This is a genomic window from Micromonospora sp. CNZ309 (assembly GCF_002846525.1).
The window spans coordinates 1,216,932-1,332,274 of sequence record NZ_PJNG01000001.1 but is presented as its reverse complement, the minus strand read 5'-3'; the positions used below and the strand labels follow the sequence as shown (position 1 = coordinate 1,332,274).

Genomic DNA, 115,343 nt, shown 5'->3' with positions numbered 1-115,343 from the left:
GGCGGAGCGCGGGCACGCCATCGAGGCCCGGCTCAACGCCGAGGACCCCGACCGCGACTTCGCGCCCTCCCCCGGCCGCATCGCGCGCCTCGACCTGCCCGCCGGCCCGGGCATCCGCGTGGACACCGGCGTCAGCGAGGGCGACACCATCCCCGCCGACTTCGACTCGATGATCGCCAAGATCATCGCGTACGGCCGCGACCGCGACGAGGCGCTCGGGCGGCTGCGCCGCGCCATGGCGCAGACCACGGTCATCATCGAGGGCGGCGCGACGAACAAGAGCTTCGTGCTCGACCTGCTCGACCAGCCGGAGGTGATCGACGCCAGCGCGGACACCGGCTGGATCGACCGCGTCCGGGGCGAGGGCAGGCTCGTCACGCACCGGCACTCCGCCGTCGCGCTGGCGGCCGCCGCCATCGAGGCGTACGAGGAGGAGGAACGCGTCGAGCGCCAGCGGCTGCTGTCGACGGCGTTCGGCGGGCGCCCGCAGGTGCAGCACGAGAGCGGCCGACCGCTGGACCTCAAGCTTCGCGGCGCCGGCTACCGCGTACGCGTCGCGCGGGTCGGCGCGCACCGCTTCCGCGTCGGCATCGAGGCCGGTGGCGCCGTGCGCACCGCCGACGTCGAACTGGACCGCTTCGACCGACACTCCGGGCAGATCGTCGTCAACGGCGCCCGTTACCGCCTGCTCATCGGCACCCACGGGCCGATCCACCTGGTCGAGGTGGACGGCGTGGCGCACCGGGTCAGCCGCGACGAGGGTGGCGTGCTGCGCTCGCCGATGCCGGCGCTGGTCGTCGCGACGCCGCTGCTGGTCGGCGCCGAGGTCGAGGCGGGCGCGCCCGTGCTGGTGCTGGAGAGCATGAAGATGGAGACGGTGCTGCGCGCGCCGTTCCGGGCGCGACTGCGCGAATGCGTCGTGTCGGTGGGCACCCAGGTCGAGGCGGGCGCGCCGCTGCTGCGGCTGGAGCCGCTCGGCGACGACGCCGAGGCCGCGGAGACCTCGACCGAGTCCGTCGAGCTGGACCTGCCCGTCGCCGACGGGGCGGTCCCGGCACGGGAGCGCGCCACGCGCGGGCAGGAGGACCTGCGCAGCCTGCTGCTGGGCTTCGACGTCGACCCGCACGACGAGCGCCGGCTGCTCGACGACTACCTCGCCGCGCGCCAGGGCGCCACCGAGGCGGGTCACCGGCCGCTGGCCGAGGAGCTCGACCTCATCGAGGTGTTCGCCGACCTCACCGAGCTGAGCCGCAACCGGCCGACGGGCGAGGACGGCGGCGGCCACGTGCCCAGCGCCCGCGAGTACTTCCACACCTACCTGCAGTACCTCGACGTCGAGCGGGCCGGCCTGCCGGAGACCTTCCAGGCCAAGCTCGCCAAGGCCCTCGGGCACTACGGCGTCACCGAACTGGAGCGCTCCCCCGAGCTGGAAGCCGCCGTCTTCCGGATCTTCCTCGCCCTGCAGCGCGCGTCCGCCGACGCCACGGTCGTCGCGACGCTGCTGCGCGCCTGGCTGCGGGAGCCGCCGCCGGACGAGTCGCTGCGTGAGCCCGCCGGCCTCGCGCTGGAGCGGCTGGTGGCCGCGACGCAGGTGCGCTTCCCGGTGGTCTCCGACCTCGCGCGCGGCGTCGTGTTCGCCTGGTTCGCCCAACCGCTGCTGCGCCGCAACCGCGCCCGCGTCTACGCCGACGTCCGCCGGCACCTGCGCCACCTGGACGCGCACCCCGACGCGCCGGACCGGGCGGAGCGCATCGCCGAGATGGTGCGCTCCACCGAGCCGCTGGTGCGGCTGCTCGGCCAGCGGCTCGTGCGCGACCACCTGGACAACGCGGTCATGCTGGAGGTGCTGACCCGGCGCTACTACGGCAACAAGGGCCTCACCGGCGTACGCACCAGCAAGGTCGAGGGCTGCACGTTCGTGGTGGCCGAGCGGGCCGACTCGTGCGTGGTCTCCTCGGCCGTGCGCTTCGAGGCGCTGGGCAGCGCGCTGCGCGGCCTCACGGAGCTGGCGAGCGGCCACGACGCCATCGACGTCGACATCTACCTGGCGTGGGAGGGGCAGCCGGAGGACTTCGACGCGATGGCTGCGGCGCTGCACGAGGTCGTCAACGCGCACCCGCTGCCGAACCAGGTCCGCCGGCTCACCACCACCGTCGCGGGCCGCAGCGGCGCCGTGATGCACCACCACTTCACGTTCCGCCCGTCGACCATGGGGATGAGCGAGGAGCGGCTGATCCGCGGCCTGCACCCGTACATCGCGCAGCGCATGCAGATGGAGCGGCTGAGCAGGTTCGACCTCACCCGCCTGCCGTCGTCGGACGAGGAGGTCTACCTCTACCAGTGCGTCGCGCGGGAGAACCCGTCGGACGACCGCCTCGTCGCGTTCGCGCAGGTGCGCGACCTGGCCGAGCTGCGCGAGCACGACGGCCGCCTGGTGGCGCTGCCGACGGCCGAGGACGTGCTCGCCACCTGTCTCGACTCGATCCGCCGCGCGCAGTCGCGGCGCCCGTCGCGCAAGCGCTTCAGCACCAACCGGATCGTCGTCTACGTCTGGCCGCCGAGCGACCTCACCCGCGCCGAGCTGAAGATGATCGCCCAGCGCGTGCTGCCGACGACCGCGGGCGCCGGGCTGGAGGAGATCCTGTTCATCGCGCGGCAGCGCGACGCCAGGACCGGCGAGCTGACGAAGATCGCCGTACGCATCGCGTTCGACGCCACCGGCGGCACGAAGCTGACCGTCGGCGAGCCGTCGGAGGAGCCGGTCGAGCCGCTCGACGACTACCGGCAGAAGGTGCTGCGCGCGAGCAGCCGCAACGCGGTGTACCCGTACGAACTGACCGACCTGCTCGGCACCTTCGTCGAGCACGACCTCGACGAGAACCACGCGCTGGTGCCGGTCGACCGGCCGAAGGGGCGCAACAGCGCGGCGATCGTCGCCGGTGTGGTGAGCACCCCGACCCGCCGGCACCCGCAGGGCGTCACCCGGGTCGTGCTGCTCGGCGACCCGACGAAGGCGCTCGGCGCCCTGTCGGAGCCGGAGTGCCGCCGCGTGATCGCCGCGCTGGACCTGGCCGAGCGGATGCAGGTGCCGCTGGAGTGGTACGCGCTGTCCGCGGGCGCCCGCATCTCCATGGAGTCGGGCACCGAGAACATGGACTGGGTGGCCGCGGCGCTCAAGCGGATCGTCGAGTTCACCCAGGACGGCGGCGAGATCAACATCGTGGTCGCGGGCATCACCGTCGGCGCGCAGCCGTACTGGAACGCCGAGGCGACGATGCTCATGCACACCAAGGGCATCCTGGTGATGACGCCGGACTCGGCGATGGTGCTCACCGGCAAGCAGTCGCTCGACTTCTCCGGCGGGGTGTCGGCCGAGGACAACTTCGGCATCGGCGGCTACGACCGGGTGATGGGCCCGAACGGGCAGGCGCAGTACTGGGCGCCGAACCTGGCCGCCGCGCGCGACGTGCTGATGGCCCACTACCAGCACACGTACGTCGTGCCCGGCGAGCAGCGGCCACGGCGGGCACGCACGAGCGACCCCGTCGACCGCGACATCTCCGACTTCCCGCACATCGTGGCGGGCAGCGACTTCACCACCGTCGGCGAGATCTTCTCCGCCGGGGCCAACCCGGACCGCAAGAAGCCCTTCGACATCCGGACCGTGATGCGGGCGCTGTCCGACCAGGACCGCCCGGTGCTGGAACGGTGGGCGGGCATGGCCGACGCGGAGACCGTGGCGGTGCAGGACGTACACCTCGGTGGCATGCCGGTGTGCCTCATCGGCATCGAGTCGCGGGCGGTGCCGCGGCGCGGCTTCCCGCCCACCGACGGCCCGGACACCTACACCGCGGGCACCCTGTTCCCGCGTTCGTCGAAGAAGGCCGCGCGGGCGATCAACGCGGCCAGCGGCAACCGGCCGCTGGTGGTGCTGGCGAACCTGTCCGGCTTCGACGGCTCGCCGGAGTCGATGCGCAACCTGCAACTGGAGTACGGCGCGGAGATCGGCCGGGCCATCGTCAACTTCCGCGGGCCCATCGTGTTCTGCGTGATCTCCCGCTACCACGGGGGCGCGTTCGTGGTCTTCTCCAAGGCGCTGAACCCGAACATGACCGTGCTCGCCCTGGAAGGCTCGTTCGCCTCGGTGCTCGGCGGCGCCCCCGCCGCAGCGGTGGTGTTCTCCGGCGACGTCAACGCCCGTACCGCCGCCGACCCGCGCGTGCGGGAGCTGGAGGCCCGCGTCGCGGCCGCCTCCGGCACCGACCGTGCGGCGCTGACGGCGGAGCTCGACGAGCTGCGCTCGACGGTACGCGTGGAGAAGCTGGGCGAGGTGGCCGCCGAGTTCGACCGGGTGCACAACATCCAGCGCGCGGTCGAGGTCGGCTCCGTCGACGCCGTCATCCGCGCGGCGGAGCTGCGCCCGCGCGTCATCGAGGCCATCGAGGCCCGCCTGCGCTGACGCGGCGACGCGCCACGGCGATGCCTTCGCCGTGGCGCGTCACGCCCCGCTCGTACACCGGGCTCCCTGGCGGGCGACGCCTTGCGTCACCGTTCCTGCGGCGGGGGGTGGTCGAGCAACACGACCAGGTCGTCACGTCCCACCTCGATCAGGGCCGCCCGCAGTGACCACAGCCGGTCGCGTACCTCGAGCCATTCCCAGAGTGCCTGTGCCCTTCGCCCCGGCTCGAACCTGGCGCGGTCGTACACCGGCACGTCGAGCACGTCGACCAATTCGTCCCAGCTCTGGCCCAGACGGCGGGCGAACTGAACCTTGATCCGGCCCGGGTATCTGACCGGCCGGGCGGGACCGGCGGTGTCCGGGACAGCGACCTGGGCTGGCGGGGTCGGTGGGGTCACCGTCTCCACCGGCGGCGGTTCGGTGGCCGGCGGCAGCGAGGGAGGGACCGCCGCTGGGGACGCGGCGTCGCTCGGCCCGGACCGGGTCGGTGGGGTGGTTGGAGTTTGTGATCGTGCCTCCGAGGGGTCCGTGTAGGCACGGGTGGCGAGGGCGGCGACCTCGAAGAACCACCAACGGTCGGCGATCGGGAGGTCCTCGTCGGCGACGGTGCGCAGCGCGGAGCCGATCAGCAGGAGCAGGTGCTGGCGGGCCCAGGCTCCGGACATGTCGCGACGCTGGCCCCAGGAGGCCGCTGCCGTGTGGATGCGCCGCATGACGGCCAGGTAGCCGGCCACCGGCGGCGACGCCGGGTGGCGCTCCGGTGCGACGACGAGTTCGGCCAGGGCGGACCGCAGCGGCGTCCCTGGCGCCAGAGCGGGAAGCCAGGCGGCCGCCACGGAGAGCGCGAGCTTGACCGGGTCCCGCGACACGGGAGTTGTCGGACAGAACCGCCCCAGATCGATGAGGCGGAAGTCGTCCGCGAGCACCCGTTCGCCGGTAGGCACGAGGATGTTACCCAGGTGCAGGTCGCCGTGCCCGTTGCCGACGAAGACGTCGATCTTCTCCCGACCGGCGTCGAGCCTGTCGGTGAGCAGCCCGAGAGGGTTGGGCAACGGGCCGGCGCGGCCGGGTAGCCACACCTCGCTGGACGGGTCGGTGAGGGAGAGCCCGTGCCGCCCGGCGAAGCCGGCAAGGCGGTCACGATGCCCTTCGAGGAAGTCGTTCAGGTGGTCGGCGGCCGTGCGTTGCACCGGATCGGGGTCGTGCCCGGTCCCCCAGTCCGCGCTGATGCGATCCACGATCATGCCGCAGATATCGCCAAAGTCCGGCTCGTCGATCAAAGTGGCAAGTGAGCGCAGTTCCCCCACGGATCCTTGGGCCACCTGCTGCTGGTGCAGCCACCAGTACGTGCCGGGCAGGGCACCGGCTTTGACCGTGTCCACCAGGTGCTGCCGCCAGAAGTTCTCGGGCGTGAACTGTCGGGCGCGCTCGACCCCGGCGGTCTCCGCAGCCGCGAGTTGCGGCGGCACGAGTTTGACAATCGCCTCACGGAGCATGCCTCGGTCGGGGTGCAGGCGGACGACGGCGACGTAGGAGCCGCTGCGCCCGTCGGTGAGCCACCGTCGGTGGGTCACCCGTGACGCCTGAGCCTCCGCCCATCGCACCAGACCCGCGAGGACCTCGTCGGGCAGGATCGCCCGCCAGGCGTCCGGATTGGTCAGACGATCATCGGAGGCTTGGCTCAAGGTCCTATCCTTCTGCCGGGGCGTCCACTGTGGCACTGACCGTCGAGCGTACGCGCAATCTCCACGTGAAAGGACCGCAGATGAGGGCGGAGACAGGCAGGAGGCGCAAGAGGCCGACGGCAGACGCCACGCACGGCGAGATGCCCCACGACGAGGTGTTGGACCTGCTGAAGTGGCACATCGAACGCTACGACAGGTTACGGGTGTCGACGGCCAGCCGCGCCTCGGTGGTGCTGAGCGCCGGGGCGATCCTGTCCGCCGGCAACGCCCTGCTGTTGACTCAACTGCTCAGCGACACGACGGACTGGATGACGGCATGGTGGTTGCTGGCGTTCACCGTCATGGCCCTGCTCGACGCGGCGCTGGTGGTGGCATCGCTGGTCAAGGCAGCGAACGTGCTGGTCACCCCACGGCGCAGCCGCGCGATGCTGCCCGGCGGCGCTGACCTGCCCCGCAGTCTCGTCTTCAACGGAACGGACACGGTCGCCCACGTCAAGAGCTTCGACGACTTCCGGACAGCGGTCGAGAGCCAGAGCCGGCCGGAGGTGCGCCGGGCCGCCGAGGTGGAGCTCTGGGTGGGTATCCAGCAGCACCGCCATCGGTACGGCCGCCTGCGGGAATCCGTACGCCTGCTCCGTCTGGCCGCGATCGTGTTCGTCGCCGTACTGGCGGTCGTCATGCTCGTCAACGCCGCCCACGGGTTGTGACGTCGCAGACGGGATTGCCGCGCCCGTCGCGCTGTGGTGGGATTCTGCATCCACCCGTGATCCGTACCAGTGACAGTGGACGGTTTCGACGATGCTCCAGGACGATCTGACCCGACAGACCACTGCCCGGCGGGCGGCAGCCTGACCATGAGTGGTCAGGGCCGACCCGCCGGGGGAAGTTCCTTCCCCGGTTGGGCGAAGGTGAAGTTCTGCCAACGGATGCAGCCGGACAACTGGCGCGATCTGGCCGATCTCTTCGACGTCAGCCCTGCCGACCGGGCGCGGTTCACCCGGGGCGACGAGGCGCGGTCGCTGTGGGAACTGGTCGAGGCGCGCGGCCAGCTGGACCGGCTGCCCGATCTCCTGGACGAGCTGGGGCGTGCTGAACTCTCCCTCCTGCTCCGACAGTCGCGCGAAGCGGCTGAGCAGCCGACGCTCGCTCTGCCTCCCGTACCCCAGCAGGATCTGAACACCCTCTTCTTCGACCTGGAGGAGATCCGGCAACTCCTGATGGAGGACGCCGAGCAGTTGCGTCAGCGCCGACGTTCGACGCGGGACGCGCAGGCCAGCCTGGCCCCGTTCGTCCTGACCCACCGGGATTCCACCGTGGCCGACAGGATCTGCGAGTGGTTGCCGCACTGCTACTACGGCATCGCGTGCAAGCCGAAGATCACGCTCGGTCCCTTGGTCACGTCGGTTGACGCCCAGGTCGCCCGGATGGCGCGCTTCCGCGCCGAGTTGGAGCACTCGGACGTCGCCTGCCACGTCTATGGCGTCGACGCCCCGACGAAGACGATCACCACGTTCTTCGAACGGCTGGCGTCCGCACTCGATGGAGCCAGGAGGTGCCTGGTGGTCATCGTGACCGCCGCGCCCGGTGTCCGGCTTCCCGACACGTTGCCGCGACTGCCGGAACCGGGCTTCCGCCGCAGCCACGTGACCCTCTGGGCGCAACGCATCGTCGCCGAGCGCGGGTGGCAGCCCGGCCTCGCCACCGCCTGGGCCGGGCTCGTCAGCGAATACGCCGTCGACGTGGGCGAGATGCTGCACATCGGCCGGGCCTACGAGGCGCTGGAACAGTCGATCAATGACCTGCTCACCGACGAGGCGGGCTTCCGACGTGACCTGGAGAAGAGGATGAGCCTTGGATAGCCGCCACCGGATCGACGCCACCACCCGCTACGACCGCCGGGCCGAACTGCCACCCGAGCAGCTGATCGAGGTGGCGGAGGTCGACCAGTCCCAGCTCGCGGACCCGCCGAAGCGAAAGGTCACCTGTGAGCCGTACCTGGCCTCGCAGGAGTTGGAGGACGCGACGAACCTGGCCATCGCCCTGGGACGTCCGCTGCTGTTGCAGGGTGACCCGGGCGCGGGAAAGACCCGGTTGGCCCACGCGGTCGCCTACGCGCTCCGGCTTCCCCTCGAACAGGCCTACATCAAGTCCACCAGCCGCGGTCAGGATCTGCTCTACACCTACGACGCGGTCCGGCGGCTCTTCGACGTGCAGACCGCGACGCCGCGGCAGGCCACGCGGACCACCCGGGCGCAGCACCGGGGCAGCGATCCGGCTCGGTACGTCCGGTTGGGGCCGCTCGGCCGGGCCATCGCCCGGGCCGGCCATGCCCGGCGGTCCGTCGTACTCATCGACGAGATCGACAAAGCTGACATCGACTTCCCGAACGACCTGCTGCGCGAACTGGACCGGCTGGCCTTCGAGGTCGCCGAGGCCGGCGACATGCGGTACGCGGTGCCGGACGTCCCGGAGCTGCGGCCGATCATCATTGTCACCAACAACGAGGAGAAGGCGCTGCCGGACGCGTTCCTCCGTCGGTGCATCTTCCACTACGTCCGCTTCCCCACCGACCGCGCGGAGCTCGAGTCGATCCTGTCCCTGCACGACGTGAGAGACACGGCGCTGCGCGACGCTGCGGTCGACGTGCTGTTCCGGCTCAGGGAGCTGGACCTGCTGAAGAAGCCGGGGCTCAGCGAACTGCTCGACTGGGTGCACTACCTGGAGTCGGCCGACGTGGACCCCGACGCCGTCCACCGCGTGCCGCACAGCGGAGCACTGATCAAGCAGCAGGCGGACCAGCTGCGCGTCGATCGTTGGCTCGCCGGCGACTGAGGAGAACAGATGCAGCCACGCTTCGTGCCGGACCTCGTCGCACTGCTACGGCGCCGTGGCATCCCACTCGGGGTGGACGACGTCGCAGCGCTGCGAACCTCGCTCGCCGCCGGCTTCGGCTGGGAGTCGCGAGCCGGCCTGTGCGAGCTCTGCGTGTCGCTGTGGGCGAAGTCCCCATCGGAGGTTGAGGTCGTCCGCGCGGCGTTTGCCGCCGTCGCCGTACCGGACTGGAACGTCACGCAGGCACTTCGACCGGGCAGCCGGGACGCGCCGGACGCGCCGGACGCGCCGTCATCGGTGCCGCCGGGCGCCGGCCCGGTGACACGCGCCGGAAACGGGGCACCCGCCACCCTGCCGCAACCACGCTCATCCGTCGGCGTGGCACCGCCTCCGCACAGCGGTCTGGACGATCCGACGCTGATCCTGGTGCCGCAGTATCCGGTGACGCCACGCGCGGTCGCGCAGGTGTGGCGACGCATGCGGCAACCCGCACGTCGTGGCCCGGCAGTGGAACTGGACGTCGAGGAGACGGTGCGGCGACAGGCGCGCACCGGGGTCGTCACCCCACCCGTGCTCGTTCCGGCGCGACGCAACGTCGCCCGGCTGTTGTTGCTGGTCGACATCGGTGGATCGATGCTCCCGTACGAGGACTTCGTTGCGCATGTCGAGCTGTCGATCCGGCGCGCCGCCCGGTTGGACGTCCTGGCGGTCCGTTACTTCCACGACGTGCCGGGGCACGCCGACCGGGCCGTGCTGGCCGGTGCCGACGCCCGGCACGCCAACCTCGATCGGATCCTCGCCGACATTTCCCCACTCGCCGGCGGTCGCGTCTACCGGGAGCCCGAACTGACCCGAGGGGAGACCTTGTCGGCGGTGGTGGAGAGCGTCGGCAGGTCGGCGGCCGTGTGCGTCGTCAGCGACGCCGGAGCGGCCAGGGGCCGGCTGGACATCATCAGGCTGCTCGACACCGTTGCGATGCTGAAGGCACTGCGCGGCCCCGGACGGACGACCGCGTGGTTGAACCCGGTCGACCCGCGAAGGTGGGCACGGACGACTGCGGCGCTCGTCGCTCGGCACGTCCCCATGCACCCGCTGACCGTGTCGGGCATGTATGCCGCCGTGGACGTCCTACGCGGCCGGTTCACCCCGGTGGCGAGGCCGCTGTGACCGCGGTCCCGCTGCAACGAATCGCTGGCGACCTCCGCGCCGTGCAGCGCGTGCTACCACCGGGCGCCATCGAGCTCGCCTGTCACGCCAGTCTGCCGGTGGCGGTCGACCCACCTCTGCTGCACCTGATCAGGACGAACTTCCTGCCGGACCTGCCGTACGACCTGGAGGCCCGGCTACTGCTGTCGCCGCTCTTCCAGGAGCTCGGCGACGGCCTGTACGAGATCAAGCCAGACCTGCGCGACGTGCTCCTCGCCGCGTTGGTCGCCCGGCACGGCATGGAGCGGCTGCGCCGGGTGGCCATCCTGCTGGAGCGGTACACGGACCTGCGGACCTCGTGGCCGGACAGGCCTGAGCTGGCACACGCCCAACGGCTGACCGCCCTGCACGTGCTGCAACCCAGGGAGGCGGAGCGCTGGCTGGCCCAGCACGAGCCGGGATCGAGCGGCGACGAACTGGCCCCGACCTGGTTCGTGGCGATGCGCCGGCAGATCCGATCTGTGCCCGGCCGGGACCAGGGTTTGTTGTCCCGGCTGCTCCGCGCGGCGACGGAGCAGCTGCGGCGGCCCGATCGTCCCCGGCAGGTCGCCGACGTGCTGGCCGTCGTCGCGCTGCTCGGGCTCCCCGGCCTGCTGGCGGCAGCCGTGATGTACGCCCTGGAAGCCCTGCGCGCGGCGAGCGCCGACACCGATCCGGCCGTCCGCCGCGCTGCCCGCGACGCGCTACCCGAGGTCGAGGTCGAGGTACGGCACGACGACTCGGACAACCTGGGCAGCCACCGGGCACCCATGGACCGGCCCCTCGCCGATGGACTGGCGGACCCGACCGAATCACGGGTGATCCTGATCGGCAATGGCGATCTGCGGGGCAGACAATCGTTGCCGGGAATCGCCACGGCGCTCCAGGGCCTCGCGGAGGCCCTGACGGAGCCGGAAATCTGGGGCATCGACCGACGAAACTGCCAGGTGCTGCTCGACGCAGGCCGCAGGGAGGTCGAGGCGGCGCTGCGCCGGGCGGCTGCCGAGGTGGGGCCGGACGGGCTGCTTCTGGTCCACTACGCGGGACACGGGCTCAGCGACCTGGCGGAGGAAGGCCTCGTGCTCGGTACGGCCGACACCGACCTGCTGCTCCCACGCCATACCGGACTGCCCTACTCGGTCGTCGAGCGGTGCCTGCGCGGCAGCGCGGCCCGACAGACACTGGTCATCCTCGATTGCTGCCATACCGGGCAGATCAGCGGTTCCGCCTGGTTCAAGACGGATCAGCCGGTCGACTGCCTCATCGCTCTTCAGCAGCCCGCCCTGCCCTCCCCCGCTGCCGGAGAGTTCCCGCTGACCAGGGAGCTGACCCGACTTCTGTGGTCGGGAATTCCCGGAGCTGGCACCCTGCTCGACGCCCAAACGATCTACCAGCAGCTCCAGCCCTCACTTCCTGCGGGCGTCCGTCTCCTGCTGACCGACACGAACGACAGCCGCCTGACGCCACTGACGCGTAACCGGGTCAGGCCCACCTCACCGCTCGTCGGACGGATATTCTCCGTGGCCCCGGAGGCCACAGATTCAAGCCCGTACGGGGCGGTGGTGCTGGTGCTACGGCACCACCCACTCGAAGGAACCCTGGGAGTTCGGCTCGACGACCCCTCCCGCCAGAAATTAGACCTGCCACCGGAATGGTCCGGCCTGTCCGCGCCGCCGGCGGTGGTGTTCCAGGGGGGTACGCCGGCAGAGCGGCCCGGGTTCATCGCCGTGGCACGGCTTCGAGATGACGAAGGCCTTCCGGCAGGCATCGCCCTTCTGCGCGACCGGGCCGGCGTGCTGACCCGACACGCCGACCCGGCTCGGATCCGTCCGTACCTGGCCGGCATACGGCTCTTCACGGGCTACCTCGGCTGGGCGCCGGACCAGTTCGAAGAACTGCTGGCAGAAGGCGCGGCATGGCAGGCGAACCAGGCCGTCGCCCACCGCCTCCTGATGACCGACCGACCGGAGGATCTCCCACGGCTGCTGGCCCCGGGAAGCACATTGCTCAGGTCCATCGACGCCCCTCGACCCGGCCTGGAGGCGCTGCTCAACGATCTGGTCGCGGGCATTGGCCGCGGCGACAGGGTGAGCCTCGTGCTGGGCCAGAATTCTGGCCGCCCCACGAGCGCCGCCGAAGTCGGCCGCCTCGTCCGGTCCGGACCCGAGACGCGCACCGGTTCCGGCTTAGGGTCCCTGGGACCTCTGCTCGCCTATCGTGGGCGGCAGTTCGCGCATCAGGTCTTCACCACCCATTCGGCGCCCGCCATCGCCCGTGCCGTGCGTGACGAGGGCAGTGAGGCGGCTCTCCTGCGGCCTTTCGCCGACAGTTCCCTCCCGGCGCGCTCCGACGACGCTGTCCAGGTGTACGAGATCGAGGACCACCCGGGGCTGGGACGTGAGGACGGCGACGACGTCCGCCCCCGGACGGATCGCACGGCCGAACGGTTGGCAGAACTGATCACCGGCAATCACGTCTGTGTGGTGGGGCATGACGGTGCGCCGGGCGTGATCGTCGCAGCCCTGCGGCGGCTCAGGAAGAAGGGCCTCGCGCGCATCACCTGGGTGACCGCCTCGGACAGGCTTTCCGCCATGAGGGTGAGCCGCGAGGCGGACCTGGACCGGGCGTTCGGCGGGAAGGTCGCCTTCTACCACGGGGTGGACGGCGACCGCCTGTTCCCGCTTCTGCGTGGACGGCTCGGTGCCTTCCCGCCCGACACCCCCCGGCTGGGCGTGGGGGTCCGTTTCCCGCGCGCCGAGCACGAACTCCTCCTCGACCCCCGCTGAGGACGCACCGACAGCCGATCACCATCTCGAAGCCGCGTATGGAGGTTGCCGTCATGGACCACGTTGCTCTCCTTCCGTTGCACCGGGCGTGGCTCGCACCCGACGCCGCCGCCCGCGCGGCGGCTCTCGTCGGCGTCGCGGTGCCTGGGCCCATCGCGCTTCGCAGCCGCTACCGGCACCTGCGCGATCCACAGGCACCGGCAGGTCCGCTGCAGGAAGGCCTGTCCCTGGCCGAATGGCGGACGGTGCTGGAACTCGAGACCGAGGGCGACCGGGCCCTGCTGGAGGGCGATCTGGACGCGGCCCGGGACGCGTTCACCCGTCTCGCCGAGCACGAGACGACCGCCGACCACCGCGTCGTACGGGTGCACGCGCTCATCGGCGAGGGCGACGTCGCCCGGGCGTTCGACAGGGTGGATGAGGCGATCACCGCCTACGAGACGGCGTTGACGATCGCCACCAGCGACCACTACCGGTTCGGGCAGCTGAGGGCGCTGGTGCCGCTCGGCTACCTGTCCCTCGCCTACTCGTCCGGGGTGACGGCGGGCGCGCAGTTCCGCCGCGCGGAGGCCCTCGCCGTGGAGTTGGCCGATCCGCTGTACCAGGGCAACGTGGGGCTTGGCCTCGCCGAGTGCCTCGAACGTTCCGGCAACCTCGACGAGGCGGTCGAAATCGCGATGGCCGCCTACCGGGCCTTCGACGAGGTCGGATCGACGATCGGCAGGGCGAACGCAGCACACCGCACCGGCGCTCTACTGCACCGGGCGCGACGGCGATCGGAGGCCGTCCCGTGGTTGCGGAAGGCGCACGCCTGGTTCGTCGAGGTCGGTGATCCGGTCGGTCTGACGAACGTGCTGAGCGGTATCGGGGACCTGCACCTGGATGTCCAGGAGTTCGACACCGCCGAGCAGTGGTACGAGGAGGGCCTGCGCCAAGCGGAGCGGGCCGGGCTGCCGCGGGCACGAGCTCACGCGCTGCAGGACGTCGCCCGGGTTGCCCGGGGACGCCACCGGTGGGCGGACGCGGTCGTCAAGTTCGACCGCGCGCTGGCCGCGTACCGCGACATCGACGACATCGGTGGGATCTGGCACGCGCTCGACAAGAAGGCCGAGGCACAGGCGGAACTGCGACGACTCGACGCAGCGGCGCGCACCCGCTTGGAGGCGGTCCACTCGATCGAGGCGTTTCGCGCCGGGCACCGTGACGAACGGTCACAGCGCGAGTACCGGGAACGGTTCCGCCTCGCGTACTCCCGCGCGCTGGCCGCCGTAACCGCAGCCGGAGATGCGACGGCCTTCGCGGTGATCGCGGACTGTCTCGCCGGACGTCGCCTGGCCGGCCTGATCGAGGCGGGTACGCGAACGACTTCCGGTCCGGAGCTCGAGCTGCTGCAGAACCTGCTGGCGCACGCGGACCAGCGGCTGGCACGACACCGGCCCGAGCAGGCGTCCGGCCCCACCGGTAGTCGGGAGGAACGTATCCGGCTGCTCGGCGCGGTCGGAATCCGCCACGGGTTGACCGAGAAGGCGGAGGCATCGCTGGACGACCAGCTGGCTGCGGTGTACCTGCCTCCCGAACGCGACGGCGCGCCCCTGCTGACGGCGGTGTCACCGCGCGCCCACCTGGTGCAGCTCCTCGTCGACCCGGTCGAGGCACACCGGGTCCACTGGCTGTGGCGGGCACCCGGTGCCGAACCGCGAGTCGGTTGCCTGGACCTCGACGACGCGGCCCGGGACGTTCTCACCACGTTGTGCGGTGACCGGGCCGCCCGGGTTCAACTGCACGTCGCCGATCTCGCGCCGATCGTCTCGGTCCTACCGCCCGGGCTCGTCGACGCGCTACTGACGGACGCCGATCCGGAGCTGCTCATCGTGCCGGTCGGCGAGCTGTGGATGATTCCGTGGAGCGCGTTACCGCTGCCGAATGGCGTGGTGCTCGGAGAGCTCGTCCGCTACGCGGTCTGCCCCTCGTTGACGGTGCAGCGGCTACTGGTGGCTCGGGCCGCGTCCGCACCCGCACCCGCCGACGGGGACGCGGTCGACGTGTGGCGCAGCCCGCTGGTGTCCGGCGACCACCTCACCCGTCTCGATGCGTCGCGCCTCACGCCGAGGTGGCTGGCCTCGGCGTCCGCCGCGCGGCAGCGGCTGCGCGACGGCGGACGGATGATGGTGGTCGTCGGTCACGGGCGTCGCGCCCCGGGAATGGGGCACTACCTGGAACTCGACGACGCCCGGTGGTTGGTCCCCGCAGATCTCCTCGGGGCGTCCACGCCCCGGCGGCTGGCCCTTCTGGTCTGCGAGGCCGGTTCGATCGACGAGGGCCGGCCGAGTGATCCGATCTGTCTGGCCACTCTCGCCCTGGCGGCCCGCTCCGACGAGGTCCTGGCGACTGTCGGGGAGCTCGGCGACTCCCATCCAGCGGCGCGGTACGCCGAGAGTGTCCTCGCCAACATGGCCGAGTTCCCCCTCCCCGAGGCGCTACGGCGTGCGACCCGGTGGCTCCTGTCGCATCCGGAGGTACGCACCGAGCCGATCTTCCACTGGGCACCTCTGATCCCTGTCGGCACGGTCTAACCGCGCTCGTTGTCGTCCAACAGGTCAGCCAACTCCGGACGCCCGAGGGCCCGCAACGCCGGGGCGAGCTCTCCCAGCCGGAACCGCGCCTCCATCCAATCCCAGGTCTCGAACGCCCCACGGCCTTGCTGAAAGCCGGCCCGCTCGTGCGGTGGCACCTCCAGATAGTCGGCCAGGTCCTCCCAGTCGGTGCAGAGCGCCCGACAGACCTCGACCTTCACCCACCCAGGGTAGGAAACCCGGTTCCCTTGCGGAGGGTCGCGCCGCAGGTCGAGGCCCCGCACCGTGCTGCTGGCCAGCAGGCCACGCACCGGGCCAGGAATGCGCCCCGCGCCGGACGGCAGGAACGGGTTTCCGACGACGGGCGCCGTCCTCGGCACCCGCGCCCCTCCTGCGGTGTCACACAGCAGGAGGGCGGCACGACCGGCCAGTCGGTAGCACCACCAGCGGACGACCGGACCGAGACTTTCGTGCGCGCTGAAGGTCAATCCGTGCGTGACGAGCGACAGCAGGTACTGCCGGCGCCACGCCTCGGGGTCCGGCTCACGGCGGAGAACGCCGGCGGCGGTGCCGTACACCGCGCGGACGATCGCGGACTCCGCAGCGATACCGTCCTGCGGTGGCACGCGATCCGGATCGGTCACCAGGTCGAGGAGCAACCGGCCATGGTCGTCCCCCGACCTGGCGATCACCGGCGTCAGCACGGACAGCAGCAGCCTGACGAGGTCCCGGTCGATCGGCTGCCGGGCCTGGTAGCCCGTCAGGTCCACCAGTAGGAACGGGTCCGGCTCGGCACCGCCTGTAGCCGTGCTCAGGAGCACGTCCTGGGCGTGCAGTCCCCCGAGGCCGCGGCCCTCGACGATGTCGAGTGTGAGACCGGAGAGCGGGGAGTCGTCCCGGGTCAGCAGCCTCGGATCGGGCATCGACAGCCCGTCCGCGCACACCCACGGCGAGGCGGGACGCTGTCGTCGATCGACCAGCGTACGGCCGTCGGCCGCACCATCGGGCACCGCCATGCGCAGGAGGTCCAACGCCGTCACCGGACGGCTGGTCCGGTCGGCGTTCCAGTCGGCCAGCACCGCACGAATGACTGTGGCGCAGGCAACAGCGGTCGCCGTCGGGGACAGCAGCGCCATCGGTCGCAGGTCGACAGCAGCGGAGCCCGGCGACTGGAGCAGCAGCGTACGCCCGCCCGCCGTGCGCAGCGGCGATCGGACCTGGCGGGCGAGGTGGGGCCGGAAGGCTTCCGGACACTCCTCGTAGGCGGTGACGTGCGCGTGGAGGTCGACCTTCTCGCCGGATGCCAACCGCTTGACGACGACGGGCTGGGCGCCCGTCCGAGGATGGACGGCGAGTACGGCGCTTACCAACGCGCCGGTGGGTGCCTCGGCCCGCCATGCCGGCACAGGTACCCGGATCGTCAGCCCTGCGCCGTCGGCCCACTCGGTCAACGCGATCGCACTGTCGCCACCGAGCAGCTCGATCAGTTCCGGAGCTGTCACCTGGGGCCTCCTCGCCGGAGAGGTAACTGTCACGCTCGACTATCGTGACAGCGTGTCCGACGGTGAGGTGGACGGGGCGGCCGGAAGCGATGGCGTCGTTCTGTCCGTGGATCTCTATACCGAGGAGCGGGTGCTGGCGGCGCCCGGGTCGCGGCTCGTACGGCAGGCGGGTGTGCGCTTCGGCCGTCCGATGATCTACCCGGTGCGGGCCGACGAACTCACCGGGCTCAACGAGCGACGCGCCGACCTGCACGAACGGCAGTTCCTGCTGGTGCAGTTCCCCTACGAGCTCGAGGCGCTGCCGAGCAACCGCCGCTACGAGTCGTTGACAGTCCAGATCGATTTCGGCGACGACTCCGTGCTGGCGCTCGACGTCATGCCGCCCACGTATGACGGTCCTGACTACCCGGACCTGGACCGGGTGGAGCTGGACGTCCGTGGAATCGGCCGACATTCTGTCTCCTGGGACCTGCGCTGTTCAGCCCCGGACGTCGGACTACGACCGCGCAGCCGCATCATGCAGGTCATCCTCGATGCGCCGACGAGTGTGCAGGCGGTGTCCGCGATCATCACGGCGGAGGCCGTCGTGGTGCGGCGAGTGATGGGGCTGGAGACCAGGTCGACCGCGACCACTCCGAACGGATCGCGGATCACGTTGAGTCTCGACGGACGGGTCGTCGTCGGTCCAGCCGACTAGGGTCGTCCTGTGCGCCGTCCGGGCGAGAATCGGCACGCGGCGTGCTCCGCGTGCCGAACTGCGGCCGGTGGCCGACACCGGGAGGGGCCAGCTCCCGGCGGAACTGGCCCCTCCCGACGATCAGCGTGGTGCGGTGGTCAGCCGACCGACTTGTTGTAGCTGTCGATGGCGCCCTGCACGCTCGCCGCCGCGTCCTTCATGGCCTGCTCGGCCGGCTTGCTGCCGACGATGGCCGCCTCGAGGCCGTCCTCGGAGGCCTTGCGGGCCTGCGGCATGACGCCCAGCAGGCAGCCGGCCGACGCGACCGACGGCGGCAGCGCGTGCAGCTGGTCGACGGCGGTGCGGAACTGGGGGAACTTCGCCATCCAGTCCTTGTCGATCTGCTCGTCGAGCGCCTTGGCGTTGATCGGCACGTACCCGGTGCTGGTGTGCCACTTGGCCTGCTCGACGGGCCCGGAGGCGAACTTCACGAACTCCCAGGCGGCCCGCTTCTCCTTGTCGCTGTGGCCGACGCCGTTGATCCACAGCGAGGCGCCACCGATGATCGGTCCGCCCGTCGAGGCGGCGCTCACCTTCGGGTACGGGGCGGTGAGCACGGTGAACTTGCCCTTCGCGGCGTCGACGTAGCCGCGCAGCACGCTGGTGGACTCCAGGTGCATGGCGACGGTGCCCGACTTGAAGGCGGCCTGGGCGTCGTCGGTCTTGCGGCCGGTGTTGGTTGCGTAGCCGCCCTTCACCAGGTCCGTCCACCACTGCGCGACGCGTACGGCCGTCTCCTGGTCGAACTGCACCTTCGTGGCCAGGCCCTTGCGCCCGTTGCCGTTGTCGCAGTACTCCTTGCCGTCGGTGGCGAGCAGCTGCTCCACCAGCCAGCCGTAGATGGCGGCGTTGAAGCCGTACTGGACCGTCTTGCCGCTGGCGTCCTTGACGGTGAGCTTCTTCGCCAGCTCGCCGATCTCGGTGAGGTCCTTCGGCGGCTTCGTCGGGTCGAGGCCGGCCCGCTCGAACGCCTCCTTGTTGATGTACAGCAGGGGCGTCGAGGAGTTGAACGGCATCGACCAGAGCTTGCCGTCGACCGAGTAGTAGCTGGCGATGTTGGGCTCGATGTCGCCGGCGTTGAAGCCGTCCTTCTCGATGAACTTGTGCATCGGCACGACCTGCTTCGAGTCGACCATGAAGCGGCTGCCGATGTCGTAGATCTGCACCAGGGCCGGCGTGCTCTTCTGCTGCACCGACGCCTTGTACTTCGCGATCGTCTCGTCGTAGCTGCCCTGGAAGACCGCCTTGACCTCGACCTTGCCGCCGCTCTGGGCGTTGAAGTCGGCCACGAGCTGGTCGACGGCGGTGGCGTTGGCCCCCTTCATGGCGTGCCAGAACTCGATCGTGGTCTTGTCCGTGGCCTTCTCCAGCACCTCGGCGCCGGGCGCGTCGAGCGCGCCACTGCCGCCGTCGGTGCCGGAGCCGGAGTCGCCGCAGGCGGTGAGCGCGGCGGCGGCCACGACGGCGACGAACGCCGCCGCGCTACGGCGGAGCCGAGGTCTTCTCATGGGTTCTCCTTCTCGATGGTTCAACGCAGCGCCCCGGCGGTCAGCCCGCGGACGATGTAGCGCTGGCCGAAGATCACGACGGCCAGGGTGGGTAGCAGCGACAACGCGACGCCGGCGAGGACGAGACCCGGCTGCGCCGCCTCGGCGTCGTTGAGCTGGGAGATGCCGATCTGCAGCGTCTGGAACTCGGTGTCGCGGATGAGGATCAGCGGCCAGAAGTACTGGTTCCACGCCGAGAGGAAGACGTAGACCCCGACCGCCGCGATGGAGGGCTTGGACAGCGGCACGATGACCCGCCACAGCAGGCGCCAGTGGCCGCACCCGTCGATCACGGCGGCGTCGCGCAGCTCGGTCGGGAACTGAAGGAACGCCTGCCGCAGCAGGAACGTGCCGAACGCCGAGGCGAGGAACGGCAGCACCAGGCCGAGGTAGGTCAGCCCGCCGCGGGTCAGGCCCCAGTCGGAGATGGCCAGGTAGTTGGGGATGATGATCGCTTCCCACGGCACCATGAGGGTGGCGAGGAAGAGGCTGAACGTCGCCGCCTTCGCCGGCAGGCGCAGGAACGCGAAGGCGTACGCGGCGAAGATGCTGGTGACGACCTGCGCCACCGTGATGACGCCGGCCTGCACGGCGGAGTTGGCGTAGAACCGGCCGAGCGGCACCGAGCTGAACACGTCGGTGATGTTCTGCCAGTGCAGCGCGCTCGGCACCAGCGCGGGCGGGTAGGTCGCCAGGTCGCCGGGGCCCATCACGGCGCCGACGAAGCCGTAGTAGACCGGGAAGAGCACGGGGATCGCCGCCAGGCCGAGCACGACGTAGACGGCGATCCGCCCGAGGTTGAGCTTTTTCATCGGTAGTGGACCCGCCGTTCGAGGACGCCGAATTGGACGGCCGTGCAGCCGAGCATGATGACCAGCAGCACGACGGCCTGCGCGCTGGCCGCGCCGAAGTCGGAGGAGCCGAAGGCGAACGCCTTCTCGTAGATCGAGTAGACCAGGGTCGTCGTGGCCTGGTCCGGCCCGCCCTTGGTCAGGATGTGGATCTGCCCGAAGCTCTGCAGGGCGTGGATCGTGGAGACCACGACGAGGAAGAACAGCTGCGGGGAGAGCAGCGGCACGGTGATCCGCGTCGCCAGCCGCCAGCCGGTCGCGCCGTCCAGCCGGGCCGCCTCGACCACCTCGGGCGAGATCGCCGAGACCCCGGCGGACAGCACGAGGATGTTGTAGCCGAAGTTCATCCACACCGTCGCGGCGCAGACGGCCGGCAGCGCGATCGACGGGTCGGTGAGCCAGTTGACTCGGTCGATGCCGAGGGAGCCGAGCAGGCCGTTCGCCACCCCGATCGCCGGGTTGTAGATGACGGCGAAGATGACCGACGCGGTCGCCACCGAGAACGCGAACGGCAGCGCGAACGCGGTACGCAGCGCCCGTACGCCCCGGATGCGCGCCTCCAGCAGCAGCACCACGAACAGCGCGCCCAGCACGGCCGGCACCACCGAGAAGAGAGTGAACAGCGCCGTCGTGGCCAGCACCCCGCCGAACTCCGCGGACAGCATGTCCCGGTAGTGCGCCGCGCCGACGTACTCGGACGCGGCGCCGAAGATGTCGTTGCCGTGCACCGACAGGTACAGGGTCCGCCCGAGCGGCCAGAACACGAACAGGGCGAAGACCCCCACCGAGGGAAGCAGCATCAGCCACGCGAGACCGGACTCGCTGAAGCGGGCGCGCCGCACCTGTCGGGCGGTGGAGGGCGTGGATTCGGAGGTCAGGGGGCGTTCGCCCGGTGGCGCGCTGACGGTGGAAGGGGGAGGCACCGCAGCACCCTACCAACGGCATCGAGGGATAGACATCATTTGGGGCGTGATGTGCCGTCGGCGCGGGAGCGGGAGCCGCGCGGGTTCGGCACTTGACGCAAACGGGCGGTCAGGGCGCGACCGAGCCCCTACGGTCGGTTGTCGACAACGTCGCGACCACCGGCCCGAGGAGCCAGATCATGCGGACGAGCGTGACCAGTGGGAGGCAAGGGTACGGTGCCCGCTGCCGGCGGGACGCGTCGCGGGCGGTCCGGCCCGCTCCCGCCGCTGCCGAGACCCATCCTGGTGGTGCGTGAGCGTGTCGGCGGGACACTCCGACGGAGACGGTGACCGCCCCCAGCGTGAGGGCGGACGTGCCGCCCGGGCGCACAACCGTCGAGAGGACGGTTCCCGTCTCGACGGTCTCACCGACCGGCTCGACAAGCCGATGGGGATTCTCGGCCTCCTGTTCCTGCTGTTGGTGCTCGTGCAGGCGTTCACCCACGACGAGCCGCTCAGCACCATCCTCACGATCGCCAGTTGGATCCTGTGGGCCGTGTTCGTGGCGGAGTTCGCCCTGCGTGCCTGGCAGGCTCGGCACCGAGCCCGACAGTTCTGGCGACAGAACTGGTGGCAGGTGATCTTCCTCGCCGTACCCTTCCTGCGGTTCGCCCGCGCGGCCATCGCGCTTCGGGCGGCCCGGGGAGCCGGCGTGGTCGCCGCCGCCGTCCGCGGCTCCCGCTCGGCCGGCCGACTGCTCACCGACCGGCTGGCCTGGCTCGCCGTCGTGACGGTGACGGTCATCGTGACCGCAGGGCAATTGCTGACGCTCACCGGCTCCTACCCGACCCACGGGCGGGCCCTGCACGCTGCCGCGCTCACCACCATCACCGGTGTGCCGCTCGGCGCCACCGACACCTTCTCGCAGATACTCGAACTGGTGCTGGCCGTCTATTCCGTGATGGTGTTCGGCACCCTCGCCGGCGCCGTCGGGGCGTACTTCCTCAGCCACGGGCGCACTGCCGACGAGCCCGTACGGCAGGCCCCGGAGCCGGAGCGGTGAGCGGCACGGAACCTCCAGTGCCGAGCACCGACGCCGACGTCACCGCCCGGGCGGTTCCGGGCCTCGCGCGTTCATCCATCGGGAAATATCTATAATCCCGCCATGAGCGGTGGTTCCCGGTCGCTGGCCGGCAGGCGCGTCCTCGTCACCGGCGGCGCCCGCGGGATCGGTGCCGCGCTGGCTCGTCGGTTGCACCAGCGGGGCGCGAGGGTCGCCGTCGTCGGGTTGGAGCCCGAGCTGCTGGCCGACGTGTCGGCCGCGTGCGGCGACGCTCCGTGGAGCAGCTGCGACGTCCGTTCCCGAGCCCAGGTCGACGCCGCGGTCGAGATGGCGGTGGACCGGCTCGGCGGGCTCGACGTCGTCGTGGCCAACGCGGGGGTCGCCGCCCAACTGCCGCTGGTCGGCGGCGACCCGGACGTGTTCGAGCGGACGAACGCCGTCAACGTCCTCGGCACCTACTACACCCTGCGCGCCGCGGCCCCGCACATCAGCCACCCGAGCGGCTACGCGCTGGTGATCGCGTCGCTCGCTGCGGCGGTGCACGCGCCGCTGCTCGGTGCGTACAGCGCCTCCAAGGCCGCGGTCGAGGCCCTGGGCAACACCCTGCGGGTCGAACTGCGGCCCTCCGGCGCCCGCGCCGGCGTCGCGTACTTCGCCGAACTGGACACCGACATGACCTCGCGCGGGTTCGGCACCAGGGCCGCGACCGCGCTGCTGCACGGCAGCCGGCTGCACCGCGTCGCCTCGCTGGAGGTCGGCGTCGCCGCGTTGGAGCGCGGCATCGCCCGCCGGAGCCGGCGGATCGTCGCGCCCGGCTGGGTGCGGCCCGTGCTGCCGCTGCGCATGGCGGTCCAGCCGCTGCTCGACCGCAGGTTCCAACGCGGGCTGGTCGACGCGCTGCGCATCGCGCAGGCGGAGCGTCCGCCGCTGACCACGCCGCAGCCGGATGGCCAACCGTGACCGCGCCCCGCATAGGCCCGGGCGGCCGGCAGGACGTCGGTACGTTCGGCTGGCTGTTCAGCCAGGCGGCCGGCCGGGTCACGGGCACCGGCCCGCCGAACCTGTTCCTCACCCTCGGCCGCCACCGCCCGCTGTTTCGCGGCTGGCTGCGTTTCGCCCGCCGCCTGATGCCGGGCGGCGTGCTGCCGCGCCGCGAGACCGAACTGGTCATCCTGCGGGTCGCGCACCTGTGCGCCTGCCGCTACGAGCACGACCACCACCTGAGGCTCGCCCGGCGGGCCGGCGTCACCGACGCGGAGATCGAGCGCGTGAGCGGCGACGACATCGGCGTCGGGTGGTCCGCCCGCGAGCACGCGGTGCTGGTCGCGGTCGACGGGCTGGTACGCCACCGCGACCTCGACGACGAGGCGTGGACGGCGCTGCGCGCCCACCTGGACGAGCGCGAGTGCATCGAGCTGTGCATGCTGGTCGGGCACTACGTCATGCTCGCCACGACCATCACAACGCTGCGCATCCAGCCCGATCGACCGCCCGGATAGCGCTCCACCGAGCAGCGCCTGTTTGGCTGACGCGTACGGACACATGGCTTCGCCACAGTCCGCCCGGTCGCACCGGTGCCCCGTCGGGTGGCTAGGGGTGCGTGCTCGTGGGGAGCGAACGCTCAGATGTCTGCGGTGTGCCGCGTGTCAGCATGGCCACGACGTCGGGGGTGGGCCGAACGCGCGACGCCCGGCCCGTACAGCCAGAGTGGCGAGGGCAGCGTTGGCGCCACCACCGATCACCGCGCCGATACCGAACGGTGCTGCTCGACCGAGAACGATGATCCCCTGCTTGCTCCCGTACTTCGTGATGAAGTGTCTCCCCAGGATCTTGTTGATCTGACGTAATGTTTCGGCGGGCACCTTGGCGACCACCTGACGTCCCCAGTGTTGCCCCGTACGCTCGGCGACCTTGGTGATGGTGGCGGAGCCGGACCCGCCGAGCATGATGCCCATCACGATCGTTCGACGGCGCTCGATCTCGTCGATGGGCACTCCGTGGACTTCGGCGATCGAGAGCGCGAAGAGGGCGCTCAGCTGAAGCGATGAAAGAGCCTCGCCGGCCGACAGCGCCAGCGCGACGCCCGTGCCGACGCCGGGCGCCGCTGCGGCTCCGCCAACCGCAGCACCCGTGCCGGTCAGGGCGCCCACGTACATCCGCTCTAGATTGCGGATCACCTCTGCTGGTGTCGCCTCTGGGTTCCGCTGGCGGGCCCGGGCGATGTTCTTGCGTACCAGTGGGCCCTGGAGGTCGATTGCCTTGTCCAAGAGGTCGAGGACCCGCTGCCCACGTACGGCTGCTTCCGGAACTGGTCCGTCGTGGGCATCCGTCGCCATGCGTTGAGCTCCTTGGGTCGTCACGTCCGAAATGATCTCCACTCGACCAGCCGAGCGGACCTTGCCCCAGATTGAACGGTGGGTGCCGCACTGGCGGCGACGTCGTCGATTGAGGCGCCTGTGGAATGGGCGGTTCGATCAATGTCCACCTGGCCGCGGTCGATGAGGTTACGTTGTGGCACCTCGCCACCGCCAGATCTGGGATCCGTCCAGATCGAACGACGGTCATCAAGTGGCCGCGCCACGCCAACCCACTCTCACCAGCGCGATCTCGGTCGACGACTGCCATACGCGGCCGTCCGCTGGCTGGGCCGCACCGCCGGAATGGCGGGTTTCCGACAGTCAGCGAGCGTCAACGACGCAGGCGACGGGAGCGCCCGCCGTCGCGGCCGGCGAGGGGCCCGCAGCGCCGGCCACCGGGCAGCCGAACACCGCAGGGGTGGCGGAGGCCCTGCTGGCTTCTTGATGGGTCACGCGCAGGAGTGGCTCGGACCATGACCATTGGGCTGGCTGGATCACCGCGCTGCCGTCACAGACCAGTGGCGGGCCAGCGCCGTTGCCGCAAGGAGGGCAGCGAGGACTATCGCCACCTCGGCCGCGATCGCCAGTGGGGTCAGCGGGTAGTTGAGCGACCAGGCGACGGTGACCGCAGCGGCGATCGCGGCTGCGATCGCGGGTGGCAGCAGCAGTGCCATCCGGGCCGCAGTGTGTCGGATGTGGGGCGCGTCTCGTAGGGCGATGCGTACGGCGAGGACGGCGCCGGCGATGGCAACCGCTGCGACGGCGCCGTAGAAGACGCCAGCGGCAAGCCACACCGGCACGCGCACGCTTCGCGGCAGGTCGAATGCCGCCACGAATGCCTGGTGCAGGCTAATGACCGCGACGTAGCCCACGACGAGGGAGAGCATCGCGCCCGCGGTCGCGACGCCGAGTACCTGGCCGTACCGCGGCGGGGTGCGCTCCACGCCGGCTTCCTCGGCGATTCGCACGGCGAACTCGGCAGGGTCAGCGCCGAGAAGCTCTGCGGGATCGAGCCCGTCGGCGGCTGCTGCCTCGAGCTCGGCGCGTAGGTCGGCCGCGAGAGTCACCCGGTCACGACGGTGAATACCGAGAGCGCGCCACTCTCGGTCTGCGGCGGCGAGGAGGTTGTCAACGGTCGACGTCGACGTGCTCATGGTCGTCTCCTGGATTCGGTGGACGGACGGCGATGGTTGCGTTCACGACGCCAGCGAACTGAACCCACTGCTCGCGCCAAGCACGCAGCCGATCGTGGCCGGTATCGGTGAGTCGGTAGACCTTGCGGGGTGGGCCGTTGGGACTGGGCTGCAGCGCGTTGGCGATGAGCCCCAAGCGGTGCAACCGGGTGATCAACGGGTAGACGGTGCCGTAGCTCACCGTTCCGAATCCGGCGGTGTCGAGTCGGCGGACGAGTTCGTAGCCGTGCGCCGGCTCGCCGGCAAGCAGCGCAAGCAAGCACATGTCCAGGCAGCCGCGCAGTAGCTGGGCCTGCCGCTCCGAAGCGACTTCCGAGCCGCCTGCTGCCGCTATCATGCGTCACATAATACGGTCGGTACTATGTGTCGTCTAGTAGGTCTTCGTCAGAAGCCGATTGATGCCGCACTCCACGGCATGACGATGCTGGTAGACGCGCTGCTCGGCCGGGCGCCGACCCGCGTACGCGACGACGGCACCTGGTAGGCGGGCCTCGGACGACGGATGCCTTGCGGATCGAGGGGTGCGTCGATCGGGAAGCGAGAAGCGGGGTTCCGGCATCAAAGGCGTGCCACTTGAGGAAAACCCGAACCAGGAACGCCGTTCGGTGGATCAGACCGTCATAACCAGATCCTTGGGTGCTAGCGTTCGGCGCCATGTGGATCGAGGAGACCGTGGCCGGGCGTCCGGCCTGGCGGCACACCGCGTCGGGAGTGGTGTTCCGGGCGGTGCCGGGCGGCACGTTCCGCATGGGTCTGTCCGACGCGGAACTGCAGGCCGTACGCGCCATCGAGCGCAGCGGCGAAGTCGAGGACACGGTCGAGCCCTTCTTCGCCGCCGCCAAGGACGCCCAGCCCGTGCGGGAGGTGCGGGTCGCACCGTTCCTGATCGCCCGGCATCCGCTGACGGTCGCGCAGGTCCGGCACTGGCTGCCCGACTACGAGGACGACTACGCCGACGAGGACACCAGCACGGCCCGCATCGAGGACGATCTCGACGACCTGCTCGACGACCTGCCGTTCCGACTGCCCAGCGAAGCCGAGTGGGAGTACGCGGCCCGCGCCGGCACCACGACGCTGACGTTCCGCGGTGACGGCAAACCCGACGAGGACCAGATCCTCGACGATTTCGGCGACGAGGAGCGCACGGCCGCCGGGGAGAACGCCTTCGGCCTGGCGGCGATGGGCTCGGCTGGCGAGATCTGCGCCGACGTGTGGATCCCCGGCTTCGCGGACGCACCGACGGACGCCCGGCCACGCACCGGCGACGGGCCCCTGACCGTACGCGGCGGCGCCGCCGACCTCTACCCGTGGCAGGGCTGCGACGAGTGGCTGCTGCTGCTCTCCGCCACCCGGTACGAGCATTCCCAGTTCACCGCGGTCCGCCCAGCCGCACCGCTGCCGTCCCGCTCGCACTCCGGCCGTATGTGAGGGACGTTCTCGAATCGTCTGGACCGAGCGGCACGGCATCGCCTCTGCCTGGTCCGCGGCGACCGGCCGCGGACCGACGTTGACGGTAGACGCGCGACTGACAGGCCGGTGGGCGGTCGGGTCATCCCATCGCCGCGTAGGCGTCTGCCGGGGTGGCTGGGACTGGACCCACCGGGGGCGGCACGACGACCCCGCTCGACATCCTTCTGACGTGGTTCCCGCCCAGCCGGCCTCGGCTGGGCGGGAACCAGGTCGTCTACACCCGGATGAGGCGGCTCAGCTCCACCTTGGAGATCTGACCGGCGCGGACGTGGACCACCGCGATCGGCTGGCCGACGACACGGTCCGGCAGGTCGACCTGCACCAGGTAGGCCCCGGGACGCAGGTGTACAAAGCCGAACCAGCCGTCGCCGTCGGTAGGCCGGGTGATCGGCGCACCGCTGGTGGTCAGCGGTCGCAGGGTGACGGTCGCCTGGTCCAGCGGCACGCCGGTGCGCAACGCGACGCGGCCGGACACGTGTCCCTCGGTGGGGGTCGCCTTCCACGGCATGACCGGCACACCCACGTCGTCGGCGAACGGGGCGTCGGGTCCGATGGTCAGTGCCTGGGCCAGCCTGTCGCGCTCGGCGTTGCGGACGGACGACGGCTGGTTGACCCCGGCGCGTGTCGGGTTGGCGTAGGAGTAACCGCTCCAACCGGCGGCGGTGTTGCCCGCCGCGGTGGGGGCGAGCGCTCGGCGCACCTGCTCGACGCTGTCGGGGATGTCGTTGAGGTACAGCGCAGGCCCGACCACCGCCTGCCGGTCGCCCTGCCAGTCGGCGAGCACCTCGGTCCACTCGTCGTACATCTGCTTCTGGTCGGGCATCCAGTTGCGCTTGTAGTTCATGGCCACGACGGTGTCCATGATTCCCTCGGCCAGCCAGCCCTTCCAGTCCTGCAGCACCTCGGTGTAGGGCCGGGTCTTCTCCCAGCCGCCCATGGTCTGGGGCCCGTAGCTGTAGGTGATGCCGTCCATCGACAGGCGCGCCCGCGGATCCACCTCCCACATGCCGAGGTAGATCTTGCGGACCAGGTTGGTCATCTGGGCGCGCCGCCAGTCGGAGAACTGCGGGTCGGAAGGCTGCGGCGTGTCGGTGCGGCCGGTGGCGGCGCGGAAGCGGGCCAGGGAGGTCTCGCTGTAGCCCCAGTCGCTGTGCGTGGTGGTGGAGTTGAAGTCGGGGTAGCGGACGTAATCGAGGTTGACGCCGTCGACGTCGTACTCGCGCACGAGGCTCTGGATCGCCGAGACGATGTAGTTGACCGCGGCCGGGTTGGCCGGGTCCATGTAGGCGTTGGCGCCCATGAGCTCCTGGCCGTCGTGGCGCTTGTTGAGCCAGCGGTCGGCGCCAGCGGCGGACAGGCCGTGCTTGTTGAAGACGTGCTCGGGCGAGGAGTGCGGGGTGGCCGAGTTCCACATCGTGTTGACGTTTACCCAGGCGTGCACCTCCAGGCCCGCCGCGTGCCCCTGCGCGATCACCTCGTCCAGCGGGTCGTAGGGCCGGGGTGCGACCGCGGCGTCGGTGCGCGGGTAGAGCGCCCGGTTGCAGAAGCAGTCGTAGCGCCGGGCGACCTGGACGATCAGTGCGTTGGCCTTGATCTTCTTGGCGTCCCGCACGAGCGTGGTGACCTGTGCGGGGGTGTAGATGCCCTCGTTGAACGCGTCGACCCAGTAGCTGCGCCACTGCTGGGTCGGCGCCGTCTCCGGGTCAGCTTTCGCGGCCGTCGCCAGGCTCAGCACGAGGACGGTGGCGGTCAGGACGGCTAGCACTCGTCTTTTCATGTGCCCTCCATGCCGGAAGGTGCGCTGAAGGATATCTGCATCGGTTGCAGCAGGTGCGAAGCTAAACTACAACAGACTGCGGGGGCAAGGGATCTCGACGAGGGAAGCGACGACGGCCCACGGAGGAGCGGGTAGCCGGCTGCCGACCGGTGCCAAGCAGCGGACTCCCTACGCCCGGGCGTAACGGCGCCGGGCAGAAGCCAGACGCCGCTCGCGGGAGCGATGCCGAGGCTGGTCACCACGACGCCGGTAGATGACGAGTTGCCCGACGCGGCAGCACCGGTGGACCAACGGTTGGCATCGGATGCTACCGAGAGAGCATTGTCTTTAGTACCATCGATGCCTGCCAGTGGTTGCAGTGACGACGTTGAGCAGTCCCGAGTTCAACATGCGATTCGGCAGTCCGAGGGAAGCTCTGGCCTTCACTTTCAGGCAGGTCCGGGCGATCGGCTGTCCGCAGCAAGCACAGCGACCGTAACCAAGGCCCACCTCAGCAGCAGTCGAACGATCCTTCCGTAGCGACTACCAGATTTCTGCCAGGCCTCCCGGTTGAGACTGTGAAGGAAACCCGCATGAGACGCACGTTCACCGCCCTGCTCACCGCAGCCCTCATGGCCGGGACCCTCGGCGCGGCCGGGCAACCGGCAATGGCCGAGCCGATCAGCGTCATCCACGGACTCGACGCCCCGGACGCGATCGACGGCAGCTACCTCGTCGTCTACAAGTCGTCAGCCCCGCAGGGCCTCGACCTGACCCGTTCAGCCCCGTCCGGCGCATCCCACACCTTCCGCTCCGCCGTACGCGGTTTCGCCGCCACCATGGACGAGCAGCAGGCCCGTCGTCTCGCCGCTCACCCCGACGTGGCATTCGTGGAACAGAACCGACGCTTCCGCGCCATCGACCCCACATATGCCGAACCCTCGACTGCCACGCCGCAGAGGTCCACGACGCCGAGGGACGTGGTCACTCCCAACGGGCCCGCTCTTCCCGTGCCACCGATGGGGCGAAACGTGACCGCCTACGTCCTCGACACCGGCATTCGCACCACGCACACCTCGCTGGCCGACCCGGCGCCGATCTGGGGCACCAACACCATCGGCGGCCCCAACAGCGACTGCCACGGGCACGGGACCCACGTCGCCGGCATCGTCGGCGGCAAATTCAGCGAGCGGTGGAGTGCCTACAACGCCCAACTGGTCGCGGTCAAGGTCCTGGACTGCGTCGGTTACGGCACCACCGCCAGCGTGGTGGCCGGCGTCGACTGGGTGACCGCCAACCGCACCGGCCCGGCGATCGCCAACATGAGCCTCGGCAGCATCGCCAGCCCCGCCGTCGACCAGGCGGTGCAGAACTCGATCGCAAGTGGCATCACCTATATCGTCGCCGCCGGTAACAACGCCAGCGACGCCTGCGCCATGTCACCCGCCCGGGTTCCCGCCGCCATCACCGTGGGCGCGACCCACGGCAATGGTCAACGGGCCTGGTTCTCCAACTACGGCAGCTGTCTCGACATCTTCTCGCAGGGCGTGAGCGTGGTTTCCGCGTGGCACACCAGCACCACCGCGACCAGTTCGCTCAGCGGCACCTCGATGGCCGCGCCGCACATCGCCGCGCTCGCCGCGATGTACCTGTCCAGCAACCTGACCGCCACCCCGGCCCAGGTACGAGCGGGCGTCATGGCGGGAGCCACCCGCGGACAGGTCATCGATCCGGGCCCCAACTCACCAAACGTCATGTATACCGCTTGGCTCGCACCGTTTCCCAGCCTGCCCGGCATGCCGAGGATTTCTTGCGAATCCTTTCAGTCGTCTATCCAGTGTGCCAGCACGACGTCCGGCATGGTCACCGAATTTGCGTGGTTCTCCTCCGGCAGTTACGTGGGTGGGCCCGAGTGGCTGTTCATGGGGTGCAACCCGGGCTTCAACTATCCGATCCACCTGATCGTGAGCAACTCCGGCGGTGCCCGGAGCAGCAACACCGTCCAGATCACCTGCACTAATCTCCCACCCGTCTGATCCTCGATCCACCGAGGGACCCATCACCGGCGCATGCTCGTTCTACAGCCTTCCACGAAGGCCGCTCTCGCCGATCGTGACTGCCGGCCCCGACCGCGCGGTCGCCAGGCAGCCAGGTCGGCGACCAGGGGACCGGCACGCGTCGCCGCGGCTGACAAGACGACCGGCACGGGTGGACACCGCCACACCGTGGCGGGTGAAGTAGATGTCGGTCCAGGTCATCCGGGCTTGCCCGGCTCGTGACAGGCGAGCAGGTCCAGTAGGACGGGAGCCGCTCCGGCGCCCGGCGGAGGCGGCGCATCAGGTGGTCGAGGTCATTGGGCGGTTCCGCCTGGGCACAGGAGGCGTCGAGTGACCGGCGGGCAGCAGCATGGTCCAGTTGACCTGTTTAACCAGCCAGGTCGTGAACAGCCCGGGCTCCGGGGTGGGGAGGGTGCCGCCGGCGGCGGCATAGCCGCGCAGCAAGTCGGCGGCGAACTCTTTCCGGGGTTGGTCCTCAAGGATCTCGGTCCACTCCGCGACGGTCGCGGCCAGTTCCTCAGCGGCGCTCCACGGACCGGCCACGTCCCAGTCAAGCTCGACGACCGCGTCGAGTTCAGCCTCGGTGGGTATCTCCCACATCCCGACGGGCTGGGAAAACCGGGTGGACATCCGGAGTCCGTGCAGTCTTGCGAGCGCCACGCCGAGATCCGCGACCATCCGGCCGCTCACTCTGGTCGGCAGGTGGGCGTCAAATATCCAGTGGTGGTGGACCGCGACGAGCACGTCATCGGCCGGGTGCGCGGGTCACCGGCAGCACGGCCGCGCCATCGCTGGTGAACACTCGCCGGGCCACTGGAACGCCGGCTATGTGGGCCGCCGCTTCAAGCTCGGCCGCGTCCTGCAACCATCGGCGGTCCCCGCCAGTGGCCGCCGGGTCGAGCTCCTTGATTGCGTACGACCCACGCTCGGTGGTCAGGCGCCACAGCTGGTGGCTCCGCCGTCCCACGAGGGTGGCCGAGACGGGAGCGCTCCACCTCGCCCTGGTCAGCTCACCGGACCCGGAGTTCGAAACGTTGGCACACCCGGTTCCAGCGGCCGCTGTGGTCCGCTTCGAGAGCTACGAGGTAGTGCTCGCGGGCAGTCATTTGAGACTCCCCTGCGGCACAGCCGATGCGGCGTGCGCTCGCCGCGTAGCGGCCCGCCCCCGCATGGCCAGCAGCCCCGCCGTCACCCCGGCCAGAACCGCGACCAATAGCACCGTCCTGGTGGTGGTCACAGACCCCAGCACGCCGGCGGCGCCCCTGCCCAACATCATTCCTCCGACAAAGAGCGCTCCGAACCAGCTCTTTACCCCGGCGAACATCGTCGCCGGGGCCACCGACTGCCGGTATGTCACGGTGGCACCGTTACCGATCAGGTGCCGCTCGCGGGGGCGATGCCGAGGCTGGTCAACACGACTCCCCGGTAGATGACGATCGGCTTGCCGGAGCCGTCCCGCCGAGCCACCACCACGGCGTCGAGTGCTCCCGGCTGCGGCCAGGGCGTGGTCGGGCGCAGCGTGATCAGCAGGTGCGCTCCGTCCGGGGTAAGGATCACCCTGTCGACGCGCTGGTCGGTGCCGGCGCCGGTGGCCACCTCGGCCCGACCGCCCGAGCCATCGGTCACCAACAGCCGATCGGCCCGGTCGCGTCCTCGCGAGTCGGTCAGAGCGTGCAGGACCAGGCCTTGGCCGAGCGTCGCCCGGGGCGTGGCTCCCGGAGGAACGCTGGTGACCGTACCGTCCGGGCTGAGGGTGATGGTCTCCCCGCCCGTCTGGAACGACATCCCCGACACCGCCCCCGCCTCGGCCGCCTCGGCGGTGGGTTTCAGCACCCTCACCGACGACGCCTCCGGCACCTTCGAGTACGCGGTCGCGGTCGCGGTGGTCAACCGTACCGACCAGACGCGGCTGGGGCGGGGCGTCCGGTCGATGTCACCCACGCCCGGCGGCAGCTCCACGACCAGGGCCGCGTCGCCGGAAACCGTCGCGGTGACGGAGCCGGTCACCGGCGGCAGCTCCGCCGGCTTCGGGCGTCGCTCCCCGCCGTGGTCGCCGCCGTCGAGGACGGGTGTCACCGTCCCCGATCGCAGGTCGAGTACGGCGAGCCGGCGGCTGCCTGAGCGGGTGTCCACCACGATGGCGCGCTGCCCGTTCGGCGCGAAGGCGACTTCACCGACCGGGCCGAGCAGGTCGCGTACGCCGCCGTCCGGGGTCACCAGGCTGATCGTCCGGACAGCGCCGGAATCGTTCAGCACGGCGAAGCCACCGCTGGTGAAGGTGCCGAGCACGTCCGCGCCGCTCACCGTCACGGCGGGCCGCCATCGGCCGGTCGTGGTGTCCCCGATGACGAGCCGCCGGGGGCGCTGGGTGGTGACGGCGGCGAGGTAGCGGCCGTCCGGGGTGGCGGCGATCGGATGCGACGGCAGCGCGATGGCCGGGCACGCCGCCCCGGTCGCGAGGTCGATGCCGCCGTACCGCTCGCTTGGCCGGTCCTGCCACACCACGCCGCCGCGGTCGGCGACGGTGCAGGAGGCCTCCACCGCTGGTTGCGCGATCGTGCCGTCACCGGTCACGGTGACGCACCGGGATTGCGTGATCGACAGTGCGGCGCCGATGCCCGTGACCCGCCGGGCGAACACGTGATCGGGCAGTGTGACATCGCGGAGACGGCCGTCAACGAGCAGCGCGTCACGGCGGTCGTCCCCCAGACCTCTGGCGATGGTCGGGAAACGGGGATCACCGGAGGCGATCTCGGCGTGCCGCCGGGCGGGCGTGAGGTCGCCGAGGTCGTCGCCGAACCGGTCCACGGCGAGTAGCCCGGTCAGGTCGCCGCGACGGTCGTCCGGCACGGGAACAGCGAGCACCGCCGGGCCGAGCCCGCGTACCTCGGCCGGCACCGGCGCCACCCGGGCGGGCAACTCCGCCGGCCCTGCCCCGGTGCAGCCCGTGGCAAGAGCCAGGGTCGCCAGCGCGATCGCCGAAGTTCAGCGCGTTCCCGTCACGCAGCCATTCTGGTCGTCTCGGGCAGGACCCGGCCACCGCAGGACCGTCGAGCGCCGCGGCAGATGCCGCAGCGGGGCAACACCAGCGGAACACCACGCAGCGCCACCGGTTGATAACGTGACGGCGACACCGACCGGTCGGCGTCGATGCCCTGGGGAGGGTCAGGCATGTGGGCGGACGAAGCCGCGCTGGACGAGGCAACGCGCCGGCTCGACGCCTGGGAGGCGTCCATCGCGGACCGGGCGGCCCGGGCCAAGGACCTGGCTTCGCAGGTGCAGGCGATGCGCGGCACGGCGACCAGCCCCGATCGCACCATCCAGGTCACCGTCGACTCGTCGGGCCTGCTGGTCGACCTGCGGCTCGACGAGCGCACCCGACAACACTCCGCGGCGCACACCGCCCGGCAGATCCTGGAGACCACCCGGGCCGCGCACGCCGACCTTCTGAGCAGGATCACCGAGGCGACCAGAGGCATCCTCGGTGCCGAGGATCCGACAGCGGCGGCGCTGGTCGAGTCGTACCGCCGCCGGCTGGATCCCGACCGGGGCACACCGGATGCCCGGCGATGACGGCATCCAGGTCGACCCCGACGGCCTGACCCGCCACGCCGCACGCCTCGACCGCCGCGCCGACAGTCTCGACACCGCCCGCCAGGCCGGCCAGCACGTCCGGCTGGGCGCCGAGGCGTACGGACGGCTCTGTGTGGTCATGCCGATGCTGCTCGACGGCCTCCAGCAGACCCTGGTCCAGGGCATCGGCACCGCGGCCGGCTCGGTACGCGACACGGCCGACCGGCTGAGGACGAGCGCCGACCGCTACCGGGCCTCCGACGCGCGGGCCGAGCAGTCGCTACAGCGGATACGGCACAAGGAGTGACCACCAACCCGCTCGTCGCCACGGCCGCCGACACCCCGCCCAGCGCCTGGGCCGGCATCTGGATCTGCGAGGACATCGAGCTCATCGCCCAGGGTGTCCGCAACGGCAGTTGGATCGACGGCACCCTCGGCGTCGTCAGCGCCGGCCTGGACGCCCTCGCCTTCGTCTCCGACCCGGTCGGCGCGCTGCTCCAGTACGGCATCGCCTGGCTGATCGAGCACGTCAAGCCCCTCAGCGAAGCGCTGGACTGGCTCGCGGGCGACCCGGCGCAGATCACCGCCCACGCCCAGACCTGGCGCAACGTCGCCGCGTCGCTGCGCAAGGAAGCCGCCGACCTGGCCGCCGCCGTCCGCACCGACGTCGCGAGTTGGGGTGGCGGCGCCGGCCCCGCCTACCGGGCCTGGGCCGCCGAGCAGCAGCAGGCCATCCGTGGGCTGGCCCAGGGCGCCGATACCCTCGCCGCCATCACCGAAGGAGCCGCCGGCCTGGTCGCCGCCGTCCGGCTACTGGTCCGCGACGCCATCGCCACCTGCGTCTCCCGGCTCATCGTGTACGCGGGCGAACTGGTCGTCACCGGCGGGCTCGCCGCGCCGCTGGTGGTGGAGCAGGTGACGACGTTGGTGGCGTCGTGGACGGCGCGGATCGCGCGGCTGCTGCGGGCACTGCTGGCGAGCCTGCGGCGGCTGATGCCGCAGATCAGGCGGCTCGGCGACCTGATCGAGAAGCTGAAGCAGGCGCTCAATCGAATCGCAGGAATCGGCCCCTCCGACCGCATGGGAAGACGCCGGGACTGGGCGAACCCAGAGGACCGACCGGTCGCACCGCAGCGACCACCAGACTCGCTCCTGCCCGCAGGCGATCCGGTGTATCACACGAACCATTCCACGGTGATTGGGTACGACGCGAGAACGATGCGCAACATGGAGAAGGTCCTCCCCCTTGAAGGCCACCATGATGTCGTCGTACACGGCACCGACAAGGGCTTCTTCGTCCCCGGTAAGGTCTCCGCCGAGGGGGCTGACATGAACGGAGTTCCGACCAGTGCGGCACAGATCGTCGCAGCACTCAGGGAGAACCCTGCCTACAACGGAGGGCCCGTCAGGCTCGTTTCCTGCTACTCCGGGGTGATCGAACCGAAGGCGCTCAGCTCCGTGCCGCTCGCTCAACAGGTCGCCGACGAGCTCGGCGTCAGCGTTGTAGCCCCGACAGAAAGGGTGGGCACGAACCGGTGGGCGGCGAAACCGGAGCGCCCCACCGTGGCCGACGGAGGCGCCTGGGTGACCTTCGAGCCGAAGGGATACTGATGAAGACTGTTGGCTTCTTCCGCGAACTCGGACCGAACCCGGTTGAGGTCTACGCGGAGAGCATTCAAGACCACTTGGGCCACGCCCCGCTGCCGGACGCCGCTCTGGTGATCCAGTACCTACGCGACGGCCACGACCTTATCGACGTGATGGGGGCCGAGTCAGACGTTCTGGGCAGTGAGAGGCTCATCATCGGCGGGGCGTCAGTGATGACCGACGGGACCTGGCTCTGGCGCGAGGACCTGCGGTTCTACGTGGCCATTTACCACGTGTGCCTTCCCGAGAATTTCCTAGCCTCCGTGCGAGCCAACAACTATCGAGTCCCCGCCCTTCAGATCGAGGAGCTGCGCACCGCCAGCAAAGAGGCGATGCGCATCCTCGGATACCATTAGCCCCTGTTCCTGCAAACTCACTTGGCGACAGTTGTCAGGCGCGGCGGCTCGCCGCCGGTTCTGAGATAAGTGACAGCGAGCTGCATGGCCGTTTCAGGCCGAAGTTGTACGTGCTCCGCCGGGTAGTCGGTAGGCACACCGCCGAAATCGAACGTGAGTCCCTCGGTCGGGGTTTCCACTGTGGGGTCGTTGAGGTAGCCACCGTCGTCAGCGATGTGCACCGCGAAGGCATGGGTGGGGTGACCGAGACCGATCTGAATGCCGGGTGGCAGGTCGTCAGGGTCGCTGGCGTCGCTGAAGATGGTCAGCACGACGGGCTCGCCGGCCTGGTGGATTTCGCGGAGCAGTGCCTCCAGGGCGTCGGGGTCGGTCAGTTCGACCTCGTGATTGTCGCGCTGGTCGCCTCGGTCGTAGGTCCAGGTCACCTTCATGCGATCGCCTTTCCGTTTCCGGTGTAGGTACGCCAATGGCGTATCTGACCGTCATCGTCGCGTACGTAGACGGCCAGCTGCGCGCCGGCCGGCAGCAGCCGGGAAAGGATCTTCTCGCAGCCGTAGGGGGTGTAGTCGCAGGGGGGATTGTTCGTCACCACGGCCGCCCGGTTGATGTGGTCGCGGCGCATCCGGGCGGCAAGCTTGGCCTCCAGATGGTCGGTCGTGGTGGCGATGAGCTTGTAGGCCGGCTTGAGATCATCGGCGGCGGCCGGGTCACGGCCGGACCTCATCGGTATCCGCTCGCCACCGATCAACGCCACACCGGAGGTGGGATCCTTCGCTTGCCGTCGAGGCAGGTCCCGAGCGGCATCGGTCACCCAATCGGGCAGCGGCTCGGGTGGGGCCGGCGCTTCCGTTGCACTCGCAGAGGTGTCGTGCGTGACGGGCGGTCGGCTGATGTCGCTGCCACCGCCCATGATCAATTTCCCAGCTCACCGACCTGCCGAGCCTGGGCCAGCGCCGTGTCGACCTGTTGTCGTGCTTCGATCCCGCGGGCCCGAACGGTCGCCAGGACCTGCAGGACCTGATGCAACCGGGTCAGCGTGGGATTAGGCTGCCCTCCCTGCAACGTCGCCGTGACCAGCCGTCGCGTATCGTCGACCGCGGATCCGGCCGCAGCGACATGGCCGTCGACTGCGGTCAGCGCGGCCACGACCGGTGTGAGCGCGGCGATCGTCTCTTGCGGCGACGGCTGCTGCGGCACGGCGCTCAGCGACCGCGATGCCTCACCCAGGATTCCGCCGGCCTGAGCCAGCCTGGACCGAGCCTGCTGGAGCGCTTGGCGGGCGCGAGCCAACCCCACAGCGATGCCGGCGAAGCCGGAGGCCACCGCCCGAGCGGTGATCTGCTCGACCGTGTGGTCGACAGCGCCGGCCTCCTGCTGCGTCCGGTCCACGCCGGCCGCCATCGCCTCTATGTCAGCACCAATGCCGTCGGTCAGCGACATCGCGTCACCCTCCAGGCTTCGAGTCCACGCAGGACTGGCAGCGTAGGTACGAGTGCCGGTGAAACACAACGAATGCGCAGATCTGCGTCGCTGTTGCGGTGAGCCTGCTCGCTCGCCCTCACCGGGGCAGGCGGCGGGAGCAGGCGCCGTCGTGGTCGGCACGGAGCAGGCAACGCCGACCGCCGGGCATCCGAAGGTCACAGAAGACCCGGTGACGTACGTGCTGGTTGTCCTCTTCCGAAACGGTGATCTCCCCCGGGTCGGTCTGCGGCAGCACCAGCAGCCAACGGCTGATCACCCGGGCCAGCCGCTGCGCGGCCGGCAGGTCGGCGGCGGCGACGGGCAGGTGGACGACGTACCGCTGGGTCATGCCTGATTTGCCCGGTCGGCGCGGGCGCGGGCCTGCTCGGACTGCCAGCGGCGCAGCGCGTCCTTGATGACGGCGGTCTCCCGGCGGCTGGCGGCCAGGGCGGCGTAGACGTTGGCCATGTCGCCGGCGACGCGGTCGAGGAAGTCGTAGACGTCGGCCGGTTCCAGGCCGCGGCGTCCGAGCCCGACAGACTTGAAGCGACGCTCGCGCACCTGCCACGGCAGCAGACTGGTGTACGCCGAGGAGCGGTAGGTCGCTCCCGGTCGCTGGTTGCGGACGCTCATCTGCTGCCTGCCTCTCCCTCGTGGACTGGAAGGGGTGGCCCGTCCGCCCTCCCCGCGCGCACGGGCCACCCCGCCCTGCCGCCGCAGCTTCGATCAGCGGTACGACACCAGGGCCTGTGGTCATCCTGTGACGATGCGCAGCATCAAGGCAACGTTCCGCACCAGAATTCTTCCCTGAGGTATTGACTTTCTTTCCTGCCACCGATAGCTGTTACATGACCGAGTGACGCAGTGTTGCGCGATGGAATCAGGGAGTGTTGGGTGACCGAGGATGTCGGATCGACCGTGCCGCGCCGGCAACTCGGCCGGCTGCTACGCCAGTACCGCACCGAGGCGGGCGTGACCCTCGACGCCGCCGCCGAAGCCCTCGAATACAGCCGGCAGAAGATCTGGCGGATCGAATGCGGCATGGGCCCGGTCCGGGTGCTCGACGTCAAGGCGATGTGCGAGCTGTATGGGGTGTCCGCCGAGATGACCGAGGCCATGCGCGGGCTCGCCACGGAGACGAAGTCCAAGGGCTGGTGGCACGCGTACGGCGACGCGGTCCCGAGCTGGTTCGAGCTGTACGTCGGCCTGGAATCCGCCGCCGCGCACCTCCGCCGGTACGACGAGTCGCTGATCCCCGGAATCCTTCAGACCAAGGAGTACGCCCACGCCCTCTACCGTCTTGGCGGGCGGTTGAGCGACGAAGAACGCGAACGGGCGGTGCAGGTTCGGCTTCAGCGACAGGCACTTCTCGTCCGACGGCTACCGGCGGCACCCCGACTTGATGCCGTGCTGTCGGAGGCGGTGCTCCGGCGGGTTCTCGGCGGTCCCGAGGTGATGAGCCGCCAACTCGACCAGCTCATCAAACTCTCGGGCCTCCCAAACGTGTCGGTCAGGGTGCTGCCGCTGGCAGCGGGGCCTCAGCCCGGCGCGGTAGCCGGGTCCTTCGTCATCCTCGACTTTCCACCGACCAAGGGTGGTCGCGCCGCCCCAGAACCATCCGTCGTCTACAGCGAGTCCCTGACAGGAGCGCTCTACCTCGACAAGCCCGACGAGATGGCCGCCTACGACCGCGTCTGGAGGGGCCTGGATGCACTCGCCCTCGGCGAGGCAGAATCGAGAGACATGATCAAGCGGCTCATCGGGGAGATGCGACATGACTGACCTGACCGGCGCCGTCTGGCGCAAGAGCACCCGCAGCGGCGACAACGGCGGCGACTGCGTCGAGGTCGCCACCAACCTCCCTGGCATCGTCGCCGTCCGCGACTCGAAGAACAGCTCGGGGCCAGCATTGACCTTCGCTCCGGATGCCTGGGAGACCTTCGTCAGCAGAGTGAAGGGCGGGCACCTGACGTCCTGAACCAACGCCCACCGAATCACTGCTGTCCGAATGCCACCGCAAGCTACATGATGGCGCTATGACACCGCGGAGTTGGACGACCGACGAACTTCGGCAGGAACTGGCCAAGTATCACCAAGCACTCCTCGCCGCCGGCAACCACAGGCCGTCCACGATCAGCACCTACATTCAACATCCAGAACGCTTCATCGCGTATCTGGAGGGCCGCTACGACCCCCGACAGCCCCAGGGGCGCAACGCTAACGGCCGCTCGTAGGAAGCCGCACGCCCGGGCATCGGTAGCCGGTGTGCTCGTCGCGGTGACGCATCCACATGACCACGTCGAGGATCCGGAGCAGGGAGATGGTGTCCGGCAGTTCGGCTTGCCGCCGGAGATCGGCGAGCCGTTCGGCGAGGATCCCGTCCCGCTCCCCCAGACGGCCGTGCAGCCAGCGCCAGAAGTCCTTCCTCGTACGGAAGGCGCAGGCGACAACCTCGTCGTAGACCGGTACGAGGTGAGGCCGCTTGCGGGCGAGCAGCTTCCCTGCCACCACCCAGCCGATCCCGTCGGCCTTCCGCAGCAACCGCCACGCCCTGTAGGCGGGTTGCCCCTTCTCGACGAGAGGCAAGGCGCCGGGGTGGCCCAGCGCAACGGTCGTCGGTATCTCGCCCAGTTCCGCCGACACCGCCTCTCCGAGCGCGCCCTGCAACAGGTCCAAGGCGGTGCGCGGCGGCACCCGGACACTGAGCAGCTCGACCGCGATCAGGTCCTCCGCCGTGACGAGGTTGTAGGTCTCCGGCCGGTCGCCACCGCCTCCGAGTCGTTCGAACTGTCCACCAGTGAAAGCCGATTCGCCTGCGTGCCCGAAGTACCGCTTCAGGTCGGTGACGGACTGCGGATCGCTCAGGACCGCGAGGATCTCCGCGAGGGTCAGCGGCTGTTTCATGCCTCCCCCTCAGTCGCGAGGCGTCGCCGGATCTCCTTGAGCGACACCACGTCACCGGCGCGGGCATCCTCCGCAGACCAGAAGTCGAGCCCGTCGGTGGCTCGGCGGGTAGCTGTGATCGAAGGGCCGTGCACCTCGATCTTCACTGCCTCGCCGGCCGCACTCGGGGAGCCGAGGGTCCGCCCGCCGTAGCGGATGCAGCCATCCGCCAGCATCTCGGCAACGTACTGCTTGCCGAGGTACTTCCCGTAAAGTCTGCTGCCCGGGCGCAGCCGGCCGGCCCGGATCAAGTCGATCACCTTCAGCGCGCGTTCCCCCTCCGACACCGGCCGCTTGTGCGAACGGCTCTTGGCAGGGCGGACCGGAGTTTGCTGCTGAGGCAACGCGGGGGCCACCGTCGGAGGCACGACGGGCACCGCCTCGACGTGTTCCACAGCACCAAGAGGGCTGACAGACGCAACGCCGGTGGAGGCCGCCGACGACGGAAAGTCGAAGGTGGCACGAACACGGATGAGGCTGGCACGAATCTCGTCCCGAGTAAGTCTCGAAAGGCGACGGTCCAACATCGCCACCAGCTCCGCCGCCGGCTCTCCATCCCCGAACAATTCGAGCAGCTCACCATGGACCTGTCGGTCGACGAAGTAGCCCTTCCAAAGCTCTTCGATGCGGTTGTCCCGCATGTTTTCCTTGCTCAGCAACGACAGCAACTGCGCGGTGTCGTCGAGGCTGTCCTCCAATCGGACGGCGCGGAACAACTTGTGCTCGATGGGTACGGGCGCATGGGCGTTGTAGATCCGCCACTCCGCGCCATCGGTCAACGCCACCCATTCGACACCGGCCACCGCGGCGTAGCTGATGGTCTGATTAGCCCATCGTGGATCGTCGAGATTCTCCCCGAGGCCCTTGGCCTCGACGAACAGCCGTGGCGTACGAAGAAGGAGCAGGGCGTAGTCGACGGGGTTGTCCGGGCCGCGTCGCCGGTATTCCCGGTGCACCTCGTCCGGGTCGAACAGGTCCCACCCGAGCGCTCCGATGACGGGTTCGATGAGCCCCGCCTTGGTGTTCTGTTCACCGATGCGCTGGTGTTGACGGCGGAAGCGCGCCACCCGCTCGACGCACTGCTTGAGGGCGTCCTCCAGCTCGACCGTGCTCATCGCCCCTCACTCCGTCCGTTCGTGCCATCGAGCAGGTTCTCGCCCAGCCGGAGAAGGTGCCTGAGCAGCACCGCGATCTCCTCCGCAGCGGACGACTCGGGCCCGTACCAATCAGTGACGTCTCGCAGCAGGTCAGTCAGCTGATGCCGAGCATCTGTCACGTCACCGAGCCCGGCGGCGAGCATGGCGATCTGCTGCCGCAACGGGAACAACTCTGCGGCATCCGGGGGCATCCCCCGTTGTTCCTCGGCGAGCAGGGAGCGCAGCTCAGCCAACGCGGCGGCAGCCTCGCCCAGTTCCGCCTGGCAGACAGCCGCCTGCTGCCGGCAGTGCCAGATCAGCTCCTGGTCGGGCACCGGTCGCGCGGCCAGGTCGGGGATCAGCCGCTGGAACTCGGGCAGTGCCTGCCGGAACGCGCCGGCGAGCACGTACAAGTTGGCCAGGTTGACGCGCAGCTCAAGGATCCTCGGCTGCTTGGCTGCGCCGTGTGCCTTGCGGATCGGCCGCAGCGCCGTCTCCAGCAGCTCGGCCGCCTGGGTGAACCGCTCTTCCTCGGCAAGTTCCCAGGCCCGTTCCTCGACCTCCGCCAACTCGTCGGGAGAGGGGACGTGGATGACCTCCGGAGCGTTGCGGGGCCGCACCACGTCGATCTTCGTGGGGGCTAAGGGCGCCCGGGGTGGCAGCGGACCGAAGGGGTACCGGTAGGGCATCGTCGGATCGACCCGCTGGCCGTCCGCGACCGTCGTTGCCCGGTCGGCGGCAAGGTCCGGCTCGACGGCACCGAGCGGCATCAGGATCTCGTACACCTCGGCGGCGGAGCCGGGACGGTGCTGCGGGTCCTTGGCGAGCATCCGCACCACGAGCTGCGCCAGCACGTCCGGTACGCCGGCGCGGTGGTCCGTCACAGAGGGGACGGGGTCGTTCATGTGCCGGTGCAGCATGCCGAGCGGGTTGTCCGCCCGGTAGGGCGGGTTGCCGGTCAGCAGCTCGAACAGCACGCAGCCGAGCGCATACAGGTCCGCCCTCGGGCCCACCGTGCTGTTCAACGCCTGCTCGGGCGCCATGTAGGTGGGCGTGCCGAGGGTGTGGCCGGTGGCGGTCAGTCGGGGTACGTCTGCCGGGCCGAGCAGCGCAGCCACCCCGAAGTCGAGAACCTTGACCGAGCCGGTGGGTGTCACCATCAGGTTCTGCGGCTTGAGGTCGCGATGCACCAGCGAGGCGGCGTGCGCCGTCGCCAGGACGGAGCAGATCTGCGCCCCGATCGCTGCGGCCCACGGCACGGAGAGCCAGCCGCGTTCCGCAACCAGGTCGGAGAGGAGCATGCCCGGCACGAGCTGCATGACGATGTAGATGTCGTCGCCCTGAACGCCGACGTCGTGCACGCTGGGCACCCCGGGATGGTCGAGCCGGGCGGTGACCCGTGCCTCCCGCATGAACCGCTCGACCGCGTTCTCCCGCTCGCCGTCCGGAATGGAGAGCTTGCGGAGGAACTTGATCGCGACGGGCCGGTCAAGCTTCTCGTCGAAGCCGGCCCACACCTCCCCCATGCCACCGCGACCGACCGCGTACGTGAGTTCGTAGCGGTCGGCCACGCGGTCCTGCGCCCGCATCAAACCCCCAGGTCAATCGGTCTACTGGCCTCGTCGTCGATACCGTCAGTGCTTGCCGCCGTACAAGTCGTTGAGTTCGCGGTAGGCGTCGAGCACAGCCGTCGTCTCGTCCGCGAGCTGTTCGCTCGCACCCGACGGTCCCGACATCGGGTCGACCACAAGCTCAGCGAGCGCCTTCTCGGTCCGCTGAAGCGTCTCGTCCAGCTCACGGTCACGGATGAACCGCTCTCCGGCCTCAGCGGCGGCGGTCAGTTGCCCGACGAGCGTCGCCAGTTCGCCGTTGACTTCCTTCCACAGTGCGTCGGCCTGCTGCCGCTGGTGTTTCAAGTCCCGGTACGCGCGGCTCGACTCGTCCGTGGTGTCCTTCTCGTGCCGCCGCAGGTCGTCGCGGACCGCCCGGATGTCCTGCTTGCGCGCCAGGTTCTTGGCACCGTCCCAGAGCGCCTGCGCCAGGAGCTCACCGGCCTCGCTGGGCTCCACCAGTTCGTCGAGTGCGGGGAGCGTCCGGCCCACCCGCTCGGCGAGCGTGACCAGCGCCCGGAAGGAGCGCTGTTCCTGCGGCGTGGTCAGCAGTCGGTGGATGTCGGGGAAACTGCGCAAGTCCGGCGTGCGGATTATGCCCTGCTGCTCGGCCCTGATCGCGCCGGCGATGACCAAGGCGCCAAGGACGAAGGCGACCGCGAAGATCACCCCGGCGTACGGCGCTCCACCCGCCAGGCAGATGCCGCCCGAGACGACGGCGATCAGGATCATCTGCTGGGACGCCCGCCGGTTCGCTGCCTCCCGGCTCATGGGGGCGTCGGGGCTGACGTCGGTGACGCTGCCCCACTCGTGCACCCGTGCCCGCCCGCTGACCCCCACCTCGGTCAACGCGACCGCTGTGGTCTTCGCGTCACTGGCGATCCACAGGTGGACGTAGTTCTCCGACGACGTCACGAGACGTTGCCTTTCTCAGAGGGGTTCGACTCACCGCTTGTCCGGCGCGGATGACCGCTCAGGCGATGCCCTTGCGGCGGCGGATCATCTGGTACGCCTGCCGGCGCGCGAACTGGTTGAGCTGCGACCGCAGGCTGTCGTCATCGAGGTAGCGCTGCATGAGCTTGCCGTTGTCGTCGTGCCGGGACAGGATCACGTCCTCGATCCGCTTGTCGCAGACGACGCCGAAGTTGCTCTCGTCGTTGACCATCGCGGCGGCTTCGAGGGTGCCGTCCTCGGCGAGGGCGACGATCTGCTGCTCAACCCAGACCTTGTCCGACTCGCCCAGCCCGATGCCGAACTTGTCGTTGAACGCGTCGATCAGCTCGGACAGGGCGACCTTCTCCGGGTCGTGCTGCCGGCCCGCCGCGCCGCCGACGAAGCCGGGAAGCATCTGCTCGCCCTCGGGCGTGAGCGACGCGTCGTGCTCGCCGGTCTTGCTGACCCGCAGGTGGGTGAGCTGCACCTCGCCGATGTCGACGGACGGGTCCTGCCGCCGGGGCAGCCGGTTGAGCAGCGCCCGCCCGTACAGGTAGAGGCGTTCCAGGTCCTCGTCGTGGTAGGGAACGACCTGGCTGAGGAACGCGTACATCCGGGTGTAGTCGCGCAGCGCGGACCGGAAGCCGTCGGCGGCCTCGGGATCGTCGGCGGCGAGGGCCTTGTAGCGGTCGACGGCCGGCTCGGTGAAGCGGTAGAGAGCGGCGTGCGCCCGCTGGAGGCCGGTGTCGCTGGTCGCCTTGCGCTCCGCAGCGAGCAGCGCCTCGGCGTACGCCTGCATCTCCGAGTCGACCAGCACCGGATAACCGATGACCGCGTTCTGCGCGGTGTAGAGCAGGTTCGGGTCGGTGGGGGTGGTGGCGGCGGTTTCGAAGTACGGCTTGAACTGCTCGGCGATGTCGCCGGCCTCGTTGACGAAGTCGAGGACGAAGATGTCGCCCTGGGCCTTGAGCGGGTGGGTCCGGTTGAGCCGGGACAGGGTCTGCACGGCGGCGACGCTCTTGAGCAGCTTGTCGACGTACATCGTGGTCAGCAAAGGCTGGTCGAAGCCGGTCTGGTACTTCTCGGCGACGACCAGGATCCGGTACTCGGTGTCCTGCTTGGCCCTCGGCGTGCCGGCGTGCTTGTCGTCGGCGGCGGTGTAGCCGAACTTCTCGGGCAGCTCGCCCTCGCTGAACCCGTTGACCCGCGCCTCGGTGTGCTCGACGCCGTCGACCTCCAGCTCACCGGAGAACGCGACAAGCGAGTCGCAGCCGACGTAGCCCTGCATGTCGACGTACTTCTTGATGGCGATGTGCAGGCGGACGGCGGCCTCGCGGGAGCCGGTGACCACCATGGCCTTGGCGCGACCGCCGAGGCGCGGCGCGGTGTGCTTGCGGAAGTGCTCGACGATGATCTCCGCCTTCTGTGCCTGCATCGTGGGGTGCAGGCTGGCGAAGCGGGCGAGCTGTGCGCCGGCCTTCTTCGGGTCGACGTCCGGGTCGTCGGGGTTGGCGTTGGCCAGCTTCCAGTACGACTTGTAGGTCACGTAGTTGCGCAGCACGTCGAGGATGAAGCCCTCCTCGATGGCCTGCCGCATCGAGTACGTGTGGAACGGCTGCGGGTTCCCGGTGACCGGGTGCGGCGTGCCGAACAGTTCGAGGGTCTTCGGCTTCGGCGTGGCGGTGAACGCGAAGTACGACAGCGTCTCGTGCCGGCCCCGGGCCAGCGCGGAGGCGGTGAGCAGGTCACCGGACTCGTCGACGTCGTCGCTGCCGAGCTTGAGCAGCACTTTCTTCAGCGCGGCGGCCGAGTCGCCGGACTGCGACGAGTGCGCCTCATCGACGATCACGGCGAACCGCTTACCGCGGAGCCCCTGCACCTTGTCGAGGATGTAGGGGAACTTCTGCATGGTGGTGATGACCACCTTGGCGGTCTCGCCCTGGAGCGCGGCGGCGAGCTGGGCAGAGTCCTTGTCGATCCGCTGCACGACGCCGGGCACGTGCTCGAACTGGAAGACGGTGTCCTGCAACTGCCGGTCCAGCACCACCCGGTCGGTGATGATGATGACCTTGTCGAAGACCGGCTCGTTGGGACGCAGCCGCTCGTCGTCGACCACCGGCGCGGTGTGCAGGCTGGACAGTCGGTGCGCCAGCCAGGCGATGGTGTTCGACTTGCCCGACCCGGCCGAGTGCATGACCAGGTAGTTGTGGCCGGAACCGTGGCGGGCCGCGTGGTCGGTGAGCTGGGTGACCGCGTGCCACTGGTGGTAGCGCGGGAAGATCAGGCTCCGCGACTCCTTGTCGGTGTGCAGGAACCGCCGCACCAGGTCCATCCAGGTGTCCGGGTGCCAGATCTGCTCCCACAGGTAGGAGCTGCGGTAACCCTTGTCGCCGGCCGGCGGGTTGCCGGCGCCGCCAGAGACACCCGGCCCGTCCGAGCCGGTGTTGAAGGGCAAAAACCGGGTCTTCTCCCCCGCCAGCTTCGTCGTCACGAAGACCAGGTCGGGATCCACGGCGAAGTGCACGAGGGTACGCCGGGCGAAGAGCAGTTCCTTCGGGTCGCGGGTCTTGCGGTACTGCTCCTTGGCGTCCTCGACGGTTTGGCCGGTCAGCGGGTTCTTCAGCTCGGCCGTGGCGAGCGGGATGCCGTTGACGAAGAGGACCAGGTCGAGAGTGTTGTTGTTACTGGTCGAGTAGGCGAGTTGGCGGGTGACGGTGAGGCGGTTGGCGCGGTAGAGCTTGAGCGCGTCGTCGGTGATGGCATGGGCGGGCTTGAAGTAGGCGAGGCGGATCAGGACGCCCTTGTCCTTGACGCCGCGACGGAGGACGTCGAGAGGGCCCCGCTCGTCAATCTGCCGGGCGAGGTACTGGGCGAAGTGTCGCTGCGCTACGTCCGGGTCGTTGCCGTGGTACGCCAGCAGCTTTTCCCACGGGTCCGGCTGGGTCGCGCCGATGAATGCAAACAGCTCGGCTACATCCACGCCCACCTGTGGGTCATAGTTGCTGGCCGCCGCGGGCAGCCACCCCATATCCAGAAGCGAGCCCTCAATCCTCCCCTCAAAGGACCGCTCCTGTCCGACCTGACTCATGCGTTCACCCGCCGCGCCGTCGTAACGTCCATATGTCCCGTGACCGCTGCGGTAATCAGCGCCTGCCGCCGCTCGGTGATGAGTTCCTGCTGACGCAAAATTGCTTCATCAAGCGCTTTGACCCGCTCAGCCTCTATCCGCATCCGGCGGACGAACTCGTTCTGAGCCCTGGCTTCCGCATTTGGAATTGGCCAGCTTTTGATATCTTCACCCCGCAGCTTGACCATTGATTGAGAGGAGCCGCGAGCGGTCGCCTCAATAAGGCTACGGACACGCCCGCCAAGTAGCACCTCAGCCACGAAATCAGCTTCGACAATGCCCGACAGTCGCACTCGGTAAACCAAATCAGGAAGCAGCCTCTTTGCAACGTTCCCACGGACGACTGCAACATCGCCGACAAGGTCTGGAGTGTTAGCTCGTGTCACCAGGAGATCGCCGTCGCGGACTTCAAACCTTGCGAAGGCTGCGCCGCCGACTAGCTTCTTATTTTCGTGTGGGTAAAACTGCCCTCGCTTAACACTGCTCAACTTGAGGACACCCCACTCACTGGCTGCGGCGGGTGTCGAGTCACAGACGGGGCTCGCACCTTGTTCGATCCCGCGAATTACGCGCCTAAGCGGGGCCTCCCCATATTTTGCACGGAACTCGTCGAGGCCGATGTCTCGAACAGCATCAATACGCTCACGAAGTAGCGACCTCAGGGAGGCTTTCAAGGCAGCAGCACGTTCCAGCCGCCGAATCTCGCCTTCCAGGAAGTCCGCGATGCGTCTTTGTTCCTGCATCGGAGGCAACGGTATGCGCAGAGACTCAAGATCCGGCATGTAGATCGTTTTGTGGGTTGAGCCGTACGCTAAGCGGTCCCACTCCTGAGCCATGGCCCTGAGCACAAGGAGCAGGTACCGCGGCTCAAGCGAGGGGCGGGGAGTCCACGTGACAAAGGCCTGAGTGGTTGCCATCGGGCGTCCAATAAGGGCAGAGTAACCCACGGATGCGGTGCGACTCAACATCACAGTGCCGGCCGGATGCAGGACAGCGGCACTATTCGCTAGACCAAGATTGCTAATCTTCTGTTCGGTGTCCATCAATGGGGCGGTGGCGTCCGGCCGGCTTGTGACGTCCGGCGTAGTTACCCATGGGATGTGGCAGTCTTCCCAATATTCGGGTTTGTTGCGGTCCGGAGTGTGGCCAGTCCCCATCCGAGCCACGAGACGCAGCGGAACGATTGGCCAACGGTTAGACATTTTCTCCAGCCAAGGAATACCAGAGGCAAGGGCAGCGCTCACTCCGTCACCTCGGCGAGCAGTGCTTGGATCTCTCCCTCAAGTACCCCAATTTCCGCGTCGATCTCGGCGAGCGGACGGGGAGGTGTATAGACGTGAAAGTGTCGGGTGAAGGGAATCTCGTACCCAATCTTAGTCTTGGCCTCATCGGGCCAAGCGTCCGGCACGTGGGGCAGCACCTCCCGCTTGAGATAGTCGTGGATGTCCTCGTCCAGCGGCACGTGCTCGTTGTCGCGCAGGTCGGTGTCCGGCAGCGGCTTGCCCTTGCGGTCGGTCTGCACCTCCCCCTCCGGGTCGCTGACCGAGAACGCCTCCCACACTGCCTTCTCCACCGCCGCCGGCAACTTCCCCAGCCCGTTCAGCTTCATCGCGAACTCGGCGCGCGTCGCGGACGACGTACCGATCAGCGACTTTGCCCCTGCCAGCAGCAACTCCCGCTCTGCGTACTTGAGGATCGCCTTCGCCTCCGCCAGCAGGGCGACCGTCTCCTCGGTAACATCGAAGCGCAGCCGCAGCGGGCGCTCGACGGTGATCCGTTGGTAGCCGAAGTCGGTGGTCCTGAAGACCTTCACCTTGGCGTGTTGCGGGTGCTCCAGGTCGTCCGCGATGGACAGCGCGTCCACGTACGTTCGGGTCAGCTCGGCGATGTGCTCGTCGGTGAGCATCTTGCGCTTGTCGCCGAGGCTCTTGCGCATCTTGGTCCAGTAGTCACGGCCGTCAAGCAGCACGACCTTGCGTGCGCGGGCCAGGTCCTTGCGGTTGCTGAGAATCCAAAAGTACGTGGAGATGCCGGTGTTGTAGAAGAGCTGGTCCGGCAGCGCGACGATGCCTTCGAGAAGGTCGTTCTCCAGGATCCAGCGGCGGATCTCCGACTCCCCCGACCCGGCCGCGCCGGTGAACAGCGGTGAGCCGTTGAAGACGATCGCCAGGCGGCTGCCGCCGTCCTCGGGGCGCTTCATCTTCGAGATCATGTGCTGAAGGAAGAGCAGCGAGCCGTCGTTGATCCGGGGCAGGCCGGCACCGAAGCGGCCGGCGTGGCCGCGCGCGGCCTCCGCCTTGATGTAGTTCTCGACCTTCTTCCACTCCACCCCGAACGGCGGGTTGGCGAGCATGTAGTCGAAGCGCTCGCTCTCGTGGCCGTCCTGGCTGAACGAGTTGCCGTAGGCGATCTTGGTCGGGTCGCCACCCTTGAGCATCATGTCCGAGCGGCAGATCGCGTACGTCTCGCCGTTGAGCTCCTGCCCGTACACCTCGACGGTGGCGTGCGGGTTGTGCGCCTGGATGTGGTCCTGGGCCTCGCTGAGCATGCCGCCGGTGCCGCAGGCCGGGTCGTAGATCTTGCGGACGATGCCGGGCGTGACAAGGTCGTCCTCGTCGGGGGCGAGCAGCAGGTTGACCATCAGCTTGATGACCTCGCGCGGGGTGAAGTGCTCGCCGGCGGTCTCGTTGCTGATTTCGGAGAAGCGGCGGATCAGCTCCTCGAAGACGTAACCCATCTGGTGGTTGGACACCACGTCGGGGTGCAGGTCGATGTCGGCGAACTTGGCAACCACCTGGTAGAGCAGCCCCGCCTCCGCGAGCCGGCTGATCTGGGTGTCGAAGCCGTACTTCTCCAGCACGTCGACCGCGCCCGGCGAGAAGCCGCCGATGTAGGCGCGCAGGTTCAGCGCGACGTGGTCCTGGTCGCCGAGCAGCTTGCGGAACGACATCTCACTGGTGTTGTAGAACGACAGCCCGGCGGCCTTGCGGAGCACCGGGTCCATGTTCTGCACGCCGAGCTGCTTGAGCTGGGCGTGCTTGGCAAGCACCGCGTCCTTCGTCGGCTCCAACACGCAGTCGAGTCGCCGCAGCACGGTCAGCGGCAGGACGACCCGGCCGTACTCGGACTGCTTGTAGTCGCCGCGCAGCAGATCGGCCACCGACCAGATGAAGTTCGCGAGCTCTTGGTGCTTGGTACTCACCAGGTTCCTTTCGATTGCCTTAAGTGGAGGAGTATGGCCGCTGCCCTGAAGCGGTGCAGTCCCCCACCCGGTGCGGATGAGGAGCCCGTTTCGTCAGCAGGGACGGCGATTGGTCCCTTACCGGCTCGGTCGATTACCGCTCGACCGCTGCTCAGCCTGGAGTGATCCACGCGCGAGGCCGTCCGCGGTGAGTTGGACCAGTTCGGCCCCCAGCGACGCCGCCTGTCGGATTGCCGACTCGAAGGCGTGGAGGCGCCGGAACGCCTCCCCGTGCGCCCGTTGCTCGTCGAGCGGCAGGCGGCGCACCTGGGCCCGCCGAATGTCGAAACGCAGGGTCCCGGAGAGGCTCGACGCCTGCTTCTCGTTGGCCGAGGTGCGCAATTGCCCGGCGAGGAACCAGGGGTCGAGCGCGGCCGGGTTGGGACGCAGCAGGTAGAGGTTACGACCGAGCAGGGCACCCTCGGCGGTGATCACCCGAGGCGTGAGCGTGCGGGCGATCATCGGCACCACGACATCGCCCTCCGCCAGGGGGATCTCCTGGCCCAGGCGGTCGTCGGCCTGGCCGGAGGCGTCGACGCCGGCCAGCACGTCCTGCACGGTGAGCATCGGCGGCCCGCCGGTCAATCCGACGACGTCTGAGGACGAGTTGGCCCGGATGGGGCCGATCAGCTGCAACGCGCCGCTGCGGGCCAACTCGGCGACCGTGACGACGAGCGGTGCCGCCCCGTCGGGCGCGGGCGCTACCTGCGGCATCAGCGCCGGCAGGTCGCCGACGATGGCGGCCAGCCGCTCTCTGGTGCGTACCAGATGCTCGCCGCTCTGCTCGCCGCCGACGGCGGGTTGCCGGCGGGCGGGGGTGAGGTCGACCTCCTCATCGAGCAGCTCGATGACCGGCACCGCGCGGGCGAAGCCGGCCTCCTCGACCTCGGCGTCGGGTGCGGCGGTGAAAGCCCGCCAGGCGGCCAGGACCCGCGCCGAGAGGTCGGGAAGGTCGCCCGCCGCGGCGTCGACCAGCAGCGCCCGCGCCGGTGCAGGCGCGTCGGCCGTGGGCCGTCGCAACACCCAAAGATGCAGCGGTACGCCGTGCGGCGCGGCCACCCCACTCGGGAGTGCGATGACGGCGCGCAGCGCACCGCGGCGCAGCAGCTCGGCGCGGATCCGCCGGCCCGCACGACGCCCGGCAGCCGCCGGCGGCATCAGGATCACGGCGTGCCCGCCGGGGCGCAGGTGGGACAGGGCGTGCTGTACCCAGGCCAGCTCCGGCTCGGTACGCGGCGGGATGCCGTACTCCCAGCGGGGGTCGTAACCGAGTTCCTCGTTGCCCCAGTTCGTGATGCCGAACGGTGGGTGGCAGATGACGGCGTCGACGGTGCGGTCGGCGAAGGCGTCGGCGCGCAGTGAGTCGCCGGGGCACACCTCGCCGGGCACCTCACGCAGGGCGAGCCACAGCCCGGCCAACCGGGCAAGGTCGTCGTCGAGCTCCTGCCCGTACGCCGCGACACAACCGGCCCGGACGGCGGCCCGCAGCGTGGCACCGGACCCGGCGGCAGGGTCGAGGACGGAGCCGCCGCCGACGCCCGACAGCCCGACCATCAGGTCGGCCAGCTCGTCGGGGGTGGCCCACGGGCGACCCGGGCCGGGCGCGGAGAAGCGTTGCCACAGCTCGTCGAAGGCGACCTGTGGCCCCAGTTCGTCGGCGAGCGCCTCGATTTCCGGTCGCAGGTCGGCGACGACGGGCGTGTCGGTGTGGCCACGGCGCGGTCGTCCGCCGCGCTGCCGGGCGAGCAGCAGTGCGCCGACGGCGGCCAGGCCGGTCGAGGGGGTCTCCCCGGCGGCGGCGAGGTGGCGCCAGAGCCGGTCGACCCGGGACAGCTCGGGGAGCTTGCCCTGCCGCCGCAGCCACTGCTCGACCTTGGTGAGGTCGAACTCGGGGCTGGCCGAGGTGCCACCCACCGGAGTCGGGAAGTCGGGATGGCGTTTCCGCCAGTTGCTGACGGCGGCGCGACCCACCCCGGCGAGCCGGGCGATCTCCGCCGCCGTAATGGTCGGGTTCACCTGCACCTCCGAAGTGTGCCACACCCGTCAAGCATCATGTCCGTTGACACGGTTCACAGATGATGCTCTCATTGACGCCGCCACCGTTCACACATCAGGAGGACCTCGATGCGCAAGACCACGACCCTCGCCCTGGCCGCCACCGCCCTCGTCGCGCTCGGCTGCGGCGCCGGTTCCACCGACGAGACCAGCAGCTCGGGTGGCGACAGCGCCGCCAAGGGCGAGGAGAAGGCGGCGAAGACCGCGACGATCGGCCAGCCGGCCCGCGACGGGAAGTTCGAGTTCACGGTGAAGTCGTCCAAGTGCGGCGTCACCAAGGTCGGCGACAGCGTGCTCGGCGAGAAGGCGCAGGGCCAGTTCTGCCTGGTCACGATCAACGTCAAGAACATCGGCAAGGAAGCGCAGATGTTCGACGGCAGCAGCCAGAAGGCGTACGCGGCCGACGGCACCGAGTACTCCTCCGACACCGGCGCCGCCATCTACGCCAACAAGAACGCCGAGACGTTCCTCAACGACATCAACCCCGGCAACCAGGTCACCGGCGTCGTCGTCTTCGACATCCCGAAGAACGTCAAGCTCACCAAGCTCGAGCTGCACGACTCGGCCTTCTCGGGTGGCGTCGACGTCGCCCTGAGCTGACCTCCCGCCGCCTCGGCGAGGGGCGGGTGTTCCGCCCGCCCCTCGTCTCCCGGCGTCCCGCTCCCATCCGCCGCAGTTCACAGGAGAGAACCGTCGTGACCGATCCGACCACCCCGAGGCCGTCCGAAGAGCCGACCGACCAGCCGGCGCGGGAGCCGTACCCGCCGCTGCAGGACTCGCCGGCCGTCGCCGCCGTACCGATCCCGGAAGGCACCGTCCCGCAGGCCGACACCGCGCTCGGGGCCCCCGCCGCGCCGCGGCGGTCCCACGTCCGGACCTGGGCCGTCGGTGGCCTCGCCCTCGTCATCGCCCTCGCCGCCGGCGTCGTCATCGGCGCGACCGCCGGCGACGGCAACGACTCGGCCGCCCGCCTGAACAGTTCCACGTCGCCCGCCGCGAGCAGCGCCGCCCCGACCACGGCCGCGCCGAGCAGCGCTGCTCCCACGACTACCGCGCCGACCAGCGCGGCGCCGACGAAGACCACTCCCCCGCCCAAGCCCAAGCCGCCTTCCTACAAGACGTTGAGCGAGCGGCAGTGGAAGCTCATCGCCAAGAACCCCGACGCGTACGTCGGCAGGACCTACGTGGTGTTCGGCCGGGTCACCCAGTTCGACGCCGCGACGGGTGTCGACACCTTCCGGGCGAACGTCGCGCACCGGCGGATGGCCGACGAGTACGACTACGAGACGAACACGCTCCTCACCGGGTCGGCGGCAGACCTCGACAACCTGGTGGAGGACGACATCTTCCGCGCCAACGTCACCGTGCTCAGTGCCTTCAGCTACGACACCCAGATCGGCGGCGAGACGACGGTGCCGCTGCTCCAGGTCGACTCGATCAAGGTCCTCTGAGTCATCTCCCACCCACGAGAGTCAGGAGGCGTCCGTGCGTCCCGATGAGTTCCTGCGCGCCCTGGACCTGCTCCCCACTCCCCTGCACGAGCGCGCCGTCGCGCTACGCGCCTACGCCCGCGTCACACGCTGCGAGGACTGCCAGCGCATCGGCGACGCCGTGCGGCTGGCCCTCACCGCCGCGCACTACGACGAGATCGCCTCCGCCCGGCAACTGCTCGACACGGCGGAGCAGGAGGCCGCCCGGCACGGGTCGACCTGCCGGTCGCAGCCGGACCAGCAGCACGGTCGCGGCCGGGTCGGTCGCTGGGCGGGGACGTCCGCGCCGCTCGTCGCCGCGACCGACGCGAGCTGGAAGGGTCGCGCCGGCGGCATCGCGTACGTCGTCAGCGACGGCCACTGGGGCCTGCGCAGCCGGGGCACCAGCCGGCTGGACCCGACGGGTCCGTCGCGTGTGCTGATCAACGAGCTGCGGGCGGTCGACTTCCTGCTGTCCGCGTACGACGAGGCGCCGGCCGGCATGACCGTGCTGCTGGACAGCCTGGCCGCCCTGCGGTACCTGCACCGCTGGCAGGCCGGCGAGGCCGACGCCATGCCGGCCGGCTACAGCCTTCGCCCGCGCAGTTCGTCGGCCGAGCCGACCCTGGTCCGGCTCGCCGAGCTGGTCGGCCGGCGACCGGATCTGTCCTTCGCGCACGTCAAGGGGCACAGCGGTCACGCCCTCAACGAGGCCGCCGACGGCCTGTCCCACATGGCCCGCCGCCGGCTCGGCGAGCCCTTCGACGTACGCCCCCGCGCGCACGCGCTGGTCGACGCGTTCCTCCGCGACTGGCACACCACCGTCGCCAGCTGACCACACCGCTGACTTCTCACCTTGGGAGATGATCGTGGTTCTCGCTGCCCAGCACATCGCCGTTCCGTCCACGGTGTCGTTCCCGTCCTGGGTCGGCCCCGGCCTGATCCTCCGGCAGACCGGCGTGCCGGTGACCTACCGCCTGACGGACCACGCCGCCACCCGTCCGGCCTGCTGACACAGCTACACCAAGCAGCTCGACAGCGACGCTCAGCACTGCGATCCGTCCACCGGATCAGCTCCACACCATCCGGAACCACCTCCCCCGCTCCCCCGCAGCGGGCCGGCACCCGCGCCGGCCCCCAGGGAGCACGCGCCTGGAGACGACCATGCCCATCCCCCGTCAGCCCTTCCCCACGACGCCGGCCCTGCCCGCCCGCCGTACCGAGCCGCTGGTCGAGCTGATCTTCGAGCGGCTCGCAGCCGACGACGTGCCCGACCACACCGCCGAGCTGGTGCTCGCCGCGCTGAGCGGCCAGGACGACCTGACCGCCGCGCTCGACGGCGGGAAGACCAACCTGGACCTGGCCGTGCCGACCGACGAGGCGCCGGCGGGGCGGATCTGGCTCTCCTCGGTCACCGTCGCCGGGTTCCGGGGCGTCGGCCCGGAACGCACCCTCCAGATCGAGCCCGGCCCCGGCCTCACCCTGGTGGTCGGGCGCAACGGCTCCGGCAAGTCGAGCTTCGCCGAGGCCGTCGAGCTGGCGCTCACGGGCGACAGCGCCCGCTGGGCGGAGCGCAACAGCGTCTGGCGTACGGGCTGGCGCAACCTGCACTCCCCCGACCCGTGCTGGATCGTGGCGCAGCTGCACGTCGACGGGACGGCGAAGCCGGTGACGGTGACCCGGTCGTGGCCGCTCGGCGCGGCACTCGCCGACGCGGAGGTCACCGTCACCAGCGAGCACGGTCGGCACGCGAGCCTGGCGGAGCTGGGGCTGGCCCGCCCGCTGGAGCTGTACCGGCCATTCCTCACCGCCGCCGAGCTGGGCCGGCTCACCGCCGGGACGCAGAGCCAGCTCTTCGACGCGATCTCCGCGATCCTCGGCCTGGAGGCGATCACCAACGCCGACCAGCGGTTGATGGCCGCCGCCCGGCCCGTCGACGCGGCCATCAAGGAGGTGCGCACCCGGCACGCCGCGCTCGCCGAGGAGCTGACCGGCGTCGCCGACGACCGGGCCCGACGGGCGGCCGTACTGCTGAAGGGGCGCGGCACCGTCGACCTGGCGGCGCTGGGCGCGATCCTCGACGAAGCGGAGGACGTCGCCGCCGACGGGCCGCTGCTGTCGTGTCGGCGACTGGTCGAGCTGCGCGTGCCGGCGGTGGCGGAGGTGACGCGGCTGGCGGAACAGCTGCGCGAGGCATCCGCCGAGGCGCACCGGCACGACGGCGGGCGGAACCTGGCGGCGCTGCGCAGCGCGGAGCTGCTCCGCCTCGCCATCGAGCACCACGAGGACATCGGCGACGGCCCGTGCCCGGTCTGCGACACCGGCACCCTCGACGGGGACTGGCGCAGCACCGCCAGCGCGTCGTTGGCGCAGCTGCGCGACCGCAGTCTCGCCGCCCAGTCGGCGGCGGCCCGGCTGGCCGCTCTGCTGCGGCAGGCGCACCACCTGGTCGACAACCTCACCGTGCCGGAGGGCGACACGACGGAAACGCCGCTGGACGGACCGCGTGACGCGACGGAGGCGCCACGGGACGAGCCGCACGGTGCGACGCAGGTGGCGCCGGACGAGCCGCGAGACGCGGCGGGGGTGCCGTTGGACGGGCTGCGCGGGGCGGTGGCGGCGCTGCGGCGCGTACCCGCAGAACCGGCGGAACTGGCGGCGCACCTGGACGCGCGGTATCCGGCCGTCGTGGCCGCGGCGGAGGCGGCCCGCGCGTACGCCGAAGGGGTCCTGCGGCAGCGCGACACCGGGTGGCGGCGGGTGGCGGCCGAGCTGCGCGGCTGGGTCGACGCCGCATCCCGCCTGCCCGAGCGGGAGGCGACGCTGGCCCGGGTCAAGGCGGCGCGGACCTGGCTGAAGTCCACGGCCGCGCGGCTGCGCAACGAGCGGGTGGCGCCGTTCGCGGAGCACTCGCAGCGGATCTGGGCGCAGCTGCGGCAGGAGAGCAACGTCGAGCTGGGCGCGATGACCCTGGAGGGGACGAACACGCGGCGGCGGGTGGCGTTCCCAGTCAGCGTGGACGGCGCCGACAACGGCACCGCGCTGGGGGTGATGAGCCAGGGTGAGATGCACGCGCTCGGGTTGGCGACGTTCCTGCCGCGCGGGTGCGCGCCGGAGAGCCCGTTCCGGTTCATCGTCGTCGACGATCCGGTGCAAAGCATGGACCCGGCCAAGGTGGACGGCCTGGCCCGGGTGCTCGCCGCGCTGGCCGAGCAGCGGCAGGTGGTGGTCTTCACCCACGACACCCGGCTGCCGGACGCGGTGCGCCGCCTGGAGGTGGGCAGGGCCCGGATCGTCGAGGTGACCCGCGCGGAGCGGTCGGTCGTGACCCTGCGGCCGGCCTCCGATCCGGTCACGCGCTACCTCGACGACGCGTACGCGCTGGCGCGCAACGAGGAGATCGCCGCCGAGGTGCGCGGGCCGGTGGTGGCGGAGCTGTGCCGCTCGGCGGTGGAGGCGGCCTGCCACCGCATGGTGTGGCGGCAGCGGGTGGCGCGCGGTGTTCCGCACGACGACATCGAGGCGGCCATCGTGGACGCCTCCCGGCGGCTGACCACCACGCTCGCGTTGGCCCTGTTCGACGACGCCGACCGGGGCGGTGACGTGCTCGGCTGCCTTGGTCGCCGGTATGGGGCACGGGCGGTGGCCGCGTACAAGGCGTGCCGGGAGGGCGTGCACGGGTCGTACCTGGCGGACCTGCCGGGCCTGATCGCGGACGCCCGCCTGCTGGCGGAGGCGCTGCGGTGACCGCGCCGACGCCGCAGCGCCGCACGGATGGAGCTGCTGCGGTGGCCGCGCCGGAACCGCAGCGCTGCCTGGCGGCGGCCGAGGAGTTGCTGCGCGGTGCCGGCACGTTCGGCGGGGCCGCCGTCGCCGGCGGCTGGTGGCCTCGGGCGTGCGCCTGCCTGATCCGGCTCGCCCTCGAGGGTGGCATCGACGCCTACTGGCGGCGGATCCGGCCGGCGGTGGCCGGGTGCCGGCAGGGCCGGGCGAAGCAGCTGATGCTGCGCGGCCGGCTCGGTCCCGGCGTCGTCGTCGCCCGCCGCGTCGCGTTCGCCTGGGCGACCCTGTCGGCCGCCGCCCACCATCACTGCTACGAGTTGGCGCCGACGGCCGCCGAGCTGCGCCGCCTGCACACCGAGGTGAGTGCCCTGCTCGCCCGGCTCGACCGAGAGGCGGAGCCTGGACGATGACGTGCCGCCAGATCAGGGCAGTACTGCCACGGCCTGGATTTCGATGAGCAGGTGCGGGTGGGGTAGTTGGTGCACGGCGACGGTGGTGCGGGTGGGGCCGGTGGCGTCGAAGTATTCGGCCCAGACCTGGTTGTAGCCGCCAAAGTCGTTCATGTTGACGAGGTAGGTGGTGACCTGCACGAGGTCGTTCAGGTTGGCGCCGACCGTCCGCAGCAGGTCTCGGATGTTGTCGATGACGGCTCTGGTTTGGGCGCGGATGTCGAGGTTGGTGGTGCCGAACTCGTCGACCTCGACGCCGGCGAAGGTGTTGTCCGGCCGGCGGCTGGAGGTGCCGGAGACGAAGACGAAGACGCCGGCGACCTTGACGTGCGGAAACGCCCCGCGAGGCACGGCCTTGCCTTCGACGACGCGCGCCTGAGCGCTCGTGTGGTGGCGGGCGGTCGTGCCGTGGTTCGTGGTCATGCCGTGGCTCGCAGGGAGGCGGTGCCGAGCTTCTCGACCACGGCGCGCACGTGGGTGCCGGGACGCAATGGGACGGCGGCGGTGGCGGCGCCGGCGAGGAACACCCAGCCCTCACGCAGCCGCACGCCGTGACGCCCGGCGAGGCGGATGCCCTCGTCCAACGCGCGGCGGGGGTCGCCGAGGATCGCCGCGGTCGAGCCGACCTGCGCGACACGCCCGTCGATCTCCAGCAGCACACCCAGGTTGTCGAGGCCGTCGGGGACCGGCGACCAGGCGCCGATGACGAACGCGGCGGCGGAGGTGTTGTCGGCGATGACGTCGGGCAGGGAGAACGTGAAGTTCGCGTAGCGGGAGTCGATGACCTCGATGGCGGGTGCGACGGCGCGCACGGCGTCGGTGAAGTCGCCGACGGGTTCGCCGGGCTCGGGCAGGCGGTCGAGCAGGAACGCCACCTCCGGCTCCACGCGGGGGTGGATGAACGCGGTGGGGTCGAGGGTGCCGCCGTCGGGGATGCGCATGGTGTCGGTCAGGCGGCCCCAGATGACCTCGTCCACGCCGACCTGCGCCATCTTCGCCTTGCTGGTCAGGCCCATCTTCAACCCGACCACACGCTCGCCCCGGTCGAGGCGACGCTGGATCAGCGCGGTCTGCACCGCGTACGCCGCATCGACGTCCAAGCCGGTCTCGGCGGCCAACTGCGGAATGGCGGTGGCGGTGTCGGCCGCCACGCCGAGGCGCTCGGCGATACCGGCGGTGTCCGGCCCGATCATGATGTCTCCTTGCCGGCGAGGTCCAGTGCCACGTCCACGATCATGTCTTCCTGCCCGCCGACCATCCGGCGGCGACCCAACTCGACCAGGATCGAGCGCACGTCCACCCCGTACTTGTCCGACGCCCGCTCCGCATGGCGCAGGAAACTCGAATACACCCCCGCATACCCGAGAGACAGGGTCTCCCGGTCGACCTGCACCGGCCGGTCCTGCAACGGCCGCACAATGTCGTCGGCGGCGTCCATCAGGGCGAACACGTCACAGCCGTGCTCCCAACCGTGCAACTCCGCGACGGCCACGAACACCTCCAGCGGCGCGTTGCCGGCACCGGCGCCCTGCCCCGCCAGCGACGCGTCCACCCGCACCGTGCGCCCATGCGTCGCCTGCGCCCCGGCCGCAGCATCGCCGAGGATGCGGCCGTGTTCGACGGCGACGACGCTGTTCGCGACGCCGAGGGACAGGTTGTGGTGGGCGTGGATACCAATCTGGGTCTCTGGTGCCAACACCTGCCGGTACGCGTCCACCCGCTGCGCGACGTCGGACATGAGCAGGCGGCCGCCGGAGTCGGTGACGTAGACGCAGTGCGCCCCGTACGACTCCATCAACTTCGCCTGCCCGGCCAGACCGGCCGGGTCGTTCATGTGCGACATCATCAGGAACCCGGACACGTCCATGCCGTTCTCCCGCGCCCACGCGATGTGCTGCGCCGAAATATCGGCCTCCGTGCAATGCGTCGCGATCCGCACACTCGTCACCCCGAGCGCCTTCGCCGCCTTCAAGTCGGCGATCGTGCCGATCCCCGGCAGCAGCAACGTGGTGAGCTTCGCGTTCGTCATCACCTCGGCCGCCGCCGAAATCCAATCGGCGTCACTGGCCGCACCATGACCGTAATTCACGCTGGAACCGGCGAGCCCGTCGCCGTGAGCGACCTCGATCGCGGCCACCCCCGCCGCATCCAACGCCGCCGCGATCGTGCGGACCTGCTCCACCGTGTAGCGGTGCGCGACGGCGTGCATGCCGTCACGCAACGTCACGTCCTGGATGTACAGATCAGTCACCGGGTCACCTCCACGACGTCCCGACCCGCACCGTCGCCACCAGCGTCGTCCTGGCGCGTCGCTGCCGATCGCAGTGCGACCAGCCGCTCCGCCGTGCGCAGCGCCGCCGAGGTCATGATGTCCAGGTTCCCCGCGTACGCCGGCAGGTAGTGCCCCGCGCCGGAGACCTCCAGGAACACCGACACCTGCAACCCGCGCAGGTGCCGACCCAACGACGGCACGTAGGTGTCGACAAGGTCGAACTGCACGTCCTGCTTGAGCCGGTATCCGGGCACGTAGTCCTGCACCGCCGCCACCATCGCCGCCACCGACCCGGCGATCGCCACCCGATCCGCGTCCGCGTCCTCGCACAGGCAGTACACCGTGTCGCGCATCAACAGCGGCGGGTCCGCCGGGTTCAACACGATGATCGCCTTACCCCGCTGCGCGCCACCGACGACCTCGATCGCCCGCGCCGTGGTCTCCGTGAACTCGTCGATGTTCGCCCGCGTACCCGGCCCCGCCGACTTGGAAGCGATGGAGGCGACGATCTCCCCGTACACCACCGGCGTCACCCGACCCACCGCCGCCACGATCGGCACCGTCGCCTGCCCACCACAGGTCACCATGTTCACGTTGCGCTCGCCCAGATGCTCATCCAGATTCACCGGCGGCACCACATACGGACCGACCGCCGCCGGCGTCAAATCCACCACCAGCCGACCATGCGCCGCCAGGACCGCGTCATTGCGCCGATGCGCACCCGCCGACGTGGCATCGAACACCAACTCCACATCCGCGAACTCCGGCATCCCGACGAGGCCGTCGACACCCTCGGCGGTCGTCGCCACACCCAACCGGCGCGCCCGCGCCAACCCGTCGGACTCGGGATCGATGCCCACCATCGCCACCATCCGCAACGACTCCGACAACCGCAACACCTTGATCATCAAATCGGTGCCGATGTTGCCCGACCCGATCACCGCAACCCCAACGCTCACGACGCCTCCCCCTCACCGAAGACCGTGACGGTCACCATGCCGCCCCGAGCACGTACCACCGTTGAGACCGCCGTCGCGCTCACGGCGCCTCCCCCGAGAAACAGGTACGCACCGAGCCCAGCCCCGAGATGCGCGCCTCGTACGCCGCCCCGGGCGTCACCGGCACCATCGGGCCGAGCGCCCCCGACAGCACCACATCCCCGGCGCGCAACGGATCACCGGAGCGGGCCATCGTCTGCGCCAACCACTGCACCGCGTGCAACGGATTACCCAGACACGCCGCACCCGCTCCGACCGACACCGGCTCACCGGCCTGTTCGAGGACCATCCCGCACAGCCGCAGGTCCACGTCCACCAGCCGACGCGGCGCCGTACCCAGCACGAACAAGCCACTGGAGGCGTTGTCCGCCACCGTGTCCACGATCGAGATGTCCCAACCCGCCACCCGCGAATCCACGATCTCGATCGCCGGCAACACGTGATCCACCGCCCGAATCACATCCGCGCTCGTGACCCGCTCGTCCGGCAGGTCCGCACCCAGCACGAACGCGACCTCAGCTTCCACCCGAGGCTGCAACAGCCGGTCGAGGTCGACCTCGGCCCCGTCGGGCACCGCCATGTCGTCCAGCAGCACCCCGAAGTCCGGCTGGAACACACCGAAGCTCTCCTGCACCGCCCGCGACGTCAACCCGACCTTCGCACCCACCCGCCGATGCCCGGCTTCCAGCCACCGCCGGACCTGGAGCTGCTGCACCTGATACGCCGTGTCGACGTCGCCCTCGGGCAGCAATCGCCCCCGCAGCGGTGGACACGGCCTACCGCTCTCCCGCGCCTGGAACAGTTCGTCGGCCGCCGACTCCATCGCGCTCATGTCAGGTCCACGCAGACGTTGGTCAGCTCGGAATAGAAATCGAGGGAGTGCACGCCACCCTCACGCCCGATACCCGACGCCTTCACCCCACCAAACGGCGTCCGCAAATCCCGCAGGAACCACGTGTTCACCCACACGATCCCCGCATCCAACCGCACCCCCGCCCGGTGCGCCCGCCCCACATCCCGCGTCCACACCGCCGCCGCCAACCCATACTCCGTACCATTCGCCAACGCGAACGCCTCATCCTCATCATCGAACGGCGCCACATGCACCACCGGCCCGAAGATCTCCTCACGATTGGTCCGCGCATCCGCGCCCAGCCCCGTCAACACCGTCGGCTGCACATACGCACCACCATCACGCGCATCACCAAACGCCGGCACACCACCACCGGCCAACACCTGCGCACCCTCACCACGAGCCAGGTCGTAATAGCCCAACACCTTGTCCCGATGCTGACGCGAAATCAACGGCATGTTCACCGTCGCCTCATCCGCCGGCCACCCGAACCGCAACCCCGCGGCCTCCCGCGCAAGCCGCGCCGTGAACTCCTCGAACACCGGCCGCTGCGCATAGATCCGCTCGGTACACAGACACACCTGACCGCCGTTGGTGAAACTCGACCGCACCGAACCCGCCACCGCCGCATCCAGATCCGCATCCGCGAACACCAGACCCGCGTTCTTGCCACCCAACTCGAACGACACCGGCCGCACCCCATCAGCCGCCGCCCGCATGATCGCGCTACCCGTCGCCGACTCACCCGTGAACGTGATCGCGTCGACATCCGGATGACGGGTCAAGAACTCCCCCGCCGAATCCGGACCGAACCCGTGCACCAGGTTGAACACCCCGTCGGGCACTCCGGCGGCGGCCATCACCTCCGCCAACAGCGTCGCCGACGCCGGCGTCTCCTCACTCGGCTTCACCACCACCGCATTACCGCAAGCAAGGGCCGGAGCCACCTTCCACGTCAGCAACAGCAGCGGCAGGTTCCACGGCACGATCACCGCCACCACCCCGACCGGCTTACGCACCGCATAGTTCAGCGCCCGCCCACCCGACGGCGTGACCGTCGTGAACGACTCCGTCGGCGCCGTCGCCACGATCTCCGCAAACGCCCGGAAATTCGCCGCACCACGCGGAACATCCAGAGTCCGCGCCTGCGAAATCGACTTACCCGTATCCGCCACCTCGGCAGTCACCAGATCATCGAAACGGCGCTCCAACTCGTCGGCCACCCGACGCAGCACCTCGGCCCGCTCGCGCTCCCCCATCCGGCCCCACGGCCCCCGCAACGCCGCCCGCGCGGCGGCGACCGCGTCGTCCACACACGCCCGATCCGCCTCGGCCACCTCGAACACCGGCTCACCCGTCACCGGACTGCGCTTGACGAACCGCCGCCCACCCTCGACGAACTCACCGCCCACAAAGTTGCGCAGGGTCGGCGGGTCGGCGCCAGGGTGGCCGTCGCGCAGACTCACCGGCCAGGATGACTCGGCCATCGTCAGGTGTCCCTTCCGGTTCAGGTGCGGGGTTCGGTCCGCTCGGTGCCGGGCTCCGCGACGAGCGCGACCACGGCGGCGTCCACGGTGGGTTGGCCGGTCACGGCCGCGGCGGCCTCGTCGGTGACGACCAGGACGGTGGTGCCGACGCCGACGTTCAGGGGGTCGACGGCGACCAGGTCGGGTCCGTCGCCGCGCGGGCGGACCAGGACGAGCCGCCTGCCCTGCAACGCCGGCAGGATGCGGTCGGCCCACACCTTGCCGACGACGTCACCGAGCACCATCGGTTTCTCCCCGCAGGCCGGCGATGACCTCGCGGATGCGGGCCGGTTCGGGCGCGTCCAGCAGGGCCGCCGTGGTCGGATGGGGCTTCGGGTAGACCTGGGAGCTGCGCAGCTCGCCGTGGGCGCGGATGGCGGCCTCCCCGGCGGAGACTGCCTGGCGTACGGCGGCGAGGGTGCCCCGGACGGCGACCGCGAGGTAGCCGCTGGTGACCCGCTCCACGGCCACGCACCGGACGTCGGCGGTCTTGATCATGGCTTCGATCCCGGCCGAGAGCGCCACCAGGCCGCGGGTCTCGACGATTCCGATCGCGATGTCGGAGGACATGGCTGATTCTCCTTACCCGGTTGTCAGTTGCCGACGAGGTCAGGCTCGGCGGCGAGCGCGCTCACCGCGTCGCAGGGGCTGGCGAAGACGATCGAGCGCACCGAGCGGCTGCGCACCCGGGCGGTCTCCTCGCCGATGTCCACCGCCTCCTCGACGGTGGCGAGGTCGCCGCGCACGGCGACCGCGACGATGCCGCCGCCGAGGCGTACGACCTTCGTCACCTCGACCTCGGTGGCCTTCACCATCGCGTCGACGGCGTCGAAGATGGGGGTGTAACCCTCGGCTTCGACGAAGCCCACGGCCACGTTTCGCATGTCTGCTCCTTGCTCTGGTTGCGGGTCGACTTCGGTCAGGGACGCTCGGGCAGGTTCCAGGACAGGACGGCGGCGCCGGTGCCCCAGATCGGGCCGTACGCGTGCAGTTGCGCGGGGCCGCTTGCGGCGCCGGTCCCGGCGGCGAACGCGAGGGCGCGGAACTGGCTGTCCGCCTGGGCCTGCCGGGCGTAGTCCTCGCGGATGGCGAGCGCCTCGTCGACCTTGCCGGCGGTGAGCAGGTCGAGTACGCGGGTGTTCCACTGCTCGTGCGCGGGCGCGCCGATGTGGTCCTGCCCGGGTTCGATCCACTGCTGGATCAGCCCGGAGGACAGGCCGCTGACCACGACGACGGCGGCGCGTACGCCGGCGTCGCGGGCGGCGGCGGCGCCGGCCCGGCCGACGTCGGCGAGGGTGTCGGCGTCGGCGTACAGGTTGCAGGAGACCTGCGCCCAGCGCAGCTTGCGCTCCGGGTCGAGCAGCGCCGAGGTGACGATGGCGCCGGTGTCGATGGGGAAGCCCTCGTAGCGGGTGCGGCGGGCCTGCTTTCCGTCGGCCTGCACCCGGTCGGCCCACCGCTCGCTGAACTCCACGTCGAAGCGCAGGTCGTAGCGGAGCTCCCCGTAGTCGTAGGCGTACCAGTTCTCGTCGACGTGTTCGCCGCGCGGGTTGGGGTCGCACTGGAACTGGTGGCCGAGGACGGTGAACCACTGGGTGGACAGCAGCAGGACGACGTCGGGCTCCAGTCGGCGCAGCCGCTCGCCCACGTCGCGGGCGGCCGTGGCCAGCGCCTTCCAGCTCGGTGCGGGTTCCTTCGCGAGCAGGTGGGGCATGCCGGGCAGGAGTGCGCCGGCGACGATTCCGGTCCGGTCAGCCATGGGGGCTCCCCTCGGGCAGCCACTCGACGACGGCGTTTCCGGTGCCGATGATCGTGCCGTAGCCGAGCACGTCTCCGGCGACCTTGGGCCAGCCCATGGCGGCGAGCAGCCAGGTGAGGCTGCCGGCCTTCGTCTCCGACGCGGTCGCCTCGATGTGTTCGGTGATGAGTTCCCGCAGCGGGGCGGTCGGTCCCCGGCGGATCGCTTCGAGCAGCTTCATGTCCCACCGGTACTGGTGGTTGTTGTACGGGTGTTCGCGTTCCATGTCCTCCGGCAGCGCCGGCTCCTCGTGCCAGTGCAGGTGCGACAGGGAGTTGGAGGCGAGCAGCACGGCGCGGCGGCCGGTGGCCTCGACGGCGCGGCGGGTGGCCTCGCCGAGCACCTCCATCTCCTCCAGGGACGCGTCGGAGTAGAAGTACGGGTTGTTGTTCGCCGACAGGGAGACCACGGGGATGTCCCACGCGGGGTTGGCCAGGTGCAGGGCGCCGATGGTGGCGTAGTCGACGCGTACCCGGGGGTCGCGCATCGCGCGGGCGACCAGGCCGAGGTCGCTGGCCTCCTCGACGATGGCCTCGCCGAGTTCGACGTCGGTGCGGAAGTCGTAGCGGTAACGGAAGAGGTGCGGGAAGATCGGCTCCACGGAGATGCCGCGCGGGTTCGGTGCGCAGTTGACGTGGTGGCCGACCATCGTGATCCAGTGCGGCGCGTGCACGATCAGCACGTCGGGGCGGTGCACCTCCTGGATGCGCTTGCGCAGCCGCTCGTAGGCCCAGCGCAGCGTCTCCCAGCCGCCGGTGGAGCGGGGTTCGTTCTGCGGCGGGTTCTCGGCGTAGATCAGGTGGGGCGGGTGTGGGCTGAGGCAGCCGGCGACGATGCCGGCCCGGGCGGGCGCGGCCTGCGGGGCCGGGGCGCTGCCGGCGCCGGTGCCGCGACCGGCGCGGGGGTTGGTGGTTGCCACCGGCACCCGGAAGACGCGGCTCACGACCGCCCCTCCCCCGCGAGGACCCGCACGTACGCGCGGTGCTCGGCGGTGGCGCCGAGGATCCGCATCCCGTCGTCGTCGAGGGCTATCTCGTCGGCGGCGAGGGCGGCGTCGTGGCGCAGCCAGGCCCGCAGAGGCGCCGGGTGTACGCCGTGCAGCTCGACGAGGCTCTCCTCGGCCAGGCCGCTGCCGGGTGCGACGTACGCGAGCCGGCGCTGGCCGCGCCGCCCGGTGTAGGCGGGCCGGTCGGTGGTGGCCAGGCGCAGCCAGTTCCGCTCGGCGCGCAGCCGCTGGCGCAGCTCGGCGGTGGCGGCGCGGTCGGCCTCGCCGGTGTCGTCGAGGGCCACGCCGTAGCGCTGGCGGGCCTCCTCGGCGGTCAGGTAGTCCTGGCGGACGTCCTCGGCGACGGCGTCGGGCGCCCGGTCCAGCGGGTCGCCCCAGCCGCCGCCACCGGCGGACTCCATGACCAGCACGTCCCCGGCCCGCATGGGGAAGCCGGCGATCTTGCCGGGGGTGTCGAAGTCGACCCGTCGGCCGTCGGCGCGGCGCAGGTACGTGACCGTCGGCGCGCCGGGGCCGCCGTGGCGCAGCCCGTACGGGGGGACGGTGGTGCGGTCGGTCTGCACCGAGTACGACCCGCCGCTGGCCAGCAGCCGGGTCTCCCGTCGGCTGCCGAGGCCGCCCCGGTGGGTACCGTCTCCGCAGGAGCCGGCGCGCAGTTCGCACGCCTCGACCAGGATCGGGATCTCGGTCTCCAGCCGTTCGACGGACTGGATGGTGGAGATGTCGCCGAGGTCGACCGGGTTCATCGCGCTGGGGCCGTCGGATTCGAGGAACCCGCCGTTGCCGCCGGCCGGGTAGTCGTAGTAGAGGTAGGGCTGACCGGTGTGCTCGTCGACGCCGCCGATGAGGTTCTGGAAGGTGGTGCCGAACTGGTCGGCGGCGATGAGGTCGGGCGCCACCTGGCTCAGCGCGGCCATCACCGCGGAGATGACCCGCTTGCGGACCTCGCTGTGGGCGTTGGCCGGGGCCGGGTAGCTGACGTGCACCACCGTGCCGGGTTCGGTGAGCACCCGCAGGGGCCGGAACGCGCCGTGGTTGACCAGGCCGCCGGGATCGAGGGCCGACTTGACCGCGATGAACACCCCGGCGACGGTCATCGCCCGCGACGAGTTGACCACGGCGGCGACCTGGGTGGAGGAGCCCCGGAAGTCGGCTTCGATCTCGTCGCCGTCGACGGTCAGCCGGCAGCGCACGATCGCGGCGTCGTAGTCGCCGTCGGTGTAGAGGTCGAGGTAGTCCTCGTAGCGGTAGGTGCCGTCGGGCAGGGACCGGATCATGTCGCGCAGCCGCTGCTCGGTGCGGTCCATGTTGGCCGCGACGCAGTCGAGGATCAGCGCGGTGCCCCAGCGGTCGACGAGTTCCTTCAGCCGGCGCTGCGCGGTGTGGCAGGCGGCGATGCTGGATTCGAGGTCGCCGCGGCGTTCCTCGGCCATCCGGACGTTGGCGAAGAGGATGTCGAAGGCGGCCCGGTTGGGGCGGCCCGCCTCGATCAGCCTGATCGGCGGGATCCGCAGCCCCTCCTGGAGGATCTCGGTGGCCTGGCCGGAGACGCTGCCGGGGGTCATGCCGCCGATGTCGGCCCAGTGCATCCGGACGCAGGGGAAGAGGAACATCTGCCCGTCGACGAAGACCGGGCTGATCAGGGTGACGTCGTTGAGGTGGCTGCCGCCCCGGTACGGGTCGTTGACGATGTAGAGGTCGCCGGGGCGCATCTCGGCGGCGAAGTCGGCGAAGATCTCGGCCACCGAGGCGGGCATGGCGATGACGTGTCCCGGCATGTCGCGGCCCTGAGCGACCATCTGCCCGGAGGGGTCGAACAGCGCGCAGGAGAAGTCCTGGGCGTCGGCGATCACCGGCGAGTGCGCGGTACGGAAGATCGTCTGCCGCATCTCGCGGACGATCGAGATGAGACTCTCGGTGACGACTTCCAGGTCGATCGGATTCACGGTCATGCGGATGCCTCACTGATTCCGGTGTCGGTCCGTGTCTTCCGCCGGAGGGGACCTGGACTGGTCGGGGCGAGTGGACCACCGTGCATTGGACCATCATGTGGTCCTAGAGTTATATTATGAAACCTAGCAGCCGGAAAGGCAGGGAAGCAAGATGTCGTACGCCACTGACCCGACGCCCGACGAGGGCGTCTCCCCCCGCGAGTCGGGCACCCAGGCGCTGGACCGCGCCCTGGGCGTCCTGCTGGCCTTCCGGGGTGACGCCGTCGAGCGCAAGGTCAGCGACGTCAGCCGCGAACTGGGCCTGCACAAGTCCACGGCCAGCCGGCTGTTCCGCGCGCTGGCCGACGCCGGCTTCCTGCAACGCAACGAGGAGAACGGCACCTACCGCCTCGGCGTCGCCGTCTTCGAGCTGGGCGCCCGCTTCCTCGCCGGGATCGACCTGCACGCGCTGGCCCGGCCCCTGCTGCACCAGCTCGCCGAGCGCGAGGGCGAGAGCGTCAACCTCGCCGTCCTGGAGGGCTCCGACGCCATCTCGCTCTACGTCGTGCAGGGCACCCGCAACGTGCAGCTCGTCTCCCGCCTCGGCCGGCGCATCCCCCTGTGGTGCAGCGCGGCCGGCAAGGCCCTGCTCGTCGACCACGACGACGACGCCCTGCGCGCCCTGCTCGCCACCGTGCCGTTCACGGGGCTGACCAGCAACACCATCACCGACCTGGACACCTTCGTGGCGCACATGGCCACCGTGCGGCGGCAGGGCTGGGCCCTCAACGACCAGGAGAGCGAGCACGGGCTTCGGGTGGTGGCCGCCCCGGTACGCGACCGGCGCGGACGGGTGACCGCCGCGATCAGCATCTCCGGGCCGATCTTCCGCCTGGACGACACCCGGACCCGGGAACTGGCCGACGCCGCCTGCCGGACCGCCGCCGAGCTGTCCCGCCAGCTCGGCCACGGCTTCGGCGACCGGTGGGGCGACTGAGCGCGCCGCCCACGAACCGGTCACCACGGGCCCCCGCCGTCGCGCCGGCACCGCGTCAGGTGCCGGCGGCGGCGCGAAGGGGCGTACGCCCTCAGAACCGCTCCTGGGTGACCTCGGGCAGGACCCGCACGTGCAGCACCGCCGGCCCGGTCACCGGCAGCGCCGCGTCGAGGGCCGCCTCGGCGCTCGCCTCGTCGGTGACCGTCCAGGCCGGTACGCCCAGGGACCGGGCCACTGCCGCCAGGTCCCGGGCCGGGAACCGGGCCAGCGCCGGGTCGACCCCACGCGGGGCGAACTTGCGCACCTCCGCGCCGTAGCCGCCGTCGTCGAGGACCACCAGCAGCACGGGTGCACCGACCCGGGCCAGGGTGTCCAGCTCCCCGAGGCCGGTGAGCAGGCTGCCGTCGCCCTCGAAGGCCACCACCGGCCGGTCCGGTCGGCCCACCCCGGCCCCGACGGCGTACGGCAGGCCGACGCCGATGCTGCCGAACTCCCAGGGCGCGATGAACGCGCGGTCCACGGCGGACGAGTCGAGCAGCAGGTTCGGCCAGCCCCCGAACTGCCCCACGCCCACCACGGTGGTGCGCCGGGCGGGCAGCCGCCGGGCGCAGATCCGCATGAACGCCCGGGGGTCGATGCCCGCCGCGCCCTCGACGAACGCGATGCCGTCGAACGGGTCGGCCGCGGCGATCTGCGCGGCCAGGGCGGGACTGCGCCACTGCGGGCGTTCGCGCGGGTCGAGCCGGGCCGTCACGGCCCGCGCGGTGACCGCCGCGTCCCCGACGATCCCCAGGTCGACGGGCCACCGCGCGCCCAGCGCCCGCGCGTCGACGTCGACCGCGACCACCCGCGCCCCGGGAAAGAGCGCGCCGTGGTCGGCCGTCCACCGGTTGAGTCCCGCCCCGAGGGTTACCACCAGGTCCGCCTCGGCCAGCACCCGCCGGGTCAGCGGGCGGGCCAGTCCCCCGGCCACCCCCAGGTGGTACGGGTGGCCGGCGAAGAGCCCGGCGGCCAGCACGGTGGTGGCGAGCACCGCGCCGCACCAGTCGGCGAGCCGGCGTACGTCGTCGGCCGCCGCCTCGGCGCCCCGCCCGGCCAGCAGCACCGGGCGGCGGGCGGCGGCCAGCAGGCCGACCAGCTCGGCGACCGCCGCGTCGGTCGGCGCCGGCGACGCGGGCCGGTACGCGACGACGGCCGGCGCGGGCACGGCCCCGGCGGGCACCGGCTCGTCCTGGAGGTCGATGGGGACGTCGAGGACGACCGGGCCGGGCCGTTCGGCGGCGGCGCGGAACGCCAGGCCGACGTCGCGGGCGGCGGTGGCCGGCGCCACCACGGGCACGAACGCCCCGGCGGTGGCCAGCGCGAACGGCTGCTGCGGGAAGCTCTGCACGTGCAGCGGGTCGCCGGGCGGGGTGTCGCCGGCGATCAGCACCAGCGGGGTGCCGGCCTGCCGGGCGATGGTCAGCGCGGCACCGGCGACCGCCAGGCCGGGGCCCTGGGTGACGGTGACGACGCCGCACCGGCCGGTGGCGCGGGCCCAGCCGTCGGCCATCATCACCGCGGCGTTCTCGTTGCGGGCCGCCACGAAGCGGACGCCGTGGCGCTGGACCAGGTCCGCTACCAGGAACATGTTGGCGTCGCCGAGCAGCCCGAAGACGGTGTCGACCCCGTGCGCCACGATGGCGTCGGCGATCGCCTCGCCGGCCCTCACCGGGGATCCCGGGCGAGGTAGTCGCCGGCGGGGCGCAGCGCGACGCTCAGCGCGCCGAGGTAGGAGTCGTTGGCGGCGGCCTCGAAGCGGGGCCCGGCCAGGCGGGCCGCCCGCTTGGTCATCGACCGCCCGACGGCGGAGGTGGCCAGCAGCCGCCCGGCGAGCCCGGTCGCGGCGTCGGCGAGCCGCCCCGGCTCCACCACCTCGGTCACCAGCCGCAGGTCGCGCAGCTCGTCGGCGGGGATCCGGTCGCCCAGCAGCAGCCAGCGCTTGGCCAGGTCGGCGCCGACGAGGTCGGCGAGGATCGCCATGCCGCTCCAGGTCAGCGGGATGCCGAAGCCCACCTCCGGGAAGGTCGCGAAGCAGGTGTCGGCGGCCACCCGCAGGTCGCTGGCCAGGCCGAGCACCGCCCCGGAGCCGATGGCCGGGCCGTTGAACGCCGCGACGGTGCTCTGCTCCAGCCGGTACCAGCGTTCGACCAGCTCGGCGGTGCGGCGCTGGACGGACATCGTGGCCCGGGCGTCGAGGGTAGCCAGCTCGTGCAGGTCGGTGCCGGCGCAGAACGCGGTGCCGGCGCCCGTGAGCAGGACGACCTCGGTGCCGTCGTCGCGCGACAGCTCGTGCAGCACGTCCTCGAAGCGGGCGAGCATCGCCAGGTCGAAGCTGTTGCGTCGGGCGGGCCGGTTGAGCGTCACCCGGGCGAGTCGGCCGTCGCGGTGCAGCAGCACGGACTCCTCGGCACGGTGGGCGTCGGTCATGGTGACTCCGAGTTGAGTAGGGCGCGATCGACCAGCGCGGCGGCGTGTCCGACGTACGACAGGGGGTCCAGCAGGCCGGCGAGTTCCGCCGTGGGCAGGGCGGCGGCCACCTCGGGGTCGGCACGCAGCGCCTCGGCGAACGGGCGGCCCTGCTCCAGGCTGTCGCGCACGATCCGCATCACCAGGTGGTGGGCCTGCTCCCGGCCGAGCGGGCCGGCCAGGCGCAGCATCACCGCCTCGGAGAGCACGAGCCCGCCGGTGAGGTCGAGGTTGGCGCGCATCCGGTCGGGGTTGACGCCGAGGTCGCCGAAGACGTCGACCAGCCGCTGCAACGCGCCGCCCAGCAGGATGAAGCACTCCGGCAGCAGCTTCCACAGCGTCATCCCGACGCCCATGTCCCGGTCGTCCTGGGCGACCATGGTCTGCAACGCCAGGGGCACCTGGGCCCGCAGGGTGCCGGCGGCGGCGATCACCGCCTCGCAGCGGATCGGGTTGCGCTTGTGGGGCATCGTGCTGCTGCCGACCTGGGTGGACCGCTGCGACTCGTACGCCTCGCCGACCTCGGTGCGGCCGAGGAAGTAGACCTCCCGGGCCAGCTTCTCGGCGCTGGCCGCGACGAGGCCGAAGACCATCAGGCACTCGGCGAAGCGGTCCTGGGTGGCGTGCCACGGGGTGGCGGCGACGCCGAGCCCCAGGTCGGCGGCGACGGCCTGCTCCAGCGCGAACGCCTGCGGGCCGTAGCCGGCCATCGTGCCGGCCGCGCCGCCCATGCTCGTCACGAGCAACCGCTGGCGCAGTTGCCGCAGCCGGACGCGGTGGCGTTGCAGCTCGTCCTGCCACACCGCGCAGCGCAGGCCGAAGGTGGTCGGCAGCGCCTGCTGCCCGTGGGTGCGCGCGGCCATCGGGGTGGCGCGGTGGCGCAGCGCCAGCCGGCGCAGCGCGCGTACCAGCTCGTCGACCTGCCGCTGCACGATGTCCAGGCCGTCGCGGGCCCGCAGGACGAAGCCGGTGTCCATGACGTCCTGGGTGGTGGCGCCGAGGTGGACGTAGCGGCCGGCGTCGCCCGGGCAGGCGGCGGTGAGCGCCCGCACCAGCGGCACGAGGGGGTGCACGGTGTCGGCGGCGTCGGCGGCGAGCACCGCCGTGTCGAGCCGCTCGACGCGGGCCGCCTCGGTGATCGCCTGCGCGGCGGCGGACGGGATGACGCCCAGTTTCGCCTGGCCCCGGGCGAGGGCGGCCTCGACGTCGAGCCAGGACTGCATGAGCTGCCGGTCGTTGAAGACCCCGCGCATCTCGGCGTTGCCGAAGAAGCTGGTGACGGTGAGCGAGTCCAGGAAACACGAGCCGAGCTGCATCAGCGTTCCTCCCCCGAAGCGACGAGCAGGTCCCGTGCGGCCCGCCGGTCGACCTTCCCCGACGGCAGCAGCGGCAGGTCGGCGACCGTACGGATCAGGGTCGGCACCTTGTGCCGGGCCAGCCGTTCCGTGGCGGTGCGGGTGAGCCGGTCGACGTCGCAGCGCCCACCGGGGACGGTCACGACCAGCGCGGCGACCTCCTCCCCCCAGCGCGGCGACGGCACGCCGAGGACGCACACCCGGGCCACGGCCGGGTCGTCGGCGAGCACGGCCTCGACCTCGGCGGGGTGCACGTTCTCGCCGCCACGGATGATCAGTTCCTTGATCCGGCCGGCCAGGGTGAGGACCTTCCCGCCGGTCAGCGCCCCCAGGTCGCCGGTGCGCAGCCAGCCGTCGCTGGTGATCGCGGCAGCGGTGGTGAACGGGTCGTCGGCGTAGCCGCGGGTGACCGACTCTCCGCGTACGAGCAGCTCACCGACCTGCCCGGCGGGCACCGGGGCACGGGTGGCCGGGTCGACCACGGTGGCCTCCAGCGCCGGCAGGACGCGTCCGACGGTGTGCCCGGGCGCCCCGCAGCTCCCGTCGCCGGGGTCCAGGCTGATCGTCGGGCCGGCCTCGGTCTGACCGTAGACGACCGCCACCCGGTCCAGGCCGAGGACCCGGCGGGTGCGGGTGAGCAGCGCCGGGGCGCAGGCGGCGCCGCCGAGGAAGCCGACCCGCAACGACGACAGGTCCCAGCGCCCGGGGTCGCGCTCCACGCGGTCGGCGAGCATCGACGCCATGGTGGGTACGGCCTGCACCACCGTGCACGCGTGCCGCTCGATCTGGTCGAGCACCGGCTCGGTGCGGAACCTGCGGGTGGAGACCCACAGCGCGCCGGTCACCAGCGCCAGCATCGCCCCGCTGCCGAGCCCCGCCGCGTGGGCCAGGGGCAGCGGCGAGGCGATCCGGTCGTCGGGGCGCAGCCGGGCCGCCTCGGCCGTCCAGGCCGCGTTGGTCAGCAGGTTGGCCGCACTCAGCGACACCATCTTGGCCGGGCCGGTGGAGCCGGAGGTGAACTGGATGTTGCAGGCGGCGTCCGGGTCGCCGACGGGCGGCGGGACCGGGTCGTCCCAGCCGGGCAGCCCCGCCAGCGCCGCCGCGCCCAGGTCCGCGCCGAGGACGTGCCAGCCGTCCGGGCGCTCGCCCGGCGGCAGCCCCGCCAGGGCCCGGGTGACGGTGGGCGGGCCGGGTCGGTCGCGGACCAGCTCGGCGGCGAAGAGCCGCCGTGGTCGGGCGCGGGCCAGCGCCGAGGTCAGCTCGGGCCCGGTGAGGCCGGGGTGCAGGGTGGTCAGGGCGGCGCCCCGCCAGGCCGCGGCGGCCAGCAGCACCAGCCAGGCCAGCCCGTTCTCGGCCCAGACCGCGATCCGGTCGCCACGGCCGACGCCCTGGGCCGCCAGGACGGCCGCCGCCCGGCCGGCGAGGTCGGCGAACTCCCCCGTCGTCACGGGCCGGTCCGGGTCGTCGAAGACGTACAGGGCGCGGTCCGGCTGCCGGGCGGCGCGCTCCAGCACGGTGAGGTCGAGCGCTGGCGGGGTCACGGCTCACTCCTTGGTCAGCAGCAGGTTTCCGTGGTCGTCGACGGTGGCGCTCCAGCCGCCGCCGACGACGGTGGTGCTGCCGTTCTCGCGTACGACGGCGGGGCCGGCCACGACGGAGTCGGGGCCCAGGTCGGCGCGGTGCCACACGCTGGCCTCGACCCAGCCGCCCGTGCGGTAGAGGCGGGTCGTGCCAGGCTGCGCCGGGCCGCCGGCCGGGGCGGCGAAGCGTACGGCCGGGCGGGGCCCGAACGCGGTGAGCCGGCAGTTGACGATCTCGGCGGGGTGGTCGGAGCGGGTGTAGGCGTAGCGCTCGGCGTAGGCGGCGTGGAAGGCCGCCACCAGCTCGTCGGCCGTGGCCGGCAGCTCGGGCAGGGCGACGGCGAGGTCGAAGCTCTGCCCCCGGAACCGCATGCCGACCGAGAGGCCGAAGCTGACCTGGCCCGGCTCGACGCCGTCCTCGGCCTTGAGCTGGGCCAGGGCGGCGTCGCGCAGGTCGGCCAGGGCCGCCCGGGCCGCCGTCAGGCCGTCGTCGTCGGCCGGCACCAGGACGGTACGCACGTAGTCGTGGCGGGCCTGGGCGGTGACGAAGCCGAGCGCGGAGAAGTTGCCCGGCACCGGCGGTACGAGCACCCGGCGGATGCCGAGCTCGTCGGCGAGGTCGGTGGCGTGCATCGGGCCGGCGCCGCCGAAGGGCATCAGCACGAAGTCGCGCGGGTCGTGGCCGCACGCCACGGAGATCTCCTTGATGGCGCTGGTCATCTTGACCGTGGCGAGCGTCAGGATGCCGCGCGCCAGTTCCAGCTCGTCGAGACCGAACGTGCCGGCCAGCCCGGCCAGGGCGACGCGGGCGGCGTCGGGGTCGAGCGGCACCTCCCCGCCCAGGCTCTCGCCCGGGTCGAGGTGGCCGACGAGCAGGTGCGCGTCGGTGGTGGTCGGCTCGGTGCCGCCCCGGCCGTAGGCGGCCGGGCCGGGGGTGGAGCCGGCGCTGCGCGGGCCGACGCGCAGTTCCCCGCCCCGGTCGCGCCAGGCGATCGAGCCGCCGCCGGCGCCGATGGTGTTGATCTCGACCTGGAAGGTGCGGTTCGGGTAGCCGGCGATCTTCCCGTCGCTGGTCATCAACGGGGTGCCGTTCTTGATCAGGCAGACGTCCGTGCTGGTGCCGCCGATGTCGCAGGTGATCACGTTCGGGTAGCCGGCCAGCGAGGCCACGTGCACGCTGGCGGCGACCCCACCGGCGGGCCCGGAGAGGGCCAGGTTGATCGGCAGCCGCCCGGCCTCGTCGGTGGAGACGACACCGCCGCTGCTCGTCATGATCGACAGAGGGTGGGCGTATCCGCCGTCGGCCAGGGCGTCGCCGAGCCCGCGCAGGTAGTCGGCGACGGTCGCCCGCACGCTGGCGTTGAGCACGGTGGTGGCGAAGCGCTCGTACTCGCCCTGCTCCGGCACCACGTCGGAGGAGACGGTGCAGACCAGGCCGGGGTGCCGCTCCGCCAGCCGCCGCGCCGCGGCCCGCTCGTGCGCGGGATTCCGGTACGAGTGCAGCAGGCAGACCGCGACCGCCCGGGGCCCGGCGGCGGCCACCCGGTCGAGTGCCTCGTCCAGCTCGTCGGCGTCCAGCGGCCGTACGACGCTGCCGTCGGCGGCGATGCGCTCGCGCAGCACGTGCCGGTGCCGGCGCGCGACGAGCGGCGGCCGGGCGCTCTCCTTGACGCTGTAGAGGCGCGGCCGGTGCCCGAGGCCCATCTCCAGCACGTCCCGGAAGCCCTCGGTCGCCAGTACGGCCACCGGCTCGCCGGAGCCTTCGAGCAGCGCGTTGGTGACCCGGGTGGTGCCGTGCACGAACCGGTCGACGGTGTCCAGGCTGACGCCGAGCTTGGCCAGGCCCTCGAAGATCGCCGCCGCGGGGTCGCGCGGGGTGGAGAGGGTCTTGGCCTCGGCGAGCCGGGCGGTGGCCGGCTCGTAGACGATGACGTCGGTGAAGGTGCCACCGATGTCGACGCCGATGCAGAGCATGGCGAGCCTTTCGGGTAGGGGTGGATGGCGTCGGCGACTAGAACGTCACGCCGTAGCGGCGCAGGGTCCGTCCCGTGACCAGCCGCAGGATCCAGTCGAAGAGGTAGCCGAGCAGGCCCAGGGCGATGATGCCCACGAAGACCCACTCCGTCTTGGCGTAGTTGCGGGCCGTCCAGATCAGCGAGCCGAGGCCGCTCTGGGCGGCGACGATCTCGGCGGAGACGATCGTCAGGAACGAGTTGCCCATCGCCAGCCGGGCCCCGGTGACCACGTGCGGCACCGTCGAGGGCAGCACGACCGAGACCAGACTGCGTACGGGGCCGGCACCGAGCGCCCGGGCCGCGCGCATCCGGATCTCGTTGACCGACAGCACCCCGGCCAGGGTGTTGAGGGCGACGATGAAGACGGTGGTGTAGAAGATCAGCGCCACCTTCGACGCCTCCCCCGGCCCGAGCCAGATGATCGCCAGGGTGACGAAGGCGATCGGCGGCACGAAGCGGAAGAACTGGATGTACGGGTCGAGCATCAGCCGCAGCCAGGGGATGCAGCCCATCAGCAGACCCATCGGTACGCCGACGAGCACGCCGAGCAGCCAGCCGGTGAGGATGCGGGTCGAGGACGCGCTGACCGAGTCCCACAGGGTGCCGTCGCGGACGAGTTCGACCGCGCCGTCGAGGGTGAGCCGTGGCGAGGGCAGGAAGAAGGCGGTGTAGTTGCGGCTGACCAGGTCCCAGATCAGCACGCCGAGCAGCACCGACAGGACCGACAGCCCGACGCGGGTCAGCCGGGGCCAGCGGTTGCGGCGGGGGCCGGTCGTGGCCGCCGCCCTGGTGCGGTCGGGGACGGTGGGTGCCTCGACGGTCATCGTTGCTCCGTCCGGTCGTCGCCGGCGCCGGGCTGGCCGTCGTGGCCGTCGTCGAGCCCCTGGGCGCGCAGCGTCCGGGCCACTTCGGCGCCGATGTCCTCGCGCAGTTCGCGGAAGAGCGCCGCGCAGGCCGGGTCGGTCAGGTCGCGGGGCCGGGGCAGGTCACAGCGGTAGTCCTTCTTGATCGCCGCCGACGGCCCCGCGGTCATCGTGACGATCCGGTCGCCGAGCAGGATGGCCTCGCCGATGTCGTGGGTGACGAAGACGATCGTGGCGCCGGTCTCGCGCCAGATCCGGTCGAGTTCGACCTGCATCACCAGCCGGGTCTGGGCGTCCAGCGCGCCGAACGGCTCGTCCATCAGCACGACCGAGGGGTCGTTGGCCAGGACCCGGGCCAGCTGGGCCCGCTGGCGCATGCCGCCGGAGAGCTGCTCGGGGAACCGCTCGGCGCTGTGCGCGAGGCCGACCATCGCCAGGTAGCGGTCGACGACCGCGTCGCGCCGGGCCTTCGGCACGCCGCGCATCTGCGGCCCGAAGGCGACGTTCTGGCGTACGGTCAGCCAGGGGAACAGCGCCTCGGCGCTCTGGAAGACCACGCCCCGCGACACGTCCGGCCCGGTCACCGGCTCGCCGCCGCAGGTCACCTCGCCGGCCGCCGGGCGGACGAACCCGGCGACCGCGTTGAGCAGCGTCGACTTGCCGCAGCCGCTCGGGCCGAGCAGGCAGACGAGCTCCCCGGCGGCGATGTCGAGGCTCGCGCCGCTGACGGCCACGAACTCGCCGAAGCGGATGTCGACGTCGCGGATGCGGATCGGGGAGCCGGCGCGGCTGGCGGGCACGCCGGCGGAGGTGGCGGGGGCGGTGCCGTCGACTGTCACGCCACCCCCTTGACCATGACGGTCGCCGGGTCGGCCTTCTGGGTGACGATCTTGCTGTCCTGCTGGAACTGGGCGATCTCGCCGTAGCGCTTGAGGTCGTCGTCGGTGAAGTCGCGGACCTGGCACTGGACGCCCTCGAGCAGCGTCTGGGCCTCCTTCGCCGGCACCTTGATGGCCTTCTCGGTGACCGTGCCCGCCTTGGCGGGGTCCTTGGTGAGCTGCTCACACGCCTGGCCGATGGTCTGCACGACCTTCTTGGCGGTCTCCTTGTTGGCCTCGTACCAGGCGCCGTCGACGCCGATCACCAGGTTGTAGACGTAGCCGATGTCGCCGCTGGTCAGCAGGATCTTGCCGCCGTTGGCGACGCCGCGCGAGGGCCACGGCTCCCACATGATGTAGCCGTCCACGTCGCCGCGTTGCAGCAGGGCCGGCATCTCGGCGGGCGAGGCGTTGACGAACTCGACGGACTCCCGGCTGATGCCGCGCGCCGCGAGGACCTTGTTGGTGGCGTACTCGTTGACCGTGCCGGGGACGACGCCGTACTTCTTGATGCCCGCCACGTCGGCGACGCCGGAGCGCGCCACGAGCTTGATGAAGCTGGGCGACTGCGAGAAGACGGCCAGGCCCTTGATGTCGCCCCGGGTGGCCCGGTTGAGCAGGCTCGACTCGGTGCTCGCGGTGACCTGGCCCTGCTTGGCCAGGATCGCATCGAGGCCACCGGTGCCCTCCTGGTACTGGGTGACGGTGACGTTCAGGCCGTTGGCCTGGAACAGCTTCTCCTGGTCGGCGAGGTAGATCGGGGAGTACGCCGGGTCGACGCCCACGCCGAAGTTGACCGCCACCGAAGGGGTCGCCTCGCCGCCACCGGACTCGGTCGGGGTCTGGTTCTCCGCGCATGCCGCAACGGCGGCGGTCACCAGCAGGGCTGCTACCGCAGCTCGCAATGCTCGCATTCTCATGGCTACCCCAGATACCTAGCGGCTCATATTATGGTTACCGTTGCTTAATATGGGACGCTACTGCTGGGTGGTGGGCACAGTCAAGAGATTCGACCTCACCTTCCTGCAACAGACAGTAGCCGTCGAGGATCGACGGTCGGCGGATCGAATCCGCAGCCACAAATCGGGAGCCCGATGAACACGCTGGACAAACGGGCCGATGATGGCCGCCCCAAGCCGGCGCCGGCCGCAGAGGCGACGACGTCGACCACTCTGCGTAGTCGCGCGTGCGGCGCAGGGGGTCGAGGTGCCGCCGGCGGACGATCGCCCCGCCGCCCGGCGACGAAGCGCGCTGCGCGCGCGGGCGGTGGGGCGGCGGGCCGATGAGCGCGCCGGGAGGAGGCGGCCCGCTGCCGGCGCTCGTCGGGCTGCGCACGTCGTCGCGTCGGGCCTGGACCGCCACCGAGACGATCCTCTACGCCCTCGGGGTCGGGGCGGGGCAACGCGACCCGGCCACGGAACTCCGCTTCACCACCGAGAACTCGACCGGCCACCCGCAGCGGGTGCTGCCGACCTTCGCCAGCGTCCTCGCCGCCGACCCGCCACCCCTGGGCGACCCCACCGCAGTCCGGCACGCGGAGGAGGCGCTCACCCTGTTCCGCCCGCTGCCGCCGGCCGGGCAGGTGCACGCCACCGCCACCGTGACCGCGCTGCACGACCAGGGCAGCGGCGCGCTGGTCCAGCAGGTCTCCCGGCTGCGCGACCCGGCAGGCACGACGGTGGCCGTCGTACGCCGGTCCATGTTCGTCATCGGCGCCGGCGGCTTCGGCGGCAGCCGCGCCCGGTTCGCCCCCTGGCGCGCGCCGACCGGCCCGCCCGAGCACCGGGTCGTCGCCGCCGTCCGCCCGGACCAGGCGCTGCTCTACCGGCTCAGCGGCGACCGCAACCCGCTGCACTCCGATCCGGTCGTCGCCGGTCGCGCCGGGCTGCCCCGACCGATCCTGCACGGCCTGTGCACCTTCGGCTTCGCCGGCCGGCTCCTGCTGCCCCTCGTCGGCGACGACCCGACCCGCGTACGGCACGTCCGGGCCCGCTTCAACGCGCCGCTGCACCCCGGCGACACCCTGACGGTGCAGGCCTGGCGGCGCCCGTACGGCGTGCTCTTCCGCGTCGGTGACGGGGCCGGGCGGATCGTCCTGGACCGGGGCGTGCTGGCCCTCGCCGCCCGGTGACCGGCCGCCGTGCTGGCCGAACGGCGCGCGGGCCGCGACGTTCGGCGGCGGCCCGCGGCCGATCAGTTCACGGACGGTAACCGCATCGGTGCGGGGTGTCGGGTTCGCGTCGCAACCCGGTCGGGTCCCCGCTAGAGGGCGCTGACCTGCGGGCGGAGGGTGTGGGCAGCCGACTTTCCACTCCGAGACGAGGTAGTCATGCCCGTGACTCCGAGCTATCCCGGCGTCTACATCGAGGAAGCCCCGAGCGGCGTCCGACCCGTCATCGGCGTGGCGACCGGGGTGGCCGCCTTCGTCGGATACGTCCGGACCGGCCCGGAGCACCGCGCCGTCCGGGTGAACAGCTTCGGCGAGTTCGAGCGCCGCTTCGGCGGCGTCGACCGCGACTCCGAACTCAGCCTGGCCGTGCAGCAGTTCTTCCGCAACGGCGGCTCCGCCGCGCTCGTCGTACGGGTGCCCCGCGCCGACGCCCGCCCCGCCTCGGTCACCCTGCTCGACAAGGTGGGCGCCGGCCCGAAGTCGGCGCTGGTGCTGGACGCCGCGAGCACCGGCAGCTGGGGCAGCGGGCTGCTGATCGACGTCGACCACGACGACGCGGCCGACCCGAAGACGTTCAACCTCAGCGTCCAGGACCCGGCGACCGGCGCGAGCGAGCGCTTCACCGGGCTGTCGTCCGACCCGGCGAGCGCCGCGTACGCCGTCGCCGCGCTCAACGACCCCGACCGTGGCTCGTCGCTCGTGCGGGCCCGGGCCGGGGCGAGCGGCGCGGGCCGGCCGGTGCCCAGCGGCACCCTCGGCGCGGCGATCGGCACGCCCACGGTCGACGCGGCGAAGAACTACCGGCTCACCGTGCAGCCGGACCGGCCCACCAAGCCGGACCCGGCGGACCCCACCAGGACCGTCCCGGCCGTCGCCGCCGTGACCGTGACCGCGCTGGAGAAGGGCGAGCGGCTGCCGTCCTCGCCCGCCGGCGTGGCCGCGCTGCTGCAACGGAAGATCAACACGGCGCTCGGGGCCGCCGACGGGGCCGCCGGGCTACGGGTGCGGGTGCTGCCCACCGCCGACGGCGGGCTGCGCGTCCTCGGCGACGTGGACCCGCTGGTGGCCCCGGCGGCCGTCGACGCGGCCTTCACCGTCACGGGCGCGACCGCCTCCGGCGACGTGGCCGACGGCGCGGCCCTGCTCGGCCTGGGCGGCGCCACCACGAACGTCGGCCGGTACACCCCCGTCGGCGCCAAGCGGCTCGGCCAGGGCGACCTGGTCACCGGCTCGGACGGCACGACCCTGCCCGGCGCCGCCGCGCTGATCGGCTCCGAGGCCGCCTACACCGGCATCTACGCCCTGCTCCGGACCGACCTGTTCAACCTGCTCTGCATCCCCGACGCGACCCGCGCCAAGCCCGGCGACCCGGGCGCCGTCGACACCGGGGTGGACCCGGACGCGGTCTGGGCCGCCGCCTACGAGCTGTGCGCCCGGCGCCGGGCGATGCTGCTGGTCGACCCGCCGCCCGGGGTGGACGACCCCGACCGGGCGCTGGACTGGATCAACCAGCTCGGCGTCAAGGGACCCAACGCCGTGGCGCACTTCCCCCGGCTGCGGATCCCCGACCCGACCGACGGCTTCCGGCCCCGTACGGTCGCCCCCGGCGGCACCCTCGCCGGCCTGTACGCCCGCCAGGACACCGAGCGCGGTGTGTGGAAGGCCCCGGCCGGCACGGAGGCGCAGCTCCGCGGGGTGACCAACCTGGTCCACCCGCTCACCGACGCCGAGAACGGCGTGCTCAACCCGCTCGGGCTCAACTGCCTGCGCACGTTCCCGGTCGTCGGCACCGTCAACTGGGGGGCCCGCACCACCGCCGGCGCGGACGTGCTGGCCAGCCAGTGGAAGTACACGCCGGTGCGCCGGCTCGCGCTCTACATCGAGGAGAGCGTCTTCCGGGGCACCCAGTGGGCCGTCTTCGAGCCCAACGACGAGCCGCTCTGGGCCCAACTGCGGCTGAACCTGACGTCGTTCATGCAGGACCTGTTCCGCAAGGGCGCGTTCGCCGGGCGTACCCCGCGCGAGGCGTACCTGGTGCGGTGCGACGCGGAGACCACCACCGGCGACGACCGGGACCGGGGCGTGGTGAACGTCGTCGTCGGGTTCGCCCCGCTCAAACCCGCCGAGTTCGTGATCGTGCGGATCCAGCAGCTCGCCGGCCAGAGCCCGTCCTGAGAGGTGTGAGTCATGGTGCAGTTCGCGGTCAATCCGACGCGCTTCGACCCGTACAAGAACTTCAAGTTCCGGGTGAAGTGGGACGGCCGCTACGTGGCCGGGGTCAGCAAGGTCAGCGCGCTGAAGCGGACCACCGAGGTGGTCAAGCACCGCGACGGCGGCGACCCGTCGACCAGCCGCAAGTCCCCCGGGCGTACGGAGTTCGAGGCCGTCACCCTGGAGCGCGGCCTGACCCACGACGCCGAGTTCGCCCAGTGGGCCGGGCGGATCTGGGCGCTGCACGCCGGCCTCGGCTCGGAGGCGTCGCTGGCCGACTTCCGGCGCGACATCACCATCGAGCTGCTCAACGAGGCCGGGCAGGTCGCCCAGTCGTACCGGCTGTTCCGCTGCTGGGTGTCGGAGTACCAGGCGCTGCCGGAGTTGGACGCCAACGCCAACGCGGTGGCGATCGAGCACATCAAGCTGGAGAACGAGGGCTGGGAACGCGACGAGGCGGTCACCGAGCCGGCCGAACCCCGGCTCGCCCCGTGACCGCCGGGCCGCCGCCGACCGAGGTGGAGCTGGTCTCCGCCTGGGACCGCGCGCTCGGGCAGCCGGCGCCGCGGCGCCCCCTGCTGCTGCTGGGCCGCGAGGACGCCGACCGGCTGCCGGTGGGCGAGGTGGCGGCCCTGCTGCTGCGTACGGCCGGGTCCTGGACCGGCGACCGGGTGGAGGCCACCCTCGACTGCCCGGCCTGCCCGCAACGGCTCGAGGTCGGCTTCGCCGTGGCCGACCTGCTGGCCGCCGCGCTGGACCCGACCGCCGACTCCGCGCACGGCGGGGCGCGCGTCGGCGCCGGGGCGTTCACGCTCGACTGGCGGGGACACCGGCTGACCCTGCGGCTGCCCACCCCCGCCGACCTGGCGGCGGCGGCGCGGGCCGGGGACGCGGCGGCGGCCGAGCGGTGGCTGCTGCGGGCGTGCCTGCTCGCCGCCGATCCGCCGCTGGACGATCCCGCCGCCGCCCTGCCGGAGGTGTCGGCCGCGATGGCCGAGCGCGACCCGCTCGGGGTCGTCGCGGTCACCCTGACCTGCCCGGGCTGCGGCACCGCGACCGAGGCGCTGCTCGACGTGCCCGGCTGGGCGTGGCAGGCCGCCGACGCCCGGGTCCGGCGACTGCTCGGGGAGGTGCACCGGCTGGCCCGCGCGTACGGCTGGTCGGAGGCGCAGGTGTTCGGCCTCGGGCCGCACCGCCGCGCCGCCTACCTGGAGCTGGTCCCGTGACCGGCTACCTGGCGGCGCTGGCCGCCCTCGCCGTCGGCGCCGCGCCCCGGCTGCGGCCCCGCACCCTCGGCCGGTTCGAACCGGAGCAGCCGCAGGCCGGCGTCGACGTCGAGGCGTACGACGTGGAGCGGCCGACCCCCACGCCGTCCCGGCCGGCGACGCGTCCCGCCGTGGCGGGCGCGGCCCCACCCGGCCCGCCCGCCGCGTCCCCGCCGGTGACCGCTTCGGCAGCCCCGACAGCCCCCGGCGGCGACCGGTCGGCCACGCCGGCCGCCGTGCCGGGCACGCCGCCGACCGCGCCGGTCGCGCCGGTCGCGCCGAGCCCCGACCGGCCGGGCGCGCCCGCGCCCCGGCCACCGGTACCGGCGGACGCGGTGCGGCACGCGGCGGAGCGGAACGCCCCGAACCCGCCGCCCCCCGCGCCCCGCCACCAGGTCCCACCGCCCGCCGCGCCGTCGTCGCCCGCCGCGCCGGTCGTTCCCGCGTCGCCCGCCCTCCCGGCGGCCGTACCGGCGGCCACGGTCGCGGCGCCCACGGTCGCGGTGGCCACGGTCGCGGTGCCCGCGTCGCGCGCGTCGCAGTCGCCGCCCGCGCGCGCCGTGGCGGTGACCCGCGCCGCCGCCCGGGCGCCCGAACGCCCCACCGTGCACCTGCACATCGGCCGCATCGACGTGCGGCTCGCCCCCGGGCGGCACACCGCGCCCGCCGCCCCCGCGCCGGTCACCCCGGTCGCGGCGGCGCCCGCCGTGGCCCCGGGACCGGCCCCCGAACTGGAGGCCTACCTGCGCGAGGCGGAGGGACGGTCGCGATGAGCACCGCGTACGCCCTCGCCGCCGTCACCGCCGTGCTGCGCGCCCAGTTGATGGCGTACCTGCGGGCCACCGGCGCGTCGTCGGCCGTCGGCGGGGTGTCGGTCACCGCCGGCCCGCCGGACCGGGTGAGCGTGGGCAACCAGGAGGGCAACCAGGTCAACCTGTTCCTGAGCCGGGTCACCCGCAACCCGACCTGGGCCAACCTCGGTCCGCCGCCGCGCAACGGCGCCGGTGACGACGTCGCCGCCGTCCCGCTCGGCGTCGACCTGCACTACGTGGCCAGCGTCTACGGCCACGACCCGCTGACCGGCGAGATCCTCCTCGGGCACCTGCTGGCGATGCTGCACGAGACGCCGGTGCTGACCCGCGCGGCGATCCGCCGGTCCCTCGCGCCCGACCCACCGGACGCGACCCTGCCCGCGCCGGTGGCCGAGTCCCGCCTCGCGGAGCAGGTCGAGCAGCTGCGGATCAGCGTCGCCAACAGCCCCGGCGGCGAGGAGAGCTTCCGGCTCTGGTCGGCGTTCAGCGCGCCCTACCGCAGCAGCGTCTTCCTCGACGTCTCGGTGGTGCTGATCGACCCGCTGCGGGGAGCCCGCGAGCCCCTGCCGGTGCGGTCGGTCACGGCCGGCACGGTCGACGTGCGCGGCCCCGAGGTCGACGCCGTACGCGCCGACGGGCCGACCGGCACCCCGGTCACCGCCGCCGCGACCCTCGTCGTGACCGGCCGCAATCTGACCGGCCCGGACACCCGCATCCGCGTCGGTACGGCCACCGCCAGCCCCGCCACCGCGTCGGCCACCGAGCTGCGGGTGCCCCTGTCGGCCTTCGACCGGCCCGTCGCCGCCGGCCTGCGGGGACTGGTCGTCACCCACTCCGTCGACCTGGGCGACCCGCCCGCGCCCCGGGCGGCGCTCAGCTCCGACGCCGTGCCGGTGACCTACCGGCCGACGATCACCGTCGTCCCCGCCGACGTGGTCGTCGACTCCAGCCGCACCGTGGACTCGGTGGTGCTGCGCACCGGCACGGTCACGGTCACCGTGCAGCCGCAGGTGGAGGCGACTCAGCAGGTCACCCTCTCCCTGACCGGGACGGCCGGCACGAACCTGCCCGCGCCGCCCGGCAACGGCGTCGCCGACGGCGACGTCTCCACCGACCGGGTCCGCTTCGCCTTCCGCGACCTGCCCGCCGGGGCGTACCTGGCGCGGCTGCGGGTGGACGGGGTGGACAGCCCGCTGAGCACCGACCCCACCGGGCGGTACACCGGCCCCTCCGTGGTGCTGTGATGCCCGCCGCCCGCGCCGCCGCCCGCTGGCCCGCCCCCGCCGTCGCCGACCGGGCCGACGACGGGCTGGCCGCCGAGGTGGAACGGATCCGGCTGCTGCTCAAGGGCGAGCCCGCCCAGGTCGGCCGCCCGGACGGCGGGCACCTCGACCGGATCGCGGCCGGGTTCGGGCTCACCGGCTTCGAGCGCGACGTGCTGGTCGCCGCCGTCGCCGGGGAACTCGGCCTGCTGGAGCGCCCGCCCACCTTCGCCTGGTGCCTGGACGCCCTGCCCGGCGGGCACTGGGACGCCCTCGCCCCCGACCGTCCGCTGCGCGCCGCCCGCCTGGTCGAACTCGGCGACGGACCGCTGCCGCACGCCCCGCTGCGCGTCGACGAGCGGATCCTGCACGAGGCGCGCGGCGCCGGGCGGCTCGACGAGCGGCTGCGGCCGTACGTCACCGAGCTGCCCGGAGCACCGGCGGGCCTGCCGGGCAGTCGGCGGCGGGCCGCGGCGGACCTCTGCGCCGCCTGGCAGGCCGGCCGCCGGGCCCTGCGGGTCACGGGGCCGGACCGGGCCGACCGCACGGACGTCGTCGCCGCCGCGGCGGCGACGGTGGGCCGCCGCGCCCACCGGCTGGCGGCGGCCGACCTGCCGGGCGCCGTCACCGACCGGGACGCCCTGGCCCGGCTGTGGAACCGCGAGGTGGTGCTCGCCGACCCGGTGCTGGTCGTGGAGCTGACCGGCGACGAACCGCCCGAGCTGACGGGCGTCGTGGCGCACCTGCTGGGGCGGCTCATCGGCGACGTCGTCGTCTCCGCGCCACGCGCCGTCGCGCTCGACGGGGTCGCCGCCGGGCCGGACGTGGACCGGCCCACCCGCGAGGAGCAGCGGACGATGTGGCGAGGGCTGCTGCCGGCGCGCCCCGCCGCCGCGCTGGCCCGCGAGTTCGACCTGGGCCACCACGAGATCCTCGCCACCGCCGCCCGCCCCGCCACCGACCCGGCGGCGCTCGCCCGGGACCTGGTCCGCGAGCGGATCCGCCGGGACCTCGACGGCGTCGCCGAACGCATCGCCGTGCGGGCCGGCTGGGACGACCTGGTGCTGCCCGCGCCGGCCCTGGCCCAGCTGCGGCAGCTCACCGCCGCCGCGGCCGGCCGCGCGCTGCTCGCCGAGCGCGGCTTCGGGCGGCGGACCGGGCGGGGGCTCGGGGTCACCGCCCTCTTCGCCGGCCCGAGCGGCACCGGCAAGACCCTGGCCGCCGAGGTCCTCGCCGGCGCCCTCGGGCTGGACCTGCACCGCGTCGACCTGGCCACCGTCGTCAGCAAGTGGATCGGCGAGACCGAGAAGCAGCTACGCCGGATCTTCGACGCCGCCGAACGCGGCGGCACCGTGCTGCTCTTCGACGAGGCCGACGCGCTGTTCGGCCGCCGGTCCGAGGTGAAGGACAGCCACGACCGGTACGCCAACATCGAGGTGTCGTACCTGCTGCAACGCATGGAGCAGTACCGGGGCGTGGCGGTGCTGACCACCAACATGCGTACCGCCATCGACCCGGCGTTCCTGCGTCGGCTGCGGGTGCTGGTGCCCTTCGGGCATCCCGGCCCGGCCGAGCGGGCCGACCTGTGGCGACGCGCCTTCCCGCCGCAGGTCGCCACGGAGGACCTCGACCTGCACCGCCTCGCCGGCCTGGACCTGACCGGCGGCGACATCCACACCGTCGCCCTGCGGGCCGCGCTCGTCGCCGCCGGGGAGCACACCCCCGTACGGATGCGGCACGTGCTCGACGCCGTGGCCGCCGAGTACGCCAAGCACGACCGGCCCGCCGACCCGGGGCTGTGGTCATGAACGTCGAGGTCGACGTCCGCGAGCTCGTCCTCACCGGGGTCGGGGCGCCTGATCCCGCCGCGCTCGGCGACGCGGTGCGCGTACGGCTGACCCGGCTGCTCGCCGAGCGCGGCCTGCCGTCCGCCTCTCCCCCGCCCGGCCCGCTGCCGGCGCCACCGGGAACGGACCTGCCGCAAGCGCTGGCCGAGGCGATCTGGGCGCAGTTGGGCCGGCCCGCCTGCCGGGAGGTGGACCGGTGAGCGAGCGCGAGGCGGCCGTCCGGCCGCAGTCCCCGACCGGCGGGCGGAACGCCGAGCTGACCGGGCTGACCCGGGCCCTCGTCGAGCGGTACGCCCCCGCGCTGGGCCTGCGGCCCGACGCCGTACGGGTGCACCTCGGCGAGGCCGGCCGGCGGGCCGCCAACCACGGCGCGAAGGGGCTCCTCGCCGACGGCGCGCTGCACCTGGCCCCCGGCTACGACCCGACGCGCGCGACCGGGCGGGCCCTGCTCGCCCACGAACTCGGCCACCTCGCGCAGGCCGCCGCCGCACCGGGCGCGTACCCGGCCAGGCCCTCGGCGCGCGGTGCGGCCAGCACGGCGTCGACGACGAGCGTGACCGACCCGGAGGCCGAGGCACGGGTGCTGGCCGAGGCGGCGGCGGCCGGGCGGGCGCTCTGGACGCCGACGGCCCGGCTGCCGGCCGACGCGGTCGCCGCCGACACCGGAGCCGTCGCCACCGCTGCCCGCCCCGCGCCGGCTCCCGACGCGGAAACCGGCACCGGAGCGCTGGAGGCGCAGCTCAGTGAGCTGGTCGAGCGCCGGTACCGGGCCGAGCGGGCCCGGATCATCGACCTGCTCGACGGCCTGTGGGTCTCCGGCGACGACGTGCGCGGCTGCCTGCGGGTGCTGGACACGTTGCCCTTCCTCGTCGCCCGGAGCCTGGTGCACAGCCTGCCGGCGCCACGGCGCACCGACCTGGGCCGCAACCTCGACGACGGCCACCACCGGCTCTACCCGGGTGCCGCCCTCGCCGCGCTCGGCGGCCAGACGCCCTACCTGCTGCGCCTGCTGGAGGCCGGCAACGTGCGCGGGCTGAGCACCGAGGGGCTCGGTCCCCTCGAGCGGCGCACCGCGCTGGACGTGCTGCGGGCCCTGCGCACCAGCGTCCTGCGGGAACTGCTCACCGGCGACCGCGGCAGGCACTTCCGGGAACTGATGACGCAGGCGCCGGAGCGGGGCGGCGACGCCGACGCCCTGCGCGAGCAGATCACGGCGCTCGGCGGGACCGACGCCGAGGCCGGCCGGCTCGACGAGGACACCGGCCTGCGGGAGCGGCTGCGCCGCGTCGAGCGGCTGATCGGCCAACGCCAGGGCAGCCAGGTGCTGGCGCTGCTGGCCGGGCTGGCGCCGGCCCCGCCCACCGCCGGGGGCACGGCCGGCAGCGCCACCGCCGGCCCGCCCGAGCCGGGTCCCCGGTTGCGCCACGTGGTCCGCCGGCTCGACGAGGCCGGGCGCGTCGACGCGCTGCTGGAGCAGCTGCCGTGGGAGGAGAAGCGGGTGGGCGCGCCCCTCGGCGCGCGGCTGCTCGTCGTGCTGGCCGCCCGGGAGGAACACCAGAACCTCACCCGCGTCGAGGGGCTGCTGTCGTACGGGGTCTTCGACTGGGCGGTCCGCGACCACGAGGCGCGCTTCGCGTACCTGCTGCTGCGCAGCCTGCCGCTGGCCGCCCAGGACCGGTGGGTGCGGCTGGAGCAGGGCCGCTGGTTCGCCCGGCTGGAGGAGAACATCCCGGCCGAGGACATCCTGGGCGGGCGGTACGCCGGGCTCGGCAGCCTCGCCGAGCCGCTCGACCCGGCCCGGCGCGGTGGCGGCCGGGCCGACGCGGACCGGATCGTCGCCGAGATCCACCAGCAGGTGCAGGCCGGGGTGGACGGGCACACCTCGGTGGATCTGGTCCGCCGGCTGATCGGGCTGGACCGGGGCGCCGCCGTGGCGCCGGCCCGGCCCGCCGGACCGGGCCGGGAGACGCTCACCTCGGTCGTACGCCGGCTCGACGCGCTGCGCGACCTCGACCGGATCGTCGAGGCGCTGCCCGACGCGTACCTCACCCACGAGAGCTGGCGCGCGGAGCTGCTGGACCTGTTCGCCCGCCGCGAGCCCGCCCAGCTCGCCCGGCAGGCCCGCCACCTGCTCGACATCGGGCTGCTCGACTGGGGGGTCAATCCCCGCGAGGCGTGGCTCGCCTTCCACCTCGTGCGCAACCTGCCGGCCGCCGAGCAGAGCCGGCTCGCCGCCGAGGACCCGGACCGCTGGGCCCGGATGCAGTCGGCGATGACCCCCGAGATGCGCGCGTCGCTGGCCACCACCGCCGTCTCCGGGCCGCGCCGGCTGGAGACCCGCGACGCGCTGCGCGACCGGCTGCGCGACGACCGGCTCTGGAGCGCCGCGCAGGCCACCGAGCTGCGCGCGCTGATCATCCAGCTGTACGCGCTGGACGACCGCCGCTGGGTGTTCCTGCGGTCGCGGGAGGTGCGGGCCGACCGGGTGCCGGCGCTGGCGTCCCTCGTCGGGCAGCTACGCCTGTACCACGAGCGCAACCGGCCGTCGTTCGTCCCCGAGCAGCTCGACTCGGGCGGCCTGCCCCGGGTCTTCGGCGAGCTGGGCCGGCTGGTCGCCGTCGGTCTGAAGCTGCTCTTCCTCAGCCGGACCGGCCTGAGCCTGTTCACCGAGCAGGTGACGGTCCGCGACTTCGACCTGCACGAGTTGCAGTGGGTCAGCGGCGACGTCGGCGGGGCGCGCCTCGCCGACCGCGCCCCGGGCGAGCGGTCCAACGAGCTGTCGCTGTCGGTCGACGCCCGGCAGGGCGTCGTACGGGTGCGGCTGCCCCGGCTGGAACTCAGCGGGGTGAACCGGGTGTTCACCGGGAGCTCCCTGCGTACCGGCCGGGTCACCCTGACCGACCTGGACGTGGTGGCGTCCTTCTCCGACCGGGGCTACGAGCGGCCGGTCGGCGCGCAGGCCGGGGTGGGCGGCGTCGACGCCGCCGACGTGGTCTTCGCCAGCGAGTCGCTGCCCGGCGGGATGCTCGGGCTGACCCGGTTCGGGCTGTCGCGCCTGTTCTTCCGCGCGGGGGCCACCGGCACGGAGGACCTGGACGAGCCGTCGCGGCGCGGCTGGATCGGCATCCCGCTGATCAATCCGCTGATCCACCTGCTGCACAACGTCATCTCGTTCTACGGCGGGCTGCCCTTCCTCTCCAAGATCAGCGACGCGTTGCTCGCCCCGTACACGGCCGGTGCGCCGTTCCTGGCCCGGCAGGTCGCCTCGTACACCGCCGGGGAGATCTTCAGCCCGCTGGCGAACGCCACGATCGGCCTCATCACCGACGGCGTCTTCCGGCCGCCCCGCACGGTCGGCGAACGCGTCGAGGACGCCGCCGGCATGCTGCGCTCGTTGCAGGTCAGCTTCGCCAGCGCCACCGCCGAGGGACTCTCCTTCGCCGGCATGCAGCAGATCGGCCGGGTCGAGATCGGCCGGACACTGCTCGGGGTGGGCACCAGCCTGCCCGCCCGGCTGCGCGCCGAACAGCGCTCGATCGAGGAGCGGCTCGGCCGCGCCGGCACCGCCGCGCAGCCCGCGCTGCGGGAACGGCTCGCCGCCGTACGCCGGCAGGTCATCGAGCTGGAACCGCTGGAGCGGGAGCTGCAACGCCTGGAGGGCCGGCACCGCTGGCACGCCGACTCGCTCAGCGAGGCCGAACGCCGCCGCATGATCGAGCTGTCGGACCGGCTGCGGTCGAGCGCCGGCGGCACCCTCGACATCGGCGGCATCCGGGTCACCGGGCTGACCGGCCACGTCGAGGCCGCCGGCGTGGAGATCGACCCCGTACACGCCGAGGCGTCGCTGCCCTCCCGCATCGGGCAGCACCTGCCCGACGACGAGCTGATCGACCGGTTCCGCGCCGAGCGGACCCCGCCGGACCTCACCACCACGGCCCGCGCCGCCACCGCCTCGGTCGAGGCCGCCGGCGTACGCCTGCTGCCCGGCGCCGACGGCGCGCCCGCCCTGCGGCTGACCGCCGCCGAACTGCCCACCCCCGAGCAGGTACGCGAGCAGCTGGCCGCGCTGCCCGACGAGCCCCGCCACGCGCAGCGGCGTGCCGAGCTGACCCGCTGGCTGACCGGGCTGGCGCGGATCCGGGAGCTCCAGGCGCGTCCCGCCGAGCCGGTCGACGCCGCCGACCGGTACGTGCCGGGGCACCGCACCCGCGCCGAGGAGCAGGAGCTGCAACGGCTGCGCGAGGCGGCCCGCCGGTACTTCGGCGTCTCCGTCGGCGGGCTCACCCTCACCGGGTTCGGCGCCTCGCTCGACCCCGCCACCCTCGGGGTGGGCGTGCGGCTCGCCGAGGCCACCGCCACCGACGTGCGCGCCGGCGCGTACGCGGTGGAGCGGATCGAGGCGCGTCGGCTGCGGCTGCGCGCCGACCTCGACACCGACGGCGGCGGGCTGCTGCCGCCCGAGTTGGCCGGCGCGGCCGCCGAGCAGGGCCTGCCCACCCGGCGGACCGCCCTCGGCTTCGGCGTCGGCGACCTCGCCGTCACCGGGGCGAGCGGGCCCGGCATGGAGGCCCGCCGGATCGCGTTCACCGCGCCGGCACGACCCGACGGGCGCCCCGGCGAGGCGATCCACGGCCGGGTGGTGCCGCGCGGCGACGACCTGAGCCTGCCCGACCTGGTGGTGGAGCAGACCGAGCTGACCGGGGTCACCCTGCGCTCGCCGGGGCGCAGCCTGTACTCGCGCGGCAGCACCCGGATCGGGCGGATGAGCCTCGACGTGCTGATCCGCACGGCCGCCACGGGCTCGGGCCGGCAGACCCGCGGCGCGCTGGTACGCAGCATGGTCATCGACCGCATCGACGCCGAGCAGGTCGGCATGGACGTCACCGAGCCGGCGCCCGGCTACTCGGTGGAGGCGGTCAGCGGGGCGCTGGTCGGCGTCCGGCTGCGCGACCTCGACGTCGACCTCACCGGCGCGGAGGCGACCTACTCCGGGCGGCTCACCGTCGGCCAGCTCGACCAGCTGCGCTTCGCCGTGGTCTCCCGCGCCCTGCAGGGACCGCCGACCACGATCACCGGCACGGTGGACGGGCAGCCCACCGGCCCCGGGGCGGCGGCGGTCACCGTCGACCTCATCCGCGCCGGCGCGCACCAGGTCGACCCGGCCACGGGACGGGTGGTCAGCGACCCCACGGACGCCGTCGCCACCCGCCTCGACGGGCTCACCCTCACCGACACCACCCTGCGTACGCCCGACGGCCGGGTCACCGTACGCCGGGCCGGGGTGAGCGGGCGCATCGTCACCGAGCAGGGCGGCGGGCTGCGGTTCGAGGACATCGGCCCGTCCCGGATCGAGTTGTCGGCGATCGACTGGCGGGCGGGCGACGGGCGGATCACCTCGCGCGGGCCGACGGTGCTCGACGGACTCACCGTCACCGGCCGCTGGGACAGCACCCCCGAACACCGCGACGCCGCAGGGCGCCTCGTCCCCGCCACCGCCGAGCTGTTCGTCGAGCGGCTGCACATCGACCGGGTCACCGGCCGCGACCTGCGCTACCGCAGCGGGGTGCTCGACGTCGGGCTCGGCCGGGCCACCCCGGCGCCGGCGGGCGAGCCGGACCTGCCGCCGCTGGAGATCCTCGACGTGGACCTGCGCGGGCTGCGCTGGAGCGGGGCGGCCGGGCTGGTGGCCGGGCGGCTGCGTACCGGGGCCACCCGGGTCGAGATCGCCGGCCGGATCGACGCGGCCCTGCACGTCGACGGCGCGCTGTCGGCCGCGCAGCTCACGCTGGGCTTCGGCCGGGGCGGCCGGGTCGAGGCCCGGGTCGTCGGCGGCGAGGGCCACCTCGGCGTGGGTCCGCGCCCCGGCGAGCACGAGCAGCACATCGGCATCCAGGGCCTGGACACCGGCCTGATCCGCGTCGCGCCGGACCGGATCGAGATCGGCCCGGACGGCTCCCCCGGGCTGCGCCTGGCGACGGTCGCGGTGGACGCCCTCAACTGGCAGGGCGAGTCGCTCGGCCTGCGCATCGCCCCCGGGGAGGGCGCGCTCACCTTCACCGGCATCACCGCGCGGGCACGCATCGACCTGCACCCCGCCGGCACCCCGGGCGGCCGGTTCCGGCGGCTGCTGCTGCGCGAGGTGGTGGTGCAGGAGACCCGCGCCAGCGGCCTGCTGGTCGACCTGCGCGACGGCGTCACCATCCGCCTCGACGCCGACCGCGAGGCCGTCCTCGGGGAGCTGCGGCTGCGCCCCGGCGCCGGGCAGGAGGGGTTCGTGGTCGAGGCCACCGGCACCGCCGCCGGCATGCGCGTCCTCGGCGGGCTGGACATCGGCGCGATCAGCGCGCCCCGGGTCGGCTTCGACATCGGCACCTTCCTGTCGCACGGCAGCGCCGACTTCGCCGCCGCCGGACTCACCGTCGACTTCCTCGACCTCGGGGCGCTGCGGGTCAGCCTGCGCGAGCCCGCCCTCACCGCGATCCGCGCGCAGGTCACCGCCGACTCCCGGCGGGAGCTGCGGCTGCTCGGCGCGCCGGCCGGCCGGCCCGAGTACGGGCTGCGCTTCACCTCGATCGGCTACACCCAGGACCCGGCCACCCCCGGCGGTCCCGCGCCCGGACGCCGCATCGCGGCACGCGGCGGGGAGATCACCGGCCTCACCTTCACCGACACCGGTCGCGGCCTGCACATCTTCGTCGAGCAGGGTCTGCTCGGCGACCTCACCCACGACCTGGACACCGGCTCCGGCGAGCTGCCCTCGCTGGACATCCGCGACGCGACGTTCAGCCTGGACCTCGCCACCCTCCTCGGCGGCGCCGCCCCGGCCGCGCCGACCCGCACCACCAGCGCCCAGCGGCGGGCCGCCATGGCGGCCCAGTGGGACGGGCTGCTGCGGATCCTGCACACCTACAACCTCAGCGAGGTGATCGACAGCCTCGACGGGCACATCGACTTCGACGTCGCCCACGACGGCTTCCTCTACGGCACCCGCGTCTGGGAGGTCCGGCTGTCCCTGCGCGACGGCGCGGTGGACTACCGGCGGCTCACCGGGGCGCTGCCGTGGTGGACCCCGGGTCGGTTCGTCGTCGAGGGCGACGCCCTGGTCTACCGGGTGCACGTGCCCACGGTGGCCCCGGAGGGGGCGCCGCCGCCGGACAGCGACGTCGACGTGCTGCGCTGGCAGCTCACCAGCGGGGAGGTGCGGCAGGCCCGCACCGAGCACCTGGTCCGGCTGAACCGGCTGCTCCAACCGACCCCCGGGTCCCGCGACGACCTGCTGCACACCATCGCCGACGTCGGCGACGACGAGCCGTCGACCGAGCCGCCCGGCCGGCTGGCCATCCGCAACGTCGACGTGGACCTCTCGGTGCGCAACCCCCGCGAGATCACCCTGCCGCTCGGCACCGGCAACGAGATCGTGCTCGCCCCCGACGCGCTGATGCACCTGACCGTCGGCGGCGGGCTGCGGCGGGCCGCGGGCGGGGCCGGGCGCCCCGGCGCGCTGCGCCCGATCGCGCTGGAGAGCGCCACCGTCGCCCGGCTGAACCTGCTCTTCGACTCCGTCGGCGTCTCCAGCGGCCGGATCCGGATCACCCACCTCACCGACGCCCGGCTCACCTTCGACGGGCTCAGCCCGCAACTGCTGACCGGACGGATCGACCGCGCCGTCGCCGAGCGCGTCCGCTGGCGGCGTACCGCTCCAGGAGGCACCCCGTGACCAGTCCGCTCAGCCCCCGCCTGCTCCGCGCCGGCCTGGTCGTCCTCGACCCGGACAGCGGCCGGACCCGCCGCGTGATCACCCTCCAGTACAACCCGGACGCGCTGACCCGGGGCTTCCAGCTCAAGACCGGCGGGGCGGAGGGCGGCGCGAAGGGCGAGGCGCTGCGGATCACCGGCCCGCCCGTGCAGACCCTCACGCTGGAGGCCGAACTCGACGCCGCCGACCAGCTCGCCGAGCGCGACACCGCCGAACTCGGCCTGACCGCGCAGCTGGCCGCCCTGGAGTCGCTGGCCTACCCCAGCCTGGCCGCCGTGCAGGACGCCGCGGCGCTGCTGGCCGCCGGGACCCTGGAGGTCGTACCCCCGCCGGCCCCGCTGGTGCTGCTGGCCTTCGGGCGGCGCCGGCTCTGGCCCGTACGCATCACCGAACTGACCATCACGGAGGAGGCGTTCGATCCCATGCTGAACCCGATCCGCGCGAAGGTCCGGCTGGGCCTGCGGGTGCTGACCGTCAACGACGTGGGCACCGCCGGGCGGGCCGGCGGACTCGCCATGGCCGCCCACCAGCAGCTCGAACAGCTCGCCGGCCGGGCCCGCGGCGGCCGGCTGGGCGACCTCGGAATCGACCGGCTGCCGTGACCGGGCCCGGCGACACCGACCCGGCCCTGGTGGCCGCCCACAGCCGCGTCGCGCAGACCCTCTTCGCCGCGACCGGCACCGGCGGCGTCGGCGAGCCGTCGCCGGGGGCGGTCCCCCCGGAGAGCCGGTACGCGGGCGTCGGCACCACGACGACCGTCGACCCCGACACCGGTGCGGAGCTGGTCCACCTGCGCCGCCGGTTCGTGCCGCCCGCCGAGCGGCTGGCCACGGCCGGCTGGGAGCGGGTCGCCGACGGCGACCGGGTCGACCTGCTGGCCGCCCGTACCCTCGGCGACCCGACGGCGTTCTGGCAGCTCTGCGACGCCAACGGCGCCTTCGACCCGGCCGAGCTGGAACAGCCGGGTCGGGTGGTGCGGGTGGCGCTGCCCGAGGGCTTCCCGGGAGGCGGCGATGCCTAGGGGCGTACGCCTGCAACTGTTGATCGGGCCGCTGACCTTCGGCCCCGCCCCTCACGAGCTGGTGGAGGCGTTGCAGGAGGCGCAGGTGACCCAGAACGCCGGGCAGCGCTCCGGGTTCCAGCTCCGCTTCGCCCTCGGGCGGGGCTCGCTGGCCGAACGGATGCTCGCCGACGGCGGCCTCGACCCGCCGACGCGGGTGCTGCTGGTGCTGCACCTCGACGGCCGTCCGCAGGTGCTCTCCGACGGGGTCGTCACCCGCCACGACGTGGCCCGCAGCAACGACGCCGGCGCCTCCACGCTCACCCTCACCGGCGTCGACGTGAGTCAGATGATGGACCTGATCGACCTGTCGGACCTGCCGATGCCGATGCCGGCGGAGGCCCGGGTGCTGACCCTGCTCGCCCCGTTCGCCGCGTACGGGGTGGTGCCGATGCTGGTGCCCAGCGTGCTGGTCTTCGCGCCGAACCCGATCCAACGGATCCCGGCGGTACGCGGCACCACCTTCGCGTACGTGTCACAACTGGCCGACGAGGTGGGTTACACCTTCTACGTCGAGCCGGGGCCCACCCCCGGCATGAACGTCGCCTACTGGGGGCCGGAGGTCCGCGCGGGCCAGCCCCAGCCGGCGCTGACCGTGAACGCCGACGCCGGCTCCAACGTGGAGTCGCTGTCGTTCTCGTTCGACGGGGTGCAGAAGACCGTCCACCTGCTCACCGCCTTCCCCGAGCAGGTGCGGGTGCCGATCCCGCTGCCGGTGCCGGACGTCACCCCGCTGAACCCGCCGCTGGGCCGCAGGATCCCCGTCCCGCTGTCGTACCGGCGGATGAACGTCGGCCGGTCGAACCCGGCCGGCACCGACGACGCCACCGCCCGGATGGACGTGGTGCAGACCCTCGCCCGGGGCCTGGCCCGCGCCGCCCAGTCGGCGAACGTGATCACCGGCTCCGGCTCGCTGGACGTGCTGCGCTACGGCCGGCTGTTGCAGTGCCGGCGGCTGGTCGGGGTGCGCGGCGCCGGCCGCGCCTACGACGGCGAGTACGTGGTGAGGAGCGTGACGACCACCGTCAAGGCGGGCGAGGTCAAGCAGCGCTTCTCCCTCGGCCGCAACGCCCACGTCTCCATCTCCGGGAGGGTCCAGCCATGACGACCAGGTACTACGGCAAGTATCGCGGCACGGTGGTCAACCACATCGACCCGTTGCAGCAGGGCCGCATCCAGGTGACCGTCCCCGACGTCACCCTGCCCCCGTCGACCTGGGCGATGCCCTGCTTCCCGCTCGCCGGGATCCAGGCCGGCGTGTTCACGGTGCCGTTGCCCGGCACCGGCGTGTGGGTGGAGTTCGAGCAGGGCGACGCCGACCATCCGATCTGGACGGGCTGCTGGTACGGCTCGAAGGCGGAGATCCCCGCGCTGGTGGCCTCGGCGCCGCCGCCCACCCCGCCGATCGTGTTGCAGACCCCCGGTCAGGCCACCCTGATGATCTCCGACGCGCCCGGCCCGGCCGGCGGCATCCTGCTCAAGACGCTGACCGGGGCGATGATCTCGATCAACGACACCGGGATCGTCATCTCCAACGGCAAGGGCGCCTCGGTCACCCTCATCGGGCCGACCGTGGCCGTCAACCAGACCGCGCTGACGGTGACGTGATGCCGGGCCCGCCGCTGCACGTCGGTGCCGTCGTCTCCTGCCCGCACACCGGGCCGGTCACCGCGCAGACCGCCAACTCCCGGGTGCTCGTCGACGGGCTGCCGGTGCTCACCGCCGCCGACGCGTACCCGGTCGCCGGCTGCCCCTTCCAGGTGCCGGTCGGCGCCGGCACCAAGCCCCAGCCGTGCGTCCGGATCCAGTGGACCGCCCCGGCCGCCCGGGTGCTGGTCAACGGCCAGCCGGCGATGCTCGCCACCAGCGTCGGGCTGGGCGTCAGCGCCGAGGGCGTACCGCAGGGCCCGCCCACGGTCAGCGGTTTCCAGGTCCGGGCGGTGGCGTCGTGACGTACCCGGCCTTTCCGTGGCGCCCCGACAACCGGGGCCGCTCGGGGCTGGCCGGCCCCGAGCGGCACGTCGCCGACCTGGTGGAGGCGGTGCTGTTCACCGCGCCCGGCGAGCGGGTCAACCGGCCGGACTTCGGCGCCGGGCTCGGCCAACTGCTCTTCGCCCCCGTCGACGAGGCGGTGGTGGGCGCCGCCGAGTTGCAGGCCCGCAGCGCGCTGCAACGGTGGCTCGGCGAGCTGATCGAGGTCGACGAGGTCCGCGTCGACCTGGCCGAGGCGGCCGTACGGGTGCACGTCGGCTACCGGCTGCGCGCCACCGGCCGCCCGGCGGAGGTACGGATCTCGAGGGGGACCGGATGAGCGTGCGGTGCAGCGACGACGAGCGCCGGGCCGAGGTCGCCCGCCCGGGCAGCGCGTTCAACGGCGTGGACTTCGTCGAGGTGGACGCGGCCGACCAGAAGCTGCTGCGGGTCGGGTTCCTGCACCCGCTGCCCGGCCAGCCGGGCGGCGTGCCGGGCGGGGCGGCGCTGGTCGCCGGCAACGTGGTCGTCGACGGGGGCGTACGGATCACCGGCGTGCGGGTGCTCACCGTCGCCGCCTCCGGCGCGGTGCTCACCGTACGGGTGGACCGGGCCGGCGACTTCTCCCCGTACACCCTGCGGTTGGTGCGGTCGGCGGTGGACGGGCGGGTGCCGCCGGGCTTCGACCCGGTGCTGGCGGCGGCCACCTTCTCCTTCAAGGCGAACTGCCCCAGCGACCTGGACCCGGCCCCCGCCGCGCCGGGCGCGCCCGCGCCCCCGGCCGCGCCCGCGCCGGTCGACTACCTGGCCAAGGACTACGCCGGTTTCCGGCGGCTGCTGCTCGACCGGCTCGCGGCCCTGCCCGGCTGGGCCGAACGCAACCCGGCCGACCCGCTGATCACCGTGGTGGAGGCGCTGGCACACGTCGCCGACCGGCTCTCCTACCGGCAGGACGCCGCCGGCACCGAGGCGTACCTCGGCACCGCCCGCAGCCGGGTCTCGGTGCGCCGGCACGCCCGGCTGCTCGACTACACGGTGCACGACGGCTGCGCCGCCCGCGCCTGGCTGAGCGTGCGGGTCGCCGCCGGCTCCGACGCCGAGGTTCGGGGTGTGCCCGCCGGCACCCCGGTGCTGGCCGCCGACCGGGCCACCCCGGCCCTGCCGCCCGCCGACGCGACGGCGCTGCTGGCCGACGGCGCCACCGGCTTCGAGACGCTGACCGCGCTCGCCCCCCGTTCCGCCCGCAACGAGATCGCCCTGCACGTCTGGGGCGGCAGCGACTGCCACCTGCCGGCCGGCGCGACCCGGGCCACCCTGGTCGACCTGCCGGCCACCGGGCTGGCCGCCGGTGACCTGCTGCTGCTGGAGGAGGTGCTCTCCCCCGCCACCGGGCGGCACGCCGACGCGGACCCGGCGCACCGGCAGGTCGTCCGGCTGGTCGCGGTGCGACCGGGCACCGATCCGGTGGAGGGGCTGCCGGTGCTGGAGGTGGAGTGGGGCGCCGCCGACCGGCTGACGTTCCCGCTCACCGTCACCGCCTCCATCGCCGGCACGGGCACCGGCCAGCTCGTCACCTGCGCCGTCGCCCGCGGCAACGTGGTGGCCGTCCAGCACGCCATCGCCGTACGCGGACACCTGCCGCCCGCCGCCGGGGCGCGGTGGCGGCCGGTGCTCACCGCCGAGCCGGTGGCGGCGGCGGCCCCGTTCCCGACGGACACGCCGGCGGCCCAGGCCCTCGGCCAGGACCCGCGCGCCGCGCTGCCGCTGATCCGGTTGGAGACCACCGAGGGAAGCTGGCGGCCCCGCCGGGACCTGCTCAACGCCGACCGGTTCGACCAGGGCTTCGTGGCAGAGCGCGAACGCGGCGGCCGTGTGTCGCTGCGCTTCGGCGACGACGTGTCGGGCCGGCGGCCGCCGGCCGGCACGGTGTTCGAGGCAACCTGGTGGCGCGGTGGCGGGGCCGCCGGCAACCTCGGCCACGACGCGCTGACGACGCTGGTCACCGACCGTTCCGGCGTCCTCGGCGTGACCAACCCGCTGCCCGCCGTCGGCGGCACCGACCCGGAGGACGTCGAGCACGCGCGCCAGCACGCGCCCGTCGCCTTCGCCACCCAGGAACGCGCCGTCACCACCGGCGACTGGGTGGCCGCGGCGCTGCGGCTGCCGGAGGTGGCCGGCGCCACCGCCCGGATCCGCTGGACCGGCTCCTGGTGGACGGTGTTCCTCACCCTCGACCTGCTGGGCGGCCAACGACTGGCCGGCGAGCCGGGGCTGGCCCGCCGGCTCGCCGGCCGCCTCGACCGGTTCCGGTTGGCCGGGTACGACCTGCAACTGCGCGACCCGGTGGACCTGCCGGTGGAGCTGCGCCTGTGGGTGTGCGTGGCGCCGGGGGCGTTCCGCTCCGACGTACGTCGGGCCCTGCTGGAGCTGTTCTCCGACCGGGACCTGCCCGGCGGGCGTCGGGGGTTCTTCCACCCCGACCGGTTCAGCTTCGGTACCCCGCTCTACGTCAGCCAGGTGCTGGCCGCCGCCGTGCCGGTCCCGGGCGTCACCGACGTCCGGGTCACCGAGCTGCACCCGGTGGGCGTGGCACCCGGCGGCGAGCTGGCCGCCCGGGTGCTGCGCACCGGCGACACCGAGGTGATCCGCCTCGACAACGACCCGAGCGTGCCGGAGCACGGCATGCTGCACCTCGACCTGGTGGGTGGGCTGTGACGACACGAGCGGGCCGGGGGCCCAACCCGCCGGGACGCGGCGGCATCGACTACCGGCTGGGCCGGCAGGCGGACTTCGCCGCCGACATGCTGACCCGCCTCGGCGCCCGGCCGGAGCTGGCGGGGCTGACCACCCGCGAGGCCGACGACCCGGCCGTCGCCCTGCTGCACGCCTGGGCGGGCGCCCTCGACGTGCTCGCGTTCTACCAGGAGCGGATCGCCAACGAGGGCTTCCTCGGCACCGCCACCGAACGCGGCTCGGTGCTGATGCTGGCCCGCGCCATCGGCTACGAGCTGCGCCCCGGCGTCGCCGCCGCCACCTGGCTCTCCTTCACCGTCACGGCCACCCCCGGAGCGCCGGACGGCGTGCCGATCCCCGCCGGCAGCCAGGCGCAGAGCGTCCCGGGCCCCGGCGAGCTGCCCCAGGTGTTCGAGACGGTCGAGCCGCTGCTCGCCCGCCCCGAGCTGAACGCCGTCGGGCTGCGGGTCACCGAGCCCCGCGACCCCCGCCCCGGCGACGACACGCTGCACCTCGCCGGCACCGGTACGGTGCTCGTCCCCGGCAACGCGCTGCTGGTGCTCGGCCCCGACTGGTTCGACGTGCGCCGGGTGCGGGCCGTCACGGCGGTGCTGCCGCAGGCCGCCACCGCCCTCGACGGCGGCGACGTGGTGCCCGCGTACACGGTCGTCGGGCTGGACGCTCCGGTGGGCGCGCGGGCCCTCGGCGCGGAGCTGCGCCACCAGGTGCCCGGGGTGCAGGTGCACCTGCTGGCGCAGCGGGCGGCGCTCTTCGGCCACCAGGCCCAGCCCTGGTCGGCGCTGCCCGTGGCGCTGCGGGTGGGCGAGCTGAACCCGGGCACGAACCAGGTGCTGCCCGGCGCGTACGCCAACCGCGCGGACAGCTGGGTGGACGCCCCGTTCGCGGCGGCCGTACGCGAGCTGCACCTGGACCAGTCGTATCCGTCCGTCGTCGCCAACTCGTGGCTGGTGCTGGAGACCGGCGGGACGCCGCAGCTGCGCCGCGTGGACGCGGTGGCGGACCTGCCGGTGGCGGACTTCGGCATCGCCGCCCGCACCACGCGCGTCACCGTGACCGGCGGCGACTCGCACGCCTTCTCCCGCCGCTCGACGACGGTGCTGGGCGACAGCCGGTTGCTCCCCCTGGCCCCGGTGCCGCGCACCGCGCCCCTGGCCCGGGTGGCGACGCTGGAGCTGGCCCGCCCGGCGCCCGGGCTGGAACCCGGCCGGCGGCTGGTGCTCACCGGCGTCGACCCGGCGGGCGCGGCGGTCTGCGAGGTGGTCGTCGTCCAGCGGGTCCGCGACGCCGCCACGGTGGACCTCGAGGCGAACGTCGCGCACACCTACCGGCGCGACAGCGTCCGCGTCCTGGGCAACGTGGCGGCGGCGACCCACGGGGAGAGCCGGGCCGAGGTGCTCGGCGGTGGTGACGCCCGGCAGGCGTTCCAACGGTTCACACTGCGGCACGCGCCGCTGACGCACGTGCCCGCCGCGACCGCCAGCGGGTCGCGCACCACCCTGGCGGTCTGGGTCGACGGGGTGCGCTGGCAGGAGGTGCCGGCGCTGCTCGGTCAGCCCGCCACGGCCCGGGTCTACACGGTGCGCCGGGCCGACGACGGCACCGTCACCGTCACCTTCGGCGACGGTCGCACCGGGGCGCGGCTGCCCACCGGGCGCGACAACGTGGTGGCCACCTACCGGTCCGGGATCGGCCGGTTGGCCGACCTGGCGCCGGGACGGCTGACCATCCCGCTGTCGCGGCCGCTGGGCCTGATGGAGGTCACCAACCCGGTGCCCGCCGCCGGCGCCGACGACCCGGAGGGCGTGGACCGGGCGCGCCGCAACGCCCCGCTGGCCGTACGCACCCTGGGGCGGGTCGTCTCCCTGCACGACCACGCCGACTTCGCCCGCGCCTTCGCCGGCATCGGCAAGGCCCGCGCCGACCTGGTCTGGGACGGACAGCGGCAGATCGTCCTGCTCACCGTGGCCGGTCCCGACGGCGCGCCGGTCCCGGAGAGCGCGCCGCTGCGCGGCGACCTGCTGCGTGCCCTCGACGCCGCCCGCCAGCCCGCCGTGCCCGTACGCATCCTCGGCCACCGCCGACGTCGGGTCGCGGTGACGGCCCGGCTGCTCGTCGCGCCCGGGCACCGCTTCGCCGCCGTCGCCGCAGCCGCCCGGGCGGCGCTGGTCGCCGGCCTGAGCTTCGACGCCCGCGACTACGCCCAGCCGGTACGCGCCAGCGAGGTGCAGGCCCTGCTGCACGCGGTCCCCGGGGTCGCGGCGGTGGTGCTGGAGCTGCTGCACGAGGCCGGGCAGCCCGCCGGCCGGGCCGAGGTCATCGCCGCCGCGCCGGCGCGCCGCACCGGCGACCTGCTGCTCCCCGCCGACCTGCTCACCGCGGACGCCGGTGACGTCACCCTGCTGGAGGCATCGTGAGGGCCGAGGAGATCTGGGCGCTGCTGCCGGCCGCCCTGCGCAGCCAGGACGAGGCGGCCGGCGGCGTGCTGCGCGCGCTGGTGGAGGTGATGGCCGAGCAGGCCGAGGCGCTGGGAGCCGACGTCGACCAGCTCGCCGACGACTGGTTCGTCGAGACCTGCGCCGAGTGGGTGGTGCCCTACCTCGGTGAGCTGGTGGGCGCCGGCCGGCTGCACCCGCTGGCCGACGGCACCGGGTTCTCCGACCGGGCCCGGGTGGCCGACACCATCCGGTTCCGGCGGCGCAAGGGCACCACCGCCGCGCTGGAGGAGCTGACCCGGGCGAACACCGGCTGGAGCACCGCCGCCGTCGAGTTCTTCGAACGGCTGGTCGTCACCCAGCACGTCAACCACGTGCGCACCGCGCCGGCCACCGCGGCGATCCGCGACGCCGGGGCCCTCGAACTGGTCGGCGGCCCGTTCGAGCCGGTCTGCCGGACGGTGGACGTGCGGGCCATGGACGCCGGCCAGGGCCGCCCCAACATCCCGAACATCGGCATGTACGTGTGGCCGCTGCCGTCGTACCGGCTGGACCGGGCCACCGCCGCACCGGTCGCCGACCCGCCGGACGGGCGGTGGTGGATCGACCCGGTCGGGGTGGACCGGCAGCTGACCGGGCCGACGGTCACCGAGCCGGACATCGACCACCGCGCCGACGAGGCCAACGTGCCCGGCCCGCTGCGCCGCCGCCCGCTGCGCGACGAGCTGGCGGCGCTCGCCTCCGCCACCCCGCCCGCCCCGCAGGAGCTGCGCTGGTTCCGCGAGGACGACCCCTCCTTCGTCGTGTGGATCCAGCCGGCGCCCGGCGACGAGCTGCGGCCCGTACCCCTGGAGCGGCTGCGGATCTGCGACCTGGCCGGGTGGGAGCGGCCGACCGGCAGCCTGGTCCGCGTCGACCCGGTACGCGGCCGGATCACGGTCGCGCCCGGGCGGCCCGTGCACCGGCTGGCGGTCTCCTGGTGGTACGCCTTCGGCGCCGACGTGGGCGCCGGCCCGTACCCCCGCCGGGGCGACCTGGGCGCGGCCGACGGGCCGGTCGACTGGCAGCTCGCGGTGAGCGTGACCGAGCCGCCGCGCCCCGGCGAGGTCGTCGCCTCGATCGCCGAGGCCGTGACGGCCTGGCACGACTGGCAGGCCACCCACCCGGGCACGGCCGGGCGCATCGTGCTCACCGACAGCCACCGCTACGCGGAGGATCTCCTGGTGCGGGTCGGGCAGGGCAGCCGGCTGAGCCTCCTCGCCGCCCGGTGGCCCCAGCCGCCGGACCGGCCACGCCGGCAGGCCGACCTGGACCCGGTCGGCGTCCGGCCCTGCCTGCTCGGCGGCCTGTCGGTCACGGGCACCGGCGCCGGCGAGCGCCCCGGCGAACTTCTCGTCGACGGCCTGTTGGTCTCCGGGGCGGTGAGCGTCGCCGCGCCCGCCGCCGGCGAGACCGGCCTGGGCCGGGTCGAGCTGCGGCACTGCACCGTCGGGCCGGCGGCGACCGGCCTCACCGTCGCCGCCGGCAACGACCGCACGCGGGTGGCGGTGCACCGCTGCGTCACCGGTGCGCTGGCCGCCGGCGACGGTCCCGTCACCGTGGTCGACACGCTCGTCCACGGTGGGATCGCCGCCCCGGACGCCGAGGCCGACCTGACCGGGGTGACCGTCCTCGGCGCCACCGACGTGCGGGTGCTGACCGCCACGGACTGCCTGTTCGACCAGCCGGTCAGCGTGGCCCGGCGCCAGCAGGGCCACGTCCGCTTCAGCTACCTGCGGCCCGGGTCGGTCACCCCACGCCGCTACCGCTGCCAGCCGGACCTGGCCCAGCAGGCCCACCCCGGCGACCCCGACGTGGCCACCCGCGTCGGGCCGGCGTACGCCAGCACCCGCTACGGCGACGCCACCTACGGCCGGCTCGCCGGCACCGCCGCCGCCGAGCTGCACACCGGCGCGGAGTCCGGCGCCGAGATGGGGGCGTTCCGGCGCGCGCTGACGCCGCAACGCCTCAACAACCTCGCCCTCGCGCTGGCGGAGTACCTGCCGCTGGGGCGGGTGGCCGCTGCCCTGCCCGTCCTGCCGACCGGAGGAACCACACCATGAAGGGCGACATCAGCCGCGCCACGTTCGACCAGCGGCGGCACGCGACGAGCGTACGCAAGCAGCAGGGCCGGGTGGACCTGGACGCCGACTGGAACGAGCAGCAGGACATCCAGGCGCACCTGCGCGCCACGGCGCTGACCGACGTGGTCGGCGCGGCCGGCGCGCCGCTGGCCGGTGGGGCGTTCGCGCTCACCGGCGGGGCCGACCTCACCCTGTCGGCCGGGCGCTACTACCTCGACGGGGTGCTCTGCGAGAACGACGCGCAGGTCTCCGTCTTCGGCCAGCCAGACCTGCCGGCGGCCGGCCCGTTCGTGCGTCGCCTCGACGGCACCTGGCTGCCCGCCGGCACCCCGGTGCCCGCCGGGGTGTACGTGGCGTGGTTGCAGGTGTGGCCGCAGCACGTGACGGCCATCGAGGACCCGACCCTGCGGGAGGTCGCCCTCGGCGGGCCGGACACGGCCACCCGGCTGCGTACCGTCTGGCAGGTGCGGCTGGCGCAGGCCGGGCCGCCGGGCACGCCGGTCGGCTGCGCGGACACCCCGCCCGGCTGGGCCGAGCTGACCGCCGCCTCCACGGGCACCCTCGCCGTACGGGCCGACCCCAGCGGCGCCGCCGGCGGCGACTGCGTCATCCCGACCGGCTCGCCGTACACGGGGCTGGACAACCAGTACTACCGGGTGGAGATCCTCTCCGGGGGCGCACCGGGCACCGCCACGTACGTGTGGTCGCGCGACAACGCCGCGACGGTGGCGACGTGGGAGAGCATCGACGTCGACGTGCTGACCGTGAAGGTCCCCGGCCGCGACGGCAGCGCCGGCTTCGCCAACGGCTCCTGGGTGGAGCTGACCGACGACGGCCGGGAGCAGAACGGCGTGCCCGGCACCCTGGTGCAGGTCGACCGGGTCGAGGGCGACCGGATCGTGATCCGCCCCGCCACCGCCACCGGCAGCCTCGACCGGGCCGCCTTCCCGAGCCGGCCGAGGGTGCGCCGCTGGGACGGGCGGGGCACCGTGCCGGCCGGCGGGGCCGAACTCGACCTGGAACTCGGCATCAAGATCCGCTTCGCGGCCTCGGGCGGCTACCGCACCGGCGACTGGTGGTCGTTCCCCGCCCGCGCGGCGGTGCACGACGTGGAGTGGCCGCGGGTCGGCACCACGCCCGTGCCGCAGACCCCGCACGGGCCGCGCCGCTCCCACGGTCGCCTGGGCGTCGTCGCGTACGACGGCAGCCAGTGGAGCGTCCTGCGCGACTGCCGGCCGGTCTTCGCCCCGCTGACCGGTCAGCTCGCCCTGAGCCTGCTCGGCGGCGACGGCCAGGAGGCCGTGCCGGTGCCGGCCAGCCCGGCGACCCTGGTACCGCTCGGCCACGACCTGGTCGCCGGCGTCGCCGTCGGCGGCCGGCCCGTCGCCAAGGCCCGGGTCAGGTTCGGCGTCACCGTCGGCCAGGGCCGGGTGACCGCCGGGTCCACCACCGCCGCCACCGTCACCGTCGAGACGGGCGCCGACGGGCGGGCCCGCTGCGCCTGGCAGCTCGACTCCGCCACCGCCACCCAGGAGGTCACCGCCGTCCTGCTCGACGAGGCCGGGCAGCCCACCGGCCTGCCGCTGACCTTCACCGCCAGCCTGTCGCGCGCCGACCGGGTGTCGTACGACCCGACCGGGCACCCGGCGCTGGCCGGCTCGACCACCGTGCAGGCCGCCATCGACCAGCTCGCCGCCGCCTCCACGGGCGGCTGGGCGACGGTGACCGTCCGGCCGGGCATGGACTGGGTGCAGGCGCTGACCACCCTGCCCGCCGGCGACGTGCTGATCTGCTTCGCCCCCGGCCTGTACACCAGCACCACGCCCGTCACCTTCGCCGGGCGGGCCAACATCCGGCTGCTCGGCAGCGGCCCCGCCAGCCGCGTACGGGTCCAGGGCCACGAGTACGCGCTGATGTTCGTCGACTGCGGCACCGTGTCGGTGGCCCACCTGGCGGTGGAGACCCCCGGCCCGGCGTCCGCCTCGCACCGCCTCGGCCCGGTCACCGCGGTCAACTGCGCCGAGGTCACCGTCGAGCACGTCCAGCTCACCGGGGTGCCCGGCGCGTCACCGCAGAGCACCTGCCTGACCGTGCGCAACAACCACAACACCCCGCCCGGGCGGGTCCGGGTGCTCGACTCGGACTTCCGCGTCGGCCACGGGCAGCAGGGCGTGCTGCTGGTCAACCCCGACCACGCGATCGTCACCCGCTGCCGCTTCTCCTGCCCGCCCCGGCCGGCCTCGCTCACCCTCGCCGAGCTGGTCAAGGACGAGAAGTTCCGCGGCCAGCTCGCCGGCCAGCTCGTGGGCCGGCTCGCCCTCGACCGGCACGACCGGCTGGAGCGCGGCGAGTGGAACACCGTCGTGCGGGTCGGGCAGTGGGGCGTGCGGACGAACTCCATCGTCCCGGAGAGCGAGTGGCGGACGCTGACCACGTTGCACCCGCCCACGGCCGAGGACCTGCGCGGCGGGGAGGCCGCCGGGGCGTACGTGCTGCGCCTGGTGGACCTGGCCACCCAGGACCCCGGCCGGCTGCCGACCTACAAGCGGCAGCTCACGTCGCTCAAGGGGCGCCTCGGCGAGAGCGCCGGACGGATCTTCGACACCGACGAGGGCCGCCAGACGCTGCGCGACTACCTGGTCGGCGGCGGGCTCGACGTGCGGCGGGCCGACGACATCGCCCGCGACCGCCGCGAGGTGGCCCTGCCCGCGCCCGGTGCGAGCCTGCGCTTCGACTCGGCGTTGGGCCAGGGCGCGTGGGAGGCCGCCGTCGCCGCCTCGCCGCCGTCCCGCCCGGTGCAGACGCCGTCGGCCGCCGCCCGGCACCTGCGCGCCGTCGCCGACCGCATCCTGCTGGAGCCGGCCTTCGGGGAGCGCTACGCCGCCGCGTACCGGCAGGCGCTGACGGCGGCGGCCGAGACGTCGGTGGGCGCCTGCGGGGTGGTGATCGGGGGCGGGACCGCCGTCGGGGACGTCGAGGTCTCCGACTGCCGCTTCGACCAGGTGGCCGAGGGCGTGCACATCGGGGTGTCGTACCGCTCGGGGTCGCCCATCCAGGGCCGCACCATCCGCGTCACCGGCAACGACATCCACCTCTACAAGGCCTGGTGGCGTGCGTCGAGCACGATCCGCGGCATCAAGATCGGCAACATGCGGCACGTGTTCGTCTCGGACAACCGGATCTCGGTGGCCGCCGGCACGGGCCTCGGCGTCTGGGCGTCCGGGGTCGGCGGGCCGATCCTGACGATCCGGGACAACCTCGCGCAGAACTGCGACCCCGGGATCGTGTGCGACCCGTCCTGGTGGATCGCGCCGGGCAAGCACCTGTGGTCGGTCACCGACAACGTCTCGACGCACGGGCCGATCCTGCTCGGCAGCGGCGTACGGAACTCCGGCAACGTCAGCTGAGCTGTCGCCTGGGCGACTGCGCGGCCGGCCCCGACCGGCCTACGCTCTCGGTGACTGCCATTCAGCACGGTTGCGGATCGCGGATGTGGTCGAGGGGTTCAAGTCCTCTGGTGGTCACCAACAGTGGCAAGGCGGGTCCTCACGGGCCCGCCTTGTCCCGTTCGGGGCGCGGGGACCGGTCGGGCGGCCGTCACGCCGGCGACGCGCCGGGCCCTGCGATCGCGTCCAGCCTGCGGCGCAGCAGGGCACGCTCCGGCTCGGTGCCGGCCAGGGCGAGCGCCTCCCGGTACGCCTCGGCGGCCTCGGCGTGCCGGCCGAGGCGGTGCAGCAGGTCGGCCCGTGCCGCCGGGTACGGGTGGTGGCCCCGCAGCAGCGGCTCGCCGGCCAGCTCGTCCAGCAGCGCCAGGCCCGCCTCCGGGCCGTCGCGCATGGCCACGGCGGCGGCCCGGTTGAGCGCGACGACCGGGGACGGCGCGAGGGCGAGCAGCACGTCGTAGAGCGCGACGATCTGCGGCCAGTCGGTGGTGGCGAGGTCCGCCGCCTCGACGTGCAGGGCGGCGATCGCGGCCTGCACCCCGTACGGGCCGGGCGGGCCGCCGGTCAGCGCGACGGGCACCAGGGCGAGGCCCTCGGCGATCATCGGGCGGTCCCAGCAGCCACGGTCCTGCTCGTCGAGCAGCACCAGTTCGTCGTCGGGGCCGGTGCGGGCGTCGCGACGGGCGTGGACGAGCAGCATGAGCGCGAGCAGCCCGGCGACCTCCCGCTCGGCGGGCAGCAGCCGGCGCAGGATCCGGGCCAGCCGAACGGCCTCCTCGGCGAGGTCGAGCCGTTGCAGGCGAGGGCCCCCGCTGGCCGCGTAGCCCTCGGTGAAGATCGAGTACACCGCCTGGAGCACCCCCGGCAACCGTTGCGGCAGCTCGCCCGCCTCGGGGACACGGAACGGGATCCGCGCCTCGTGGATCTTCTTCTTCGCCCGGGTGATCCGCTTGGCCATCGTCTCCGTCGGCACCAGGAAGGCGCGGGCCACCTCGGGCGTGGTCAGGCCGGCCAGGTAGCGCAGGGTCAGCGCCCCCCGGTCCTCGGCGGCGAGCGCGGGATGGGCGCAGGTGAAGAAGAGCTGGAGCCGCTCGTCCGGCAGCTCGTCACCCGTCCCGACGGCGGGGGCGGGGTCCGCGCGGTCCGCCTCCGCCTGGAGAACGGCCAGCCGTACGGCGAGGGCCTGGTCCCGCCGCAGCCGGTCGACGGCCCTGCGCCGCGCCGTGGTCATCAGCCAGGCGCCCGGCCGGGGCGGGACGCCGTCGACCGGCCACCGCGCCAACGCCGTCTCGACCGCCTCGGAGGTGACCTCCTCGGCGAGGTCGAGGTCGCCGAAGCGGCGGACGAGGGCCGCCAGCAGCCGGCCGCGTTCCTCGCGGAACACGGCCTCCACGACCGCCGCCGGCGCCTCGTCCGTCCCCCCGTTGCCGGCGGGCGTCACGCCCACCGCGCTCAGCCCGCGAAGTCGGCGACCGGCCGGACCACGACGGAACCGCCCGCGCGCGCCCCGGGGCAGCGCGCCGCCCAGTCGAGCGCGACGTCGAGGTCCGGCACGTCGATCACGTAGAAGCCGCCGAGGATCTCGCGGGTCTCGGCGAACGGCCCGTCCGTGACGGTCCGCCTGCCGTCCGGGCCGACCCGGACCGTGGTGGCGGTGACCAGGTCGGCCAGCGACTCGCCGGAGACGAGGATCCCCGCCTCGCGCACCTGCTTGTCGTACGCCATCCAGTCCCCGACCTCGCAGCCGGCGGCGCCGCCGTCCCCGTCGACCGCCCCCGCGTTGATGAGCAACATGTACTTCACGATCCCACTCCCCTTCCGTGTCGCGTCGCCCCTGCCGTTCCGGGCGACGCCGTACGCCATCACTACGGACGGGGCACGGCCGATTGGACACCCCACCCGGAATCTTTCCGCGCCGGGTCCGGCGCGGTCCCGGCTCCCGGGACGATCCCGCGCGAGCCGACCCCGCCGGTCACGGGCGCGTCCCCTCGTGGGTGGCGTCCGTGCCGGCCTGCGGCAGGAGGGGGCCCAGCCCGGTCAGCTCCAGTACGGCGTGGGCCGGGCTCTGCGGTGTGGCGGTGACGCGCAGGTGCGCGATGATCCGGTCGACCTCGTGCAGGATCCGCACGCCGGTGCTGCTCAGGTGGGTGACGGGGGTGAGGTCGATGGTCAGCGGCAGGCTGCCGCCGCGGCTGGCCTGCATGATCGCGGCGCGCAGCGCGGGGCCGGTGGCCAGGTCCACCGGCCCCTGCACCCGCAGCACCCGGCCCGTCGGTGTCTCGACCACGGCGACGGCGAACTCCTCGGCGGCGGTGGCCTGCTTGTGGGGTCCGGCGGCCTGGGCGGCGGCCACGGTGCTCACCGTGGTCCCCTGGCCGATGTGCCGGTGCATGCTGACGGTGGTGCCGGTCTCGGTGTGGCGGACCTCCGCCCGGTCGACGAGTCCGCGGATCATCGTGAGCCCACGACCACGGGCGCCCGGGTCGGCGACCGGCGGGCGCCACCGTCCCTGGTCGGCGCAGCTGACGTGCACGACGCCCTGGTGGTCCAGCGTGCCGTGCAGCGTGAACGTCCCCGGCGTACCGCTCGGATAGGCGTGGTCTACGGCGTTGGTGACGGCCTCCCCAGCGGCGTGCACGAGGTCGCTGGCGTCGGGAGCGCTGGCCCCGATCCGGGCCAGCCAGTCGCCCAGGTGCCGGCGCATCGGGCGCAGCGCCGCCGTCTCGGCGGGCAGGGTCACGTGCAGGGGCGCCACGGGCTCCGGCAGGAGGTGGGCGGCGAGGAGCGTGGTGTCGTCGCCGAAGCCGCCGCCGGCCAGGGCGAGACGTTCCGTGACCAGGGTGCACATCCGGTCGGGCAGCCGCTGCGGGACGGTCGTGGCCTCGTGCAGGATCGCCCGTCGGGCCCCCGCCGCGGCGTCGGCCAGGATGCGGGCGCCGTCGTGCAGGTTTCGCCGGGGTCGTTCGATGAGGCCGTCGGTGTAGAGCAGCAGGACGTCGTCGGCCCGCAGCCGGCAGGTGTGCACCGGGGCGGGACCGGCTCCGGTGCCCAACGGCCCGGCGGGCGTCAGCGACAGGTACCGGCCGTCGCCGCTCGGGCTGACGACCAGGGGCGCGGGGTGCGCGTGGCTGGCCACCTGGAGGGTGCCCGTGCCCGGGTCGAGGATCGCGAGGCAGGTGGTGGCCGCCCGGGTGGCGTGGGCGCGGGCCGCGAAGTCGTCCAGGACGGTCAGCACCTGCGGCAGGTCTCCGCCCGACTGCAACGCCTGCCGGGCGACCGTACGCAACTGGCCCATGGCGGCCGCGGCGGCGGCGCCGTGCCCGACGACGTCGCCGACGGTCAGCGCGAGCCGCCCGTCGGGTAGGGGAACGGCGTCGAACCAGTCCCCGCCGGCGACGAGGTCGCTGCTCGCGACGAGGTAGTGCGCGGCGACCTGGACGTGCGGCAGGACGGGCAGTGTGTCGGGCAGCAGGCTGCGTTGCAGCTCCAGGACCAGTCCGACGGCCTGCCGGTAGCGGCGCTCGGCGGTGGCGGCGGCGGCCTCGGCGGCCTGTCGGGCGGCCACCACGGGGGTCGCGTCGACGGCCTGCACGATCACCCCGCGTACGGAACCGTCGGGGTTGCGCCAGGGCGCCATGTCGAACGTGTAGAAGGCCTCCGTGAGCCTGCCGTCGCCGTTGCGGTCGGTCAGGACGCGCTGCTCGTAGCCGTGCGAGCGGACGCCGTGCAGGGCCTGGTCGAGCAGCTCGAAGATGTGCTGGCCGGCGAGTTCCGGCACCGCCGAGCGGAAGGGCTCGCCGAGCAGGCCGCTGCGGTCGCCGACGGCGGCCCGTACGGCCGGGTTCGCGGCCACCACCCGCAGCTCGGGCCCCTCGAAGATCCACACGAATCCGGGCAGCTGCTCGAACCCGTCGAGCACCGCCTGCGGATCGCCGGAGGACCAGCGTGTACGCGGATCGACCACAGACGCCTACCCCTTACCCGTGCGTACCACCAGCACCCTGTCATGCCCGCGCCCGCCCCGTCCAATCCACCCCGCCCGCCGACACGCCACGGGCCGCCGGTCGGGGCGGGCAGGTCCTTGACCCCGCCGGGTGGCTGGCCGTAGGTTCCAGCCCTACATCGACACCGGTAACTAGAGTGCGCTTCCCGCGCCCGCGGCCTTCCGGGACCCCGCACGAAGAGGATGGTCACCATGATCTCCCGCCGCTCCCTGCTCGGCACGGTCGCCGCCGCCGGCGTCGCCACGGCCGTCGCGCCGGTCCTCGCCCCCGGCGTGGCCCGAGCCGCCTCCTGGAAGAAGCGCCTGACGGGCGCCGACCTCGACACCAACCACCGGTGGCGGGTCGCGGGCACGGACCTCGGCATCCCGTACGTGCTGGAGAACGGCTCGATCGGCTACCTGTTCGGCGACACGTTCGACACGCCGTGGCCCGAGGGCCCGCCGGTGCCCAACGACTGGCGCTCGCCGGTGATGCTGCGCTCCGCCGTGCACCCCGGCGCACCCGGCGGGATCGTCTTCGACAGCGCCGCCCGCGTCGCCGGCAACGGCCGGGCCCCGGAGCTGATGCACAACGGCCACCACGGGATCGGCATCGACGGCCTGTGGGAGGTGACCGTCATCCCCAACGACGGCATCGCCTTCCCCGAGACCGGCCGCCAGCTCGTGTCGTACATGAGCATCGAGAACTGGCACTCCGCCGGCCCGGCCGGGCCGCACTGGCGCTCGCGCTACGCCGGGCTGGCCTACAGCGACAACGGCAACGACTTCGTCCGTACGCCGCTGAAGTGGTGGAACGACGGCGCCAACACCGACCCGTTCCAGATGTGGACGATGCAGCGCGACGGCGACTGGGTGTACGTCTTCTCGGTGCGCGCCGGCCGCCAGCACGGGCCGATGATGCTGCGCCGGGTGCGCTG

Annotated in this window: 93 protein-coding genes (2 of these 93 cut by a window edge); 46 read left to right on the top strand and 47 right to left on the bottom strand. The window is 72.6% G+C overall.

Annotation, left to right across the window (positions count from 1 at the left end; translation table 11 throughout):
* A protein-coding gene (locus CLT72_RS05205) for an ATP-binding protein (RefSeq protein ID WP_101409763.1) crosses the window boundary here: on the top strand, positions 1-4,459 show its 3' portion. It extends 995 nt beyond the left edge of the window; the window shows 4,459 of its 5,454 coding nt (coding positions 996-5,454); its start codon lies beyond the left edge, outside the window; its stop codon occupies positions 4,457-4,459.
* Between the two features lie 86 nt (positions 4,460-4,545).
* Here the strand turns inward: CLT72_RS05205 and CLT72_RS05200 are convergent, their stop codons facing one another.
* Positions 4,546-6,144, bottom strand: coding sequence for a hypothetical protein (locus CLT72_RS05200; protein WP_144082198.1), 1,599 nt, complete (start codon positions 6,142-6,144; stop codon positions 4,546-4,548).
* Positions 6,145-6,224: 80 nt separating this feature from the next.
* Here CLT72_RS05200 and CLT72_RS05195 point away from each other — a divergent pair, with 80 nt between their 5' ends.
* The 6 genes from CLT72_RS05195 to CLT72_RS05170 all read left to right on the top strand — a co-directional run bounded on the left by CLT72_RS05195 (position 6,225) and on the right by CLT72_RS05170 (position 15,520).
* Positions 6,225-6,851: a hypothetical protein gene (locus CLT72_RS05195; protein WP_144082197.1), complete on the top strand. Its 627-nt coding sequence runs from the start codon at positions 6,225-6,227 to the stop codon at positions 6,849-6,851.
* Positions 6,852-6,998: 147 nt separating this feature from the next.
* On the top strand, positions 6,999-8,003 hold the full coding sequence (locus CLT72_RS05190) for a hypothetical protein (protein WP_144082196.1): 1,005 nt from the start codon (positions 6,999-7,001) through the stop codon (positions 8,001-8,003).
* Positions 7,996-8,976, top strand: coding sequence for an AAA family ATPase (locus tag CLT72_RS05185; RefSeq protein WP_101409759.1), 981 nt, complete (start codon positions 7,996-7,998; stop codon positions 8,974-8,976). The genes CLT72_RS05190 and CLT72_RS05185 overlap by 8 nt, the downstream gene beginning before the upstream one ends.
* Positions 8,977-8,985: 9 nt before the next feature.
* Positions 8,986-10,143 (top strand): VWA domain-containing protein, encoded by a 1,158-nt coding sequence (locus tag CLT72_RS05180; RefSeq protein WP_101409758.1) that lies wholly within the window; start codon positions 8,986-8,988, stop codon positions 10,141-10,143.
* Positions 10,140-12,947 (top strand): YqgE/AlgH family protein, encoded by a 2,808-nt coding sequence (locus CLT72_RS05175; protein ID WP_144082195.1) that lies wholly within the window; start codon positions 10,140-10,142, stop codon positions 12,945-12,947. The genes CLT72_RS05180 and CLT72_RS05175 overlap by 4 nt, the downstream gene beginning before the upstream one ends.
* A 53-nt stretch (positions 12,948-13,000) precedes the next feature.
* Positions 13,001-15,520: a tetratricopeptide repeat protein gene (locus CLT72_RS05170; RefSeq protein ID WP_158241971.1), complete on the top strand. Its 2,520-nt coding sequence runs from the start codon at positions 13,001-13,003 to the stop codon at positions 15,518-15,520.
* On the opposite strand, the gene CLT72_RS05165 is transcribed toward CLT72_RS05170, so the two are convergent.
* Positions 15,517-16,656 (bottom strand): hypothetical protein, encoded by a 1,140-nt coding sequence (locus CLT72_RS05165; protein WP_158241970.1) that lies wholly within the window; start codon positions 16,654-16,656, stop codon positions 15,517-15,519. The genes CLT72_RS05170 and CLT72_RS05165 overlap by 4 nt on opposite strands.
* A 241-nt stretch (positions 16,657-16,897) precedes the next feature.
* Between CLT72_RS05165 and CLT72_RS05160 the strand changes: the two genes are divergently transcribed.
* Positions 16,898-17,719, top strand: a complete 822-nt coding sequence (locus CLT72_RS05160) for a hypothetical protein (RefSeq protein WP_144082192.1) — start codon at positions 16,898-16,900, stop codon at positions 17,717-17,719.
* Positions 17,720-17,856: 137 nt separating this feature from the next.
* On the opposite strand, the gene CLT72_RS05155 is transcribed toward CLT72_RS05160, so the two are convergent.
* The 3 genes from CLT72_RS05155 to CLT72_RS05145 are packed head-to-tail and all read right to left on the bottom strand — an operon-like array spanning position 17,857 to position 21,079.
* Positions 17,857-19,266: an ABC transporter substrate-binding protein gene (locus CLT72_RS05155; RefSeq protein WP_101409753.1), complete on the bottom strand. Its 1,410-nt coding sequence runs from the start codon at positions 19,264-19,266 to the stop codon at positions 17,857-17,859.
* Between the two features lie 20 nt (positions 19,267-19,286).
* Positions 19,287-20,117: a carbohydrate ABC transporter permease gene (locus tag CLT72_RS05150; RefSeq protein WP_101409752.1), complete on the bottom strand. Its 831-nt coding sequence runs from the start codon at positions 20,115-20,117 to the stop codon at positions 19,287-19,289.
* Entirely contained in the window at positions 20,114-21,079 is a 966-nt protein-coding gene (locus CLT72_RS05145; RefSeq protein WP_199184485.1) for a carbohydrate ABC transporter permease, read from the bottom strand. The genes CLT72_RS05150 and CLT72_RS05145 overlap by 4 nt, the downstream gene beginning before the upstream one ends.
* 292 nt (positions 21,080-21,371) lie before the next feature.
* On the opposite strand from CLT72_RS05145, the gene CLT72_RS05140 reads away from it, so the two are divergent.
* The 3 genes from CLT72_RS05140 (at position 21,372) to CLT72_RS05130 (ending at position 23,620) form a co-directional block, all read left to right on the top strand.
* Complete coding sequence (locus tag CLT72_RS05140) at positions 21,372-22,121, top strand: hypothetical protein (RefSeq protein ID WP_199184484.1); 750 nt, start codon at positions 21,372-21,374, stop codon at positions 22,119-22,121.
* 102 nt (positions 22,122-22,223) lie between these two features.
* A complete protein-coding gene (locus CLT72_RS05135; protein ID WP_101409751.1) occupies positions 22,224-23,081 on the top strand; it encodes an SDR family NAD(P)-dependent oxidoreductase in 858 nt (285 codons plus the stop codon).
* Positions 23,078-23,620 carry a carboxymuconolactone decarboxylase family protein gene (locus CLT72_RS05130; RefSeq protein WP_101409750.1) on the top strand — a complete coding sequence of 181 codons (543 nt, stop codon included), beginning with the start codon at positions 23,078-23,080 and terminating at the stop codon, positions 23,618-23,620. The genes CLT72_RS05135 and CLT72_RS05130 overlap by 4 nt, the downstream gene beginning before the upstream one ends.
* A gap of 147 nt (positions 23,621-23,767) precedes the next feature.
* On the opposite strand, the gene CLT72_RS05125 is transcribed toward CLT72_RS05130, so the two are convergent.
* The 3 genes from CLT72_RS05125 to CLT72_RS05115 form a co-directional block, all read right to left on the bottom strand.
* Positions 23,768-24,457, bottom strand: coding sequence for a hypothetical protein (locus tag CLT72_RS05125; RefSeq protein ID WP_101414945.1), 690 nt, complete (start codon positions 24,455-24,457; stop codon positions 23,768-23,770).
* A gap of 515 nt (positions 24,458-24,972) precedes the next feature.
* Positions 24,973-25,632 (bottom strand): hypothetical protein, encoded by a 660-nt coding sequence (locus CLT72_RS05120; RefSeq protein WP_101409749.1) that lies wholly within the window; start codon positions 25,630-25,632, stop codon positions 24,973-24,975.
* The gene (locus CLT72_RS05115; protein WP_101409748.1) at positions 25,607-26,008 is read right to left on the bottom strand and encodes a PadR family transcriptional regulator; all 402 of its coding nucleotides are present in this window, start codon (positions 26,006-26,008) and stop codon (positions 25,607-25,609) included. The genes CLT72_RS05120 and CLT72_RS05115 overlap by 26 nt, the downstream gene beginning before the upstream one ends.
* Before the next feature lie 317 nt (positions 26,009-26,325).
* On the opposite strand from CLT72_RS05115, the gene CLT72_RS05110 reads away from it, so the two are divergent.
* Positions 26,326-27,099 (top strand): formylglycine-generating enzyme family protein, encoded by a 774-nt coding sequence (locus tag CLT72_RS05110; RefSeq protein WP_101414944.1) that lies wholly within the window; start codon positions 26,326-26,328, stop codon positions 27,097-27,099.
* Between the two features lie 256 nt (positions 27,100-27,355).
* Here the strand turns inward: CLT72_RS05110 and CLT72_RS05105 are convergent, their stop codons facing one another.
* On the bottom strand, positions 27,356-28,918 hold the full coding sequence (locus CLT72_RS05105) for a family 10 glycosylhydrolase (RefSeq protein WP_101409747.1): 1,563 nt from the start codon (positions 28,916-28,918) through the stop codon (positions 27,356-27,358).
* Positions 28,919-29,490: 572 nt separating this feature from the next.
* Between CLT72_RS05105 and CLT72_RS05100 the strand changes: the two genes are divergently transcribed.
* A complete protein-coding gene (locus tag CLT72_RS05100) occupies positions 29,491-30,933 on the top strand; it encodes a S8 family peptidase (RefSeq protein ID WP_101409746.1) in 1,443 nt (480 codons plus the stop codon).
* Positions 30,934-31,233: 300 nt separating this feature from the next.
* On the opposite strand, the gene CLT72_RS05095 is transcribed toward CLT72_RS05100, so the two are convergent.
* The gene (locus CLT72_RS05095; protein ID WP_101409745.1) at positions 31,234-31,698 is read right to left on the bottom strand and encodes a hypothetical protein; all 465 of its coding nucleotides are present in this window, start codon (positions 31,696-31,698) and stop codon (positions 31,234-31,236) included.
* A gap of 630 nt (positions 31,699-32,328) precedes the next feature.
* On the bottom strand, positions 32,329-33,852 hold the full coding sequence (locus CLT72_RS05080; RefSeq protein WP_144082191.1) for a YncE family protein: 1,524 nt from the start codon (positions 33,850-33,852) through the stop codon (positions 32,329-32,331).
* Positions 33,853-34,125: 273 nt separating this feature from the next.
* Here CLT72_RS05080 and CLT72_RS05075 point away from each other — a divergent pair, with 273 nt between their 5' ends.
* From CLT72_RS05075 to CLT72_RS05060, 4 genes are read left to right on the top strand one after another with little or no spacing between them, the layout of a single operon-like run.
* Positions 34,126-34,527, top strand: a complete 402-nt coding sequence (locus CLT72_RS05075; RefSeq protein WP_101409741.1) for a YbaB/EbfC family nucleoid-associated protein — start codon at positions 34,126-34,128, stop codon at positions 34,525-34,527.
* On the top strand, positions 34,514-34,834 hold the full coding sequence (locus CLT72_RS05070; protein WP_101409740.1) for a type VII secretion target: 321 nt from the start codon (positions 34,514-34,516) through the stop codon (positions 34,832-34,834). The genes CLT72_RS05075 and CLT72_RS05070 overlap by 14 nt, the downstream gene beginning before the upstream one ends.
* Positions 34,831-36,138, top strand: a complete 1,308-nt coding sequence (locus CLT72_RS32520) for a WXG100 family type VII secretion target (RefSeq protein WP_350822754.1) — start codon at positions 34,831-34,833, stop codon at positions 36,136-36,138. Before CLT72_RS05070 ends, CLT72_RS32520 begins: the two co-directional genes overlap by 4 nt.
* Positions 36,138-36,530, top strand: coding sequence for a hypothetical protein (locus CLT72_RS05060; protein WP_101409739.1), 393 nt, complete (start codon positions 36,138-36,140; stop codon positions 36,528-36,530). The genes CLT72_RS32520 and CLT72_RS05060 overlap by 1 nt, the downstream gene beginning before the upstream one ends.
* 17 nt (positions 36,531-36,547) lie before the next feature.
* On the opposite strand, the gene CLT72_RS05055 is transcribed toward CLT72_RS05060, so the two are convergent.
* The 5 genes from CLT72_RS05055 to CLT72_RS05035 form a co-directional block, all read right to left on the bottom strand.
* On the bottom strand, positions 36,548-36,961 hold the full coding sequence (locus CLT72_RS05055) for an Imm1 family immunity protein (protein ID WP_101409738.1): 414 nt from the start codon (positions 36,959-36,961) through the stop codon (positions 36,548-36,550).
* Positions 36,958-37,440, bottom strand: coding sequence for a DddA-like double-stranded DNA deaminase toxin (locus tag CLT72_RS05050; RefSeq protein WP_350822756.1), 483 nt, complete (start codon positions 37,438-37,440; stop codon positions 36,958-36,960). Before CLT72_RS05050 ends, CLT72_RS05055 begins: the two co-directional genes overlap by 4 nt.
* Before the next feature lie 2 nt (positions 37,441-37,442).
* Positions 37,443-37,970: a DUF6244 family protein gene (locus CLT72_RS05045; protein WP_101409736.1), complete on the bottom strand. Its 528-nt coding sequence runs from the start codon at positions 37,968-37,970 to the stop codon at positions 37,443-37,445.
* Between the two features lie 118 nt (positions 37,971-38,088).
* Positions 38,089-38,340, bottom strand: a complete 252-nt coding sequence (locus CLT72_RS05040) for a hypothetical protein (RefSeq protein WP_101409735.1) — start codon at positions 38,338-38,340, stop codon at positions 38,089-38,091.
* Positions 38,337-38,624, bottom strand: a complete 288-nt coding sequence (locus CLT72_RS05035; protein ID WP_101409734.1) for a DivIVA domain-containing protein — start codon at positions 38,622-38,624, stop codon at positions 38,337-38,339. The genes CLT72_RS05040 and CLT72_RS05035 overlap by 4 nt, the downstream gene beginning before the upstream one ends.
* Before the next feature lie 261 nt (positions 38,625-38,885).
* Between CLT72_RS05035 and CLT72_RS05030 the strand changes: the two genes are divergently transcribed.
* Positions 38,886-39,773, top strand: a complete 888-nt coding sequence (locus CLT72_RS05030) for a Scr1 family TA system antitoxin-like transcriptional regulator (protein ID WP_101409733.1) — start codon at positions 38,886-38,888, stop codon at positions 39,771-39,773.
* A complete protein-coding gene (locus tag CLT72_RS05025; protein WP_089000499.1) occupies positions 39,766-39,969 on the top strand; it encodes a DUF397 domain-containing protein in 204 nt (67 codons plus the stop codon). Before CLT72_RS05030 ends, CLT72_RS05025 begins: the two co-directional genes overlap by 8 nt.
* 239 nt (positions 39,970-40,208) lie before the next feature.
* On the opposite strand, the gene CLT72_RS05020 is transcribed toward CLT72_RS05025, so the two are convergent.
* The 8 genes from CLT72_RS05020 to CLT72_RS04985 form a co-directional block, all read right to left on the bottom strand.
* Positions 40,209-40,895, bottom strand: coding sequence for a DUF6308 family protein (locus tag CLT72_RS05020; protein ID WP_101409732.1), 687 nt, complete (start codon positions 40,893-40,895; stop codon positions 40,209-40,211).
* A complete protein-coding gene (locus CLT72_RS05015) occupies positions 40,892-42,049 on the bottom strand; it encodes a restriction system modified-DNA reader domain-containing protein (RefSeq protein WP_101409731.1) in 1,158 nt (385 codons plus the stop codon). The genes CLT72_RS05020 and CLT72_RS05015 overlap by 4 nt, the downstream gene beginning before the upstream one ends.
* Positions 42,046-43,659, bottom strand: a complete 1,614-nt coding sequence (locus CLT72_RS05010; RefSeq protein ID WP_101409730.1) for a serine/threonine-protein kinase — start codon at positions 43,657-43,659, stop codon at positions 42,046-42,048. The genes CLT72_RS05015 and CLT72_RS05010 overlap by 4 nt, the downstream gene beginning before the upstream one ends.
* Positions 43,660-43,704: 45 nt before the next feature.
* Positions 43,705-44,595: a hypothetical protein gene (locus CLT72_RS05005; protein ID WP_101409729.1), complete on the bottom strand. Its 891-nt coding sequence runs from the start codon at positions 44,593-44,595 to the stop codon at positions 43,705-43,707.
* Between the two features lie 58 nt (positions 44,596-44,653).
* A complete protein-coding gene (locus tag CLT72_RS05000) occupies positions 44,654-47,599 on the bottom strand; it encodes a type I restriction endonuclease (RefSeq protein ID WP_199184483.1) in 2,946 nt (981 codons plus the stop codon).
* Positions 47,600-47,697: 98 nt separating this feature from the next.
* The gene (locus CLT72_RS04995; RefSeq protein ID WP_101414943.1) at positions 47,698-48,942 is read right to left on the bottom strand and encodes a restriction endonuclease subunit S; all 1,245 of its coding nucleotides are present in this window, start codon (positions 48,940-48,942) and stop codon (positions 47,698-47,700) included.
* A 38-nt stretch (positions 48,943-48,980) separates the two neighbouring features.
* Entirely contained in the window at positions 48,981-50,942 is a 1,962-nt protein-coding gene (locus CLT72_RS04990) for an HsdM family class I SAM-dependent methyltransferase (protein WP_486484184.1), read from the bottom strand.
* Positions 50,943-51,059: 117 nt separating this feature from the next.
* Complete coding sequence (locus CLT72_RS04985) at positions 51,060-52,997, bottom strand: N-6 DNA methylase (protein ID WP_486484183.1); 1,938 nt, start codon at positions 52,995-52,997, stop codon at positions 51,060-51,062.
* 108 nt (positions 52,998-53,105) lie between these two features.
* Between CLT72_RS04985 and CLT72_RS04980 the strand changes: the two genes are divergently transcribed.
* The 6 genes from CLT72_RS04980 (at position 53,106) to CLT72_RS04960 (ending at position 58,698) form a co-directional block, all read left to right on the top strand.
* A complete protein-coding gene (locus CLT72_RS04980; RefSeq protein ID WP_101409725.1) occupies positions 53,106-53,636 on the top strand; it encodes a DUF4352 domain-containing protein in 531 nt (176 codons plus the stop codon).
* 95 nt (positions 53,637-53,731) lie between these two features.
* A complete protein-coding gene (locus CLT72_RS32155; protein WP_199184481.1) occupies positions 53,732-54,487 on the top strand; it encodes a hypothetical protein in 756 nt (251 codons plus the stop codon).
* A gap of 34 nt (positions 54,488-54,521) precedes the next feature.
* The gene (locus CLT72_RS31490; RefSeq protein WP_158241969.1) at positions 54,522-55,340 is read left to right on the top strand and encodes a ribonuclease HI; all 819 of its coding nucleotides are present in this window, start codon (positions 54,522-54,524) and stop codon (positions 55,338-55,340) included.
* 28 nt (positions 55,341-55,368) lie between these two features.
* Positions 55,369-55,518, top strand: coding sequence for a hypothetical protein (locus tag CLT72_RS31815; RefSeq protein ID WP_158241968.1), 150 nt, complete (start codon positions 55,369-55,371; stop codon positions 55,516-55,518).
* Between the two features lie 151 nt (positions 55,519-55,669).
* On the top strand, positions 55,670-58,252 hold the full coding sequence (locus tag CLT72_RS04965) for an AAA family ATPase (protein ID WP_101409724.1): 2,583 nt from the start codon (positions 55,670-55,672) through the stop codon (positions 58,250-58,252).
* Positions 58,253-58,293: 41 nt separating this feature from the next.
* Entirely contained in the window at positions 58,294-58,698 is a 405-nt protein-coding gene (locus tag CLT72_RS04960; protein WP_101409723.1) for a hypothetical protein, read from the top strand.
* 12 nt (positions 58,699-58,710) lie between these two features.
* Here the strand turns inward: CLT72_RS04960 and CLT72_RS04955 are convergent, their stop codons facing one another.
* The 12 genes from CLT72_RS04955 to CLT72_RS04900 all read right to left on the bottom strand — a co-directional run bounded on the left by CLT72_RS04955 (position 58,711) and on the right by CLT72_RS04900 (position 69,142).
* Positions 58,711-59,160, bottom strand: coding sequence for a RidA family protein (locus tag CLT72_RS04955; protein WP_101409722.1), 450 nt, complete (start codon positions 59,158-59,160; stop codon positions 58,711-58,713).
* Entirely contained in the window at positions 59,157-59,930 is a 774-nt protein-coding gene (locus CLT72_RS04950; protein WP_101409721.1) for a 2-keto-4-pentenoate hydratase, read from the bottom strand. The genes CLT72_RS04955 and CLT72_RS04950 overlap by 4 nt, the downstream gene beginning before the upstream one ends.
* Positions 59,927-60,988: a 4-hydroxy-2-oxovalerate aldolase gene (gene dmpG / locus CLT72_RS04945; protein WP_101409720.1), complete on the bottom strand. Its 1,062-nt coding sequence runs from the start codon at positions 60,986-60,988 to the stop codon at positions 59,927-59,929. The genes CLT72_RS04950 and dmpG overlap by 4 nt, the downstream gene beginning before the upstream one ends.
* Positions 60,985-61,968, bottom strand: coding sequence for an acetaldehyde dehydrogenase (acetylating) (locus CLT72_RS04940; RefSeq protein ID WP_350822797.1), 984 nt, complete (start codon positions 61,966-61,968; stop codon positions 60,985-60,987). Before CLT72_RS04940 ends, dmpG begins: the two co-directional genes overlap by 4 nt.
* A 79-nt stretch (positions 61,969-62,047) precedes the next feature.
* Positions 62,048-62,839, bottom strand: a complete 792-nt coding sequence (locus tag CLT72_RS04935) for a 2-keto-4-pentenoate hydratase (protein WP_101409719.1) — start codon at positions 62,837-62,839, stop codon at positions 62,048-62,050.
* Positions 62,836-64,347 (bottom strand): aldehyde dehydrogenase family protein, encoded by a 1,512-nt coding sequence (locus CLT72_RS04930; protein WP_486484182.1) that lies wholly within the window; start codon positions 64,345-64,347, stop codon positions 62,836-62,838. Before CLT72_RS04930 ends, CLT72_RS04935 begins: the two co-directional genes overlap by 4 nt.
* A gap of 20 nt (positions 64,348-64,367) precedes the next feature.
* Positions 64,368-64,631 carry a EutN/CcmL family microcompartment protein gene (locus tag CLT72_RS04925; RefSeq protein ID WP_101409718.1) on the bottom strand — a complete coding sequence of 88 codons (264 nt, stop codon included), beginning with the start codon at positions 64,629-64,631 and terminating at the stop codon, positions 64,368-64,370.
* Positions 64,618-64,956, bottom strand: a complete 339-nt coding sequence (locus tag CLT72_RS04920; RefSeq protein ID WP_089000517.1) for a BMC domain-containing protein — start codon at positions 64,954-64,956, stop codon at positions 64,618-64,620. Before CLT72_RS04920 ends, CLT72_RS04925 begins: the two co-directional genes overlap by 14 nt.
* A gap of 23 nt (positions 64,957-64,979) precedes the next feature.
* Entirely contained in the window at positions 64,980-65,270 is a 291-nt protein-coding gene (locus CLT72_RS04915; protein WP_101409717.1) for a BMC domain-containing protein, read from the bottom strand.
* Between the two features lie 35 nt (positions 65,271-65,305).
* Positions 65,306-66,145, bottom strand: a complete 840-nt coding sequence (locus CLT72_RS04910) for a DODA-type extradiol aromatic ring-opening family dioxygenase (RefSeq protein ID WP_101409716.1) — start codon at positions 66,143-66,145, stop codon at positions 65,306-65,308.
* Positions 66,138-67,127: a DODA-type extradiol aromatic ring-opening family dioxygenase gene (locus CLT72_RS04905; RefSeq protein WP_101409715.1), complete on the bottom strand. Its 990-nt coding sequence runs from the start codon at positions 67,125-67,127 to the stop codon at positions 66,138-66,140. The genes CLT72_RS04910 and CLT72_RS04905 overlap by 8 nt, the downstream gene beginning before the upstream one ends.
* Positions 67,124-69,142 (bottom strand): hydantoinase B/oxoprolinase family protein, encoded by a 2,019-nt coding sequence (locus CLT72_RS04900; RefSeq protein ID WP_101409714.1) that lies wholly within the window; start codon positions 69,140-69,142, stop codon positions 67,124-67,126. The genes CLT72_RS04905 and CLT72_RS04900 overlap by 4 nt, the downstream gene beginning before the upstream one ends.
* Positions 69,143-69,293: 151 nt before the next feature.
* Here CLT72_RS04900 and CLT72_RS04895 point away from each other — a divergent pair, with 151 nt between their 5' ends.
* On the top strand, positions 69,294-70,118 hold the full coding sequence (locus tag CLT72_RS04895) for an IclR family transcriptional regulator (RefSeq protein ID WP_101409713.1): 825 nt from the start codon (positions 69,294-69,296) through the stop codon (positions 70,116-70,118).
* 91 nt (positions 70,119-70,209) lie between these two features.
* On the opposite strand, the gene CLT72_RS04890 is transcribed toward CLT72_RS04895, so the two are convergent.
* From CLT72_RS04890 to CLT72_RS04855, 8 genes are read right to left on the bottom strand one after another with little or no spacing between them, the layout of a single operon-like run.
* Positions 70,210-71,829 (bottom strand): thiamine pyrophosphate-binding protein, encoded by a 1,620-nt coding sequence (locus CLT72_RS04890; protein ID WP_101409712.1) that lies wholly within the window; start codon positions 71,827-71,829, stop codon positions 70,210-70,212.
* Positions 71,826-72,587 (bottom strand): enoyl-CoA hydratase/isomerase family protein, encoded by a 762-nt coding sequence (locus tag CLT72_RS04885; protein WP_250100244.1) that lies wholly within the window; start codon positions 72,585-72,587, stop codon positions 71,826-71,828. The genes CLT72_RS04890 and CLT72_RS04885 overlap by 4 nt, the downstream gene beginning before the upstream one ends.
* On the bottom strand, positions 72,584-73,942 hold the full coding sequence (gene purB / locus CLT72_RS04880; RefSeq protein WP_101409711.1) for an adenylosuccinate lyase: 1,359 nt from the start codon (positions 73,940-73,942) through the stop codon (positions 72,584-72,586). Before purB ends, CLT72_RS04885 begins: the two co-directional genes overlap by 4 nt.
* Positions 73,942-75,522 carry a class I adenylate-forming enzyme family protein gene (locus tag CLT72_RS04875; RefSeq protein WP_101409710.1) on the bottom strand — a complete coding sequence of 527 codons (1,581 nt, stop codon included), beginning with the start codon at positions 75,520-75,522 and terminating at the stop codon, positions 73,942-73,944. Before CLT72_RS04875 ends, purB begins: the two co-directional genes overlap by 1 nt.
* Positions 75,523-75,525: 3 nt before the next feature.
* On the bottom strand, positions 75,526-77,535 hold the full coding sequence (locus CLT72_RS04870) for a hydantoinase/oxoprolinase family protein (RefSeq protein WP_101409709.1): 2,010 nt from the start codon (positions 77,533-77,535) through the stop codon (positions 75,526-75,528).
* A gap of 37 nt (positions 77,536-77,572) precedes the next feature.
* Complete coding sequence (locus CLT72_RS04865; protein ID WP_350822813.1) at positions 77,573-78,400, bottom strand: ABC transporter permease; 828 nt, start codon at positions 78,398-78,400, stop codon at positions 77,573-77,575.
* Complete coding sequence (locus tag CLT72_RS04860; RefSeq protein ID WP_486484181.1) at positions 78,397-79,278, bottom strand: ABC transporter ATP-binding protein; 882 nt, start codon at positions 79,276-79,278, stop codon at positions 78,397-78,399. The genes CLT72_RS04865 and CLT72_RS04860 overlap by 4 nt, the downstream gene beginning before the upstream one ends.
* Complete coding sequence (locus tag CLT72_RS04855; RefSeq protein ID WP_486484180.1) at positions 79,275-80,195, bottom strand: ABC transporter substrate-binding protein; 921 nt, start codon at positions 80,193-80,195, stop codon at positions 79,275-79,277. Before CLT72_RS04855 ends, CLT72_RS04860 begins: the two co-directional genes overlap by 4 nt.
* A gap of 404 nt (positions 80,196-80,599) precedes the next feature.
* Here CLT72_RS04855 and CLT72_RS04850 point away from each other — a divergent pair, with 404 nt between their 5' ends.
* From CLT72_RS04850 to CLT72_RS04760, 19 genes are all read left to right on the top strand, one after another.
* Entirely contained in the window at positions 80,600-81,448 is an 849-nt protein-coding gene (locus tag CLT72_RS04850) for a MaoC/PaaZ C-terminal domain-containing protein (protein WP_101409707.1), read from the top strand.
* A 198-nt stretch (positions 81,449-81,646) separates the two neighbouring features.
* The gene (locus CLT72_RS04845; protein WP_101409706.1) at positions 81,647-83,662 is read left to right on the top strand and encodes a phage tail sheath C-terminal domain-containing protein; all 2,016 of its coding nucleotides are present in this window, start codon (positions 81,647-81,649) and stop codon (positions 83,660-83,662) included.
* A 12-nt stretch (positions 83,663-83,674) separates the two neighbouring features.
* On the top strand, positions 83,675-84,193 hold the full coding sequence (locus CLT72_RS04840; RefSeq protein WP_101409705.1) for a phage tail protein: 519 nt from the start codon (positions 83,675-83,677) through the stop codon (positions 84,191-84,193).
* Entirely contained in the window at positions 84,190-84,924 is a 735-nt protein-coding gene (locus CLT72_RS04835; protein WP_101409704.1) for a hypothetical protein, read from the top strand. Before CLT72_RS04840 ends, CLT72_RS04835 begins: the two co-directional genes overlap by 4 nt.
* The gene (locus CLT72_RS04830) at positions 84,921-85,736 is read left to right on the top strand and encodes a hypothetical protein (protein ID WP_101409703.1); all 816 of its coding nucleotides are present in this window, start codon (positions 84,921-84,923) and stop codon (positions 85,734-85,736) included. Before CLT72_RS04835 ends, CLT72_RS04830 begins: the two co-directional genes overlap by 4 nt.
* Complete coding sequence (locus CLT72_RS04825) at positions 85,733-87,019, top strand: Pvc16 family protein (protein ID WP_101409702.1); 1,287 nt, start codon at positions 85,733-85,735, stop codon at positions 87,017-87,019. Before CLT72_RS04830 ends, CLT72_RS04825 begins: the two co-directional genes overlap by 4 nt.
* Entirely contained in the window at positions 87,019-88,845 is a 1,827-nt protein-coding gene (locus CLT72_RS04820) for an ATP-binding protein (protein ID WP_101409701.1), read from the top strand. The genes CLT72_RS04825 and CLT72_RS04820 overlap by 1 nt, the downstream gene beginning before the upstream one ends.
* Positions 88,842-89,084, top strand: a complete 243-nt coding sequence (locus tag CLT72_RS04815) for a hypothetical protein (protein ID WP_101409700.1) — start codon at positions 88,842-88,844, stop codon at positions 89,082-89,084. Before CLT72_RS04820 ends, CLT72_RS04815 begins: the two co-directional genes overlap by 4 nt.
* Complete coding sequence (locus tag CLT72_RS04810) at positions 89,081-96,601, top strand: eCIS core domain-containing protein (RefSeq protein WP_101409699.1); 7,521 nt, start codon at positions 89,081-89,083, stop codon at positions 96,599-96,601. The genes CLT72_RS04815 and CLT72_RS04810 overlap by 4 nt, the downstream gene beginning before the upstream one ends.
* The gene (locus tag CLT72_RS04805; protein ID WP_101409698.1) at positions 96,598-97,242 is read left to right on the top strand and encodes a hypothetical protein; all 645 of its coding nucleotides are present in this window, start codon (positions 96,598-96,600) and stop codon (positions 97,240-97,242) included. Before CLT72_RS04810 ends, CLT72_RS04805 begins: the two co-directional genes overlap by 4 nt.
* Positions 97,239-97,661, top strand: coding sequence for a hypothetical protein (locus tag CLT72_RS32150; RefSeq protein WP_199184479.1), 423 nt, complete (start codon positions 97,239-97,241; stop codon positions 97,659-97,661). The genes CLT72_RS04805 and CLT72_RS32150 overlap by 4 nt, the downstream gene beginning before the upstream one ends.
* The gene (locus CLT72_RS04795) at positions 97,654-98,805 is read left to right on the top strand and encodes a hypothetical protein (RefSeq protein WP_144082189.1); all 1,152 of its coding nucleotides are present in this window, start codon (positions 97,654-97,656) and stop codon (positions 98,803-98,805) included. The genes CLT72_RS32150 and CLT72_RS04795 overlap by 8 nt, the downstream gene beginning before the upstream one ends.
* Positions 98,802-99,308 carry a phage baseplate assembly protein V gene (locus CLT72_RS04790; RefSeq protein WP_101409696.1) on the top strand — a complete coding sequence of 169 codons (507 nt, stop codon included), beginning with the start codon at positions 98,802-98,804 and terminating at the stop codon, positions 99,306-99,308. Before CLT72_RS04795 ends, CLT72_RS04790 begins: the two co-directional genes overlap by 4 nt.
* On the top strand, positions 99,308-99,652 hold the full coding sequence (locus CLT72_RS04785; RefSeq protein WP_101409695.1) for a hypothetical protein: 345 nt from the start codon (positions 99,308-99,310) through the stop codon (positions 99,650-99,652). The genes CLT72_RS04790 and CLT72_RS04785 overlap by 1 nt, the downstream gene beginning before the upstream one ends.
* On the top strand, positions 99,649-100,011 hold the full coding sequence (locus CLT72_RS04780) for a GPW/gp25 family protein (protein ID WP_089000541.1): 363 nt from the start codon (positions 99,649-99,651) through the stop codon (positions 100,009-100,011). The genes CLT72_RS04785 and CLT72_RS04780 overlap by 4 nt, the downstream gene beginning before the upstream one ends.
* Positions 100,008-102,386 (top strand): baseplate J/gp47 family protein, encoded by a 2,379-nt coding sequence (locus tag CLT72_RS31810; protein ID WP_158241967.1) that lies wholly within the window; start codon positions 100,008-100,010, stop codon positions 102,384-102,386. The genes CLT72_RS04780 and CLT72_RS31810 overlap by 4 nt, the downstream gene beginning before the upstream one ends.
* Positions 102,383-104,839, top strand: coding sequence for a baseplate J/gp47 family protein (locus tag CLT72_RS04770; RefSeq protein WP_101409694.1), 2,457 nt, complete (start codon positions 102,383-102,385; stop codon positions 104,837-104,839). Before CLT72_RS31810 ends, CLT72_RS04770 begins: the two co-directional genes overlap by 4 nt.
* The gene (locus tag CLT72_RS04765; RefSeq protein WP_101409693.1) at positions 104,836-106,959 is read left to right on the top strand and encodes a phage tail protein; all 2,124 of its coding nucleotides are present in this window, start codon (positions 104,836-104,838) and stop codon (positions 106,957-106,959) included. The genes CLT72_RS04770 and CLT72_RS04765 overlap by 4 nt, the downstream gene beginning before the upstream one ends.
* Positions 106,956-110,387: a DUF6519 domain-containing protein gene (locus tag CLT72_RS04760; RefSeq protein WP_101409692.1), complete on the top strand. Its 3,432-nt coding sequence runs from the start codon at positions 106,956-106,958 to the stop codon at positions 110,385-110,387. The genes CLT72_RS04765 and CLT72_RS04760 overlap by 4 nt, the downstream gene beginning before the upstream one ends.
* Positions 110,388-110,577: 190 nt before the next feature.
* Here CLT72_RS04760 and CLT72_RS04755 read toward each other — a convergent pair whose 3' ends face one another.
* From CLT72_RS04755 to CLT72_RS04745, 3 genes are all read right to left on the bottom strand, one after another.
* Positions 110,578-111,870 carry an RNA polymerase sigma factor gene (locus CLT72_RS04755; RefSeq protein WP_486484179.1) on the bottom strand — a complete coding sequence of 431 codons (1,293 nt, stop codon included), beginning with the start codon at positions 111,868-111,870 and terminating at the stop codon, positions 110,578-110,580.
* 5 nt (positions 111,871-111,875) lie between these two features.
* A complete protein-coding gene (locus CLT72_RS04750) occupies positions 111,876-112,217 on the bottom strand; it encodes a YciI family protein (RefSeq protein ID WP_231926197.1) in 342 nt (113 codons plus the stop codon).
* Positions 112,218-112,395: 178 nt separating this feature from the next.
* The gene (locus CLT72_RS04745; protein ID WP_101409691.1) at positions 112,396-114,387 is read right to left on the bottom strand and encodes a SpoIIE family protein phosphatase; all 1,992 of its coding nucleotides are present in this window, start codon (positions 114,385-114,387) and stop codon (positions 112,396-112,398) included.
* A gap of 231 nt (positions 114,388-114,618) precedes the next feature.
* Here CLT72_RS04745 and CLT72_RS04740 point away from each other — a divergent pair, with 231 nt between their 5' ends.
* Positions 114,619-115,343, top strand: partial view of a glycoside hydrolase family 183 protein gene (locus CLT72_RS04740; protein WP_101414936.1) — the 5' portion only. The gene runs 388 nt beyond the window's last position; 725 of the gene's 1,113 nt are visible here — the first part of the coding sequence; it begins with the start codon at positions 114,619-114,621; its stop codon lies beyond the right edge, outside the window.

What these genes read in the sequence shown, in the direction of transcription:
- CLT72_RS05195 (WP_144082197.1), top strand. Translation starts at nt 6,225, where the DNA reads ATGAGGGCGGAGACAGGCAGGAGGCGCAAGAGGCCGACGGCAGACGCC.
- CLT72_RS05190 (WP_144082196.1), top strand. Translation starts at nt 6,999, where the DNA reads ATGAGTGGTCAGGGCCGACCCGCCGGGGGAAGTTCCTTCCCCGGTTGG.
- CLT72_RS05180 (WP_101409758.1), top strand. Translation starts at nt 8,986, where the DNA reads ATGCAGCCACGCTTCGTGCCGGACCTCGTCGCACTGCTACGGCGCCGT.
- CLT72_RS05170 (WP_158241971.1), top strand. Translation starts at nt 13,001, where the DNA reads ATGGACCACGTTGCTCTCCTTCCGTTGCACCGGGCGTGGCTCGCACCC.
- CLT72_RS05165 (WP_158241970.1), bottom strand. Translation starts at nt 16,656, where the DNA reads ATGGCGCTGCTGTCCCCGACGGCGACCGCTGTTGCCTGCGCCACAGTC.
- CLT72_RS05155 (WP_101409753.1), bottom strand. Translation starts at nt 19,266, where the DNA reads ATGAGAAGACCTCGGCTCCGCCGTAGCGCGGCGGCGTTCGTCGCCGTC.
- CLT72_RS05150 (WP_101409752.1), bottom strand. Translation starts at nt 20,117, where the DNA reads ATGAAAAAGCTCAACCTCGGGCGGATCGCCGTCTACGTCGTGCTCGGC.
- CLT72_RS05135 (WP_101409751.1), top strand. Translation starts at nt 22,224, where the DNA reads ATGAGCGGTGGTTCCCGGTCGCTGGCCGGCAGGCGCGTCCTCGTCACC.
- CLT72_RS05125 (WP_101414945.1), bottom strand. Translation starts at nt 24,457, where the DNA reads ATGGCGACGGATGCCCACGACGGACCAGTTCCGGAAGCAGCCGTACGT.
- CLT72_RS05120 (WP_101409749.1), bottom strand. Translation starts at nt 25,632, where the DNA reads ATGAGCACGTCGACGTCGACCGTTGACAACCTCCTCGCCGCCGCAGAC.
- CLT72_RS05115 (WP_101409748.1), bottom strand. Translation starts at nt 26,008, where the DNA reads ATGATAGCGGCAGCAGGCGGCTCGGAAGTCGCTTCGGAGCGGCAGGCC.
- CLT72_RS05110 (WP_101414944.1), top strand. Translation starts at nt 26,326, where the DNA reads ATGTGGATCGAGGAGACCGTGGCCGGGCGTCCGGCCTGGCGGCACACC.
- CLT72_RS05105 (WP_101409747.1), bottom strand. Translation starts at nt 28,918, where the DNA reads ATGAAAAGACGAGTGCTAGCCGTCCTGACCGCCACCGTCCTCGTGCTG.
- CLT72_RS05100 (WP_101409746.1), top strand. Translation starts at nt 29,491, where the DNA reads ATGAGACGCACGTTCACCGCCCTGCTCACCGCAGCCCTCATGGCCGGG.
- CLT72_RS05075 (WP_101409741.1), top strand. Translation starts at nt 34,126, where the DNA reads ATGTGGGCGGACGAAGCCGCGCTGGACGAGGCAACGCGCCGGCTCGAC.
- CLT72_RS05070 (WP_101409740.1), top strand. Translation starts at nt 34,514, where the DNA reads ATGCCCGGCGATGACGGCATCCAGGTCGACCCCGACGGCCTGACCCGC.
- CLT72_RS05060 (WP_101409739.1), top strand. Translation starts at nt 36,138, where the DNA reads ATGAAGACTGTTGGCTTCTTCCGCGAACTCGGACCGAACCCGGTTGAG.
- CLT72_RS05055 (WP_101409738.1), bottom strand. Translation starts at nt 36,961, where the DNA reads ATGAAGGTGACCTGGACCTACGACCGAGGCGACCAGCGCGACAATCAC.
- CLT72_RS05050 (WP_350822756.1), bottom strand. Translation starts at nt 37,440, where the DNA reads ATGGGCGGTGGCAGCGACATCAGCCGACCGCCCGTCACGCACGACACC.
- CLT72_RS05045 (WP_101409736.1), bottom strand. Translation starts at nt 37,970, where the DNA reads ATGTCGCTGACCGACGGCATTGGTGCTGACATAGAGGCGATGGCGGCC.
- CLT72_RS05040 (WP_101409735.1), bottom strand. Translation starts at nt 38,340, where the DNA reads ATGACCCAGCGGTACGTCGTCCACCTGCCCGTCGCCGCCGCCGACCTG.
- CLT72_RS05035 (WP_101409734.1), bottom strand. Translation starts at nt 38,624, where the DNA reads ATGAGCGTCCGCAACCAGCGACCGGGAGCGACCTACCGCTCCTCGGCG.
- CLT72_RS05025 (WP_089000499.1), top strand. Translation starts at nt 39,766, where the DNA reads ATGACTGACCTGACCGGCGCCGTCTGGCGCAAGAGCACCCGCAGCGGC.
- CLT72_RS05020 (WP_101409732.1), bottom strand. Translation starts at nt 40,895, where the DNA reads ATGAAACAGCCGCTGACCCTCGCGGAGATCCTCGCGGTCCTGAGCGAT.
- CLT72_RS05015 (WP_101409731.1), bottom strand. Translation starts at nt 42,049, where the DNA reads ATGAGCACGGTCGAGCTGGAGGACGCCCTCAAGCAGTGCGTCGAGCGG.
- CLT72_RS05010 (WP_101409730.1), bottom strand. Translation starts at nt 43,659, where the DNA reads ATGCGGGCGCAGGACCGCGTGGCCGACCGCTACGAACTCACGTACGCG.
- CLT72_RS04995 (WP_101414943.1), bottom strand. Translation starts at nt 48,942, where the DNA reads ATGTCTAACCGTTGGCCAATCGTTCCGCTGCGTCTCGTGGCTCGGATG.
- CLT72_RS04980 (WP_101409725.1), top strand. Translation starts at nt 53,106, where the DNA reads ATGCGCAAGACCACGACCCTCGCCCTGGCCGCCACCGCCCTCGTCGCG.
- CLT72_RS31815 (WP_158241968.1), top strand. Translation starts at nt 55,369, where the DNA reads ATGATCGTGGTTCTCGCTGCCCAGCACATCGCCGTTCCGTCCACGGTG.
- CLT72_RS04965 (WP_101409724.1), top strand. Translation starts at nt 55,670, where the DNA reads ATGCCCATCCCCCGTCAGCCCTTCCCCACGACGCCGGCCCTGCCCGCC.
- CLT72_RS04955 (WP_101409722.1), bottom strand. Translation starts at nt 59,160, where the DNA reads ATGACCACGAACCACGGCACGACCGCCCGCCACCACACGAGCGCTCAG.
- CLT72_RS04950 (WP_101409721.1), bottom strand. Translation starts at nt 59,930, where the DNA reads ATGATCGGGCCGGACACCGCCGGTATCGCCGAGCGCCTCGGCGTGGCG.
- CLT72_RS04935 (WP_101409719.1), bottom strand. Translation starts at nt 62,839, where the DNA reads ATGAGCGCGATGGAGTCGGCGGCCGACGAACTGTTCCAGGCGCGGGAG.
- CLT72_RS04930 (WP_486484182.1), bottom strand. Translation starts at nt 64,347, where the DNA reads ATGGCCGAGTCATCCTGGCCGGTGAGTCTGCGCGACGGCCACCCTGGC.
- CLT72_RS04925 (WP_101409718.1), bottom strand. Translation starts at nt 64,631, where the DNA reads ATGGTGCTCGGTGACGTCGTCGGCAAGGTGTGGGCCGACCGCATCCTG.
- CLT72_RS04920 (WP_089000517.1), bottom strand. Translation starts at nt 64,956, where the DNA reads ATGTCCTCCGACATCGCGATCGGAATCGTCGAGACCCGCGGCCTGGTG.
- CLT72_RS04915 (WP_101409717.1), bottom strand. Translation starts at nt 65,270, where the DNA reads ATGCGAAACGTGGCCGTGGGCTTCGTCGAAGCCGAGGGTTACACCCCC.
- CLT72_RS04910 (WP_101409716.1), bottom strand. Translation starts at nt 66,145, where the DNA reads ATGGCTGACCGGACCGGAATCGTCGCCGGCGCACTCCTGCCCGGCATG.
- CLT72_RS04900 (WP_101409714.1), bottom strand. Translation starts at nt 69,142, where the DNA reads ATGACCGTGAATCCGATCGACCTGGAAGTCGTCACCGAGAGTCTCATC.
- CLT72_RS04895 (WP_101409713.1), top strand. Translation starts at nt 69,294, where the DNA reads ATGTCGTACGCCACTGACCCGACGCCCGACGAGGGCGTCTCCCCCCGC.
- CLT72_RS04885 (WP_250100244.1), bottom strand. Translation starts at nt 72,587, where the DNA reads ATGACCGACGCCCACCGTGCCGAGGAGTCCGTGCTGCTGCACCGCGAC.
- purB (WP_101409711.1), bottom strand. Translation starts at nt 73,942, where the DNA reads ATGCAGCTCGGCTCGTGTTTCCTGGACTCGCTCACCGTCACCAGCTTC.
- CLT72_RS04870 (WP_101409709.1), bottom strand. Translation starts at nt 77,535, where the DNA reads ATGCTCTGCATCGGCGTCGACATCGGTGGCACCTTCACCGACGTCATC.
- CLT72_RS04865 (WP_350822813.1), bottom strand. Translation starts at nt 78,400, where the DNA reads ATGACCGTCGAGGCACCCACCGTCCCCGACCGCACCAGGGCGGCGGCC.
- CLT72_RS04850 (WP_101409707.1), top strand. Translation starts at nt 80,600, where the DNA reads ATGAGCGCGCCGGGAGGAGGCGGCCCGCTGCCGGCGCTCGTCGGGCTG.
- CLT72_RS04845 (WP_101409706.1), top strand. Translation starts at nt 81,647, where the DNA reads ATGCCCGTGACTCCGAGCTATCCCGGCGTCTACATCGAGGAAGCCCCG.
- CLT72_RS04840 (WP_101409705.1), top strand. Translation starts at nt 83,675, where the DNA reads ATGGTGCAGTTCGCGGTCAATCCGACGCGCTTCGACCCGTACAAGAAC.
- CLT72_RS04825 (WP_101409702.1), top strand. Translation starts at nt 85,733, where the DNA reads ATGAGCACCGCGTACGCCCTCGCCGCCGTCACCGCCGTGCTGCGCGCC.
- CLT72_RS04820 (WP_101409701.1), top strand. Translation starts at nt 87,019, where the DNA reads ATGCCCGCCGCCCGCGCCGCCGCCCGCTGGCCCGCCCCCGCCGTCGCC.
- CLT72_RS04815 (WP_101409700.1), top strand. Translation starts at nt 88,842, where the DNA reads ATGAACGTCGAGGTCGACGTCCGCGAGCTCGTCCTCACCGGGGTCGGG.
- CLT72_RS04795 (WP_144082189.1), top strand. Translation starts at nt 97,654, where the DNA reads ATGCCTAGGGGCGTACGCCTGCAACTGTTGATCGGGCCGCTGACCTTC.
- CLT72_RS04790 (WP_101409696.1), top strand. Translation starts at nt 98,802, where the DNA reads ATGACGACCAGGTACTACGGCAAGTATCGCGGCACGGTGGTCAACCAC.
- CLT72_RS04785 (WP_101409695.1), top strand. Translation starts at nt 99,308, where the DNA reads ATGCCGGGCCCGCCGCTGCACGTCGGTGCCGTCGTCTCCTGCCCGCAC.
- CLT72_RS31810 (WP_158241967.1), top strand. Translation starts at nt 100,008, where the DNA reads ATGAGCGTGCGGTGCAGCGACGACGAGCGCCGGGCCGAGGTCGCCCGC.
- CLT72_RS04760 (WP_101409692.1), top strand. Translation starts at nt 106,956, where the DNA reads ATGAAGGGCGACATCAGCCGCGCCACGTTCGACCAGCGGCGGCACGCG.
- CLT72_RS04750 (WP_231926197.1), bottom strand. Translation starts at nt 112,217, where the DNA reads ATGTTGCTCATCAACGCGGGGGCGGTCGACGGGGACGGCGGCGCCGCC.